This is a genomic window from Parabacteroides goldsteinii DSM 19448 = WAL 12034 (assembly GCF_000969835.1).
Lineage (GTDB): Bacteria > Bacteroidota > Bacteroidia > Bacteroidales > Tannerellaceae > Parabacteroides > Parabacteroides goldsteinii.
Map to the genome: position 1 here is coordinate 1 of NZ_KQ033914.1, position 112,984 is coordinate 112,984.

Consider the following 112,984-nt stretch of genomic DNA (forward strand, 5'->3'; position numbering starts at 1 on the left):
GCCGTATACATGGAGACGTGTACGTACGGTTCGGTGGCGAGCGTTTAGAAACCTACCGTCCGAAAGGACGGCAAGGCGCTTTGCGCTTAGCCTGTGGAACCGGTAAAACGCTGATAATGTGCATTGCAGCGCATGAGATGAAGCGTCTGAACTTGGCACACAAGCCGATGATTATCGGATTGAAAGCCAATGTCGCGGAGATTGCCGCCACCTATCAGGCGGCATACCCGAACGCACGGATTCTCTACGCCTCGGAGAAGGACTTCTCGACCGCCAACCGCGTGCGTTTCTTCAACAACATCAAGAACAACGACTACGATTGCGTCATCATGTCGCACGACCAGTTCGGCAAGATTCCGCAGTCGCCGGAGTTGCAGCAGCGCATCCTGCAAGCGGAGCTTGACACGGTGGAGGAAAACCTCGAAGTCCTGCGGCAGCAGGGCAAGAACGTGTCGAGGGCGATGCTGAAAGGGCTGGAAAAGCGCAAGCACAACCTTGAAGCGAAGTTGGAGAAGGTGGAACACGCCATCCAATCGCGCACGGATGATGTGGTGGACTTCAAGCAGATGGGCATCGACCATATCTTCATTGACGAGAGCCATCAATTCAAGAACTTGACTTTCAACACGCGGCACGACCGTGTGGCGGGTTTGGGCAACTCGGAAGGAAGCCAGAAAGCCCTGAACATGCTCTTTGCCATACGTACCATACAGGAGCGCACGGGCAAGGACTTGGGGGCTACGTTCCTATCCGGCACGACCATCAGCAACTCGCTGACGGAGTTGTACCTGCTTTTCAAGTACCTGCGTCCGAAAGAGCTGGAACGGCAGGACATCCGCTGCTTTGACGCTTGGGCGGCTATTTTCGCCAAGAAGACGACCGACTTCGAGTTCAACGTGACGAACAACGTGGTGCAGAAAGAGCGTTTCCGCTACTTCATCAAAGTGCCGGAGCTTGCTGCCTTCTACAACGAGATTACCGACTACCGCACGGCGGAGGATGTGGGTGTGGATCGTCCGCACAAGAACGAGATACTGCACCACATACCGCCCACGCCGGAGCAGGAGGACTTCATCCAAAAGCTGATGCAGTTCGCCAAGACGGGCGACGCCACGCTGCTGGGCAGACCGCCCCTGTCGGAAACGGAGGAAAAGGCTAAGATGCTTATCGCCACCGACTACGCACGGAAGATGGCTCTCGATATGCGCATGATAGACCCGCATTATGAAGACCACCCCGACAACAAGGCTTCGCACTGCGCCAAGACGATTGCGGAGTATTACCACAAATACGACGCGCAGAAAGGCACGCAGTTCGTGTTCTCGGATCTGGGAACGTACCAGTCGGGCGACGGATGGAACGTGTACAGCGAGATAAAGCGGAAGCTGACGGAGGACTACGGCATACCGGCAAGCGAGGTGCGCTTCATTCAGGAGTGTAAGACCGACAAGGCTCGCAAGGCGGTGATAGACGCCATGAACGCCGGAACGGTGCGTGTGTTGTTCGGTTCCACCTCCATGCTCGGAACGGGTGTGAATGCGCAAAAAAGGTGTGTCGCCATCCATCATTTGGATACGCCTTGGCGACCGTCCGACCTGCAACAGCGTGACGGACGGGGAGTTAGAGCAGGCAACGAGATTGCCAAGCATTTTGCCGGGAACAACGTGGATGTCATCATCTATGCGGTGGAAAAGTCGCTGGACAGCTACAAGTTCAACCTGCTGCACTGCAAGCAGACGTTCATCTCGCAGCTCAAGAGCGGGGCGATGGGCGCGCGTACCATCGACGAGGGGGCTATGGACGAGAAATCGGGCATGAACTTCTCGGAGTACATGGCGTTGCTCTCCGGCAACACCGACCTTTTGGACAAGGCGAAATTAGAGAAGCGTATCGCCTCGCTCGAAGGGGAACGCAAGTCGTTCAACAAGGGTAGGCGCGATTCGGAGTTCAAGTTGGAATCCAAGACGGGAGAACTGCGTAACAACACGGCTTTCATCGAAGCCATGACGGAAGACTGGAACCGTTTTCTTTCCGTTGTGCAGACTGATAAGGAAGGCAGCCGCCTTAATCTTGTCAAAGTGGACGGTGTGGATTCAACCGACGAAAAAGTTATTGGAAGGCGTTTGCAAGAAATCGCCAAGAACGCTGCGACGGGCGGGCAGTACAAGCCTATTGGGGAACTATATGGTTTTCCGATAAAGGTGGTCAGCGAGAGGATGCTCAAAGATGGACTGGAGTTTACCGACAACCGCTTCGTGGTGGAAGGTAACTACAAGTACACCTACAACAACGGGCATCTGGCGATGGCTGACCCGTTAGCCGCCGCACGCAACTTCCTGAACGCATTGGAGAGGATTCCGTCCATAATCGACCAGTATAAGGGAAAGAACGAGGTGCTGGAAAAGGAGGTTCCGCAGTTGCAGGAGATAGCGGGTAAGGTGTGGAAGAAAGAGGACGAACTGAAACAGTTGAAGTCAGAACTTGCCGCACTTGACCGCAAGATACAGTTGGAGCTTGCGCCGCCCACGCCCGAAGTCGCCGAAAAAGAAAAAGATGGACAGGAAATCAAGTCGGATGTGGGAGGTGTACGGAACGTGCCACCACAACCCACCGAAGATGCACCGCAGATACGCAACTCGGTGGATGAACGAAGTCCGTCTGGCAATTTCATTGCCGACCATATTATTATCGGGCGGCCGGGGTTTCAATTCAAGGATGAAAACCGTCCGAAAGGGATAAAAATGTAAATAATAATGAAGCAAGAGGGGGAATTATCTAATATCATCCTCTTGCTTCATTTTTCATTCATTAATCTACAAATTTCATTGTCGTAATAATCACGTTTGCTTATAAATCATAAAAATAGCCGTATTTGCTTGCTTGACTAATTTATTTAGACTAACTTTGCATATACTAAATTTCATTTAATGATGGAACAACTTACCAAGCGTGAAGAAGAAGTGATGAACAAGTTTTGGGAGAAGGGTGAAGCTACCGTCAAGGAGATTATCGCCACTTATCCCGAACCTCGTCCAAGCAGAACCGCCATATCTACATTCGTGAAATTTCTTATTGAGAAGGGCTTTTTAGGTCATAAACCGGCAGGAAACAACGGATTCATCTATTATCCCCTTATAGAAAGAGATGAGTATTGTGGCAACAATCTGATGAATGTGGTACAGCGATATTTTAATAATTCCATTCGGGGAGTGATAAGCACTCTTGTAAGGGACAGAAAAATGTCGGATGATGAAGTCCGGGATTTGATAAATCAGGTAATCGAAGGCAATCATCAAGAATAGAACGGCTTAAAGAGTTTTAGATATGAACCTAACAAAGATATATCCTCGTTCCGGAGATAATCAGACTGTCTATCTTAAATCAGTCATAACGCGCCAGAATATTGAAGTCGGAGATTTTACCATTTACAATGATTTTGTGAATGACCCTCGTGACTTTGAGAAGAATAACGTGTTGTATCATTATCCTATAAATCAGGATCGTCTGATTATCGGAAAGTTCTGCTCAATAGCTTGCGGAGCAAAGTTTATATTCAATTGCGCCAACCATACACTGAAATCGTTTTCTACATACACGTTCCCGCTTTTCTTTGAGGAATGGGGCTTACCGAAATCTGATGTCGCTTCTGCATGGGACAATAAAGGAGACATCGTGATTGGTAATGATGTGTGGATAGGTTATGACGCAGTAATCATGGCTGGGGTGACTATCGGCGACGGCGCAATAATCGGTACACGGGCAGTTGTAACAAAGGATGTCGAGCCATATTCAATAGTAGGCGGCATTCCGGCGAAAGAGATACGCAAACGTTTCTCCCCCGATATCATCACCCGTTTGCAGAAACTCCAATGGTGGAACTGGGATACCGATAAAATCAATAAATCCATCAGTGCTATTCAAGCCGGGGATATAGATTCATTAGACAGTCATTCTATATAAATGCCATGAGAGAAGTAAATCCCAAAAACACAACTCGTGCTTACGCATTTGACATGTGGATGAAAGCCCCCATGCCGATGGTTACATTCTTCAAGACGTTTGATGTATCACGGCTCATGAAAGTCAGCAAGAAGAAAGGCATGAAATTCAATATGCTGATGTGCTGGTGCATCGGTAAAGCAGCAAGTCAGGTCAAAGAGTTCTTCATGCTTCCTATCGGAGACAAACTTATTGAGTATGACACTATTGCTGTCAATACCATTGTTGCCAACAGTAAAGGTGAGGTAAGTTCCTGCGACATCCCTTTCTCCGACGATTTATCAATCTTCAATGCCGATTATATTCGGCTTACACGACAAGTTGCCAAAACCTGCGAGAATCACGACCTCACGGACAGCATGGTAATCGGCACATCGGCATTGGCTCAGTACGACATCGACGGTGCAGTCGGAATGTATAGCGGAATATTCAATAATCCCTTTATGATTTGGGGACGATACAGCAAAGGCTGGTTCAAAACAACCCTCACGGTATCATTCCAATTTCACCACACTCAGATGGATGGCGCACACGCTGCCCGCTTCCTTGATTTGCTCCAAAAAGAAATCGACAAGTTGTAGAAAAATCCACCGTAAGAAGTGTACCTTATATACAATCCGGCAACATTGAACAATTATTGAAATTATAAACAGTACAGCATTGTTTTGAGAAGCGTCTTTGTCTAACGTGAAAAACAAAGATTTGATTGAACAAAAAAGAAATATGAATATGGAACAGAAATTTTGTCAAAGCTGCGGTATGCCGCTGACTGATGACTACAAAGGAATAAATGCCGATGGTAGCCGTAATGATGATTACTGCAACTATTGTTACATGGATGGTCAGTTCACGCAGGACATGACGATGGAGCAAATGATTGAGCACTGCGCCCAATTCACCGATGAGATAAACAAATGGTCCGGGGAAAATATGACCGTAGAACAGGCGAAAGAGATGATGCGACAATTTTATCCAACCCTCAAACGCTGGAAAAATAGTCTATGAGATTTTGTTGTACAGTTTTATCCGTGTCAGACATAAACAAAGCCCGAAATTTTTACGAAAACATATTCGGGTCGGAAGTCTGTCAGGATTATGTCCGAAATATTTTGTTCTCTTGCGGTTTGGCTATGCAGCAGTATTAAATTACCCCCCATATATTATAATCATGGATATACAACATATAATCAGCTTGGTCAAAGAGACTAAGGGAATCATCACAAACAGGGAAATGGCAGCCCATGTGAAAGAAAAAGGAGTTGCCGATTACGTTACGCAAGTTGACGTGGCTGTACAGGACTTTTTGAAAAAGGCACTATATACACTTGCGCCGGACATCCAGTTTCTCGGAGAGGAAACCGGCTTGCAGCGAATGGATACAGACAGCTATTGGATTCTCGATCCCGTTGACGGCACTACTAACCTCATGCACGACTATCAGCACAGCGTGGTCTCGCTGGCTCTTTGTCGCCAGAAGGAGATTGTCATGGGCATTATATATGACCCGTTTCACGATGAAATTTTCTCAGCCGTCAAAGGCGGAGGCAGTTTCTTGAACGGCAAGCCCATACACGTTTCCTCTGCCCATAAACTCTCGGAAACCATAATCGGTATCGGCACTGCTAAAAGAGAGTTGGCGAAAGAAAATTTTGCCCGATTTCTCAAAGTCTATGAAAACTCACAAGATGTCCGACGGCTTGGTTCCGCAGCCTTGGAACTGGCATATACCGCGTGTGGCAGACAAGGCGGGTATTTCGAGGTATATCTGAACCCTTGGGATTATGCTGCCGGTATGCTTCTGGTACAAGAGGCCGGAGGAATAGTGACCGATTGGAACGGCAACGCACTTGACCCGGCTCAAGGAAGTCAGGTAGCCGGAACAAACGGACAAGTCCACGAAGAATTGCTCAAACTATTATGATGAATATACAGAAAGAATTACAACAGTTCTCTGCAGGCGAAGCGGATATGCGGTTTAACAACGTGGATGTCGCACCGGAAACAATACAGGCAATCATGATAAATGAGGTTGTCCCGTCAAGTCCGGAGGAGGATTTCTATGGGAAGCCAGATTCCGCGTATATGTCAACAACAATTCCGTTGTTCAGAAAAGCAGGGATAGATGTAGGTTCGGTACAGGATATTTTGAATCGAGGAATTTACATTACCAATGCGGTCAAAACACCTAAAACCGAATATGCTGTTTCAAAGGAGAGCATAGAGGACAGTCTGTCCTATCTGGAAAAAGAACTTGCTTTATTTCCCAACGTCAAAGTTATCATGCTTATGGGGGATGTGGCAAAGAAAGCCTTTAATATGATCAGCAAGAAGGCGACAAAGAAAAACGCCGTTCCAAGTATTTCTACTTACAAGCTACGGAATACTGAGATTTTCTATAAAGGAATACGCATTATACCTTCATACATCATGACCGGTCAGAACATTCTGATTGAAAAGTCAAAATTCGAGATGGCATCGGAGGACATAGAAACGATGTATAGGTTAATTAAAGATTCTGATTAAATATGACCATTACACCTGACGATATTTTGAAGTATTGCCTTGACAACCTTGACGGGACAGTCGAAATAAACAGTTGGGGCGAGCGTGGGATTTTCTACAATCTGGGTGGGGTGTTGAAACGTGGTGTTTATGTCTTGACGGTAAAAGAAAAGGATGGCGACAATGACCGAGCTTCCCACCTTGACCGTGAGGATGCGTGGCGAATAAATATAGGAGTCAGAAAACAGACTTTCCGCATGTTATTCGGAGAATTGCCCAAACGCCCATGTAAAGGCGGCATTGTTGATATGCCGTATGAATTTACCACAAAGGATGTTATTATACCGCATCCGGTTTATGCGTGGATGGGCTGGATTTGCGCTTTAACCCCATCTGAAGCGACATTTGAATTATTAAAGCCTTACATCCTTGAATCCTACGAATACGCAAAAGAGAAATTTAAAAAAAGATGACATTGATTATTTGAAAATAATGATAGAACATATGGAACAAAAATTTTGTCAAAGCTGCGGTATGCCTCTCGTTGAGGGTAATATCGGCACAAATTCAGACGGAAGCAAAAGCGAGGACTATTGTGGCTACTGCTACAAAGAAGGTGCTTTCCTCCAAGATTTCAACATGAGCCAGATGATAGAGTTCTGCACTCAGTTTACTGACCAGATTAACAAGGAAACGGGTTGGAATCTTACGCCCCAACAGGCAAAGGCTCAAATGCAACAAATCTTCCCAACACTCAAACGCTGGAAAGAGAAAGATGAAAGAAGTTTGATTGAAAAAGCCACACACCTGCTTTCGCAGTGCAAAGAGGTTACGTTGGCATCGGTCAATGCGGACGGTTTCCCTCGCCCGGTGCCATTGGATAAAATTCATTCAATCGGATATAATGAAGTTTGGATAGTGACAGCAGCAAACTCCGAAAAGGTTGCCGATTTCAGGCTCAATCCTAAAGCCGGACTTTCTTACTCGTTTTATGGCGATAGTGTTGCATTGCGCGGCACGGTCGAAATCATTACGGATGAAGAAACCCGCAAACGGATGTGGCAGGAATATTTTATAAATTACTTCCCCGATGGCCCGGCAGATCCGAACTACGTGCTTATCCGTTTTATCGGAAATGAGGCTACCCTCTGGATAAACCGTGAGTTTGCTCATATTACAATATAAACACATCAATGATGCGAAAGTGACTCAAACAGTCGGCAGATAGAGTGAAATGTAATGCGCAAATGTCCGTTTTTTACTATCGTCGGAAATCTTGATGGTGTAATTTTGCGGGATGCAGACATTCAGAATCATACAGCCTACGCCTGCCTTAAAACCGTTCATACGGTATTATTGGATATTGCAGGATAAGACATCCGGCATAGTGTCGCAACGCACTTTGCCGACTGGCTGTATGTCGCTTGTGTTCCATCGTGGCGAAAGGCTGAAAGTCACGAACCGTGATGAATTACAGCCGCAGAGTTTTATTTGCGGTCAGGAAAGCCGTTATTCAGATGTGACTTCAACCGGTGACATTGAAATGATAGTGGTGGTATTCCAACCTCATGCGGCAAAAATATTCTTCCGTATGCCGGTCTCTTTACTGCATGACAGGAATGTGGCGGTTGCAGACATTGAAAATCCCGCCTTGCGCGATCTGGCGCGTAGAGTTGAAGACAGCGAAAATCACGATACCAGCATTGCACTTATAGAAGATTATTTCTACAAGTGTCTATTGTATGGGACAAATTATCATCTGCCACGATTGGCAGAAGTGATACACCATATCAACAAGTCCTCTCAAACAAATATCAAGACACTTTCGGATATTGCGTGTTTGAGTGAGAAACAATTCTCCCGGATTTTCTCGGAAAACATAGGAACGACACCCAAAGATTTTATGCGCATAGTCAGGTTGCAACGTACCTTATCAGTCTTGCAGCATAATTCGGGAATAGGTTTTGCCCAACTGTCATACGAGTGTGGGTACACCGACCAATCCCACATGATTAAAGAATTCAAGCTATTCTCTGGCTTCACACCGAAAGAGTATCTCGCTCAATACTATCCTGTTTCCGACTATTTTACATTCGGAAAATAGCGGTTATACAGCCCTGCATTTGGTTGTCACCGATTATTTTTATAATTTTGTCACCGGTTAGTGACATTATATAAAATGGAATTGAAAGAAACAGAAAAGAGGCTTCTTGAAGCCGTGAGCCATATCATAGAGAACGACGGTTTTACCAAAATCGGAGTTAATCGCATCGCCAATCAAGCCGGCTGCGATAAGGTTTTGATTTATCGCTATTTCGGTGGACTGGATGGGCTGCTCGTGGAATGGGCAAAACGTCATGACTATTATTCGTTTGCCTATTCGGAGTTTATTGATACCATCAAACGAGCTAAAGACGGGAACATAAAGCAGATTGTTAAGGATGTGCTTATGTGTCAGCTTAGCTATCTAAAAGATAATGTTCTCATGCAAGAACTTCTTGTGTGGGAACTTTCAGGTCATTCTTCTTTCAAGGGTATCATCGAAGAACGTGAGCGTATCGGTCATAAATTGCAGGAGGAACTGAATAAGTTTTTGGATAAAGGCGGCGATAACAATATGTCTATTGCCATAATCATATCCGCAATCAACTACATAGTTCTTTTCACAAGGCAATATCACAAAATCAATGGCATAGATTTCAGCAAACCGGAAGCATGGGAAAGAATGGAAGCTATGATTTCCAAATATGTGGATTTTATCTTTGACAACAACTGTCTATGAAACATATCATTACAATAGCACTTACGCTGTTCCTTACAGCTTTTGCAATGGCGCAGGAAAGAAACTATATTTCCACCTGCGGCAAGACGAAAACCGCTATCAAATGGACAGAGGAACACAAGGATGGAAAGATATACCTACATACGGTACAAGGTGGTGAGAAGCATGAGTATATCTTAGGAAACGGTTATAAAACCGAGAGTTGGAAGATAGTGAATACTTCTTCAAAAACCAATCTATCAATCAGGTTGAATAATGGTATATACTCTATATCCGGCAAGTTCAATGGGAAACATATTTCAAAGACAGTGAAGAGTAAAGGCAAGCCGTGGTATCAGAACATTGCCTATAATGCGGGGCTGACCCTAAAAAATGGCGAGTCTGTTGAATATGAGTGTTTTCGCCCTGACAACATGAAACTATATACCATGTCGGCAACCAATAAAGGATCTGAGAAGTTCGACGGGAAGAACTCCGTAAGGATAGAAGTCAGTCTTACCGGATTTATGTCGGCTTTCTGGAGCTGTGACTATTACTTTGACACGAACACCCTGATGTTTGCGGGGTATAAAGGCGTAAACGGTGGTCCCGGAACCTCGGAAACGAAAATATCAGTCGCAAAATGAAAGCAATAATATTCTATCGTTCCTCATACAGAGGCAACACGCTAAAAATTGCACAAAGCATGGCGGATGCCCTTGCTGCCGAATTGGTATGTATCGACAGCAATCCGTCAATCGATCTGTCGGATTATGACCTTATCGGCTTTGGCTCCGCTATAAACTTTGCCGCTCACGATATACGACTTCAACGATTTGTTTCAAGTCAAAATCTTAAAGGTAAAAATGTATTCATATTCTCCACCCGTTGCAGACCTTTCTTGGGAGCATATCATCAGCCACTCAGAAAAATCGTCGAGGCAAAAGGTGGAATTATAGCCGGAGAGTTTTCTTGCCGTGGATTTGATCGCACCGGGCCGTGGGTTCTTATGGACGGCTACAATAAAGCCAGACCGGATGAGCGGGATATGTTCAAGGCACGGCTGTTTGTGGAAAGGCTTCGATGGAAATTACATCCGTTGGCTCATGCCCATAAGAATCCGGTTGAAGGTTATTCGGATGGCGTACCGATACGCCGTAAAGATTCAGATATAGTAGCCGGTAATAAGGTGGTATTTCTCAATACTTCTACCTGTATTAATTGCGGAAAATGTATCAAGATTTGTCCCATGCACATATTCGCATTAAAAGATACGGTTTTGCCGATTGATGAGATAAATTGTATCCAGTGCAGATTATGTGCTGACAACTGTCCGACTTTTTCAATATATATCCATGAATCGTTCTTGAATGGATTGAGAATAGCTATCAGAGAATCGTTCAGTGACAAATTACAGAATAGTTATAATGCTGAAGATAATCAGCATTAGTACATATCTGCCATAAGAGAATGTCCGCTTTTTACTATCATAGGCTATCATGTCGCTGTAACTTTGCAGCGTACTAATCAAATAATAAAAAGTATGATTGCATTTTTTGAAATCCCCACCAATGACTTCGACAAGTCGGTGGCGTTCTATCAGGCACTCTTCGGCGAAAAGCTGGAAGTGTCGCAGTTCGGCGACGAGAAAATGGCCTGTCTTATGAAAGACGGCAAGAGTGTTTGCTCAATCTCCTCGGCCCCCTCGTTTCCCGGTTTCGCACCCTCTAACGGAGGCGTGTTGGTGTATCTCCAGACAAAAGATTTGGATGCCAGCGTGAAAACTGCGTTGGATAACGGCGCGACGATCGTAACTCCCAAAACCAAAATTCAGGTTGACGGTTGGGGTTACTTCGCCATCATCGCCGATCCTGTCGGCAACCGCATAGGACTTTATGGCGACAAGTAAAGAGCCGAAAACGTAGGTTACAGTGGAGAGAACCACCCGGTTTTCTCCACTATCCGTATCTATAATCAATTTTTTCTGCCCGATTATTTTGTTGTCTAAATAATTTAGACTACTTTTGTGTTACCAAATCGTCTAATCTGATTAGACCAGATGCAAATGAAAGATATGAAGCCATTAACAGAAAGAGAAGAAGAAGTGATGAACTTCTTTTGGGAAAGCGGAGCGCTCTCGGTTCGAGATGTAGTTGCGCTTCACGATGAGCCGAAGCCGAGCCGGACTACGGTAGCCACATTCGTGAAATTTCTTGAACAGAAAGGCTATCTCGACCACAAGGTTGAAAGCACAGGCTTCATATATTTTCCAATAATAGAGCGTGGAGATTATTGCGGACAAAATCTGAAGAGCGTCATAAGGCGGTATTTCGACAATTCTATTCAGAATGTTGTGAACTTCCTGATTAAAAGCGAGGAATATAGCGATGAAGAGGCTAAGGAAATAATATTACAAATATCTAACAGAGGAAAGGAATAACAATGGCTGGTATATTCTTGGCATATTCATTATTAGCAAGCACCCTCCTGATTGTAGTCTGGGCGGTGTACAAATGCGTTCTTGCCAATACCGGCTGTTTCCGGTTCAACAGGATATTGTTGTTGTCCTGTATAACGCTTGCTTTCGTTGCTCCCATCTTCATACTTAATCCCTTTTGGGTAGCGGATATTATGGAGAATAATATTGAAATCGCTTTTAATCCGGTAGAGGTTACCTATATAGCCAATACGGTATCAGAGCAAATCACTCCGATATGGGATTATATAGTCACACTTTACCTTATAGGGGTTATTGTCATGATTCTCTATTTCCTCGTTTCACTGGTACGGCTGGCACTATTCATTCTCAAAGGTGAGCATGTAAAACAGGATGACTGTCGCATTATACTTCATCGCCATAACAGCGTCGCCCCGTTTGCATGGTGCGGATATATCATGATGCCAAGACGTGACTGGTACGAGTTCGGGCAGATGATAGTATGCCATGAAAAAGCGCATATCAAGTGCCGCCATTGGATTGACTTGCTTTTTATGCAGGCTGCGATTATTATCACTTGGTATTGTCCCGCTATATGGCTTCTGCGCAATGAGCTTCATACCCTCCATGAGTATGAAGCCGACAGCCGTGTGCTTGCATCGGGCGTAAAACGAGAGGAGTATCAGATATTTCTAATAAAAAAGACAGTTGGAGCAAGGTTCGCAACTCTTTCCAACTGCCTTAATCACAGTTCACTTAAAAAACGTATAACTATGATGTTATCAAGCAAACCGACAGGCAAAGCCCGTGTGCGTGCCTTTGTCATGGTGCCTGCGATGGCACTCGCGTTAATCGGTCTGGCCACCCCTGCGGTGTCAGCAGTAATCAACGAGGTATCTGCCGCTACGCCGGTGGAGGATCTGCGCTACAAAATTAGCGAAAAATCTGACTCCACCATTCGAGTGACAGAAAGAAATTCCGATGTGGTGGTCACGGAGAAAGCGGATGCGGTCGATGCCGTGCCGTTCATCAGGACAGAAACCGCCCCCAACTTCCCCGGCGGTAAGGACAAACTGAGAGCCTTTATCAATAAAAACATCTCCTTCCCTGAAACTGCATACAAAGACGGTGTTCTTAACATGGATGCCGTCGTGCAGCTTACCATCGCCAAAGACGGAGTTGTAAAGGATGCCCGAATCGTTAAAAGCTCAGGCAAGACACTTGATGCCGAGGCTCTGCGCGTGGCGCGTATGCTTCCCAAATTCCACCCCGGACTAAATAGCGGGCTGCCGTCTGAATCAAGCTACACACTGGAGTTTAACTATTATATCTGCAACCAGTATTGGTCATCAAACGGCGAATAAAAACAGGAAGAAATACCAATAGTACAAATATCTTATCTGATACTTGGAGTATGCCGTATCTTACAGTACGGCATACCCTGTATCATTAATAATGAAAGAGTCAATCCGGACAATGCAAGACATATCACAAGAGAAATACCGCCAGTTCCAAGCAGCTCCAATAGGTAAGTTGGTGCTTCAGTATTCCATACCGGCCATAATCAATCTGGCAGCCGTATCACTGTATAATCTTATTGACAGTATATTCATCGGAAATGGTGTCGGTACACTGGCTATTTCCGGGCTTGCAGTCACTTTCCCCATGATGAATTGCCTGATTGCTTTCAATACGCTTGTCGGGATCGGCGGGACCACGCTGACCTCCATCTGTCTGGGACGCAGGCAATATGAACAGGCAGCCGATATTCTGCATACCGTGGTGATTTTGGGTTTCGTAATCAGCATCCTGACGGGATGGATTACATATCTTAATCTGGGTGTTGTACTATACTTTTTCGGTGCAAGTGAAGCCACGCTTCCGTATGCACGGGAATATATTGGAATATTGCTCTGCGCCAATCCAATAACATTTCTGTTTTTAAGCCTTAATAACTTGCTTCGCGGAAACGGTTTCCCAAAAAAATCATTGGAGTCCACTCTGCTGACCGTCGGGCTAAATCTGGTTTTGACACCAATATTCATATTTGTATTTGAGTTTGGCATCAAGGGGGCCTCCATGTCCACAGTCATATCGCAGGTAGTCGGACTTGTATGGGTCGTAAGGCACTTCTCATCGAAATCAAATAAAATACATTTTCAGCGAAGCCGTTTCAGGTGCAACTTCCGTCTATCCGGAGAAATCATGAAACTGGGGACACCGCCGTTTATATTGAATCTTTGCTCGGCATCCATAAGCATTGCCCTTATTAACAGATTCGGATTTTACGGTGGCGACTTTGCGATTGGGGCATACGGCATAGTCAGCCGAATCTATATGCTGTTCTCAATGATAATTATCGGTTTGGCTGTCGGTATGCAGCCCATCATAGGGTACAATTTCGGAGCCGGTCAGACAGAACGGGTTGACAAAGCCATGAACACCGGGTTGACAATAGCTTTTGCTTTCATGTTTTCCGTGTTTTTACTGTGTGAAATGGGGGCTCGCCCGATTATACAGTTGTTCTCAAACGAAACTGCACTTAATGACATTGCAGTAGCAGGTCTTCGTATCTGTGCCTTGATGTTTCCGGTTATGGCCATGCAGACTATGATAACAAACTTTTTCCAGTCTATTGGCAAGCCGAAAACGAGTATTGTCTTGTCGCTCATACGCCAAATAGGATTTTTTATTCCCTTGATATTTCTGCTGCCTGAAATGTTTGATTTGAGGCTTGACGGAGTCTGGCTAAGTATTCCTATGGCTGATTTTATAGCCTGCATCTTGACAGTCTCAGTTTATCTGAGATATAGGCAGCGGACTAAAAGCTTTGTGACGGGTGCAATTTAACAAATTGAATAGAATTGGATTATGGATAAAAATATGATTGCTCCATGCGGGCTGAACTGCGCGGTTTGCAGCGAAGCACTGCGAGAAGACAGCCCTTGTGTCGGTTGCCGGAATGAGGGTCGCAAAGGTGAGTATTGCGCCAATCTGTGCAAGATTGTAAATTGTGAAATACGGAAAACACTGCCGGACGGATTCTGTGACAGATGTCCTCAATATCCGTGCAGGGAGATTGTCGATAAGGAATGTTGGTATGTCAACGCCTATCCGATGATAGAATCGCTTATGGGCAATCTCGCCTTTATCGGAGAAAATGGTATTGAACAATTCCTGCAAAGAGAAAAGGTTCGTTGGACTTGCTCCGATTGCGGAGGGTGCATATCGGTTCATGACGGTGTATGTTATGGCTGTGGCAAAAAACATACAGATAGAAAATATTGAATATGGAAAGTATAACAGTAAGTAAAGATAATATAGCCGCTTGTGGGCTGTATTGTGGAGCGTGTCGCAAATTCTTGTCCGGCAAATGCCCCGGATGCAAGAATTACGAGAAAGCATCGTGGTGTAAAATCCGCCAGTGCTGCATAAGCAAAGGCTATCATACCTGTGCCGAGTGTGAGCGTGACGTAAGGGAGTGTAAAATCTATTCCAACTTTATAAGCAAAGTGTTCGCGTTGCTCTTTAACTCCGACCGCCCGGCTTGTATCAGCTATATACGGGAACATGGAGAAATAGCGTATGCCGAGGAAATGAGTAGGAGAAAATGCCAGACGATAAAACGTAAATGATATGAGAATAAGCACTTTTACAGTAATAATGCTTGCATTAGCCATATTGGTTGGCTCGTGCGACTCCCCGTCAGATAACATTCTGTATGGGAGATGGCGGCTTGAGAAATACAACTGCATTGCCACTTCGTCATACGGTCTTACACAAGTAAACAAGGAGTCAGAGTATATATTGCAGCTTGATAACGCCGGAGTGTTCTCCTGCACCACCGACTGCAATACAATTTCAGGCAATTATGAAAAAAGTAAAAACGCCTTGAGATTCTCCGATATTTCCTTTACCGAATTGGCTTGCGATGACATGGTAGTGGAAAGGAGCGTAGCATCTATTCTGTCCAATATCAAATCATACAAAATCACGGACGATTCCATATTGGTGTTGAAAGATGATAAGGGTCATATACTAATGGAACTAACAAAATAACAGGTTGATATAATGAAAAGAATGATAATCACAGCTATTATAGCCACCTGTTCCGTGCTAAATATCATGGCTTCCGATGATGATATTTCGGGAGCATGGCATGGTACGTTGAAGATAACTCCGCAAGTGGAGTTAAAGATTGTGTTCAATTTTAAGACAGGCGAAGATGGCAAACCGTCAGTTACGCTTGATTCTCCGGATCAAGGAGCATACGGTATAGCCGGAGAAGTGAATTTCATTTCGGCTGATTCTGTAAATGTAACGGTTAGCCGCATAGGATTGACGTTTACCGGACGCAAACAAGATGGGAAACTCATTGGAAAATGCACACAAGGCGCAATGAGTACCGACCTTGAATTATCTCCGGGTATTGTGGAATTAAAGCGACCTCAAACGCCTAAGCCACCATATCCATACACTACAAAGGAGGTTCGTTTCAATAACTTATCAGATGATGTTACTCTCGCAGGAACACTTGCGTTGCCTGAGAGTTTTAATGAGGCAACTCCGGTTATCGTAATGATTACCGGTAGCGGACTGCAAAACCGTGATGAAGAATTATACGGACATAAGCCGTTTGCTGTCATCGCAGATTACCTTGCCCGAAACGGCATTGCAACTTTACGATATGATGACCGGGGATATGGAGAATCAACAGGCGACGGTAAAAATGCCACCACTGAAGATTTTGCACGGGATGCGAAAACGGCAATGGAATACCTGCGCAAAGAAATGAAATTCAAGAATGTGGGAATACTGGGGCATAGTGAGGGTGCGGCAGTGGCGTTCATGTTGGGAGCTGATAACAATCCGGGGTTATTCTCAAATCCGAATTTCATTATTGCCATTGGCGCACAGGCGGTTCGAGGTGACTCGGTTTTGATAGACCAGAGTGTCACAATGCTGGAACAGGGCAACATGCCGGCGAATATTGTATCGGATTATGTTGAAGCATTGCATAAGATGTATGAGCTTAAAATAACAAAGGGTGATAGTGTGGCTGTTGGCAATATTGAGGCTATATGTGCAAATTGGGAGAATACACCAGTTCACACATCATTAAAATCCAATCTGACAAAGATCGCCTCTGACACTAACCGTTGGCTAAATTACTATATCAGTTTTTCACCGACGGAAAGCATTGCAGATACGGATTGCCCGATATTCGTATTATACGGAGAAAAGGATATACAAGTTCGCCCGGAACTGAATATGCCTCAAATGCAACGACTCGCCCCGAAAGCGACCGTGAAACTTTATCCCGGACTTAATCACCTTTTCCAGTACGCTCAAACAGGAACGGTACAGGAATACGGTACAATCGAGGAAACAATCTCCCCTGAAGTCCTTCAGGACATTGTTGATTTTATCTCCTTCAAACCTCGTTAAATTTATGATTTCAATCCGCAAGTTAATATCATGTGGCTATATTCTAATATTCATATTAATAGGAATGATTATATATTGCTATCAGTATGAATGGAAAAAACTTGAAGTATTAGAGAAGGAGAACCGAACCACTGATGAGTTGCGCTGATATGTTAATGAATTAAACTTTCGCTTAACAGGATTTTCTCTGTTAGGAGAAACAATATTGGAATGGGAAGATAAAGATATTGCAAATTATCATTTGCAGCGTATGGCTTTGGATAGTATGCTTTATTATTTCACGTCTATCTACCCGTCTGAACGCATTGACAGTGTACGCTATCTTTTAGAGGATAAAGAAAAACAAATGCGACGAATTGTACAGATGCTTGATGAACAGAAAAGCATCAAAGAAAGGATAGCCCGTCAAGTGCCTGAAATCGTATATAAAAGTACGCAAGAACAACCCAAGAAGCCGAAGCGAAAGGGCTTCTTGGGTATCTTCGGTAAAAAGGAGGAAGCAAAGCCCACCGTGACTACCACGATGCTCCATTCTCTTAACCGGAATATGATAGCCGAACAACAAGCGCAAAGCCGCCGTTTATCGGAACACGCCGACAGTCTTGCTGCACGAAATGCCGAACTTAACCGCCAGTTACAAAGTTTGATTCGCCAAATAGATGGAAAAATACAAGCTGACCTTCAAAAGAGAGAGGACGAGATAGCCACCATGCGTGAAAAATCGTTTATTCAGATAGGTGGCTTGACAGGATTCGTTGTGTTGTTATTGGTAATCTCTTACATAATCATCCACCGAAATATCACCCGTATCAAACGGTACAAACGAGAAACTGCGGATTTAATAGAACAGCAGAAACAGTCTATCAAACAAAACGAGGCACTTATTGCCTCTCGTAAAAAAGCCGTTCATACCATCACCCATGAATTACGTACACCACTGACGGCAATAACGGGTTATGCCGGACTGATGCGGAAAGACTGCAATACGGATAAAACCGGGATGTATATCCAAAATATTCAACAATCCTCTGAGCGTATGCGTGAAATGCTCAATACGCTTTTGAGTTTCTTTCGGTTGGACAATGGCAAGGAACAGCCGAACATTTCTCCGTGCAGAATTTCTGCAATTATTCACACGCTCGAAACGGAGTTTATGCCAATCGCCATGAACAAGGGGCTGGCTCTTATTGTAACGAACCACACGGATGCTGTTGTACTAACCGATAAGGAACGCATCCTGCAAATTGGAAACAATCTGCTGTCAAACGCCATCAAATTCACGGAGGATGGTAGCGTTTCTATGGCAATGGGTTATGATGACGGAATGCTGAAACTTATCGTTGAAGATACGGGTACTGGCATGACCGAAGAGGAACAGCAACGTGTATTCGGGGCGTTTGAACGTCTATCAAACGCTGCCGCAAAGGATGGCTTCGGATTAGGTCTTTCCATTGTTCAGCGTATTGTGACAATGCTCGGCGGCACAATCCGGCTGGAGAGCGATAAAGGCAAAGGTAGCTGTTTCACGGTGGAAATCCCCATGCAGACAGCCGAGGAACTGCCGGAACAGATAAATAAAACACAAGTTCACCATAACAGTACATTCCATGAGGTAATTGCTATCGATAATGACGAAGTGCTGCTTCTGATGCTAAAAGAAATGTATGCCCATGAAGGAGTACACTGCGATACCTGCACCGATGCTGCGGAGCTGGTGGAAATGATAAGGGAAAAGGAATACAGTCTGTTGCTTACGGATCTAAACATGCCGGATATAAACGGCTTTGAGTTATTGGAATTGTTGCGTGCTTCCAACGTGGGAAATTCAAGGACCATTCCGGTGGTCGTGACAACCGCTTCGAGCAGTTGCAGCAAGGAGGAGCTTATAGAACGTGGATTCGCCGGATGCCTGCTCAAACCGTTCTCCATATCGGAACTGATGGAGATTTCTGACAAGTGCGCCATAAAAGGCAAACAGAATGAAAAGCCGGATTTCACCTCTCTGCTGTCATACGGCAATGAAGCCGTCATGCTGGAGAAATTGATAACGGAAACCGAAAAGGAAATGCAGTCGCTCAGGTATGCGGAACAACGGAAAGACCTTCCGGAACTGGACGCCCTAACACACCACCTGCGCAGCTCTTGGGAGATACTCCGTGCCGACAGACCGTTGAGGGAACTTTATAAACTGATTCATCACAATGGCACACCTGACGACAAAGCAATAGGCAATGCCGTAAGAGCCGTGCTGGATAAGGGTTCGGAGATAATCCGGCTGGCAAAAGAAGAAAGGAAGAAATACAACAATGGATAAGACAAGAATCATCGTGATAGAGGACAACATCGTGTATTGCGAGTTTGTCTGCAACCTGCTGGCACGTGAGGGATTCCGTACCGTGCAGGCTTTCCACCTCTCGACAGCGAAGAAACTTCTGCAACAAGCCGCTGGCAATGATATAGTAGTTTCTGACTTACGTCTGCCCGACGGTGACGGCATCGACCTGTTGCGCTGGATGCGCAAGGAGTGCATGACGCAGCCGTTCATCATCATGACCGACTATGCCGAAGTGAATACGGCGGTTGAAAGCATGAAGCTCGGCTCGCTGGACTACATACCCAAGCAACTTGTGGAGGATAAACTCGTGCCTCTACTCCGCAGCATACTGAAAGAACGGAATATCGGGCGGAGTCGTATGCCCGTGTTTGCCCGTGACGGTTCCGCCTTCCAGAAAATCATGCACCGGATAAGGCTGGTAGCCCCCACCGACATGAGTGTGCTGATCTTCGGAGAGAACGGCACGGGCAAGGAGCATATCGCCCACCATCTGCATGATAAAAGCAAACGTTCCGGCAAGCCATTCGTGGCTGTGGACTGCGGTTCACTCACCAGAGAGCTTGCGCCGTCGGCATTCTTCGGACATGTCAAAGGCGCGTTCACCGGTGCGGACAGTGCCAAGAAAGGTTATTTCCATGAGGCGGAAAGTGGTACGCTGTTTTTGGACGAAGTGGGTAATCTCGCACCGGAAACCCAACAGATGCTTCTGCGTGCCATACAAGAACGGCGATACCGCCCGATAGGTGACAGAGCGGATAAGAGTTTTAATGTCCGTATCATTGCCGCTACCAACGAGAATCTGGAAAAGGCGGTCAATGAGAAGCGTTTTCGTCAGGACTTGCTGTACCGTCTGCACGATTTCGAGATAACCGTTCCGCCGTTGCGTGACTGTCAGGAGGACATCATGCCGCTGGCGGAGTTCTTCCGCGAGATTGCGAACAATGAACTGGAATGTAATGTTATCGGCTTTGACGGGGAAGCTCGGAAGACATTGCTGACCCATGCTTGGCCGGGAAATGTCCGTGAGCTTCGGCAGAAAATCATGGGTGCGGTGTTGCAGGCGCAAACGGGACTTGTCACGAAAGAACATCTGGAACTTGCCGTAACAAAACCTAACTCACCTGTCAGCTTCGCACTGCGCAATGACACAGAGGATAAGGAACGGATTTTACGTGCGTTAAAGCAGGCAAACGGGAACCGCAAGGTTGCCGCTGAATTGCTCGGAATAGGACGTACAACACTGTACAGTAAACTGGAAGAATATGGATTGAAATATAAATTTCAGCAACCATAGCCGGCAATTCGCTGAAAATAGCTATCTTTGCATGATTTTAGAGAATAAACGGCGATTGGCAAAGCCTTTCGCCGCTAATATATAACATAAGACCGCAAGGTGTTTCTAATGGAAATCTGGAAAATGGACATTGGCAGAAACTATTGCGTGATTGCTTATGCTATGCCTACGCATAGCGTGCATTCACCTATTTCTGTCAAGGGCATTCCAGAGCCTCCATTAGTGATAGCGTGGATTGCACGCTACTTTTTTACCCTTGCTTAATAAAAGAAAAATAGTATGTATGGGTAAAGTTCAGATTCTTGCCGTCCTATCTATGGACGGGTGTCATATTTCCGAATTATATTGCAAGGCGTATAAAGAACTGCACCTTGACAAATGTGGCATCAACGAAATAAGGAAGCATGCCCTTTATCATATCACACCCGACTATTCCATTTCTATGCTCGACGAATGGCGTAAGGATAATACAAGAATCTGCTATCTGGCAGAAGTCACTCCTGAAAAGGCTGACTATATCAACGGGCTGCTGCGTATGCGTGTGGTGGATGAAATCATCCTCTATACCGTGCCATTCATCGCAGGAACGGGGCGGCACTTTTTCCAGTCCGTCCTGCCCGAAACACAATGGATATTAACCTCGCAGAAAAGCTATCCCAACGGTGTATGCCGCAGCATCTACACGCGGATGGAAGCCACGAGATAACCGGAATGTTCCGCTTTCATACATTTTTAGACTTCCTTAATCAAAACAATGTACTGATAACAAACATTTTAAGAAAGTTATAATTCACATCCGATAAAAAATATCATATTTTATCACGCTGAAATCCAGCACCTTGCAGAGAGCGTGCCGGATTTTTTGTTTTCTGGACACGCTTTTTGCCAATCTTATTCATGTGCGCATACCGAAAAAACAGAGTGTAAAATTTCAAAATTGACAGGACATGAATTATTTCTTATTGGCGGAAACCGAGTTCTTCCGTCGTATAAACGAAGCCGGGGACTGCAATATGGAAACGGCATACACGGCTTTCGCCACGCAAGTGATCGAGCTATGCAGCGGCAACATGGACACCAACCGCACCATCATCGCGCTGGCTTACATTGAAATCGAGTTGCAGCACCATCCCATGCGCAATCTTCCCGAAGAAAAGAGAGAGGTTGCAGCCTACATCAGCAAGGCACTCTCTTTCGTGAGGAAGATGCAGAAGTTCCTTGCCGCTCCCCAAGTGCCACCACTAATCCCCATCCGTACATCCTCCGACAACACAACCGAAAATCCCGCCTCACCCCTGCAATGGACGGGCAACGCCATCGACCTCGTGGAACTTATCTACGGCATCAACGAGATGGGCTGTATCAACAACGGCAACATGCCGCTCAAACAGCTCGCCCCGCTTCTCTACAAGATTTTCGGGGTCGAATCAAAGGACTGCTACCGCTTCTATATCGACATCAAACGCCGGAAGAACGAAAGCCGCACCTATTTCCTTGACAGGATGCAGGAGAAACTGAACGAGAGGATGCTCCGCGACGAGGAAATGGAACGAACCAGAAGATAATTAAAGGACGGGTAAATCATGGATAATCATGTATTTCCCCGTCTTTTATTTCCGTTTATTGACAGCCATAGAAATAATATGCCGATATTTGCAACCGGAAAAGAAATTTGATAATCAAATGGCGAAAAAGAAGAAGAAACAGCAGGGACACTATTGCCGTATCTGCGGTGACTACAAGGCGAACGAGAAGTTCAGCGGCAAAGGTCACGCACAACATATCTGCAAGAGTTGCATGTCCGCCATGCGTAGCGGCAAGAATCCGGAGGATATTCTGCCGGAACCGTTGCCCATGAGCCGTGAAACGACACGCTTCAAGAAACTGGACAAAGAGGGAAAATCCGTGTTGAAGGCGTTTATCACCGAAGCAGTAACCGAATACTGGCATGAATACAGACAGATACCGTTTGCAGAAGGTTTCTCCGAACTTAAAAAATATATCATCGGAACTTACGATGAGGAATGCGGCATACTCCTGAAAGATGACGCGGAACTGAAGACCTACTTTCAGACCCATACGATAACGACCATAAACAAATTGCTGAAAGAGGAAAATCCGGAAAATGAAGGGTAAAGAATAACGGGCGGAACAAGGTATCAAACTTGCCCCGCCCGTTTTTGTTGCCGCCTGCCGGCTATTTCTGCTGCAACAGATGTTTCAGATTTTCGTCACCCGCGATACGTTCCAGCTCGTCGGCGACAATCTGTTTCACCTCCTTCTTGATACGCCTGTAATTCGCCTGCACCGTTTCCTTCATGCAGTCGTTGCCCTCCTCGTCCGTGAAGTCGGTAATGACGGGTATCGGCTTGTAGGCTTTCTCCTCGCGCTTGACCTTCTCGGCATCCACGACAATCTCACAGTGGAAAATCTTCTGTTCTATACGTTCGTTGAAATTGTCGGACACCGAACCGACAAACATTCCCTGCGTAAGCCCGGAAATCTTGCTCGGCGGGATAAGCGCGTCCATCTGCGTGTTGATGGAGGTGGAAACGTCCTGCCGGTTGATGGAAATGGACTGCCGCTTCTGCAACACCTTTCCGAACCGTTCGGATAGCGTCTTGGCGGTTTCGCCCACCACCTGACCGGAGAAGATATTTCCGACAGTATTCATCACGACTTTGGCTTCTTTATCGCCATAGTCACGCACCAACTGGCTGAAATCCTGAAAGCCCAGACACACGGCAACCTTGTTGCTTCGCGCGGTGGCGATAAGGTTGTCCAGCCCCTTGAAATATATCGTCGGAAGCTCGTCGATGATGACCGACGACTTCAACATCCCTTTCTTGTTGATGAGCTTCACGATACGGGAGTTATACAGACCGAGAGCCGCACCATAAATGTTCTGACGGTCGGGATTGTTGCCCACGCAGAGAATTTTCGGCTCTTCGGGATTGTTGATGTCCAGCGTGAACTCGCTGTCCGACATTACCCAATAGAGCTGCGGGGAAATCATGCGTGACAGTGGGATTTTCGCTGAAGCGATCTGCCCCATTAACTGCTCCGCAGCCCCTCCGAGCCAAGCATCCATGAACGGTGAGAGATAGTTCTCCAGTTCGGGATAAGAGGTCAGTATCGGGAAAATATCCTCGTAACGGCGGTTCAGGAACTCGATGGCATGGGGGAACGTGCAATACTTGCCGTTCTGATAGATTTTCAAATACCATATAATACTGGCAAACAGAATGATGGGCGATTCCACGAAGAAGTCGCCCTGCTTTTGCACCCACGACTTGTTCAAATTGAGCATGATGGTGTACGCGCTCTCGTAAGCGTCCGTAATATCCTCCATGAAATCCGGGTGAATGGGATTGCAACGGTGGCTGCGTCGCGGGTCGTCGAAGTTTATCACGTAAAACTTCGGCTTCACCTTGTAGCCCTCCGGGTGGTTGAGCAGATGGTTATAGGCAATCGTGGACAGGTCGCTGAATTTGAAATCATAGACATACATCGAGAAGCCCTTCTCAATCTGCTGCTTGATAAAACTGTTTACCACCGCGTATGACTTTCCGCTGCCCGGTGTACCCAATACGATGGAAGCCCTGAAGGGATTCACTACGTTAATCCAGCCGTTGTTCCAACGCTTCTTGTAGTAAAACCGTGTCGGAAGATTGACCGAATACTCGCTTTCGATGAGCCGTGTTTCCTGCATGAAGCTCTCGTTCTCGTTGTTGAACACGTCATCCATGAGGTTGTGCTTCAACAGGCGGCTCATCCACAGACCGCCCATCAGCAGGCATACATAGCCCGTGCCGACGGTCAGCACGTAAAGCCCCGTCACCGCTTCCACCGGCAACGGCAATGCCAGTATCCACCAGTTCAGGAAGAACAGCACGAACCCTGCGGCAAGAACCGTCCAGATCCTTCCCCAAGTGATTTTCTCTCCCTTGACGCCCTTTGTTCCCAGACAGGACAGGGCAAGCAGGAGGACGGCAAACAGTTTCGTGTAGAGGATGGAACGGAACAACCCCGCCGTGCGGTTGAAATTCATCAGGATTCTGTCCACCACGCCGATGTCCACGCTCCAGAGCCGTATGGCTTCATAGCAGAACCAGTACACGTTCATGACCACTAAAATAATACTCACGGCACGCAGAAAATCCATGATTTTCGCCAATGCCCTCAAATCGTCTTCTTGTTGTGACATAGATTGAAAAATTTTGATATTGATACTTCCGGTTACATTCCCAAACCCTTGCGCCTCTTCTTTTTCCTCTTGCGCTGCATCGCCCGGATAAAGGCTTCCTCCTCGGCATCCACAGCCGGACCTTCGGGAGTGAGCAGACCGACACCGCCCGCTGTGTTCCCGTAGTCGGATGCGGTATGTCCGCGCATATCCTCTCCTGTTTCCACCGGAACGAAAAGCGGAATAGGCGGCAGTCCGGCATAAGGCAGCGTGAAGTGTTCCTGCAAGGCGTTGGCGGAAAGTTCCTTGCCCATGCGCGAGCCGTTCAGCACGCAGCCCGTGCGGTGGTCGATGAACGTGGCTCCGTAGATGCGTCCTTCCTCCGTGTAGCGCAGCACGGTGTCGATGCCTTTCTCCCTGAGCCGCGAAACGAACTTCTCCTTGTCATACGTGCCTTCAAGCACGGAAAGGACGGTGCGTTTCGTCATGTCGGCGAGTTTCCGGTCCTTAATCTCCTGCTTGGAACGTGCAAACTTCTTCTGCACGGCTTCATAGCCTGCAGACTTCCCGAAAAGCGAGGACTTGAACGGGTTGCCCGTCTTGTTCCCGGCATCATCGGTGACGGAATAGACCAGCCCGCGATACTCGCGTCCGCGCACGTTTCCCCGCGCTTCCTCCACCGTCATATTATATAAGGAAAGGAGGGCGCGGTATTCGCCCATCGTCTGGAAACGGTACTGCCCACCCAGAGCCTTGACGGTATTTCCGACCTGCCTCTTCACGTCGCCCGCCGAAGCGTCCACCTTGCGCAGAGGGTTCTCTATCCGTTGATTCTTACGTTCCGCCGGGTGCAGCCCGTACTTCCGTTCCAATTCCCGACGGATGCGGTCGCTGCGGCGGAAAAGGAAATCCTGATTGAGCCGCCTGCCTTTCTCGTCCACATTGATTGTCACGATATGCAGGTGGTGGCGGTCTATGTCCTCGTGCTTGACAATAAGATACGGCTGGTTCCCGTAGCCGAGTTTCTCCAGATACTCGCGTGCGATGTCCTGCAATTCCGTATCGGTCAGCACGTCGTCGGGATGCGGGTTGAGCGAGATATGGAGTACCGGTTTCTCCACCCTCGTATGCTCCGGCATACAGGCGAGAAAGCCCTCCATCGCCTTGCGGATGTCCACCGTCCCCGTGCCGTCATTGTAGATGCGGTTGGTGGTGAGCAGACGCCCTTTCGCCTCGTTGATCTTTTCTCCGTTGTAGGCAAGCGCGCCGTACAGCGACTTTCCTACACTGATTTTTGCGACCATTTCGCCTCCATTTCTCTCGACAATTCCACAATCTGACGGCTCAGTTTCACGAGTTCGACGGTCTGCTGCTCCAGCTTGTAGAGCAACGCCATCGCCTTTTTCTCGGAAAAATGCAGCCTCAGTTCCTTCACGACTTGGTTGTAGTTCGTGCCTACCGCGCGGAACTGCGCATGGAAATCGGACAGTCTGGTGTAGTAATCCACCAGCGTCCTGTCCACTTTCAGCACCCTGAACGGCTGCCCGAAGAAGTGCGCCTTGATGAAAACCGACTTGGCGTAAACGCCCGACTTCTCGAACATGGCGAGGAAACGGTTGTGTTCCTCCTCGTTGAAACGGACGGTGTAACGGAACACCGCCGGATCAAGTTTGGGATTTCTCCCGGTCTTGTTTCTTTTCTCTTTCATATAAAACTTTGGATTTAGCGGATGGACGGCATAAGCCGCCGCTTGGGGTCACAGACACCGCAGGTTTGAAAGGCTTCCCGACTTCGGAGAGGAAGCCCGCCCCCTGCAAGGGCAAGTGCTTTTCGTGGCTGCTCAAAACGTTTTGAGCGGCTGAAAAGACATCTTGCTATGTTCAGGCGAACATAAAAATCCGTCGGGGACGGATTGGGGGAATGCCTTTCAAACTCCGGGCTGCGCCACCTGCGGCGAACCCTGCCGTTCGGGTGCAAAGTTACGCCCTTAAAGCGGTATCGGACAGAGGCTTGAACCGGACAATCAGAGCCAACCGGCGCAATATGCCGCCACTTGCAGGGGAAGTGGTACGGATTCAAAAATATCCTTGTTTATTTGCAGCATGATTCAAAAAACGAACGATTTGAAGATATGAAAAATGAGGCTTTCAAATACCCGGCAAACCGCTTCGGCGGATATTTGCCAGACCGGATACCCGAACCTTCGGATACCCGGTTTCCCAATGACGCGGTGATTCACGGATTCAATGACTTCATGACGCAATGTCGTCATTCATCAGTTATCCGAACCTCTGCTTCACCGTTGAAGCGGATACGTGACGAACCGGACAGACAGAGATTCGCGGATGCGGATATACATGTCACCGATTCCGTATCGGAGCAGGAAAACAATTCATCAACCATTAAAACCAACAGAACCATGAGTAATGAAACATTCGTTGCATTCGCAACACAGAAAGGGGGCATCGGCAAATCCACCGTCACGGCACTTGCCGCCAATTACCTCCACAACGTGAAAGGACACAATGTCGCCGTCATAGACTGCGACGCCCCGCAGCACAGCATACACGGGTTGCGTGAACGTGAAACGGGACTTATCGGCGGGAGCCTCTATTTCAAGGCACTCGCGTGTAACCACTTCCGCAAGATAAGGAAGAACGCCTACCCGGTCATCGCAAGCGACGCCCTCAACGCCCTCGATGATGCCGAAAGGATGCTTGCCGAAGAAGAGGTGAAACCCGACGTCGTGTTCTTCGACATGCCGGGAACCCTGAAAAGCAACGGCGTGGTCAAGACCCTCTCGCAGATGGACTACATCTTCGCGCCCATGAGTGCCGACCGTTTTGTCGTGGAAAGCACCCTGCAATTCGCCGTGATGTTCCGTGACAACCTCATGACGACGGGACAGGCGAAAACAAAAGGGCTGTACCTGTTCTGGACGATGGTGGACGGCAGGGAGAAGAACGGGCTTTACGACCTGTATGAGGATGTGATCGCCGAGATGGGGCTGCCGGTGCTGTCCACCCGCCTGCCCGACAGCAAGAAGTTCCGGCGCGACCTCTCGGAAGAGCGCAAGAGCGTGTTCCGCTCGACCATCTTCCCGATGGATGCGTCCCTGCTGAAAGGGAGCGGCATCCGTGAGTTCTCGGAAGAGATAAGCCGTATCATCAGACCTCAATAATCATGGGCAGCAGGAAAGTGAACACCGAAGGCATTGACGAGGAACTGTTGATAGCCTCCATCGGCAGACGCAGGCAGGACGGGACCCTGTACCACGCGCAGGAGCCGCCCGCGCCTGCCCCCGAAGAAGAAAGCGTCCCTGAAACGGAACCGCCGCCCGTGCAATATACGGCAAAGGAAAAACCGCAGAGGGACACCGTCCGCCGCAAACGGCAGGAGGACGACTATTCCGGGCTGTTCCTCCGCCGCAACGAGATAAAGACGCGCCAGTGCGTCTATATCAGCCGCGACGTCCACAGCAAGATTCTCAAAATCGTGAACGACATCGCCGGGCGTGAAATCTCGGTAGGCGGCTACGTGGACACCGTGCTGCGCCAACATCTGGAACAGCACAAGGAGAAAATAAACGAACTGTACAAGAAACAACGTGAAGACTTGATTTGAATATGGAAAAGAACCAGAAAAACAGAAGTCCGCAGCATGACGGCGGCGGTATGCTTGCCCAAGTGCAGGCGAGTGTGGAAATCCTGTCCCCCGTGCCGTTAGGCGGCAAATGCGGTGAGAAGGACTATGAACGGCTGTTCATCCGTGAAGCCGAAGTGAAGGCACGCGAGGGAAAGATGGCGTATGTGCGCCCGGAGTACCACGACCGCATCATGCGTATCACCCGTGTGATCGGGCATGACCGGCTGTCGCTGTCCGCCTACATCGACCATGTGCTTACGCACCACTTCAACCAGTGCGAGGAGGCGATAAAGAGCCTTTACGCCCAGAATTACGACGCAGTATTTTAATCCTAAAAAAGTAACAGACATGAAAGGAAAGAAGAAAGATTATCGCGCCTTCCTGAAAAAATCAGGAATCAAGGCGAGAGAGGGAAAGCAAGTGTACATCAGTTTGGCAAACCACAGCGTGATAACCGAAATCACCTATTTATTAGGTAAGGGAAACCTGACCATCGCCGACTATCTGGACAATGTGCTTAACGAACATTTCCAGACACACCGTGCCGAAATCAACCGTATGTTGGATTCAGTCCCCAAAGTAGAGCTATGAACATGACTATGATTCTGCTGACCGTATCGGTCGGCTGCAACCTGTGGTTTCTGTTCCTGCTCCTTTATGACAGGATCATGGAAACCAGACTTGTCCGCTTCCTCAGAAGCATAGCCGGAGTGTGGCGGTCGTTGGGCGGCACGGCGGCAAAGCCCGAAACGGTAAGGGACACACCGCCCGCAGACACCCCGGACATCATCGGCAAGAGCCGTTTCAGGATGGCATCGACCCGGACAACCGCTGCCATACCGACGCAAGAAGCCGCCACTTCGGAAAAAGGCATTGAACTGACGGAGGAAGAGGCTACTTTTGACGACGGAAACACGGAAACCGTGTCCCGTCCCGCCCAAGTTCCGGAGGATAAACTCGACGAAACCTTCACGAGCCTCACGCCTTCGGAACTGGAGTTCGGGGAGGACGAGCCGGAGGAAGAAACGCCCGACGCGCCGAGGGCATCCGGAAGCAGCTTCGACGAGATAGACGATGCAGTCAGAACCGCCAAGAACCCAGAAGCGACAACGACGGAACGGGAGCGGGCGGCAAAGGTCTTCACCGACATGGAAGGGACGGAGCTGTACGAGAAGCTGATGAACGGCTCGTCTGAAATGAGCATCCGCATCAAGGGGCTTATTGAAATCCGGCTGAAGAAACCGAAAAAGGATTTTGTCGTCCCGGACAGTATTGAGGACTTCGACATCCGCGACTATGTATAACGAAAAAAGAAATGGTAATGAAAATGTAAAATTACACCCATGCGGTGAGGAAGTGCAAGGCACGTCCGGTTCGCAACGGACACACCCAAGTCCGTAGAAACAAACGGGCAACCCACTAAACCAAAGTAAAGTAACCGAGTATCAACCGCCCGACAAAGGACCATCCACCCTTTTGACGGCACAAAACAAGAACAGTTTATGAACAAGAACAACAGACAGAAACTTATCCTCTCAGCGGCACTTCTGGTTGCCGCAACCGCCTCCGCCTTCGCGCAGGGAAACGGCATCGCGGGCATCAACGAAGCCACCTCTATGGTGAGTTCGTATTTCGACCCCGGCACGAAACTCATCTACGCCATCGGCGCGGTAGTCGGGCTTATCGGGGGCGTGAAAGTGTACGGGAAGTTCTCGTCCGGCGACCCCGACACCTCCAAGACTGCCGCCTCGTGGTTCGGGGCGTGCATCTTCCTGATTGTCGCCGCCACCATCCTGCGCTCATTCTTCCTTTAATAAATAATGTATGGCTGAATACCCGATAAACAAGGGTATCGGCCGTCCGGTAGAGTTCAAGGGCTTGAAGGCTCAGTACCTCTTCATTTTCTGCGGAGGTCTGCTGGCTCTCTTCGTCCTGTTCGTCATCCTCTACATGGTCGGCATCGACCAGTGGGTATGTATCGGCTTCGGCGTGGCATCGTCCTCCATCCTCGTATGGCAGACCTTCGCGCTGAACGCCCGGTACGGCGAACACGGGCTTATGAAATTAGGGGCAACAAGGAGCCATCCCCGATACCTTATCAACCGGCGGCGGATCACCCGATTATTCAAACGGAAACGAAAGGAAGAAACGACATGAGGAATACATCCAAAATGACAACACTGGAAAACAAGTTCCCGCTATTGGCGGTGGAGCAAGGCTGCATCATCTCCAAAGACGCCGACATCACGGTGGCTTTCGAGGTGGAGCTGCCGGAGCTTTACACCGTGACGGGTGCGGAGTACGAGGCGATACACGGCTGCTGGTGCAAGGCGATCAAGGTGCTGCCGGACTTCTCCGTCGTCCACAAGCAGGACTGGTTCATCAAGGAGAAGTACACGCCGGAACTTCACAAGGACGACATGAGTTTTTTGAGCCGCTCTTTCGAGCGTCACTTCAACGAGCGTCCGTACCTGAAGCACACCTGCTACCTCTACCTGACCAAGACGACGAAGGAGCGTAACCGGATGCAGAGCAATTTCAGCACGCTGTGCCGTGGGCATATCATCCCGAAGGAGCTGAATAAGGAAACCGCCGCGAAGTTCATAGAGGCTGCGGAACAGTTCGAGCGCATCATCAACGACAGCGGCTTCGTCAGGCTGCGCCGCCTCTCCACCGACGAGATTGTGGGGACGGACGGCAAAGCCGGACTGATAGAGCGTTACTTCTCGCTCATGCCCGAAGGCGACACGACCTTGCAGGACATTGACCTCTCGGCGAGGGAAATGCGCATCGGCGACAACCGCCTGTGCCTGCACACCCTGTCCGACGCGGAAGACCTGCCCGGCACGGTGGCTACCGACACCCGGTATGAGAAACTCTCCACCGACCGCTCGGACTGCCGCCTCTCCTTCGCCTCCCCGGTGGGGTTGCTGCTTTCCTGCAACCACATCTACAACCAGTACGTGATTATCGACAACAGCGAGGAGAACCTTCAAAAATTCGAGAAATCCGCAAGGAATATGCAGTCGTTATCCCGATACAGCCGGAGCAACAGCATCAACCGCGAGTGGATAGACCGCTACCTGAACGAGGCGCACTCCTACGGGCTGACCTCGGTGCGGGCGCACTTCAACGTCATGGCGTGGAGCGACGACGCGGAGGAACTGAAACACATAAAGAACGACGTGGGCAGCCAGATGGCAAGCATGGAGTGCGTGCCGCGCCACAATACCGTTGACTGCCCGACACTTTATTGGGCGGCGATGCCCGGCAATGCTGCGGATTTTCCGGCGGAAGAGAGTTTCCACACCTTCATCGAACAGGCGGTGTGCCTTTTCACGGAAGAAACCAACTATCGCAGCTCGCTCTCGCCCTTCGGCATCAAGATGGTGGACAGGCTCACGGGAAAACCGCTGCACCTCGACATCAGCGACCTGCCGATGAAGCGGGGCATCACCACGAACCGCAACAAGTTCGTATTGGGTCCTTCGGGCAGCGGCAAGTCGTTCTTCATGAACCACTTGGTGCGCCAATACTACGAGCAGGGCGCGCATGTGGTATTGGCGGACACGGGAAACTCCTATCAGGGGCTATGCGAGATGATACGGCGCAAGACGGGCGGTGCTGACGGCGTGTATTTCACCTACACGGAGGAGAAGCCCATCAGCTTCAACCCGTTCTATACCGACGACTACGTGTTCGACGTGGAGAAGAAGGACAGCATCAAGACGCTGCTGCTGACGCTCTGGAAGTCGGAGGACGACAAGGTGACGAAAACCGAAAGCGGGGAATTGGGCAGTGCCGTGAGTGCCTACATCGAGCGCATCAGGGCTGACCGGAGCATCGTCCCCTCGTTCAACACCTTCTACGAGTACATGCGCGACGACTACCGCAGGGAACTGGCGGAGCGTGACATCAAGGTGGAAAAGGAGGACTTCAACATCGACAACATGCTCACCACCATGCGGCAGTATTATCGGGGCGGACGCTACGACTTCCTGCTCAACTCGGCGGAGAACATCGACCTGCTGGGCAAACGGTTCATCGTCTTCGAGATTGATTCCATCAAGGACAACCGCGAACTGTTCCCGGTAGTGACCATCATCATCATGGAAGCCTTCATCAACAAAATGCGGCGTCTGAAAGGTGTGAGAAAGCAGCTTATCGTGGAAGAGGCTTGGAAGGCTCTCTCATCGGCGAACATGGCTGACTACCTGCGCTATATGTGTGCGCCCGTAAAGGTTGCATCGTAAATATCTCTTTGGCAAGAGATTAGGAAAGTGTTCTTTGAAAAAGACCTATCATCAGCCGACTTATCTGTTTCGGGAAAACTTAACCGAACAGGGAGTGTAGCATGTCGGAAAAGCCATAAGTCAGTTAGTTACCAAACTGCGACTGAATGGCGAGATGAAAAGATAGATATGAGGATAAAGTCCGAATTGATTGAACGATAGTCCGAGTGGTCCGCACGGAGGCTATGGCGTAAGGTAGCTATGGAAACTACTGTTGTATGGATAGTTTCTAATCGCCATATCATAGTATCTCCCTTAGTGTACATGTATGAGGAGGGCAAGAACTATACTATGACGCAACCGCAGTAAGCGAGTAAAGGACGGAAGTCGTATCCGACAATCTATCATGCCAACAGTTACGATGTAATAAACGGGGATTACCTATCCCGAAGTGCCGAAAGGCTATTAGGTTAGACCTACGAAAATTCGGAGTGGTAACGGAGCTTCCATAGTAGTCCGAGCAAGGTAACACCTTGTACATGGCGAAGGGAAGCAGCTAATTATTAATACAATTAACGGAAAATGTGGGAGACATTATGAGAAGTCCAGAAAGAGTATTAAACAGTCTATCAGAACACAGTAAGGATGTAAGCTACAAGTTTGAACGTCTTTACAGAATTTTGTTCAATGAGGAAATGTTTTACGTTGCCTATCAACGCATATATGCTAAAGAGGGTAACATGACTAAAGGAACTGACGGTCAAAATATTGACAACATGAGCCTGAAACGCATTGAAAAGTTGATTGATACGCTAAAAAATGAGACGTACCAACCCCAACCGTCAAAGAGAGTGTATATACCAAAGAAAAACGGCAAGAAACGCCCTCTTGGTGTACCGACTTTTAATGACAAGTTGGTGCAGGAAGTGGTAAGAATGGTATTGGAAGCCATATACGAGGGGAATTTTGAATACACCTCGCATGGATTCCGCCCCAATCGAAGCTGCCATACTGCATTAACTCACATCCAAAATGAGTTTAGTGGTGCTAAGTGGTTTGTAGAGGGAGACATAAAAGGCTTCTTTGACAACATAAACCATGATGTACTGATAAACATTCTCTTGGAGCGCATTGCGGATGAACGCTTCATCCGATTGATACGCAAGTTTTTGAAAGCGGGATATGTCGAAGGCTGGCAATTCAATAATACTTATAGTGGCACACCGCAAGGTGGTATCATCAGCCCGATATTGGCTAATATATACCTTGACAAGCTGGATAAGTATATAAAGGAATACACAGCCAAATTCGACAAAGGGAAGAAACGAAAATTCAGTAGAGAAAGTATGGACTTTGGCAATGCAAGAAAACGTATTGTGCGAAGATTGAAGTCCGTAAAAGACGAAAGGCAAAGGACAAAGCTAATCCTTGAACTAAAAGCAATAGAACAAGGACGGGCTAAATATCCCAACGGCGACGAAATGGATGCTGGTTACAGAAGAATGAAATATGCAAGATATGCAGATGATTTTCTTGTGGGAATTATCGGAAGCAAACAGGATGCACAGCAGATAAAGGAAGATATTAAAAACTTCCTCGCTGACAGACTGGCATTGGAACTCTCCGACGAAAAGACACTTGTCACTCACACGGAAAGACCTGCCAAATTTCTCGGATATGAAATTACTGTAAGAAAATCCAACGACCAAAGACGGGATAAACGGGGTAGATTGAGAAGAACCTATGGTAAAAGGGTTTGCTTGAATGTCAGTACGGAAACTGTCCGTAAAAAACTTTTCGATTGGGGTGTTTTGGAACTGACAAACCGCAACGGGAAGGAAATATGGAAACCGAAATGCAAATCGGGACTGATTTTCAATGATGACCTTGAAATCCTTGACAGCTATAATCGGGAAATCGTAGGCTTCTACAACTATTATTCCATAGCCAACAACTGTGCCCATGCCTTGAATAATTTCAGCTACATCATGGAATACAGCATGTACAAAACGTTTGCAGGCAAATACAAATGCCGTACACGTAAGATAAACAAGAAATATCGTAAAAACGGTAGGTTTATCATAAAATACATGACTAAAACAGGTGTAAAGGAAAGATACTTTTACGATGGAGGCTTCAAACGAAAGAAGCCCATCTATGAATCGGAATGTGACATTATGCCACGAACAATTTATACTGCGGGGCGGACAAGTCTTGTAGAAAGGCTGAAAGCCCGTGAGTGTGAATTATGTGGAGCAACAGACGACCTTGTTATGCACCATGTAAGGAAGCTAAAGAACTTGCAGGGTAAGGAAAGCTGGGAACGACACATGATTGCCCGCAAACGCAAGACGATTGCAGTGTGTAGGAGTTGTCACAAGAAGATACATGACGGAAAGATAGACTGAAATTAGTGGAGAGCCGGATACGCTGAAAGGTGTAAGTCCGGTTCGGGGGCGAGCATTTGAAAACCTACCATAGTAATATGGAAAGGCGTTGGGTGCTTAGCCTACACAAGACGGTGCGCAAGTATTTCGGTGAGGCAATCGTGGTGACGCAGGAGGTGGACGACATCATTTCCTCGCCCGTCGTCAAGGAGAGCATCATCAACAACTCGGACTGTAAAATCCTGCTCGACCAGCGCAAGTACATGAACAAGTTCGACCAGATTCAGGCGTTGCTCGGACTGACGGAGAAGGAGAAGTCGCAGATACTCTCCATCAACATGGCGAACAACCCCTCACGGCTCTACAAGGAGGTGTGGATAGGCTTGGGCGGCACGCAGTCGGCGGTCTATGCCACCGAGGTGAGCGCGGAAGAGTATCTGGCGTACACCACCGAGGAAACGGAAAAGGTGGAGGTGTACCGTCTGGCGGAGCAATTGGGCGGCGACATTGAAGCCGCCATCCGGCAGCTTGCCGAAAGACGGAGAAACAAGGAATAAGTAAAAACGATTCATCAACCAAAAAAGAAAATGCGTATGAGTATATCAAGAACGAAAATGCTGCAAGTCAGCAAGTGTTTAATCGGGCTGGCGGTCATGGTGCTGCAATCCTGCGACGTGGCGGAGAACCGCCGTGACCTGCTGTGCGGGAACTGGGAAAGCGTGGAGGGGAAGCCCGACGTGCTTATCTACAAGGAGGGCGAAGCCTACAAGGTGACGGTATTCAGACGGAGCGGCATCCGCCGCAGACTGAAACCGGAAACCTACCTCTTGCAGGAGGAGAACGGCAACTTGTTCATGAACACCGGCTTCCGCATCGACGTAGCGTATAACGAAGCCACCGACGTGCTGACCTTCTCACCCAACGGGGACTACGTGCGTGTGAAGCCGCAGCCGGAAACTCCGGCAGGAAAATAAGAACCGCTAAAATCCAAAGAAACATGAGAACAAGAATAACATTCGTCATCTGCCTGTGCCTGCTTTTCGCGGGCAGGGCTTCCGCCCAATGGGTCGTGAGCGATCCGGGCAATCTGGCGCAGGGCATCATCAACGCCTCGAAGAACATCATCCATACCTCGAAGACCGCCACGAACATGGTGAACAACTTTCAGGAAACGGTGAAAATCTACGAGCAGGGAAAGAAGTATTACGACGCCCTCAAATCGGTGAACAATCTGGTCAAGGACGCCCGCAAGGTGCAGCAGACCATCCTGATGGTGGGCGACATCACGGACATCTACGTGACCAGCTTCCAGAAGATGCTGCGCGACGACAACTTCACGGTGGAGGAACTCGGAGCCATCGCCTTCGGCTACACGAAGCTGCTGGAGGAATCAAACGACGTGCTGACGGAGCTGAAGAACGTGGTGAACATCACCACGCTCTCCATGACGGACAAGGAGCGCATGGACGTGGTGGAACGCTGCCACTCCAAGATGAAGCGTTACCGCAACCTCGTGAGCTACTACACCAACAAGAACATCAGCGTGAGCTACCTGCGTGCGAAGAAGAAAAACGACCTCGACCGCATCATGGGGCTGTACGGGAGCATGAACGAAAGATACTGGTAGCCTATGGAGTTCGACAACCTTCACCAGATTCTCCGCTCGCTCTACGAGCAGATGATGCCGCTGTGCGCCGACATGGCGGGCGTGGCGAAAGGCATCGCCGGGCTGGGCGCGCTCTTCTATGTCGCCTACCGGGTATGGCAGTCGCTGGCGAGAGCCGAACCCATAGACGTCTTCCCGATGCTCCGCCCCTTTGCCGTCGGTCTGTGCATCATGTTCTTCCCTACGGTGGTGCTCGGCACGATAAACAGCGTCCTCTCGCCCGTCGTGCAGGGTACGGCGAAACTGCTCGAAACGCAGACTTTGGACATGAACAAGTACCGGGAGCAGAAGGACAGGCTGGAATACGAGGCGATGGTGCGCAATCCCGAAACCGCCTACCTCGTGTCCAACGAGGAGTTTGACAAGCAACTGGAGGAATTGGGCTGGTCGCCCTCCGACATGGTGACGATGGCGGGGATGTATATCGACCGGGGGATGTACAAGATGAAGAAGGGCATCCGCGACTTCTTCCGCGAGATACTGGAACTGATGTTCCAAGCCGCCGCCCTCGTGATAGATACCATCCGCACCTTTTTCCTTGTGGTGCTGGCGATACTCGGTCCGATAGCCTTCGCCATATCGGTGTGGGACGGCTTCCAGAGCACGCTCACGCAATGGTTTTGCCGGTACATACAGGTCTATCTGTGGCTCCCCGTGTCGGACATATTCAGCACCATACTCGCCAAGATTCAGGTGTTGATGCTCCAGAGCGACATCGAGCGCATGCAGACCGACCCCAACTTCTCGCTGGATTCAAGCGACGGGGTGTATATCGTGTTCATGATAATCGGCATCATCGGCTACTTCACCATTCCGACGGTGGCGGGCTGGATCATCCAAGCCGGGGGCATGGGCGGCTACGGGCGCAACGTGAACCAGATGGCGGGACGCGCCGGAGGCATGGCGGGCAGCGTGGCGGGTGCAGCCGCAGGCAACGCGGTGGGACGCATCGGCAAGCTGCTGAAATAGAGGCATGAATTACGGGACAGGCATCCGCATAAAAGCAACATACGTATGTCACCTGTCATGACATACGTATGTAATAGGCTGCTACATACGTATGCAGTAGCTCATTACATACGTATGTGGCAAACGACCGCATACCGATCCTATTGTATAACGAATTAAGAACCGAAAAATAAAATCAGACAATGGAATTCAAGTCACTCAAAAACATCGAATCATCGTTCAGGCAGATACGCCTGTTCGGTATCGTCTTCCTCTCGCTGTGCGCCGTGATAACGGTATGGAGCGTGTGGAGTTCCTACCGCTTCGCGGAGCGGCAGCGTGAGAAGATATATGTGCTGGACAACGGCAAGTCGCTGATGCTGGCACTCTCGCAAGACCTCTCGCAGAACCGTCCGGCGGAAGCGAGGGAGCATGTGCGCCGCTTCCACGAGCTGTTTTTCACGCTCTCGCCCGAAAAGAGCGCGATAGAACACAACGTGAAGCGTGCGTTGCTGCTGGCGGACAAGAGCGTGTACAACTACTATTCGGACTTCGCCGAGAAGGGGTACTACAACCGCATCATCGCCGGGAACATCAACCAAGTGCTGAAGGTGGACAGCGTGGTGTGCGACTTCAACGGCTATCCCTACCGTGCCGTGACCTACGCCACGCAGAAAATCATCCGGCAGAGCAACGTCACCGAGCGCAGCCTCGTGACCACGTGCCGCCTTTTGAACTCGTCCCGTTCGGACGACAACCCGAACGGGTTCACCATCGAGGGATTCACTATCATCGAGAACAAGGATTTACAAACCATCAAAAGGTAAACGGATATGAAGAAAATCAAGAAATCATTTTGGGGCGCATATTGGAAACTCCATGACAAAAAGAAAATGCTGGTGGCAAGGCTCAGGGGCTATCTGGACGGTTTGCCGCCGAAGACACGCAGGCGCATCGTGCTGGCAATGCTCGCCGCATTCGCCGCGCTTGCCCTCTACACCTTCGGCAAAGCCGTGTATGACATCGGCAGGAATGACGGCAGCCGGATGGAGATAGACCATGCCGGACGGGTGGAACTGCCTGCACAGCAACAAACGGACAATCACTTAATACCTTATTTATATGGAACAGACGAAGAATGAACCCAAGAACGAAAACAAGGCGGAGAACAAACCGGAAAGCACGGCTGCACCCGACAAGAAGGGAAAACCGAAAAAGGAGCGCAAGCCGCTGACCGAAGCCCAACGGCTGAAACGTCAGAAAATGATAGTGCTGCCCGCTATGGTGCTGGTATTCATCGGGGCGATGTGGCTGATATTCGCTCCGTCCTCCGGCAAGGAGCAGGAGCCGGGAACGGGCGGCTACAACATCGAGATGCCCGACGCGGACAAGGAGAACCGCCGGATTATCGGTGACAAGGCGAAAGCCTACGAGCAGGGGGCGATGGAGGAAAGGCAGGAGAACCGCAGCCGCGCCATGCAGCAGTTGGGCGACCTGTTCGACCGCGAAACTGCGGCAGCGGATGGGAACGGCGACTTCGACCTTGCCAATCCCGGCGAAACGGAAGAGGCGGTGAAGCCCGCACCGAAGACCATCCAGTCCTCGGCAGCCGCCTACCGTGACCTCAATGCCACGCTCGGCAACTTCTACGAGCAGCCGAAGAACGACAATGCGGAGATAGACGAACTGCTGGAACGCATCGCCACCCTCGAATCCGAACTGGAAAGCGGAAAAGAGAGAAGCTCCACGATGGACGAGCAGGTGGCACTCATGGAAAAATCCTACGAGCTGGCGGCGAAGTACATGGGCGGTCAGAACGGCACGCAGGCGGCAGCGGGACAGACCGCAGAGCCGTCCCCCGTGCAGAAAGCCGGAAAGAACACGGCAAAACCCGTCAGGCAGGTGACGCATCAGGTGGTGTCCTCGCTCGGACAGCCCATGAGCAATGCCGAATTTGTCGCTTCCTTCTCGCAGGAACGCAACCGCAGTTTCAACACGGCGGTAGGTATCACGACCGTATCGGACAGGAACACCATACCGGCATGCGTCTATGGGGCGCAGAGCGTGACGGACGGGCAGGCGGTCAGGTTGCGGCTGTTGGAGCCGATGGCGGTGGCAGACCGGATCATCCCCCGTAATGCGGTGGTGGTCGGTGCAGCCAAGATTCAGGGCGAACGGCTCGGCATTGAAATCACCTCGCTGGAACACGACAGTACGATTATCCCGGTGGAGTTGGAGGTCTATGACACGGACGGGCAGCCCGGCATATTCATCCCCAACTCGATGGAGATGAACGCTGTCCGGGAGGTTGCCGCCAACATGGGCGGCTCGCTCGGCAGCAGCATCAACATCTCCGCCAATGCCGGGGCGCAGCTCGCCTCCGACTTGGGCAAAGGGCTGATACAAGGCACGAGCCAGTATATAGCCAAGAAGATGCGCACCGTCAAAGTGCATCTGAAAGCCGGGTACAGGGTTATGCTCTATCAGGAAGTGAATTAAGGAAACAATCAATCAAATTTTTATTTACCACTAAAAATCCAAAGTAATGAGAAAAGTAATCATGATGTTTGCCCTCGCTATGGGCATCGCAACTGCCAACGCGCAGGAAAACGTAACCGTTGAAACGACCAACGGCAATGAAGAACTGACCTTGACAAAGGAGGTCTATCCGCAGAAGGAGGCGGACGGCGACCTGTATCACGGGCTGACGAGAAAGCTGGGCTTTGACCGCATGGTCCCTCCGCACGGCTTGGAAGTGACCTACGACAAGACCGTGCATGTCATCTTCCCGGCGGAGGTGCGCTATGTCGATTTAGGATCGCCCGACCTGATTGCGGGCAAAGCCGACGGAGCGGAAAACGTCATCCGTGTGAAGGCTACCGTGAGGAACTTCCCGAACGAAACCAACATGTCCGTAATCACGGAGGACGGGAGTTTCTACACCTTCAACGTGAAGTACGCCGCCGAACCGCTGCTGCTCAACGTGGAGATGTGCGACTTCATCCATGACGGCGAGGCGGTGAACCGCCCGAACAACGCGCAGGAAATCTACCTGAAAGAGCTGGGCAGTGAAAGCCCGATGCTGGTGCGCCTTATCATGAAATCCATCCACAAGCAGAACAAGCGTGAGGTGAAGCATATCGGCTGCAAGCGTTTCGGCATCCAGTACCTTCTGAAAGGCATCTACACGCACAACGGGCTTCTGTATTTCCACACGGAAATCAGGAACCAAAGCAACGTGCCTTTCGATGTGGACTACATCACGTGGAAAATCGTGGACAAGAAGGTGGCGAAGCGTACCGCCGTACAGGAGCGTATCATCCTGCCGCTCCGCGCGCAGAATTACGTCACGCTCGTGCCGGGCAAAAAAAGCGAGCGCACGGTCTTCACTATGGCGAAGTTTACCATCCCCGACGGCAAATGCCTCGTGGTGGAACTGAACGAGAAGAACGGAGGTCGTCACCAGTCCTTCGTGATCGAGAATGAGGACTTGGTGCGTGCCAATACCATCAACGAACTTCAAGTGCGCTGACCATGAGAAAGTACATCGCAATAATCATAGCGTCGCTTGCCCTGTTCACAGGGCAGGCGCACGCCCAGCGATGCCTGCCGAAGATGCAGGGCATCGAGGTAAGGGCGAATCTGGCGGACGGATTCAAACCCGGCGGCAACGACGGCGGGTATAGCTTCGGGGCGGCTCTCTCCACCTACACGAAGAAGGGGAACAAATGGGTGTTCGGTGGCGAATACCTCTTGAAGAACAACCCGTACAAGGACACAGCCATACCCGTAGCGCAGTTCACGGCGGAGGGCGGCTACTATTTCAAGATACTTTCCGATGCCCGTAAAATCGTGTTCGTCTATGCGGGGGTTTCGGCTCTCGCCGGGTATGAATCGGTGAATTGGGGCGAAAAGGTGTTGCATGACGGCTCGACACTGCATGACCGGGACGCTTTCATCTACGGCGGTGCGCTGACGCTCGATGTGGAGTTTTACGTGGCTGACCGTATCGCCCTGCTCACCAACCTCCGGGAGCGTTGCCTGTGGGGTGGCGATACGAAGAAGTTCCACTGCCAATGGGGGCTGGGAGTCAAGTTCGTCATCAACTGACACATGCCGCATGGAACGGACGGATATAGATGCCATGAGGCAAATATCCCTCGCGGACTTTCTCGCACGGTTAGGGCATGAACCTATCCGAAGGAGCGGAAACGAACTTTGGTATCGTGCGCCGTACCGCAATGAGCGCACGCCCTCTTTCCGTGTGAACGTGGCGAAACGACTCTGGTACGACTTCGGCTTGGGCAAGGGCGGTGACATCTTCACGCTTGCCGGGGAGTTTGTCCGAAGCGAGGACTTCATGGCGCAGGCGAGATTCATAGCGGAAACCGCCCGTATGCCGTTTGCCGCAGCAGAAAAGCCGTTGTACCTGCCGGAGCCGTTCGAACCTGCCTTTGAAGGAGTGGAAGCCGTCCCGCTGCTCCGCTCACCATTAACGGATTATCTGGCGGAACGGGGCATCCCTTATGCCGTTGCATACCGCCACTGTTGCCGCCTGAACTATGGCGTGCGTGGAAAGCGGTATTTCGCAATCGGTTTCCCGAACGTGGCTGGCGGCTACGAAATCCGGAGCCGCTATTTCAAGGGTTGCGTACCGCCGAAAGATGTGTCACTGATAAAACCGGAAGATACCGCCTCCGACGTGTGCAGCGTGTTCGAGGGTTTCATGGACTTTTTGTCCGCCCTTACGCTCGGATTGGAAACGGGCGACTGCCTTGTGCTGAACTCCGTTGCCAACGTGGGTAAGGCTGTGAAGCACTTATACGGGTACGGGCGCATCGACTGCTTCCTTGACCGTGACGAAGCCGGACAGAGGACATTGGTAACGCTGAAAAAACACTATGGGGAACGTGTCTGCGACCGTTCCGCACTCTATGACAGTTGCAAGGACTTGAACGAGTATCTGCAACTGACAGCAAAAAATGAACAATAACTTAAAAATCAAAGGACAATGAACATACTGAACAACAAGAACAAGAGAACATCCATCTTCAAGGCGTTGGCAATCTGCCTGTTCGCCGCCGTGTCGCTTACGCTCGCATCGTGTGACGATGACATGGACATCCAGCAATCCTATCCGTTCACGGTGGAAACCATGCCCGTGCCGAACAAGGTCACAAAGGGGCAGACGGTGGAAATCCGCTGTGAGCTGAAAAAGACGGGCGAATTTGCCAACACGCTCTACACCATCCGGTATTTCCAGTTCGAGGGGGAAGGCACGCTGAAAATGGCGGGCGGCATCACTTTCCTGCCCAACGACCGCTACCTGCTTGAAAACGAGAAGTTCCGGCTGTACTATACGGCAGAGGGCGACGAGGCGCACAACTTCATCGTGGTGGTGGAGGACAATTTCAAAAATTCCTACGAATTGGAATTTGACTTCAACAACCGGAATGTGAAGGATGACGGGGTTATTTCTGTTATCCCCATCGGCAACTTCAAGCCCCTCACACGATGATACGTGTATTCATGGCTATTCTCTGTTCGCTTCTGGCGGTCTGCTCCGTGTCCGCACGGGACAGCCGTCAGAAGGGGACGGACAGGCAGGCGGCAATCTACCGCCTGCCGCCTTTTGAGCGGGCGGTTCGCTGTACGAAGTATTTTGAAGGCTGGCACTCGGAGAAACACCACCCATACGTGGGCTGGGGTCATCAGGTGCAGCCGGGGGAAAGGTATTCGGCACGTACCATGACTAAGCGGCAGGCAGACGCGCTCCTGCGGAAAGATTTGCGGAAGTTTTGCGCCATGTTCCGCAAGTTCGGGCGTGACAGTCTGCTCCTTGCCACGCTCGCCTACAATGTCGGTCCATACCGGCTTTTGGGGAGCGGGAAGATACCCAAAAGCACGCTGATCCGAAAATTGGAGGCGGGCGACAGGAACATTTACCGGGAATATATCGCTTTCTGCAACTACAAGGGGAAACGGCACGCCATGCTGCTCAAACGGAGAAAGGCGGAGTTTGCACTGCTGTATATCCCATGACCATAGATGAAACTCCGATGAAGTTGCCAACTTCATCGGAGTTCTAAATATTGACCATAATCTTCCTAAAAATACTCCTATTTGTTTGTATATCCATTTTTATTTTTTATACTCCTTGTTTGAAATATATTCCTCAACTCGATTTATAAAAAATGAAAGAAAATCTAATGTGTCTTTTTTATACTTTATTATATCAGAAAGCAATATAGTGGATCCAAAATTAGAATAACTTACATCTCCGTGAGCAAGGTGGTTTCGTGCATCCTTAACTGCTTTCAATGTAGTGGCGACTCCATCTTTATTTGGTATGGCTCTCAATTGTAATTTAAAATCTTTGCATATATTAAGAATCGTTCTAAGATCGACATTCCCATTAAAACGTCCTATCGCATCAGCAAAAAGTATATCAGAGCTAATGTTGCCTATTATTTCTTTAGTTCGTGCAATACGAGTTTTAATTGAATCTCCAGTGGTCATCATAGATCTTAACCATTGGTCACGCAAAGAATCTTCAAGTTCATGATATTTAAGATGATCGTCTTTAATAGCATCAAATATTGCTAAAATACATTCTACAACTGTTGCCTCGACTATATTGTATAACATCAAAACAGCATGACTTCTCATGCATTTTTGTTGAGTTGAAGTAACTAATAGTGAAGAAGTCGTTGTTGGATTTGGCAACATGATGTTTTTGTATGTTTCAATAGAATCAATAAATTCTAATAAAGAGAAAAAATCATTAATATCCTCAATGCTTTGATTGAATTTATTTTTCTGCATCTGCCAAATATGAATTTTTCACGTAATCTATTCTATTCAATATTTTTTTTGCCGTATGAGTGCGGTAGCGTCCTTCTATGGTTTCAAAGAAACCATTTCTATTATGTTTATCAACAATAAGACTATCTAATTTATGGGGCTGAATATTGGGATTTTCTTGTAAAGCCATATAGACGCCAATAGCAATTGCTTCAAAATATGGTTTAGAAACACCTACTGCATTTGGTTTCTTGGCAAACCCTTGTCCTTCATAAGTTTTTGATATAAAATCAACCATCTGGTCAAATGCAGCCTTTTTACTTTTTAGTTCGTTTTCTGCAAAATTCTTATTTCCGTTATCAAGATATTCATCAAGGTATTTAGCTACCCCTTTATATTCAACCTGACGATAGTCAGGATACGCATCAATGAATGCAAAAAAGCGCAGGATTAGTTCTTCTTCTTCATGTCGTTTTTCTGAAAACTTAGCAAAAGGACACAAGGATTTAAATTTTTCACTTTTAGCAAGTTCTGTTATAAAAGTCATGAATTCACCCCGATAAACACCCCGACGTGTTTCCATTGGAACCAAAGGGACACTACTGGTGTTGATACGGTCAAACATTTCTTTTCGTACTTCTTCTGTGGCACGAGAAGATAGAACTATCATACGAATAGCAATATTTTTAAACATTCGTTGGGTAGCCGAAGGTAATTGCCCAAATCGAATGTCATTAAACTCCGTCAATTTTTCAAGCCCTTTTAATTGAAGATCATTAGATAAAAATGCAGCCATTGTACGAATACGTTGAGAACCATCAACAATTTCAAGACGCCCTGTTTCCGGAATTTCTGCCGTAAATATAAAAGGCACAGGTAATCCTAATAACAATGATTCTATAAATCGAGACTGTCTGGTAATATCCCAAACAAATTCACGTTGATAATCAGGTACATATATTTCATTGTCATCTTTATCTATATTTGTAAGATACTTTGTGACATAAAACTCTATAGTGAGTTCTCGCATATCAAAAGAAACCAATTTTTGTTCATTGGATAATTGTTCTTGAATGTTATTTTGTCTCTCTGCACTTAATGTATTCATATGCAATATTATATTATGAATGAAATAACCTTGCAAAGGTACAAAAAAGTAGCCACATACAGGTAGATTTTCACGCCTTTATTTATCGCAGATTGAACAAAGGTTTCTTTGCTACTTTCTTTGTCCGCCATCATGCTCACCGAAAGAAAGTAGGGCGGCTTTCGCCGCCGCCACTCAAAAACGGGTGTAGAGTCCCGTTACCATCGTGAACATTTCTTCCAGCATATCGCAATATATGCCCTCGTGCGTTTCGATGTCCTTCGTCTTGCACTCGAATGTCTTTTTGCTGAATGTCTTGCGGTAGAAACGCATATTGTAGAGGTCTAATCCTGCATCATAGATGATGTCAAGACGGTTTGCGCTCGTCTTGTTCCTCGCAAGGCTCATGCGTAAGCCATTGCCCATATCTATGAAGTCCTTGCTTCCCGTCATGGCGGCAAAGCGTCTGCCGCCTATCTGCTGTAAAATAGTCTTTGCTATCATGCTTTTCTTGGTTTTAAGTTGGCGGTGCGGACACCGCCAACTTGTTTAACATTCTGTTATCTCGGCAATGGGTGTGTTTCGTTTCAACCATTCCATCAGACACTCCATATTGTACTCGCTTGTGATGACTGCCGTATGGCTGTTGATGGCGGTGAACCTGCTACTTTCATAGTCATCTATCCACTTTTTTAGGGTATCAACTCCCCACGCTTCGGCATCGTCAAAGATGCCGTCCAATACTTTGATAGGCTCGCTGAACTTCACTATCAGCGTTTGATAGGCTGCGTTCATCGGTTGTCCTCCTTTTTTCGGGCATAGCCCTCAACAACCCGTCCTTCCTTTGCCGTGAGCCACTTGTCCCGTGCGGCTCGGCACTCGTCCAACGTAGGTTTGACACAAGAGAACAACTCTCCGTCTGTGGGGTGGCGGTAGTCGTACTGCACAAGTGTCCGCTTGCGTCTGCCGATACCTAATTGGAAACGCTCGTATTTCTCCGTACCTGCTTCCGTGCAGGTGCTTACTCCGTTGATTGTCATTCGTGTTGCCATAATCGTTGATTTTAGGATGATTAAAAATGTACTGACAAAACTCTGTTACGCATAACCATTTCGGGGTCACTCGTATAGCGTTGGTGCAGGTAGAAATGGTGGGAGCCGAAGCCGTAAAGGAAAAACCTGTCAAGTCCGTGCTTCTCGGCAAAGTCCTTTACACTCCGTCTTAACTGCTCCTCACTCGTTGCAAGAGTGAGGAGGTTCACAAATTCAAGGAACATCGTGGGGATTTTATCGTCCCACAGACAAACCATGCTTTCAATTCTTACTTCCATACTATTGGGTATTATAGGTTTATACTATGCCGCTTCCATCCGCTGGCGGATAAGGTTCACATTGCTGTTCACAAGGTTTACAATGCGGTCGTGGTACTCGGTATTGGAATTGTGCAAACCACGACTTTGCACCACTTCCAATGTCTTCAAGGAAACCTCCACCGTTTCTATGCGCTTGCCGTCAATGGTGGCGGATAAGATAAGGGAGTTCTTTTCAAGGAAATAGGAGTTGGAAAACACGCAATGGTGCAGTTCCGTCCCTTCCGCTGCAAACTCCGCCACGCTCTCCAACACACGCACCTGCAAAGTGCCGTCCGTGAAGGCGATGCCGAAGAATATGCCTTTGAGTTTGCGGTATGCCTTCTCGTGTTTTTTCGCTTGGCGGATGCGTTCCTCCAACTTCTTGCGCTCTATCTTCTTGTTGCGCTTGTGCATAAGTCTGTCGTGTTCGGCTTTGAGGTCGGAGGGGCAGACGTACTTCGGGCTGTTCGTGTCCTTGCCGAAATGCCGCAGGAGGTCTATGGTGTCACGCCACATGGAGCCGTCAGCAATGGTGTAGCCGTTGCGGATACATATCTTTATGGATGCCCAATACCTCTCCATGTCAAAGGAACTGCGGATATAGTGGCGCAACATAGGGTATTGCCCTGCCTTCAACAGCGTTTCGGCTCGGCTGTCGGAAAGAATAGCCGTGAAAAGGTCGTAAGGCAGTATGTTGTGGTATTCGCCGTTGAAGCCGTTGCGTTTCAGTTCGGGAATGAAACGCTGTCGGGGATAGGTGCAGACGGGGTTTATATCGTATGCACGGAGTTTGTTGTTCTTGCGTACCTCCATGTCGCTGTATTCCGCCCATAGGTCGTAGTAAAGTATGGACATACCACGCAGTCGGGCGACGGTGACGGTTGTGCCTTTGGGCGAAATCCACCTTTGCACCACTTCATAAATGGAATACTCGGCTCTCTGCCCTGCCTTGTATCGGGACTTGACGAAGAAGAAGCGTATCACTTGGTACTGCTTGCAGGTAGTGACGATGGAGAAATACTCGTTCTCGCTGAACACGCTCTTTCGAGTGCGCAACGCTTCCAACTCCATGCCGCAATGCGGGCAGGTGCATCCGCAAACGGTGTCCGCAAGGTCGTGTTCACTCCTCCACGAATGTCCGCACTCGGTGCAGATGTTCGTGCCGTCCGCCCTCTTGATGGCGTAATGCTTGAAGCAATGGCGGAAAGCGTATGCCCTCTGTATGGCGGTCAATTTCGGCAGTCGCTCGCTCAATCGTGCGACTTCCTGCTGTATGGGTGTTCTCGGTTTCATAATCAGAAATTGAATAGGTTGGGTTGTTGTACTTCTTGTGCGGTCGCTTTGGTGGCGGTTCTCGGCTTGCTGCGGTTCTGCAACTTGCGGAGTTCCTCCTCTTGGTATCTGCGGACTGCGTTCTGCCGTGCTTCCGCCTTTTCCTCTGCCGTGAGTTCCACAACGTGGTTCACCGCCACTTGGCATTGGATAGGCTTGCCTACCTCTATCTCGTTCTCGTCATAGTAGTGGACGGCTTGCCCGAATATCTCCCCGTCCGTGAAGCCGTTGCAACCGCTCCGCTGCACGTAGTTGAGAATGTAGGTGACGCAATCGTCTATGTTCTTGGCAGGGTTGCGGTAGTTCTTCGCAAATAGCGCATCTTCCGCTGCACGCTGCTCCAAGTGCATCTGTATCGTTCTCTTGAAATGGTCTGTCCCTTTCATATCGCTGTCATTTTATCAGTTATACATTTTTCCGTTTCCCAAAAACTCGTAGTCGTTGGCTGCGCAACTCTCCTCGAAACTCTCCTCGCTGCACTGAAATTCCATATCGTCACGGCACGACTTGAAGAAGCTGTCAAGGCACTTGTCCATGAGGTCGTACAGAGTGGTTCGGGTGTCGGGGGCTTTCAGAAAGTCGTAGATGGGTCGCAGGATGTCCTCGTCTGCGCAATAGCCTGTCAGTACGCAACAGTTGTCCGTGAATACCCTGCTTTTGCGCCTTTTATTGTAATTGCCTTTGAGGTAGTAGGTTCTCGGCTTGAATAGCGTATGCCAATAGTTATTGACAATGTATTTCAGAAGCCGTATGCCGCTGAGTTCCTCTTCCTCTCCGCTGTAACGTGAGGTGAAGCGGTAGGAATAACGGCACGTGTCGTAACTCCAATCGTTCACTTTGACTTTGAACACACTTTCAAATGCTTCCAGCGTGTTGCGGTTGTCGCTGTCCCAACCGTATTCAAAAGTGCGCAGCCATTCATTGTATGCGGTATCTCTCGCTGCTGCGGAGAGTTCGGCTAATCGGAAAAGGTCGTATGTCCTTGTTATCGTTCGCATATTGTTGTCGTTTTAGATGGTCTGTTTCAGTATCTCTCTCCAATAGGTCGGCTCCACCTCGCTCAAAAGGAAGTCTGTAAAGTCCCTCCGTGCGTCCTTGTTCAGTTCTCGGTAGAGTTCACGGAACACGGATATGTTGCCGTTGATGTACGTTTCCACCATGTACACGAAGATGTTGTCCACCTCGTAGTATCTGCACTGCTGCGCTGCCGTTTTGCTGCTTCTCTTTGCCATGTCGGTAAGGATTAAAGGGTGAATAACCAAAGGATGAAACCGAAGAAGGCGGTTGCGGAAAGGATAGCCACGATTACGCCTATCGCCACTCGGAACATTCCGTTTACAATCTCTGCGATGATGCCCCAAAGGATGCCGAACATCCCGAAGGCGGTGCGCACCATCAAGCCGCATATCGCAAGCCCTATGTACTGCGCCATTTGTCTGAAATCTGCCGTTGCCGTCATATCTTCGCTGTTTTTGATTTTTTTGTTTTTTAATGCGGATTCAAGAGCTGAGGGAGTTGAGTTTCAAACTATCTTATCTGCCTCTCGTTTATCCGACATTTTTTTTATGCGTCTTTCTGTCGCATCGGTCGTTTTCGTTTCGGGTGCTTGAAAAGGTAGGGATTAGGGAATGCAAGGTTTTTCGGGAAAAATACTACCCGCAGGGCTGGAGATTTTTACCGAAAACAGGAGGCTTGACCTTGCATTTCCGTCCAATCCCGGAATTACCTTTGCGCCCAGAACGGAAATGACTGCCTGATGCGGCTCACTGAAAGACGCGAAAATGGAGGTAAACGGAAGTGGAGGCAGATTGGGTAGAAAAAACTTCAGGAGAAAATCCGTAAAAAAGGAACCACGAAAAAGGGAAAAGACATCACCGGAAGCGTGAAAAGGGCAAGTCCCGACAAAGGAAGTATGAATGTTTCCGATCCGATGGAACTTGTTCTGCCGGACGGCAACAGTCATTCTTCCCGATTTGCCCGCTGTGTGTGACTGCCTGTTTCATTCATGAGGCAGGCTGACACACTCTGCATTCACTTTCCGCTTACGGCACAAAAGGTCATCAAAAAAGAAAAATCATCTGAAACCTCGTAAAAGCACCTCTTGGCATAGACGCAAAAGAAAGAGGCATTGCAATAGTCGGCACACCATCGCCCAAACAAGTTTAAGAATCGTGTGCCAACGAATATCCCGAAAAACCAACTAGATTAAGAAAAAATCATAGCGATGTTACCTTAATCTCCTGATTTATTAGTAATTTTGTGGAAATTAAACTATATTTTGGTAAGGAATATAATATGTATATTAAGGAGATTAAAATTTCAAACTTTCGTAATTTTAGGGATGCTTCGGTTCCCTTCCACGAAGGAGTGAATGTCATAATAGGTCATAATAATACAGGAAAAAGTAACTTGCTCCGTGCAATAGGTTTAGTGCTTGGCTATAGTGACGGTCGTCGGTTGGGTACATGTGACTTATTTTATGAGACAGATGTGGTTACGCTTCAACAGCAGTCTCCACGGATTAAAATAACTCTTATATTTCACAGGAGTCAAGGAGAAGCCTTGGATTCTGCCGAAATGGGGCTATTCTCCGGTATGATGACAGATCCTGCATTGAGCGAAGAGGCAAAATTGAGATACGAGTTTAAATTGGCTGATGATCAAGAGGACAACTATAAGGCAGATGTTGCAGGTGTAACAACTGCCAAAGAAATATGGAAAATAATTGACCGCGACTATATCAGACTATATAGAAGCAGTCGCTCTGGAGGTAATCAGGCCGCAGGTATCAGTGTTAATGATGCTTTGGGACAGATGGACTTCCAATTCCTTGACGCTATTCGGGATGTTAGTCACGACCTATACGCCGGTTATAATCCACTCCTAAGGGATGTGTTAAATTTTTTTATTGATTATTCAGTTAAGAATGATGCCACAAAGACCGAGGATGAGATTAAGGAACAGTTGAAAGCCCTAAGAAATGATTTTGTCCAACAGTCTAGTCCATTGATGCAGACTTTACAAGATAGATTGCATAATGGCAAAAACGTATTTCTAAAGTACGCACTGGATACAGGAGCAACATTCAACGGAGCCGTGCCGGACTTTGATGGTGAAGTGACGGAAAATGAGATGTTTGCGGTATTGAGAATGATTATCAAGTATACTGTTGGTATCGAAGTACCAGCAACATATAATGGGTTAGGTTATAACAATCTAATCTATATGTCGCTTTTGCTTGCAAAGATGCAGGCAGACAGTAGCATTACTTACATGAAGCGCAATGCTAAGGTAATCTCATTTCTTGCAGTAGAGGAATGTGAAGCACATCTGCATCCAGCCATGCAATATAAGTTTCTACAGTTTTTGCAGGATAACAAAGCAAATGGACATGTGCGTCAGATATTCATGACCTCACATTCTACCCAGATTGCCTCCGCTGTAAAACTGGATGACTTAATTTGTCTAACTTCACCCGTATTAGGGCAGATCAATGTTGGCTATCCACGTGTCATTTATAAAGAAGATAATGATGATGATGTGGTGTCCAAGCAATATGTTCAGAGATTTATAGATGCTACTAAAGCGGATATGTTCTTTGCCAACAAATTGATATTTGTCGAGGGCGTTGCAGAAGAGTTGTTACTTCCAGTCTTTGCCAGATATTTGAATAAGAATCTTACAGATGAGCATGTGTTGGTGGTGAATATGGGTGGTCGCTATTTCAACCACTTCCTAAAATTGTTTGATACGAACAATCCATACACCATCAACAAGAAAATTGTCTGCTTGACTGACATTGATCCCTGTAGGAAAAAGAATGAACCTGACGAGGATTATGAAGCCTGCTACCCATACGAATACAATATAGATACAGCTAACTACAACTATAAGCATCATGCAGATACTGAGGTAGCTCAATATGCAGCCCATCCAAATATTCGGTTCTATAGGCAAGATGTAACATATGGGAAAACGCTGGAGTATGACATAATGCGTGAGAATCCCGATTGTGAACTGTTGCTGACTAACTCCGTTTCCAATTTGAAGGAGATAAAAGCTATGATGGCAGAACAGGATATGAACAAGATGATGAGTAAAATGCGAAATAGTGAAGCAAATACACGTATCAAGACATCCATAGGTGCATCGAAGTGGACGGATGAGGAGAAACGAAAAGCTTTACTTGCATCACGCTATTTGAACTCTGTTTCAAAAGGCAGCAATGCGCTGGAACTAAACGTGGTACTTATGGCTAATCTAGATAAACCTGTAGCAGATAGAAAAGAGTTCCATGTACCCCAATATATTGTTAACGCATTAACATGGCTATTATCATAACATCAGAACAAACCATACCTATAGACGAACCGTTTAAGGTTTGTGCTGGTCCCGGTGCGGGAAAGACGCATTGGCTGATAAATCATATCAAGAATGTGGTGTCAAACAGTCACAAACTTGATATTGTTAAAAAAGTAGCTTGTATCACCTATACCAATGTGGGTACTGATACTATCACCTCACGTTTGAATATTGGGAATGACGTGGTTGAAGTATGTACCATCCACAGTTTCTTGTATGCCAATGTGGTAAAACCCTACGTTCACTTGGTAGCTGAAGATTTCGAATTGAAGTTAGATGAACTTGTAGTGATAGATGATTCTAATTTTAAATCAGAAGGAACAGCTAAAATCGTACTAAACCGTATTGGTAGGTCATGGTTAGATGCCAAAATCTATTTGAAAGGATTGGAGAGTGCAAACTGGCGTTATGAAAACCATGAGTACAAACATTACAAACCCAATTACCCACAGGTTTATTACACTAAGAGTGGCAAGCGGTATGTGGGCAATGACTGGTATATGGGGTTCAAAAGATGGCTCTGGAGTGGAGGTTATATGTCTTTTGATGACATTTTGTATTTCTCTCATATTCTGCTTTCAAGATACCCAAACATATATAAATTAATAAAAGCTAGATATCCGTATATTTTTGTGGACGAATTTCAAGATACAATTCCTTTTGTAGTTGATTTCTTGACACTATTAGGCAATGATGGGGTAATTATTGGTGTTGTTGGCGACAAGGCTCAATCCATATATGACTTTCTTGGTGCTACAGTGCAGCAATTTGACAATTTTGCTTTGCCAGAGATGCAAGAGTTTGAGATAAGAGGAAATAGGCGTAGCACGAAGCAGATTATAGAATTGTTGAATATTGTCCGAACTGATTTTTCACAAGACTGGCTGAATGGAGCAGAAGGAATGGTGCCTGAATTACTTGTGGGCGATATGCTAAATTGTTATCAACAGAGCATAGAAAAAAGTGGGACTGACGAAATTCAATCTCTTGCCTTTCAAAACGTACTTGCTAATTCGATGCGTAATAAGAATGGGATGCGCAAGGCAGAGAAAATATTAGAGATGGATTTTGACAGCAATGTCGAGCGTCAGATGGTGATAAAGGCGTTGATAAAAGCCGTGGAATACACAAGAATGAACGACTTGCGAAATGCTTGGCATCAGTTAGACATTATAGATCGCGAAAGGTCACTAACTATCGTGCTTCTAAGACACTTGCTGAATGGCTATAAGGATTACAAAGACGGAAGCATGATGGATTTCTACAATTTTCTAGTGAATGATTTACATGTCAAGATGCCTAAGATAAAAAAGAAGACAATCAAGGATTTCTACATGGACCATACATATGCCGATGCTGCCCTTGGGGTGAAGTATGGTGATTCAAACGACAAGCATAAGACTATCCATAAGTCAAAAGGAGAGGAGTATGATAACGTGTTTGTCGTTCTGAAAGAAGAAGATGACATAGAGTTCTTGCTGACACCAGACCTGAATGGCAACAATGCGCATCGCGTATATTATGTAGCAGCCAGTCGTGCGATTAAACGATTGTTTATCAATGTACCTACTCTAAGTGCAGAAAACCGAATCAAGTTTGAAGGTAAGCCTATTAATATTTCATAAGGACAAATTAATCTATGTAATGGCTCAAAACGATTAAGGATGATTATGCCTACCGATTTAGTCATGCTGATGTTAGGCAGGAATGGCATGGGCTGGAAATATATTGCCTATCACCTGCACGATCAAAGAAGGTCTTTCGTCAAATCCTTTGTAGTGGAGCACTACGTTTAGCTCTTCGTACAACTAGCACTGTTCACCTTATTCGGATACGTCAAAGGTACGATTATGGGGTGGACTGTACAATAGTAGGATATTTTCAAGAGGTAAAGGGGAGTCGCTGTTCTTGGACGAGGTGAGCCGCCTATTATGGAAACCAAACAGATGTTGCTCTGTGCCATATAGGAAGTATGAATGTTTCCGCTCCGACGATGCTTGTTTCGCAGGGCGGCAACTGTCATTCTTACTGATTTGCCCGACTGTGTATGGCCGTTTGTTTCATTCATGGGGCAAGCTTATACACTCGACCACCTTTCCGCTTCCGGTACAAATGGACAGCAAAAAAGAAAAACCATCTGAAAACCCGTAAAAGTACCTCTTGGCATAGCCACAAAAGAAAGGGACATTGCATCATCAGTCTAAACATCGTCGTTTAGGCGTATGGCAATGCCCTTTTCTCCGGCTATGCGATAGTCGGCACATGTTTGTTCAAAACTTGTTTTGGGCAATGGTGTACCAACGGATAAAACCGCTTTTACGGAAAAACTTATAAATGTGGGAATAAAAAATTCGGGAGTTTATATCAAACTCTCGGATTAAATAGCTACTTTTGCATACGAAGAGTTCTTTGAAGGTTACGCAACGCGCAGAGGAATAATGCAGTAGATAACTAACTAATTCGTAACCTATTACTATCAAGAGCAACTAACTTACGCTCATTTCCAATAAATTACACTCTTTTCGTAACTTCATCACGCAACTTTACCAACACCATGAGAGACTAAAGTGTCACGAAGGCGATCCAGTTCCGGTGTTAAAGTTCCAAACACATCTTCAATTTTCTCACCGTTTGCTGTGAGAATACACATAAAGACACTATCTTTATGCACATCAAGACCACAAACTCTGTCCATAAGATATAGTTTTTTTGTATTACAACTTTAAAATAACGAAAGTCGGTGGAATAACAGCAGGGAGTGGTCTTTATTTTTATTAGACGCGCTTATAAATCTCAATTTTTATGTAAGTTTGCTTATTTTTTTATTGTTCTGAATAAACTATTCCGTTAGTAACCAGTCAAACAAAGCGACAAAAAATTGGAATAGATAGATATTTGGACTATGATGAAGAAGAAGATGAGTATTGTGCTGGCCGGAATGCTTTTGTGTTTTGCTCCGGACATGTTTGCAAATGAAACGGATGGAAAGATTAAAGGTATTGTAATGGACGGCGAACTGGGTGGACCGTTGGAGTTTGTTACAGTGCAGGTTAAGGCAAAAGGTTCGGATAAGATAGTGCTGGGTTCCGTTACCGGGAGTGACGGAAATTACACGATCGGCGGATTGAAGAAAGGGGAATATGTAGTTACTTTTTCTTATATCGGCTATGAAGAAGTATCTAAAAATATTTCTATCAGCAGCGATAACCAGATTTTGAGTCTGGGAGAGTTGACACTGGCAGAAGATGCCAATCAATTGGGAGAAGTGGAAGTGGTGGCGAAACGGCCTCAGATGCGGTTCGAGATTGACAGGAAAGTCTTTGATGCGACGCAGGATATTGCGGCCGAAGGTGGTTCGGCAAGCGACCTGTTATCCAATATCCCGTCTGTAGAAGTAGATAATGAAGGCTCAGTATCGTTGCGGGGAAACTCCAGTGTAACGATTTGGATTAATGGTAAAGCATCGGGTCTAACGGCTGATAACCAGGCGGATATTCTGGATATGATGCCGGCCGGAGATATCAAGCAGGTAGAAGTTATTACCAACCCTTCTGCCAGATATAGCCCTGAGGGTACAGCCGGTATTATCAATATTATATTGAAGGATGACCGGAAACCCGGTTATTACGGAAGCGTGAAAGTCGGAGCCGATACGGACGGTGGGTATCAGGCGAGTGGCAACATCAATTACAGCAGTAGTAAAGTGGATGCTTATGCTAATCTGAATTACCGTAACCGTGAGTTTAAAGGAGGAGGCATCACCAGTCGTCTGAATACAACGGACAACAGTTTTCTCGACCAGACCAACGATTCCAAACGACAGCATAATAACTGGTTCGGACGTTTTGGCGCCACCTGGCATATCACTAAAAGCGATGACCTGGCATTCAATGTAACCGGTATGACCGGCGGCGGAGACAATAGTGAGAATATCCATTATAACTCTATCGACAGTCAGAAGAATACAATCTACACCAGCGACCGTATAACCAGTGGTGATTCGGATATGAAAATGTATAATCTGGAACTGAATTATGTTCATAAGTTCTCGGAAAACAGTAACATCGACCTGATGGTCAGCAATAACCAGTGGAGACGGGACGGAATGAATATTTTCCGGCAATCGACTGTCTATACAGACCCTTCCCAAACCGCTAATCCTCTTTATCAGACTCAGGAGAATGATATAAAGGATAAGACCTGGGAAGTCCAGGCCGACTACACCAATAAAATATCCGATATGGCCCGCATCGAAGCCGGCTATAAGGGTACTTTTCTGCGAAATGCCAGTCCGGTTGATACCTATACCGGAACGACAGCCGAAGATATCCGACAGGACGAGTCGCTCTATAACCGCTTCCTTTATAATCAGGATGTACATGCTCTTTACATGACATACGGCGGAAAATGGAATAAATTAAGTTACCAGGCCGGTCTGCGTGGTGAGTACTGGCGGGTGGATACCCGTTCGCTTGATTTCGACCAGGAGTTTAACGGTAAAGCTTCCGAGACGTTTGAGAAAGACTATTTTAAACTTTTTCCGAGTGCGTTTATTTCTTATGCTTTACCGAAAAACAATGAGTTGCAGGTGAATTATACCCGCCGTCTGCGTCGTCCGTGGGGAGGACAATTGAACTCTTTCCGTAATATCTCCGATGCTTCCAATATCTCTTTCGGTAATCCGGAGTTGACACCGGAGTATTCTCACTCATTTGAATTGAATTATATCAAGAGTTGGGAATCGGGACATACTTTGTCTTTATCCGGTTACTATCGTTCGACAGATGATGTAATCCAGCGTATCCGTTTTCTGAATATGGAAGACAACGTAATGTATACCACCAGTGAGAATGTGGCAAAATCTCAGGCCAGCGGTCTGGAAATCGTAGGGAAGGATAAATTATTCAAGATACTCGACTTGACAACGACAGTCAACCTCTATTATTCTAAATTGGATGGTTTCAGTTATCTGCCGCAAGGTGCGGAAACACCGGTTATCGGAGATACGGATGAGAGTTTTGCCTGGAACGTCCGTATGATTGCCAACTTAAGCCTTCCCTGGGGTGTCTCTTTGCAGGGGACCGGTAATTATAATTCCAAACAGTTGATGGCACAGGGACATCGCGAACCGAACTACTCGGTCGACCTGGGCTTGCGTAAATCTTTCCTGAGTGATAAACTGACCTTGAGCATTAATGCCCGTGACTTGTTGGATTCCCGTAAATTCCGTACCGTTACAGCCGGCGACGGTTTCTGGCAGGACTCTGAGAACTGGCGTGGCGGAAGACGTGTAGGTTTCACGTTGACTTACAACTTCGGCAACATGAACAAGAAAAAAGATAAAAGCAAGAGCAGAAGCGAAGAGCCGGATATGTTTGATATGGAATGAAAGTGTGTCTGAATCAATAACAAAGTCCTTTTTTTACACCGCTTTCCAGTAAAGAAGGATTATTTTTGCTGGCAGAATAAAGCAAAATGGAGAAATTTCAGCTAGTACAACCGTCCAGACTGTTAAGGCCATATGTGAAACAGTATTGGTTTTTGGCGATTGATAACGCGGAACGAAGTTCGCAGCGTTATGTGCCATCTGGTTGTGCTGTGCTTGCGTTCCATCGGGGTGACAAAATCTATTCAACTTTGCATCAGGAGATGCAGCCTCGTTCCAGTTTGTGTGGACAATCTGTTTCGTACACTGATGTTGTTTATTCCGGTAATCTCAATCTGGTTATGGTTGTATTCCAGCCGGTCGCAGCACGGGTTGTATTAGGGATTCCTATGAATAATTTGCGGGATAAGAATGTAGATGTAGAGTTATTGGGAGATGCTTCTTTGATTGAATTGGAGAAATGGATAATGGAAACGGAGGATAATAACCAATGTGTATATCTGATAGAACAATATCTGTTAAAAAAGTTATACGGTTTTACTTCCGAGCGGTTTGCCAGAATGAATGCGGTTGTTCAGTCTATTAATAACGGACAGCAGGACATTACGGAGCTTTCTCAGTCTGCTTGTCTCGGATATAAGCAATTCAAACGGGTATTTGCTGAATATACAGGTTTAAATCCGAAAGAGTTTTTGCAAATAGCACGTTTCCGGAATGCTTTACATTGTTTACATGCTGGTTCGCAAATTCGTTTGAACCAGTTGGCTTATGATTGGGGATATTGTGATAAATCGCATCTGATAAAAGATTTCAAAACCTTTATGGGGTATACTCCAAAGGAATATCTTTCTATTTGTGATTCTTATTCGGAATATCTTTCTTTATTCAATTCTGTTTTTATCAATGGAGAACGGGAAACAAAAAGTAATAGATTATGAAGATATTGATTTATGGTGCCGGAGTAATAGGTTGTACGTATGGCTGGCAATTGGCAGAGGCCGGACACGATGTTACGTTACTTGTCCGGAAGGAACAGAAACAATTGATAGATGAACAAGGCATTCATATTATTTGTCAGGATTTTAGGAGCGGTATAAAGAATACGGTTGATACAGTCTTTCGTCCTCATGTGGTTGACGGACTGGATGCACGGAATGATTTTGAATACATAATTGTGGCAACGAATAAGATACAACTACCGGATGTGTTGCCGGTTTTAGGTGTGTCCGCCGGCAAAGCGCATGTGATGTTCTTTCAGAATAATTGGGATTGCTTTGATGAGATTGCCCGCTTTCTGAAACCTGAACAGTATTTCTTCGGCTTTCCATTCATGGTAGGAGGTGGAAGAGAGGCGAACGAAATACATTGTGTTATTTCGGGAATGAAATATTCCCATACTCCCATCGGGGAGGTGGATGGAGAGATGACTCCCCGTGTGCGGAAAATGGTTCAGGCGCTAGATGAAGCACATCTGAAACCTGTCTTGTCCCGACAGATATTACTTTGGATAATTACTCATTACGCTACTGCTGCCGGATTGACTGCCGGAATATTGAGTGCAGGCGGTGCAGCCAGGTTTGTGAATGACTCCGCTACTATTCGAACTACTATCTGCGCCATTCGTGAGGGTTTTTCTATTTGCTTGAAGCGTGGATATGATGCCAAGGAAGAGAAAGCAAATAAATTGTATCAATTGCCTTTGTTTCTAAGTGTTCCGATTGCCAGGAAGATATATGGCAACGAGGCTTTACAACTTATGTTTGACGGTCATGTGAGTCATTCTCCTGAAGAGGTACGGCAAATGATTGAAGATATAATAGCCTACGGGATAAAATACGATATTGCCACTCCTCATTTAGCCAAATTAAAAGAGATAATATAGGTAATAAGTATTTTGTCTCAGAAAACAAAAAAGCAGCTACTTTAAAAGTAACTGCTTGATTTTCTGTGGTACCACCAGGAATCGAACCGGGGACACAAGGATTTTCAGTCCTTTGCTCTACCAACTGAGCTATGGTACCGTTTGTTTTGTTTTACGGGTGCAAAGGTAGGGAAAATATGATACATTCCAAATGTTTCATGAAAAAAATGTCGAAAAAAATGCATTTGAAGAAATTGAAGGGGTGAATGCAATATTTTTTTGAAAAAAAAACATCGAAAGTGTTTGCGGATTCAAAAATAGTTGTACCTTTGCAGCCGTAATCAAAAACGGGATGTAGCACAGTTGGCTAGCGCGCCACGTTCGGGACGTGGAGGTCGGAAGTTCGAGTCTTCTCATCCCGACTACAAAAAGAGGTAAATCAGAAATGATTTACCTCTTTTTTTGATATCCTTTATACGTACATTATATATAAGGACTTCCGCATCCGGAAATTATCCATTTCAACATTATTTACTTTGACAAGCTGTTCCTGTTCTACGATGAACCCCCGTTTTTCGAAAAAAGGACGGGCGGTAATACTCACTTCTGAAAAGAGGTTGGGTATATGATTGTTGCGTGCAAATTCTTCTGCAAAATCCAATAACAGGGTGGCAATACCTTTACCACAGAATTGGGGTAGTATGAACATACTGTGTAAATATCCTTGGCTATTAAAAGAAGTGAATCCTGTTATCCGGAAAGATTTTGTTTCTTCTGCAACGATAAATTGCAGGCCGCTTGTGAATAATTCCTGCCAACGTTCAGGAGAGGCACGTTGTACCCAGGCTTCGATTTGTTCGGGCGTATAATCTTTTTTACAACTATTTCTTACACTCTGCTCGAAGACGGAGTGAAGTTCCGGAAGATCGCCTGCTTCAGCTTTTCTCAGGCGGACCGGTTTTAACTGCATATGCAGGATTGGATAAGCTTTTCCTTGTCCGTCGATAGCATCCCGCGCTATGACCTCGAATCCTCTGTTCTGGTAAAAATGCAGGGCTTGGGTATTTTGCTCGTTTACATCTACCTTCTGCATCTTCTTTTCCCGTATGGCATATTCAAGCAATGTTTTTCCCAAGCCTTTTCCTTGCTGTGCAGGATGAACAAAAAGCATTTCGATCAGTTCGTCGCTTAATCCCATAAAGGCGGTGATTTGCTCTGTTTTTCTGTCTCTTATAATGTAGAGTTCTACTGCACGGAAATACTCGTTTCTTATCAGAGGTTTGTAATATTGGATATCATCTTCCGTCAGGAAATGATGAGTGCTGCGTACAGATGCTTCCCATAGCTGGATTAGTTCGTCGTAATCTCTTATGGAAGCAGCTTCATACATTGTTTGTTGTTGCTTTTCTTTCATGATTGTCCTGTTTTAGAATTTAAAATCCAGCCTTTTTCTCTATCCGGATGATTTGGCCTGATACCGGATGCCGGAATTCAAGGAACTCCGCATGCAGGTAAAGGCGGTCGGCTCCTTTGCCATATAATTCGTCACCGATAATAGGAGCATTGAGGCCTAGTGGGTGGGAAGCATGTACACGCAACTGGTGCGTCCGTCCTGTAAGCGGATAGAAAGCAATGCGTGTCCGATTCCCGTTGTGGGCAAGAACCTTATATTGGGTGATGGCTGGTTTGCCATGTTCCGTACTCACAATCTGCCGGGGACGATCCATAGGGTCGAGGCAGAGGGGAAGGTCGATGATGCCTTCTTGGGGTATGACTGTTCCGTCAAGCAACGCGGCATAACGCTTTTTTACCATTCGGCTTTTGAACTGTGCCTGTAAGTTCTGATGTACTTCTTTTGTTTTGGCAACCAGTAATATACCGGAGGTTGCCATATCCAAGCGGTGTACTATCATAGGTCCTGTTGCTTCGGGATAACGTGCTTTTAGTCGATGGTAGACAGAGTCTATATCTGCTTTGCCTGGAACAGATAACATTCCGGCAGGTTTGTTAATTGCTACCAGCCAGTTATCTTCGAACAGGATTTCAAGTTCCGTGTCACGATGCAAGTCGTTTAATAGCGGATTTTCTTCTACATTCAATCCTTGCAGCATGTGCTTTAAAATCGGTTCGCATTTCCCTTTGCAAGCCGGATAGAAATATCCATGATGGCGTATTTCTCTTTTAGGCGAATTGCCCCACCAGAACTCTGCCATAGCAACAGGTTTCAGGCCATGGAGGTAGGCATATTGTAATAATTTGGGTGCTGCACATTCTCCGGCTCCGGCAGGAGGAACCTGTTGTGTAGTCTCTTTGAAAATTTCACATAAGTTTTTCGTCTCCCCCTTTCCGTTTAGTATCCGAAACTGCTCGAAAAGTTGTTGCTGGAGAGCGGCTGAGCGGGTTTTGCGTTCTGTTTTCAGCCGCTCTATCGCTTGGTCTAATGTCTCTGCTTCTGATCGTATGGCGGAAATACGTTCATCCCATTGTTTTTTTAGCCGTTTTAATTCAGCCTTTTGAAACTGGCTTTCACGTATCATGTTTGCCAGTTCGTTTTCGTCGGAGGTATGCTTGCGCCTTTCTTCTCGTTTTTGTTGGGCCTCTTTCAGCTCTTCTTTGGCTGTATTGATTGCTTTTTCTGCCTGGTCGATTGTTTCTGCCAGTAGTGTCTTGGTAGCCTGATAGTTTTTATCCGTCTGAGCCTTTTTGATGCGGGCGTTGATAGCAGAAATCTGATCTTCTTCGATCCGGAAGAAACCGTTCGGTTGTTGAAGGTCGTAAATGGGAGGGACGAAATAATCATGTAGATTTTTTCCCGCCAGAATACCGGAAAAAGCGGCCAGATAGCCGGTCTCTCCTGTCTGGGTTTGTACGATCAGGACACCGAACATCTTCCCCTGCTCCAGATCACTTTTCCATTCATCCTTGTTTTGCAGATATTTTTGTACCTCGGCTGCTACCGCTACGCATAAAGGATGAGGTGTGTAATGGAATGGATAAGTAAACTTTTCCGGCAAATGAAAATGCGTAACCGGAAAAGGTAACTGATGGAACTTGTTCATTTCTGGGATCGGCGCAATATTTTATTCGCTTTTTCTTCACTGGAAAGAAAGCTCAGCGACTTAATAATGTCTTCGTAATTCTCGGAATCGACGATATGCGGGGCCACTATTTCCAATACTTCCAGTTTATCATCATCGAAAGTGTAGATGGACATGAGGCGTATGCACTGTTTACAGGTGAAATTTTTATTGGTAACCCCCATTTCAAGAAGTTCCAGCTGGTCGTCTTTAAACGGTTTCTGTTTGACCTTGTTGTATAATTGCTGAAAGTCTTTTTCGTTTATAGCCCTGGATGGTCTTCTGTGGTCATCCGGGCGGGATGGATGGGGATGTTTTCCGTAATCGATATCACCGGGAGGATAAATGGCAACTGGAGGGTTTGCTGGATAATTATCACCGTCGAATGAGTTCATATTGCTCACCCTTTCGTTGATAAAATTGACTATAATGATGGTTGTTTCCGCTGTCAGCGGATTTGTTTTCTTGTATTCCCATTCTTCAACTTGTTCATCGAACCGGCGAAAGTCGGGTTCACCGAGCAGACTGACGACTTCTTTTTTAGCCATCCCTTTTTCAACCTTCATGATAGCACTTTTGCCGGTCATGTAACTTCCGCAACTACAAAAGGATATGGAACTGATGATCAGTGCAAGTGCTATGAATGTTTTTGTTTTCATGATCTTCGAACTTTATATATGTATATTGTTTGTTTGTAGAAAACAAATATATAAAGGAATATCAGATTATGACTACTCTTTAGGGATAAACTTGTTTGGTTTTCGTAATATTCAATATTCCGTCATACATACGATGGAGGCTGATATACCGGCATTTATTCTTCATCTTGAGCAGTACGACACGTTCCGTGTATCCGATTTGATCGAAGAAGGAAGGGAAAGATTTTCCGGCGAGTTCTGCTTCCTTAATTCTTTGCTCGTCCATTTCCATAAATTCCTCATGGCTTTTGGCCTTGCGGGAGAGTTCAAACGCAATGTCGATGTCTGAATAATCTGTTTTTTCAGGATCAATATAACTGCCGAATAAAACGATTTTGGAGACTCTATACAGGTAAAACTCATTACTGTTGATCTCTTCGACCCGTTCCATGAATTCCTTAAACAGTTTATCGGCCTTTTCCTTGTTGAGTGGATTTGTATACCGGGCTACACAAAGGGCTTGACCTTTAATGGTCAGTTGATACTTCCCTTTCTTCTTGGCAGCTTCGATATATCCTTCGGATAATAAGACATCGATAAGCTCTTTCGTTTTCTCTTTGTTGAGGTCGAATTGCTCGCTTATCATCTCCGGGGATATCAGAGCGGGTCTGATGTGGTCAAAATAATCCCTGATTTTCAGGATAGGAATATCGCAGATTGTCTGTTTGCGTGTCAGTCTCATAATGATATAATTTTATGTTGGGGCAAAGGTACAATCTTTTAAAAGAATAATCGTTTAAAGTTGTTGTTTTTCAATGATGGTCATGGGTGTCCTAGTGGTTCCGCCATCAATTGTTATGTTTTCACCGTTAATGAAATCATTTTCTTCCTGACAAAGGAACAGACAGATACGGGTTATATCTTCCGGTTTTCCCATTCGTCCGGAAAAGGGTATGGGGTGGGTTTCCGCGTAGATTGGGTCGTAATCGTCTGCTTGTATCCAACCCGGAATAATGGAGTTAACCGTCGTATGACAAGGTGATAAAGACATGGCAAGTGTCTGTGTTAATGAACATATGCCACTTTTAGATGCGGCGTATGCTTCACTGCTAAGTCTGTTTGTTGGGTAATGAGTGGACGATATGTTGATAATTCGGCCGTACGGATTGGGTGTCGTTTGTGATTGACGGTGAATGGCGAGCAGACGGGAGGTAATAAATGCCGGTCTCAGGTTTGCGGATAAAGTCTGGTCGAAATCTTCCACGCTGGTTTCTGTGAGAGAGGCGAATTTACTGATGCCGGCATTGTTGATGATGATATCCAGGTCGCCCCAATCTTCCAGGATATGGTGCATACAGTTTTCAAGAGCTTCTTTATTGTTGATATCTACGGGATAAAAAGTGGTACCGGTTTTTTCGGCTGTTTCTTTTCCTGATTCTTCATTCCAGTCACAAAAAGCTACACGGTGCCCGGCCATACGGAACGCCTTGACAATTGTTTTTCCGATACCGTCAGCGCCTCCTGTCACGAAAACTCTGCGCATTTTGTGGATTGGAGTTGTTTTTTTCTTGCCGTAGCCGCTCTTTGTAGCGGAAGATTTTTGAGACTGATATTCCTGATATTTTCTTTCCAGATAGTTATCTGCCATGATGTTTAGTTTTTTATGATCTGTCTTTATAATACTTGTTTAGTTGCAATTCCGGATTGGTATTTTTAAGAACTCTATATTGTCAGGCTATTAACCAATTCCTTTATAATTCGTTATATTTTTTGGCACTCCCTTTGGCTTTGTTTACCGGATACTTTTCACCATTTCTTTTCAGTTTGTTCAGTATGATTTCTTTGATGTCCATGTCGTATTTATGGGCGATCAGGAATGCGTAGTTCATGATATCAGCTAATTCTTCTTTTACCTTTTCAATGTTTACTTCTTCCGGCTTTTTCCAAAGGAATGCTTCGTTCAGTTCGGATGCCTCTATCGATAATGCCAAAGCCAGGTCTTTTCCGTTATGGAACTGATCCCAATCCCTATCCTCGGTGAAACGGACTATTTCTTTCATTATTAGCTCTATATCAGAATTGTTTGTAGTCATATGCTGTCTGTTCTAAATTACGAATAACGAAGATATGAAATTGCTGGTAATGTAAATAGAAAGATTGTGATTATTTTATTAAATATGTTTTTACATTTGTAGGTAATAAGAAATAGAAAATATGACAACGAGAGTATACAAGGTTTCTGACTTTTGCGACAGGGTGACTAATAACATTCATGCATTGATTGACGATTTATCTCAGATATCCAGGCATGTGAGTCAGGAAGAAAAAATAGCTTGGAAGCAGTCTTTCCCTGAGGTGGCTTCTGTTTTGTCAATGGCAATGGCGCAAAATAAAGGGCTGGCGGATGCTCATGTTGCATTGGAATACAAACTACCGTCTGTTTCTTTCTGGTGTGATCTGGTGCTGATAGGAAGAAATAAGGAGAATGAAAAGCAGGCAATTATTTTAGAACTGAAGAACTGGCAGGAAAACAGCAAGGATACTCCCGGATGTTTTGAAGGGTTGATGATCCGTCATGGCGCCAGCCAGCAGCATCCTGCGGACCAGGTGAAAGGTTACATTGAATTTTGCAGACATTTTCACTCTGTAGTGTTGGAACAAAATGTGAATGTGGACGGTTGCGTATTTTTCACCCAGAGAATCAATCTTGAACCTTATAAATCTGCTCCGAACGATAAATTGACAGGAGAATATCTGTTATTTGATACAATGTTGAAAGGTGATCTTTGTCATTTTATTTGTGATCGCTTGTCTGTTGGGGATGAAGAATTTGCTAAAACCTTTGTAAAGGGGTATTATAAGCAAGATAAAAAGATTCTTTTGCAGGTTGCCCGTAATTTTGCGGAAAGTACAGCGAAGCCTTTTGTTTTGTTAGGAAAACAGCGGGAAGGATATGCCGAAGTACAACATAAATTATCGGAGACGGTCACTTCCAGGAGTAAACAAGTCATTATAGTACAAGGTCTTCCAGGTTCCGGAAAATCGGCAATGGCTGTGAATTTATGGTTTGATGCGGTCCGGCAATATCATGCTTGTAACAAACCGGATTCAGAAAATAACGTCCTATATGTCACAACATCTTCATCACAAAACGATAATTGGGCACATATTTTTAAGGAGCACGGAAAAAGATATAATGCAGACAAGCTGATAATAAAGGCAAATGCCTTTAATCCCGGACTTAACGGGGCTAAGGTGAAAGAGCGATATCAGAATGAATTTGAACGTCTGGATTCCAGATATATTGTTCACAGATCCGATAACAGTAAGGAACTCAACAGAATGTACTGGAAAGACTATACGGACTATTTGGAAAAAACGGTTGGTATTACATATAAACCTGATCAACATTTTCTGAGTATTGTCGATGAGGCTCATGCCTTGATAGACCCTTCTTCTCCAAGATTTCAAGGTAACAAAATTGCCGGATGGTGTTACCAAATGGGACCTCAGGCTTATCATATAATGAAGGCAAGCTGTATTTCTGTATTTTTTATTGACGGCGATCAATCGTTTCGTGATAATGAATCTACATCGTTGGAAGATCTGGTGAACATCGCAAAGATGGTTAATGCTACGGTTCATTTTATCAGCTTGGAAGGGATACAATTCCGTTGCGGAGGTTCCAAAGAATATGTGGATTGGGTAGAAAGCGTTTTACAAGGGAAAGAGATTGATAATGTGTCTCAATGGATAGAGGAAATACCGATGACTGTTTTTGATTATCCCAGTGATATGGAGCATGCGTTGCGTAACAAAATTAGTCAGACAACGATGGATGCTCGTATTGTCTCTTCCTATTCACGTAAATGGATAAGTAAGAATATACCGGATATGCATGCTGTATTTCCTGAATCGTGCGATTTTGTTCTTCCGGACCGAGAGAACAGAACTTTTTATAAGTATTGGAATGATCACACATCTTATACTAATTATATTTTGGGAAGGGGAGATGCGATGCAGGGCGATCCGTTATCGGAAGTCGGGTGTCCTTATGTGGTTCGTGGTTTCGATTATGAATATATCGGTGTTCTCTGGTTGGAAGATTTGGTGTGGAGAAACGGGAAGTGGATGTTGGACCTGAACTATATAGAAGAAACAGCCATTGCCTCTACTAAAAAATCAGTGAAATCCAAAATAGGCAAAAAGCGTTCTTTAATTGCGCTGACTCCGGATTCGGAGGCGTTGTTTAGAAGGGTAACAGGGACATACCGAATTTTATTGACCCGGGCAACTAAAGGAAATTTTCTTTATATCAAAGATAAAGAGACACGTGAACATATCAAACAACTGATCGGACAAAAATAAACCACCATGAATAGTTTTTATGCCGCTTCTTCTGAGAATTTTTTTCAGGATGTAAAGCAGGGTCGCTTTCAGCAATTGATGATTGAAAATGCATCCCGTCAAAATATAAATGTAGGTGAGGCAGAGCAACGTTCCTATAAAGCAAGTGGTCAAAAAATAAAGGAATTGTTGAAGGCCGGCAGGATAAAAGACGTATATCTCGTCTTTGAATTGATGGTCCCTTATTCCGGGTGTCGGATAGATTGTATGATATTCGGGTGTGATTCGGAGGATGGTAAAAATGTCATGCACATTGAATTAAAGCAATGGAGCGAAGATGGTATATTTCCTGCATCCAGTGCCGGAAATTTTGTGGAGGCGTATACCGGAGGAAAAATACAAACAGCTGCGCATCCTTCGCAACAGGTGAAAGGTTATCATGGATATCTGAAGGCGTTTGTGGAGGCGGTAAGTACGGATAGTTTGAATTTACAGGGGTGTGCTTATTGCTTTAATTATATAAGGAAAGACGATGACGGAGTTTTGTTTAATCCGAAGTTTGATGTATTGCAGGAAGAGTTCAGGACTTATGCTGCCAACGAAAAGGATGAACTGGCAGGTTTATTGCATACTCTTTTTTCGCATGGAAGCGGAGAAGCCGTGTTTAATGAGTTTTGTTTCAGTCCGCTGTACCCTTCGGTCAATTTATTGGAAAACATAAGTGATATATTGACTTTAAATGATAAATTGTCATTAATAGGGAAGCAGATCGAAGCTCGTAATGATATATTAGCATATTTGCGTAATAGTGACAGGTACGGGAAGAATGTTGTGATAGTCAACGGAGGACCAGGAACAGGGAAAACGGTCATTGCTTTGAAAGTATTGGCAGAACTGTCGGCGAAAGGTAGATATCGTGTAATGTTTGCTACAAAGTCGAAACCTTTGCTGGAAGCTATAAAGTGTATGGTCGGGAGGCAGGAGGCCAATTTATTGTTTCATAATTTGAATGACTTTATACCGGCTCGCTGTATGGAAAATGGAGTCGATGTGTTGCTGGTGGATGAGGCCCACCGGATAGAGTTGAGCCCGAACAATAAGTATACGAAAAAGGATCATTGGACTGAGTTGTCTCAGATTGAGACTCTTATTCGTGCAGCTCGCTCCTGTGTGTTTTTCATTGATGATCGTCAGGCTATTCGTCATTCAGAGATAGGGAAAACGGGTTTGATAACGTCTTGTGCACAAACCAATCACTGTAAAATTGAAAATATAGTTTTGGAATCCCAGTTCCGTTGTAACGGTTCGGATAATTATTTGAATTGGTTGGAGGATGTGTTATATCCCCGGACGGCTTCCTGTTCATTTTCCGCAGAAGAGTATGATTTTAGGATATTTGATGATCCAGCTGAATTATATCGGGCTATTAGGGAGAAGAATAGTGAACCGGGTATGAAGGCTCGTTTGACGGCTGGGTTTTGTTGGGAGTGGTCTGATCCGAAAAAGACAGGTTTGGTCATTAATAATGATATTAAAATAGGTACATTTCACATGCCATGGGAAACCCATATGTCTGTAACGGATCGAAGACATCTTCCCGAAGGTTATTGCTTTTGGTATGAATGGGCTTATTCTCCTTATGGCATTAAGCAGGTGGGATGTATTTATACGGCCCAGGGTTTTGATTTTGATTATATAGGTGTTATTGTTGGTAATGATCTGAAATATAATGCCTCTGCGGATTCTTTGGATACAGAAATAACCGCCACCTATGATCCTGTATTGAAAAAAGACAGGAAGAATTTCGATACATATGTTCGTAATATTTACCGGGTATTAATGTCAAGAGGGATGAAAGGGTGTTATATTTATTGTGTGGATAAGGAAGTAGCTGATTATTTTAGGAGACGATTAATGTTGAAGGATTGATACTGTGAGTAGAAGTAGAAAACGAACTTTGGCTGCTATCCGTTTTCATTAAAAAACGGTTTACTTTGTTTTTATTCGGTTGCTTCCCGATATAATTCATCGTATTTCTGTACAGTGAGATTATCCAAATCACTGAGAGTCAGTCCAAGCTCAGAAAGATAAAAGCGAAAATAAAAGTTGCCAACCATAATAGATTTTCCTATACAATTGTAATAAATGAGTTTTTTATTCACTCCCTGTATTAATGCTGCTTGAGTGATAGACGCTATAACAGCCACGTATTCACCTTTTTTATTGAATACAATTACTGCTCTTTTTGATTTATTATCCGGTTGACTCATGCTATGTTTTTTTAGTGATTAATATAAATTGCCGACACTAAGTTAATAAAATAAATTATATATATAGTATTTGATTTGTAACTTGTTTGTTTATAGCTTGTTATGGCTGTAAACGGTAACCATGAAGATGCTGTTTTTCGGAAAATGAGATTTTGAAATATTATAAGACAGGCATAAAAAACTTTTACCTTTGAAGTGAAATAATTAATGTAAAAGCAAAATGAAAACAGTGAAAATGAAAAGTGAAAGCAGTCGCTCCTGGTTTGAAAGACAACATATTCTTTCAATGGAAAAATATATTTCTAAAGAACAATATCAAGGAAAAGACATGTCGGAAATAATTGAAGAAGTTAATGAAAATCTTTACAGGGGACAATTTCTTGGAATAGAGCATTCATATTCAAAAGCCTTAGAAATATTTTTTAAAGAGAAAGTTCAGGATAGCAGGGATATTATATTTTGGTGGAATGAGACTTTTTTTCATCTGAATCTTTTGCCGGGAACACGTGCGGGCAAAAGAGATGAAAATGATGGATCTATTCTTTTTATGATTGAAAAGATATCTTTTACCCAGGAACCTCTTTTTACATATGTCCTATTACAATTGGAACCTAATCTTCAATTGGATATAATTGATACTTATGAGCGGTATACGGCTAAGGATATCAGGTTTAAAATTTATAGTCGTTCTAAATTTAAGATTGATGGTACTGTAGAACGGGTACCGTGTAGCAATACATGCGAAGCTATTAATGAATGTTTGCAACTAAAACGTATTCCGGAAGTAACTTATCGTTTTCGCTTGTCTGATTCAAAGGAGAAAATGGATTTTAAAGGAGAAGGTGTTGATTATCGGGATTTATCTTTTGTAAAAAAATATCCGCATCTGTTCAATGATGATAAACTACCATATAAAGACTTGTTGCATTATATTGGTTATTTAGCGCCTGCTTGTCGGGATGCTTTTTTATTACAGTGTGCCGGTTTTTTTATGAAGGAGATTATGGATATTCAATATCGTGAAGGATTTCTGAAAAACATGAAAATTAGTACAGTTCATAGCCGGACTATCGTTGCAAGGAGAAAGTTAGAAAATATTTTATTGAGAGAGGGATTATTGGGTGGATGCGATTGAGGAATTAAAAGCAGACAAAGGTTTAGGACAGTAATCTTAGGGGGATTGTGGAGCACGAAACTGCCAGAAAGCTACGGCAGCCGCAGCGGCTACGTTGAGTGAATCGACACCGGGCGACATAGGGATACGGACTACGTAGTCGGCTTCAGCAATTGTTTCCGGTGGAAGTCCGTCTCCCTCGGTACCCATCACGATAGCCAGCTGGGGTTCGGTTACCAGGACCGGATCATCAATGGAAATAGAGTTGTCCGTGAGCGCCATGGCTACAGTACGAAATCCCAATTTGCCCAAGTCACTGAGAGAACCATCCATCCAAGTCCATGGCACAAGAAAGACTGTTCCCATCGATACTCTGACCGCACGGCGGTTCAACGGGTCACAAGAGTTACGCGTCAGTAATACGGCATCGATTCCAAAGGCAGCTGCCGAACGGAAAATGGCACCGATATTGGTTGTATCAACAACTCCGTCGATAACGACGATGCGTCGGGCTTCCCGGCATACCTCTTCCATGCTGCGTATCGCAGGGCGACGCATGGCACAAAGAACACCTCGTGTCAGAACATAGCCGGTCAATGTAGCAAGTAGTTCTCTGCTACCCGTATAGACAGGCAGATTACCACAACGTTCAATGATCTCGGAAGCATCCCCTGTGATATGTTTATGCTCACACAAAATGGCTAAAGGTTCAAAGCCTGCGTCCAAAGCTCTTGTGATAACCTTTGGACTTTCTACGATGAAAATTCCCTTATCAGGCTCGATACGATTGCGCAATTGAGCTTCGGTGAGGGTACAGAACATTTCAACACCGGGATGAGATAAAGAGGATATTTCGATAACAGGCATATTCTTATTTATAACTTTCGGTTAGACATACAATCGTTTTATTCATATAACAGGTCGTTTTAACAGGCATTAAACAAGTCTTTAATAAATAGCGACTTTGATGACGCCGTCCAGTTTGTTTTCGAAAACACGATATGCCTCCTCTATCTCGTTCAACGGAAAGTGGTGGGTGATAAGAGGAGTGGTATCTATCTTACCTTCCTCAATCAGTCTGAGAATCTCTGCACAGTCACAGCCGTCTACTCCACCTGTTTTGAAAATCAAATTCTTACCATACATATCAGGTAAAGGGAAAAGCAGAGGTTTGTCGTAAAGAGCCACAATAGTGACTATCGCATTGGGACGAGCGCACTCCCACGCCATCCGGAAGCTATCTTCAGTTCCCGCCACTTCCAGAACAACATCAGCTCCGCCGTGATCACTGTTTTTGAGTACAAACTCTTTGCAGTTATCAGGTGTCGTTATCCGTACCTCGGGATAATGTTCACGGACAAACTGAATCCTCTCGGGAGACTTTTCACAGACAATGATACGCTTCGGATTCTTCAGCATCGAGCAGAGCAAAGTGCAAATACCGGTAGGACCGGCACCAATGATGAGGACAGTGTCTTTCTCTGTAATCTCTGAGATACGAGTTGCCCAGAAACCAGTGGCAAGTACATCACCGACAAACAGAGCCTGTTCATCACTGACCGTATCGGGGATACGATTCAGCCCTTGATCGGCATAGGGTACTCTGACATATTTCGCCTGTCCGCCGTCGATACGGCAACCTAAGGCCCAACCACCGTTGGGATCGGTACAGTTATTGACATATCCGTGGTGACAAAAGAAACACTCCCCGCAGAAAGTCTCGACATTCACAGTCACTCTGTCGCCGGGTCTGACTGATGTGACATCAGTTCCCACTTCCTCCACGACACCTACCATCTCATGTCCGATTGTTGTTCCGGGTACTGCACGCGGTACACTACCGTGCTTGATATGCAGGTCGCTGGTGCAGATGCTGCCAAGAGTCACACGTACGATTGCATCCCGTGTATCCGTAATTTTTGGTTCCGGTTTGTCTCGTAATTCAAATTTACCTTGTTCAATATATGTGTATGCAAGCATAATAATCTCTTTGTTAATTAATCGATTCTATCTACCGCAAAGATAGTTATTTCATCAACTGCAATCATGTGTTTCGAATGCCTTAATAATTATTGATGATATATGGAAATCGTTGGGAATTATTACCTATTTCCCGATGCAAAACTTCCCGAAAATATTCCCCAATATTTCATCATTACTAATCTGTCCCGTAATTTCTCCAAGATAATGCATACATTCCCTGATATCCTGGCTTAGGAAGTCACCGGAGATATTCATTTCCAGGCCGTTGATTACACGGAGGATGGCTTCGTGGGCTTTTGTTAGGGCTTCGTAGTGGCGGATGTTTGTGACGATGACGTCGTTTTGAGATACTTCGGGTAAAGCGGCGGCCTGGATCAGATGCTGCTTGAGTACTTCGGTATTTTCCTGTTGTTTGGCGGAAATGTATATGCGGTCAGCTGGAATATTGTTAAGCAATTGTTGCTTGAGCTCCAGTTCATCGGACGAAAGCAAGTCGGATTTGTTGAAAACAAGGATTACCTTTTTGTCTTCTGCTTTCGGGATAATCACTTTAGCCAGTTCTTCAATCTGTTCCGCCGGAGTGTTCAGGTCGATTACCCAAAGGACGATGGATGCCTGGCGGAGCTTTTGAAAAGTGCGTTCGATACCAAGGCTTTCAATGGTATCGTTGGTTTCGCGGATTCCGGCCGTGTCGATAAAGCGGAAAGTCACTCCTGAGAGATTGATCGTATCTTCTATCACATCGCGGGTTGTTCCGTGGATGTCGGAAACGATGGCACGTTCCTCACCGACGAGTAAATTGAGCAAGGTTGATTTACCGGCATTTGTCTCTCCGATAATGGCAACCGGAATACCGTTTTTGATGGCGTTTCCGACACTGAATGAATCAGCCAGTTTGCGGATCAGTTGTTCGATGCCAGTTGCCAGTTGCTTCAGATTGGTGCGGTCGGCGAACTCGACGTCTTCTTCACTGAAATCAAGCTCCAGCTCGATCAATGAAGTGAAATCGAGTAGTTGACTGCGCAGTTTGGTCAATTCATTACTGAAACCGCCACGCATCTGGTTAATAGCCAGTTTGTGCATACCGGCTGATGTGGATGCGATCAGGTCGGCTACAGCTTCTGCCTGGCTCAGGTCCATCTTTCCGTTCAGGAAAGCACGTTGTGTATATTCTCCGGGGAGTGCAGAACGGCATCCCTTTTCAATCAGTAACTGAAGGATCTGTTGCTGGATATAAACCGAACCATGACAAGTAATCTCGACAGTGTCTTCTCCTGTAAATGAATGAGGAGCGCGAAAGAGGGCGATAAGTACATCGTCGATCAACTCTTCCCCGCGGCGGATACTACCGTAGCGTAAGGTATAGGCTTTTTGGTTCTGAAGATTCTTTCCCTCGATCTTAGGCGTGAAGATTGTGTCACAAATTGTTATAGCCTCAGTGCCGGATACACGGATAACAGCTACGCCTCCGGCTCCGGGGGCTGTCGATATGGCACAGATTGTTTCTTGATTAATCATATATTAGTTGACAGTTGACAGTTGACAGTTGACAGAGATACCAGTGACAAAACTGTCAACTGTCAGCTAAGTTATACGGTTATTAGTTCATATTCCTGAGTTCCCAGTCCGATTTTTTCGGCATGTTCCAGTCCGGCCTGCCAGTTGGTTTCCGGGTGCATGATGTGGAATTTGTCGCATCCTTCCAAATGGTCGTGATGAGGCGAATCCGAAAGGCGGTTGCCGGTCTCCAGGATCGGAGCATTGATGACTATATCGGCACAGGCTTTATCCAAAGCTACCGGGTCGAATGATGCGGCGATACCCAGGTCGGGAACGATGGCGGCATCATTATGATTCCAGCAATCGCATTCGGGAGAGACATTCATGATAAAACTGATATGGAAATTCGGTTTATCGAGTAGTACCGCTTTTGAATATTCGGCAATTTTATAGTTGAGCCGTTCTGATGTGTCTCCATCACCCATGACCGCTGCGTCATATTGACAAAGAGCAACACACTGGCCGCAACCGACACATTTCTCATAGTCGATTGTTGCTATTTTGCTGCCATCCAGGTGAATGGCGTCATGAGCGCAGTGTTTTACACAGATATTACAACTTTTACAGTTTTCGCGGGCTACGATCGGTTGGGAGGCTGAATGTAATTCCAGCTTACCTCCGACACTGGCGCAACCCATGCCCAGGTTTTTCAAAGCACCGCCGAAACCTGTCTGTTCATGTCCTTTGAAGTGGTTCATGGTCAATACAATATCTGCATCGACGATGGCAGCTCCGATCTTTGGTGCTTTACAATATTCACCGTTTATTTCTATTTCGCGGTAATCTGTCCCTTTTAGTCCGTCTGCGATAATCACTTCACATTTGGCTGAGATAGGGTTGAAACCATTTTCCATGGCGCTCTCCAGATGATCTACGGCATTCGAACGGCGGCCGGAATATAATGTGTTGCAATCTGTAAGAAAGGGTTTTGCCCCTAATGAACGAAGCAAAGTAGCCATGCGAGCGGCATAATTGGGACGGATGTAAGCCAGGTTCCCCGGTTCTCCGAAATGAATCTTAATTGCTACAAACTGATTCTTAAAATCAATGTTTGTAATGCCGGCGCGCTTAACAAGACGCTCCATTTTATCCAGCAAGTTACTGGATGGAGTTGTGCGAAGATTAGTAAAGTAAACTTTTGATTTGTCCATTCTCTTATTGGTTTTTGTCATGCAAATTTACATGTTTATTTATCATAATGTATTACATTTGTATCAAATAGTTTAGTTTATGGACATATACCAAGTAAACCATCAGCAATTACTGAAGGGGATAAGATGCAATTTTCAGCGATATCTTTATAAACAGATACAGTGGGATGATCGTCTGATTGGAATTTTTGGCTCGCAAGGTGTCGGGAAAACAACCTTGTTGCTGCAACGGATAAAACAGGCTTTCGATGATTCGGATAAAGCCTTGTATTTGAATCTGGACAGCATTCTTTTTCAACGGGAAAAAATGGTCAACGTGGCTATGCAGTTCTATAAGGAGGGAGGTACGCATCTGTTTTTGGACAGCGTGCACCGTTATGCCGATTGGATGGCGGAGACCAGGAAGTTGTTGGAACGTTGTCCGAATCTGAATATTGTTTTTGCTTCTTCTTCGTTACTTCCGGTTTCAAAAGTGAAGAAAGGATTTAAGAACCAAGTGTCTTGTTATACATTAGCAGCCATGTCGTTCCGGGAATATCTTTCTTATGAGTGTGTACTGGATTTGCCTCCGGTTTCTCTGGATGATTTGCTGGAAAACCATGTGGAAATATCGAGGAATGTGAACGATCAGATTGTCGTTGCCCCTATCTTCCGTAACTATCTGGAACATGGTTGTTATCCGTTTTATTGGGATGATCCGGATGCATTTCCATTTCGTTTGCAGGACCGGGTGAGAGAGATGGTCGATGTTGATCTGCCGCCTCTTTATCCATTGGAATATCGGGAATTGAAGGATATTAAAAGGCTAATGATGTCTATTTCCGGCCAGATACCCGATGTGGCTGACGTTGCCGACTTGGCTACTCAGTTGAAGTTGGAGCGGACGGATGTCAAGCGGTATTTTGATTATCTGACGGATGCGGTTTGCATAAGATATTACCAGTCCAAAAGGCAGGTCCAGAATCGTCTTCAGAAAACTTATATGGGTAATACCAATTTATTGATGGCTTTTGAAGAGGATGTGAATGACCGTGTGGTACTGGGAGAGACTTTCTTTGTCGATCAGTTATCGAATTTTGCGACCATTGAGTTGTTTGAGAATAATGACTTTCTGATAAACGACAAATATATTTTCATGGTTGGCGATCCGTTGATGGATTATGATCGGATCAAAGAGTTGGATAATGCTTTTGCCGCTATCTACGGTCAACCTAAAAGTCAGAACAACAAACTCCCGATCTGGTTGTTGGGACTTTGTTATTGATGGATTTCTTATTAAGTATAGATATGATAGATATAATGAAAAATCGTAGGACTATCCGCAAATATACAGAGCAGGATATTCCCGAAGAGTTGTTGAATGAATTGCTGGAAGTGGCAGCCCGTGCTTCCAATACCGGTAATATGCAGTTATACAGTGTGGTTGTTACCCGTGACCAGTCCAATAAGGAGAAACTGGCCCCGGCTCATTTTAATCAGCCAATGATTACGACGGCTCCGGTAGTGTTGACTTTCTGTGCCGATGCCAACCGTTTTGTGAAATGGGCGGAACAGCGGAAAGCGGAAGCTGGATTTGATAATTTGCAGACTTTCATTGCTTCTACAATTGATGCGATGTTGTTTGCACAAGCTTTCTGTGATGCGGCTGAAGAGAAAGGTTTGGGTATCTGCTATTTGGGGACGACTGCCTATAATGCCGATAAAATTATCGAAGCGTTGTCTTTACCCCGTCTCGTTGTGCCTATCGTTACTGTAACTGTCGGTTATCCGGCTATGCCGTTGCCGGAACAGGTGGAACGACTCCCTTTGGCTGCCGTGGTTCATCAGGAGGCTTATGTAGATTATACTCCGGATATGATAGACGAATTATATGGTGAAAAGGAAGCACTGGAAGTCAATAAACAGTTTGTGAAAGAGAACAATAAGGAAACACTGGCACAGGTGTTTACCGATGTTCGTTATACGAAAAAGAATAATGAGTATTTCTCCGAAGTGCTGTTGAAGGTTTTAAAAGATCAGGGATTTATGAAATGATGTTTACTTCATAGTGCATAAAAAGTCCGCTTTCTATCACACCTGTGATGGACTTGATTGCATTCTCCAGGTTGTCGGGTATATTGTCGAACCAGACATCGAGTATCAGGTTCCCGTTTTCGGTGATTATCGGACCGTCTTTGCCTTGTGCCATCCGAAGTTTTATGTCAACCGGACTTAATGACCGGAGAGCTTGGTCTGCATGTATCAATGCATCCGGAAAGATTTCTACCGGAACGGGGAAACGGGAACCCAGCTTCGAAACCATTTTGGAAGGATCAGCAATAATGAAGGTTTGCGGGCTGGAACTAATCAATAGTTTTTCTTTGAACATGGCACCGCCACGTCCTTTGATCATATTATGATTGGGATCGATTTCGTCCGCCCCGTCAAAAGTCCAGTTCGGTTTGTGTTCAAGCAGACTTGTCAGGGGGATACCGAGTTTGGCACAAGTCATCTTTATCTCCTGAGAAGTAGGAATGGCATGGATATGTAACTGTTCGGTCCGGATACGGTCGGCTATTTTTAAGAGTGCCAGATAAGCCGTTGAGCCTGAACCTACGCCGATAATGTCGCCGTCTTTTACCATAGAGGCGATCTTGTCGGCTACTTTTTGTTTTTCTTCCCGGTTGGAAATCTCTTTACCCCATTCCAACGAATCGATGATTGTTTTCTCCCAGTCCATAATGTGTTGATCAGATGCGTTCTAATACTGTTTCAATCAATCCGGTTAATGAACCTTTATAATTGGTGTTCATGTTCTTGTCTACCCGGCCGGCAATGATGCAGCAGACTGTCATGGCGCGATGTCCCATCAGGGCGGCAAGACCGGCAAGCGAAGAACTTTCCATCTCGAAGTTCGTGATTTGTCTTCCATTATAATTGAATGCTTCAATCTTTTCATTCAATTTGGGGTCGGCGAGAGGCAGACGAAGTTCACGGCCCTGCGGTCCATAAAATCCGTTTGCAGCTATCGTTACGCCACGGATAATATTGTTTCCGGTGATTTGTTCGATCAGGGAATGATCGGCTGGTACGACATAAGGAGAAAGGCCGGAAAGTTTCCAGTCCAATTGTTCCTTCAAAGCTGCCTCAAAAGCAGTATCCCTGACACGTTCGGTGTTTGCATAGAAGTAAATGACACCGTCGAAACCGATAGATTTTTCAGCGGCAACGTACGTACCGACAGGAACAAACGGTTGCAGACCTCCCGATGTCCCGACACGAACCAAAGTCAATTGTTTGAATGCTGGTTTTACGGTACGGGTAGAGAAGTCGATATTGGCCAGTGCATCCAGCTCGTTCAGTACAATATCTATATTGTCCGTTCCGATGCCGTGGGATACAACTGTGATACGCTTTTCTTTATAGGTACCGGTTATGGAGTGAAACTCCCGGCTGGACACTTCGCATTCTTGTGTGTCGAAGTAAGAAGCAACGGTTGAAACCCTGTCGGGGTCGCCTACCAGGACTACTCTGTCTGCCAGCTGTTCCGGCTTAAGATGCAGATGGAAGGCGCTTCCATCTGCATTTATAATTAATTCGGATTCGGGAATTACTCTCATCTGATTAGTCTTTAAGCGGTTTTGAAGGAGCACTGGTCGGTTTGGCTATTGCTTCACGCATAGATGTATCGGCATCAATGTTCTTCATCTTATAATAATCCATGATACCCAGGTTTCCGGAGCGGAAGGCTTCTGCCATTGCTTTCGGAACTTCTGCCTCTGCTTCGATCACTTTGGCGCGGGCTTCCTGAGCTTTTGCTTTCATTTCCTGTTCCAGGGCAACAGCCATTGCACGGCGTTCTTCGGCTTTAGCCTGGGCGATGTTCTTGTCGGCCTGTGCCTGGTCCATCTGAAGGAATGCACCGATATTCTTACCTATATCGATATCCGCGATATCGATGGACAGGATTTCAAATGCCGTACCGGCATCAAGACCCTTACGGAGTACCAGCTTAGAGATTGAGTCCGGGTTTTCCAATACTGTTTTATGGCTTTCGGACGAACCGATGGACGATACGATACCTTCACCGACACGGGCAAGGATAGTCTCTTCACCGGCGCCACCGACCAACTGTTTGATATTGGCACGAACGGTTACACGGGCTTTGGCAATCAGCTGGATACCATCTTTTGCAACGGCAGTTACAGGAGGAGTATCGATCACTTTCGGGTTAACCGACATCTGAACGGCTTCGAATACGTCACGGCCTGCCAAGTCGATAGCGGTTGCCATCTGGAAAGGCAGGTCTATGTTGGCTTTGGAGGCAGATACCAGTGCATGAACCACTTTCTCAACATGTCCGCCTGCCAGATAGTGTGCTTCCAGTTCATCACGGGTCAGTGACTTCAGACCGGCTTTGTGTGCTTCGATCATGGCACGGGCGATAACATAAGGAGGTACATTACGGATACGCATCAAAAACAGCTGTATCAGCGAGATGTTTACACCCGATACTTTGGCCGAGATCCATAGCAGGAACGGCACATAGTAAAAGAAAATTGCCAGCAGCAATACCGCTGCACCCAGTAGGATAAAAGGCAAATAATTCAATTCTTCCATATAAATTTAATTAAGCGTGAATATCTGTTTGTTCTTTTCTCTTAACCAATACGTTATAACCGTCGACACGCAGTACTTCGACCGGCGTGTTTTCGTCTATCAATTCATCCATCGACTTCGCCTCGACGGTGATGCCCTTGATACGTGCTTTGCCGATAGGAGCAAGGCGTGAAAGGGTGATACCTTCGTCACCCGGTTCGATGCCCAGGTCACGGCTTGAAGTCAGTTTGGAGTCGACATCCGTTTTCAGGGCGACCTTGTTGAATGACCGGGCACGTAATAACCATACAAATGAGGCGGCAAAGGCTGTTAACGACAGGAACAATGTGATATGTCCGGCCGTTTCACCTACCGTATAGGCATAAATGACGCCTGATGCCGCGAAAAGAAATCCTCCGACACCGGCAATTGTTATTCCCGGCAAAAGGAATATTTCCAGCAGGATAAGCACGATGGCTACCAGCATCAAAAAGACAATAATGGTTATTTCCCAGATCATAATAGTCGCGGTTGAATTATCTGTTACTTTTTAAATAGTTTATCTCCGTATTACGAGCTTTCTTTTCCAACTCTTCAGGCTGGTCGAGCAGACTGTTCAATTGCTCTTCCGCTTCAAGAATTGCCGGTTTCAACTGTTCCTTCTTTGCACTGTTCCCGGAAGAATAGGAGGCTCTGAGGTCGGCCAGTTTATCATTCAGTTCTTTTATCTGTTTGTTCAGTGAGACAACTTTTCCATAGTAACTCTTTGCTTCCGGACTTTTGATATCGTCCAGTTTATAGTAAACCAGGCTGTTGTTTATCACGAACTCGAAATCTTTTTCGATTTTTGCTTCCCCGTAAGGTATTTCTTTATGGGCCAGTTCGACCAGATTGCTGTAGTCGCTTCCCGGTTTCCATGAGTCCTGAATGGATGTGATGGCGGCACGGGCACGTTTCATTTCGATATCTTCACTTTCCACACGGCTGTGTTCATTGTTCGGGATGAACAGGTAAACGCATACTTTATCTTCGGGCTGGAAGCGGTCTGATACGAACCATCCCAACTCCTTGGTTTCATCATACACCATCATATAATCATTGAACGGTGAGTTGAAAGGCATGCTTAACTGCTCCGGTGCCAGATAAGTATCGGAGTTGATGTTGTAGCGTGTAACAAACAGGTCGTATCCTCCCAATGAACCGTTTCCTTTGGAGGCATAGTAGATGGTGACTCCATCAGACAGAACAAAAGGATAATTGTCGTCATCGTTGCTGTTGATATTCATCGGCAACTGTTTTTCATCCCCCCATTTGTCCATTAATCTGGATTGGGTGAAAAGGCAGTAGCGGTCGTTGTCTGTTGCATGGGCATAATAAATCTTGTCGCCCTTCTGGTTCATATAAACCGTTGAGGATACAGGTTCATTTGTCTGGAAGAAATCTTTGAAAGAAGTCAATGTGCCGCTTTCTTCGCTCAGTGTATAAGCTGCCAGAAAATCATCTTTGTCGACAACGATACTGTCTATAATCTGTACATCTTCCGTCTTTTCCATCATCCGGTGGGCGTTCTCAGCCAGACTGAGTTTTTCTTCGAATGCTTGTGTGTCCTGTTTCTTTTTAGTTAGCAGGTCGATGTACTCTTCCATCATTTCCGCCGCTTCATCAAAACGGTAGGTCTGATAATAAACATCCGACAGATAGCGATAAGCTTCCTGAACTTTGCGCTTGACTGCCACTTTCAGATGTTTTTCGGCACCGGCCAGATCTCCGGTCTCGTAACAACACACACCATACCAATGATTATAGGACGAGTTGCTGGGAGCTTGTTTCACCAGTTTCTCAAAGGCAGGTTTAGCTTCAGCGTATTGCCCTTCGTTGTATAGTTTTTTGGCCTGGTCCAGGCTCTGTGCCTGCAGGCTGCAGCAAAGAAATGTAATTCCAATTGTGTAAAACAGTTTTTTAGATAACCGGCTCATTGTCTCTTGTTATGATATAATTATACTGATTCAAAGATAATAATATTTTTAGTTAAGCGTACAATTCATTGGATAAATATCTATTTTTGTGCCCGATTTAGAGTAGATATGGCAAAGTTGACAGCAGAAGAACTCCTGTTCCGGAAAATAGAAGAGAAAGTGAAGAGGGCAATTTTCGAATATAGCCTGATCGCCAATGGTGACCGCATCCTGATCGGATTGTCGGGTGGAAAGGATTCGCTTGCCCTTGTCGACCTGCTGGGACGCCGTTCAAAAATCTATAATCCCCGCTTTGAAGTGGTCGTGGCGCATGTGGTGATGACGAATATTCCTTATTGCTCGGATGCGGAGTACCTGAAAAGCTGTGCCGATGAACACGGATTGCCGTTTATCATTCACGAAACGAGTTTCGACGCTTCTACCGATACACGTAAGTCTCCTTGTTTTCTTTGTTCCTGGACACGGCGAAAGGCCTTGTTTGATATAGCCAAGAAGCATAATTGCAATAAGATCGCCCTGGGGCATCATCAGGATGATATTATCGAAACATTACTGATGAATATAACCCATCAGGGGGCTTTCGGGACTATGCCTCCGCGGTTGAAGATGGATAAGTTCGATATGGAGATCATCCGTCCGATGTGCCTGGTTGAAGAAAAAGAACTGGTCCGTATTGCCGAATGGAAAGGGTATCGTAAACAAATAAAGAATTGTCCGTATGAGTCCGGTTCCAGCCGTTCGGATATGAAAGAGGTCCTGGCCCGGCTCGAAGCTATAAATCCGGAAGCACGTTACAGCATCTGGAACAGTATGTCGAATGTACAACAGGATTATCTTCCTCAAAAAAATAAATAAGTTATGCAGGGTTTTTATACTATTCTGTTATTGGTCGTATCAAATATTTTTATGACATGTGCCTGGTACGGCCACCTGAAGATGAAACAGCAGTTCAGTTGGTTCGAACATTTGCCGTTGATCGGTGTGATCTTATTCAGCTGGTTTTTGGCTTTCTTCGAATATTGTTTTCAGGTACCGGCAAACCGTATGGGATTCAGGGAGAATGGCGGACCGTTCAATCTGATCCAATTGAAAGTAATACAGGAGGTTATTACGCTTGTCGTATTCGTGGCTTTCAGTGCGATTGCCTTTAAAGGGGAATCGTTTAAATGGAATCATGCATTGGCTTGCTTGCTTTTGGTAGCGGCGGTATACCTGGTATTTAAGAAGTAAATAAGTAATCGGCGTACAATGAACCCACCTCGGGGATTCATTCATTGGATGAATGTATTTCTGAAGGTGGGTTCATTGTATGGGGAAGGTTCTTTTTTGACTATTACTTTTACTATGTGGGTAGGGAGTTTTCCTGCCTTCTGAAGTTGGCGGAAAAGACTATTTCTGTATTCTTTACCGTTATTTTATTCATATTATAGTTGCTATTCCATTAAATGCAGCAAATATCAGTGAACCAGCTATGGGTTTAATTTTGAATTCAACTATCATACTATCATAATTTGATGTAATATGCGTATAATGAGTGTGTTATCCTATGATGGTTGTTGTTATTAACTATCATTTATCTATCATGCAACGATCATATTTACATTGTTTTAACTAAACTATCGTTCCTGTATCTATTAAAAAGCCTCTATCCCAAGTCTTTTTTGCCGAAATATATAGACTTATTTCATCGAAACAACTATTTATTGTTGTCAGGATGCCCGTTTTGTCCTGTTTGACACCCGGATGTTGACGATGCTCAGACCCGGGTGTTGGCAACCTTGAGACCCGGGTCTCGAACAACATAAGTAATTACTTCCTTGAAAATAAACAATATACTTCAGCAAAAAAAGAAGCTTACACTGGACCTTTGGATAAGACTATGATAGTTGCCTGATAGTTATATGATAGTTAATAACAACAACTGTCATAGGGTAATAATCTTGTAATTAGTGACTTATGATTTTAAATGATAGTATGATAGTTGGTTTGATAAATCGTTTGAAGAAGGCATTCCATCCTCAACATGCTATTGGTTTTTTATTATCCCATCCAGATACCGTAATATTTCTGTTTCTTCGTCCGGATGAAACCATTTGATCTCTTCGTCCCGTTTAAACCAGGTCATTTGTTTGCGGGCATAGACACGGGAGTTGCGCCGTATTTTCTCTACGGCCAGGTCGAGCGGCCATTCTCCGTCGAAATAGTTGAACAGTTCTTTATAGCCGACCGTATTGAGGGAGTTCAGGTGGCGGAAAGGGTAGACTTTGCGTGCTTCTTCCAGCAGGCCGTCAGCCATCATCTGATCGACACGGCGGTTGATGCGGTCGCATAATTCTTCGCGGTCGCGTGTCAGTCCCACTTTGATGATTTTGAACGGGCGTTCTTTCTTTATATTGGTGCGGAAAGAAGAATAAGGCTTTCCCGTCATCCGGCATATCTCGACAGCATGGATTACCCGTTTGTAGTTCATCCGGTCTACTTCTTCATAATGGACAGGGTCGGATTCTTTTAACTCTTGTAGGATATTTTCCAGTCCTTCACGCTCGAACTGGGCGTAAATAGCCTCACGTATATCGGGGGTGACGGTTGGAATATCGTCAATGCCTTTACATACGGCGTCGATGTACATCATGGAACCGCCTGTCATTACAACGGTTGGAGTGGTACGGTGGAGTGTTTCCAGGAGGGAGATTACGTCTTCTTCAAAGTTACTGGCGCTGTAATAATCGGTCAGGTCCAGTGTCCCGACCATATAATGTTTTACTCTTGCCATTTGTTCGGCGGTGGGGGCAGCCGTTCCGATAGGGAGGTCTTTATAGAGCTGACGGGAGTCGGAAGAAATAATAGGCGAACCGAAATGTTCTGCTACGCGCAGGCTCAGTTCGGTCTTTCCGACTCCTGTCGGCCCGAGTAATATGACAAGGGAGTTCATCAATTAAAAACGCTCGTCGTCGTACGGGTTTTCCATCGGTACGTCGCCTAAACCTTCGAAACCGCCTTTGTCCAGTTCGTCGATGTCGTATTCTGAGTCACCGTAAAAGTCTTCGCCGATCTCTGTGCTTCCGTTTTTGGTTTCGAACTCATCGAAGTCGATCGTCTGGGCAGGTGCGACACCTATTGATTTGCTGACGATTGCTTTATCGAGATCTTTACCCGGCTCTATTTCGCGGAGCTCCATGAAGAAAGCACGTTCGGTCATATAGTCGAAAACGAACATAAGTTTCTGGTGTTCGTCTTCAAGCAATTCTTCCAGACGAGTTTCAGCCATTATATAGTTATCCACTTCCGAAGTGGTGTCCATTTCAACTAATGTAATTTCCGTATTTTTGCTCCAATCGTCGTCACAAATAAAGAAAGAGCACATCTGATCTTTCGTGTAGCCAACCGACTCAAGGATGGCGTCGTGCAGATCAAGGAAAGTTGCTTCCGCATCAATCTTGATTTCGCGTTTGAAGTCATCTACTTCATCTGATAGAATGAGGAATCTAAATACCATAGTCTTTTTAGTTTTTTGTTGGTTCAAAAGTAGTAAAATAAAAATAATGTGCCAATAAAATAATATGCCAATATGCCAATATGCCAATAAAAATACTATCTGTTGATATTTTCATTGGCGTATTGGCATATTGCCTGATTAGCACATTATTATTCGTCGATCGAACCTCTTACGATACCGCGTTCGGAAGTCTTGATAAAGTTGAGTATCAAGTCTCTTTCTTCGCTGGCTTCGTATTCGGTCTCGATAGCCTTGATGGCTTCTGTATTATTCAGGCCACGGGTATATAACGTACGGTAGATATCCTGTATCAGGAATACCTGCTGGTTGGTGAACCCACGGCGGCGCAATCCTACGATATTGATGCCACAGTAAACAATCGGGTCGCGGCCGATCAACGTATAAGGCGGAATATCTTTACCGATACGGGAGCCGCCCTGTACCATCACATGTTTCGATATGCGGGTAAACTGGTGAACCAGGCTGCCGCCGCTGACAATAGCAAAATCGTCAATCTCCACTTCTCCGGCTATCTGGGATGCGTTCCCGAGGATAATATGATCTTTCAGCACGCAATCGTGTGCGATATGGGAATATGCCATAATCAGGCAATCGCTTCCGACTATGGTCTTTCCCTTTGATGCTGTTCCCCGGTTGATCGTGACACACTCGCGGATTGTCGTATTTTTTCCGATTTCAGCGGTGGTCTGCTCTCCTTTGAACTTGAGATCCTGTGGAATACCGGCAATTACAGCTCCCGGGAAGATGGAACAGTTGTCTCCGATCCTTGCCCCGTCGAGAATGACTGCATGTGAATAAATATGACAATTGTCGCCTATTACTACATCCTTTTCAATCACTGCAAAAGGATCTATCGTTACATTCTGGCCGATCTTTGCTTCGGGATGAACGACTGCTAAAGGGGATTGATTCATTGCCTTCTTCTGTTATTATTATTTGTTTTTAATGATCTGAGCCATAAATTCAGCTTCGCAAACCAGCTTATCGCCAACGAAGATATAACCTTTCATCGTAGAAATACCGCGGCGGATAGGAGCCAGCAGCTCCAGACGCAGGATCAGTGTATCTCCCGGTACTACTTTCTGACGGAATTTCACGCCATCGATCTTCATGAAATAAGTTGAATAGCGTTCCGGTTCGTCTACTGAATTCAGAACGAGCAAACCTCCGGTCTGTGCCATCGCTTCAACCAGCAATACACCCGGTGTAACAGGTTCCTGCGGGAAGTGTCCGGTAAAGAACGGTTCGTTTGTCGTGATATTTTTTATTCCGACGATATAGTTACCGCCTATTTCGATGATCTTGTCGACCAGCAGGAAGGGGTAACGGTGGGGAAGCAACTCGCGGATACGGTTGATGTCCATGATCGGAGCTACGTTCGGATCGTAAATCGGAGCTTGTACTTCGTTTAATTTGATGTCCTTGCGGATCATGCGGGCCAACTGGTTGTTGATCTTATGTCCGGGGCGGGTTGCGATGATGCGTCCGCGGATAGGCTTACCGATCAGTGCCAGGTCGCCCAGTACGTCAATCAGTTTATGGCGTGCCGGTTCGTTGTCGAATACCAGCGGTTTGTTGTTGATGTAACCCAGGTCGCATACGTCTTTGTGGGGTATGCCGACTTCATCTGCCAGTTTATCAAGTGTTTCCTGCGGCATTTTCTGGTCGTAGATAACGATTGCATTGTCAAGGTCACCGCCTTTGATCAGATTGTTCTGGCGGAGCATTTCTACTTCGCGAACGAATACAAATGTACGGGAAGCGGCAATTTCTTCGGGAAACTCGCTCAGATCGTTCATAGTGGCGAACTGATTGGATAAAACGGGCGAATCGAAGGAGATCAGCACATTCACACTGAACTTCTCGTCTGGGAGGATGATCAGTGAAGAACCTGTTTCTTCGTCTTTTACTTCGATCTTATGTTTTACGATGTAAAAATCTTTCGGAGCGTTCTGTTCAACGATTCCTGCTTTCCGGATCTCTTCAGAGAAGAAACGTGAGCTACCGTCCAGAATCGGAAACTCGGGAGCGTTCACTTCAATCAGGCAGTTGTCGATTTCGTAGGCATATAATGCTGCCATTGCGTGTTCAACTGTGCTGATCTGGATGCCGTTTTTTGATAAAACGGTACCTCTTTGTGTACTGGCTACGTTTTCTGCCAACGCATCAATAACAGGTTGTCCTTCCAGGTCAACACGTTTAATTTTGTATCCGTGGTTTTCCGGTGCCGGATTGAACGTGATCTGTATGTCCAGTCCGGTATGCAAGCCTTTACCTTGCATCGAGAAACTCTTGGCTAGCGTCTTTTGTTTCTGCATACGTATATTAATTATTTATTGATTTCCTTTTTTAATTGTTCGATCTCGCGTTGCAACTGTCCCAGTGTACGGTACATATCGGGCAAGCGGTTGAATACGGCACTTGAACGCATGAAGTTTTTCGCGTCGATAGCCGGAGCACCCAATACAGTCTTAGCTTCCTTAATGTCGCTGATCACACCGGATTGTGCACCGAATACGACGCCGTCGGCAATATGGATATGTCCTGCCAGTCCTACCTGTCCGCCAAACATACAATGGCTGCCGATCTTGACTGAACCGGCGATACCTACCTGGGCTGCCATTACAGTGTTTTCTCCGACTTCTACGTTATGGGCGATCTGCACCAGGTTATCCAGTTTCACACCGCGGCGGATGATGGTTGAACCCATCACGGCACGGTCGATCGTGGTATTGGCCCCGATCTCGACATTGTCTTCCAATACAACATTCCCCAGTTGCGGGATCTTTTTATAATTCTCTCCTTCGGGAGCAAAACCGAAACCGTCCGAACCGATCACTGAACCGGCATGGAGGATACAATTATTTCCGATTTTACATCCGTTATAGATGGTTGTATGCGGATAAAGAATGCAGTTATCTCCGATAGTCACGCCATCACCGATGTATGCGTTGGGATATATCTGGCAGTTCTTACCCAGCTTTACCTGTTCTCCGATATAGGCAAAGTTGCCGACAAAGCAATCTTCTCCCATTGTCGCAGAGGCTGCAATGAAAGCTGCCGAAGAAATACCGGCTTTTTTAGGTTTTGACTGTTCTACCAGGTTGAGTAACATGGCAAGAGCAGAATATGCATTTTCAACTTTCACTAAAGTAGCGGTGATCTGTTCAGCCGGAGAAAAGTCGTTATTCACCAGAACAATGCTTGCTTCTGTATTATAGATATAATGTTCGTACTTGGGATTAGCCAGAAACGTCAGTGTTCCGGGTTGTCCTTCCTCTATTTTTGAGAAGTTGCTAACTTTCACTTCCGGGTTGCCATCAACGGTTCCACCAAGAAAGTCCGCTATTTGTTGGGCTGATAACTCCATTACTTATTTTGTTATATTGTATTTTGAATTGAGACTGCTCCACTAAGAACAAAGCAGTTTGCAAAAATGGTGAAAAATATTGGGATAGCCTATGCTTTGCAGGGAATAATTCCCTTATCATGCAGATATCCTGCCATTTCACGTTGCACAGCTTGTGCTGCTTCGCGGGCAAATGAGGCAAAATTCTCAGATTTATCTACGTAAATGATCGCACGTGAAGAGTTAACAAGCAAACCGCACTGATCGTTCATTCCGTATTGAGCCACTTCCTGCAAGCTGCCACCCTGTGCTCCGACACCCGGAACCAACAGGAAGTGGTTGGGGGCATGTTTACGGATGTCCAGGAACATTTTTCCCTGAGTTGCACCGACAACGTACATCATCTGTTCGTCGGTAGCCCAGTCCTGCGATTTCTTCAATACTTTTTCAAACAGACGTTCGCCGTTGGCATCTTCTGTCATCTGGAAATCCTGTGAGCCTTTGTTTGAAGTCAATGCCAGCAGGATTACCCATGCTTCGGGATAGATCAGGAACGGTTTTACGCTGTCTTCACCCATGTAAGGAGCCACTGTAACGGCATCCACCTTGATATGGTCGAAGAAAGAGCGGGCATACATTTCGGAGGTGTTGCCGATATCGCCACGTTTCGCATCGGCGATAATGAACTGGTCCGGATAGTTTTCACGCAGGTAAGTAACAGTCTTTTCAAAGGCAAGCATACCTTTCACACCCAAACTTTCGTAGAAAGCCAGGTTCGGTTTGTAAGCTACACAGTAATCGGCTGTAGCATCGATGATTGCCTTGTTGAAAGCGAAGATAGGATCTTCTTCAGAGAGTAAATGCTGCGGGATTTTTTTTATATCTGTATCCAATCCTACGCAAAGGAAAGATTGTTTCTTTTTAATGTTTTCGAATAATTGTTGCTTGTTCATCTTGTCTTGTGTCAAATAGTGAAATTGTTATAGTTCGGCTTCTTTCAGGCGTTCTGCATTTTCGGCAACGGTCAGTTGGTCGATGCAGGCTTGTATATCGCCGTCCATGAAAGCAGATAAATTATAGATCGTGTAGTTGATACGATGATCGGTGATACGTCCTTGCGGATAGTTGTATGTCCGGATCTTCGCGGATCGGTCGCCCGACGATACCATTGTCTTGCGTTTGTTGGCAATGTCGTCCAGGTATTTCTGATGTTCTTTGTCATAAATGAAAGAACGCAGGCGGGTAAGTGCGCGTTCCTTGTTCTTCGGCTGGTCGCGCGTCTCCGTACATTCGATCAGGATCTCTTCGCTCACACCGGTGTTCGGGTTCTTCCAGACGTATCTCAAACGTACACCCGATTCGACCTTGTTCACATTCTGGCCGCCGGCACCTCCCGAACGGAAAGTATCCCACTTAATTTCACCTTCATTAATTTCAACATCAAACTCGTCTGCTTCGGGGAGCACAGCCACGGTAGCTGCTGAGGTGTGTACACGTCCCTGAGTTTCAGTACTGGGTACACGCTGAACACGATGTACGCCCGATTCATATTTGAGCGTACCATATGCTTTCTCACCGCTAACGGTGAAAATAATTTCTTTATATCCGCCCGACGAACCTTCGCTGCAACTTGACAGGGCGACTTTCCAGCCTTTGGCTTCGCAGTATTTGATATACATGCGATAGAGGTCGCCGGCAAAAAGGGCGGCCTCGTCGCCTCCCGTTCCGCCACGAATTTCAACGATAGCATTCTTATCGTCTTCCGGATCGCTTGGAACAAGCAACAGCTTGATCTCTTCTTCCAGTTCCGGAATGCGGGCATTGCAGGCATCCAGCTCTTCGCGGGCAATCTCCCTCATTTCAGGATCCTGCTCGGTATCGAGCATCTGCCGTGCTTCATTTATACCATTTAATGTATTGACATATTCGTTTCGGGTAGTCACGATCTTCTCCAGATCGCGATACTCTTTATTGAGTTTTACAAACCGTTTCATATCGGCTATCACTGCCGGGTCGGTAATCAGTGTTCCGACTTCTTCAAAACGGCTTACTAATCCGTCCAGTCTTCCTAATAAATTATTATCAGCCATTTATCAGATTAATATACGAAGCGACCTTTTTCGCTTTCAATAATCAATTCATTCTTATCCGCCTCTTCCACGAAGCCTACGATTTGTGCATCAATGTTGAAGCTCTTGGCAATGCTGATCACTTCTTCAGCATGTTCGGGCGACAGATAGATCTCCATGCGGTGACCCATGTTGAACACTTTGTACATTTCGCTCCAGTCGGTTCCGCTCTGTTCCTGAATAATACGGAAAAGAGGAGGGATAGGGAACAGGTTGTTCTTTGTCACACGCTTGTTTTCGACGAAGTGCATTACTTTTGTTTGTGCTCCGCCTGAACAGTGTACCATACCGTGTATCTGCGAACGTAGTTTATCCAACAATACTTTGATTACCGGAGCATAGGTACGGGTAGGGGAAAGCACCAGTTTACCGGCGTCGATACCCAGTTCTTCGATTTTGTCGGTCAGTTTCAGTCCGCCTGAATAAACCAGTTCATCGGGAACAGCTGCATCGTAGCTTTCGGGATATTGGGTTGCCAGATATTTGGCAAATACGTCGTGACGGGCAGAGGTCAGACCGTTGCTGCCTGTTCCGCCGTTATATTCTTTTTCGTAGGTTGCCTGTCCGTAAGATGCCATTCCGACAATTACGTCGCCTCCTTGTATATGACTGTTATCAACCACGTCTGCACGTTTCATGCGGCAAGTCACGGTGCTGTCGACGATGATCGTGCGAACCAGGTCGCCCACATCGGCCGTTTCGCCTCCGGTGGCATAGCAGCCTACACCCATTTCGCGCAGTTCTGCCAGCAGTTCGTCCGTTCCGTTAATAATGGCGGAGATTACTTCGCCGGGGATAAGCAGTTTGTTACGTCCGATAGTGGAAGAAACAAGTATATTGTCGACCGCACCTACACACAGCAGGTCGTCGATGTTCATGATCAGTGCATCCTGGGCAATACCTTTCCACACTGACAAGTCACCGGTTTCTTTCCAGTACATGTAAGCCAGAGATGATTTTGTTCCGGCTCCGTCAGCGTGCATAATGTTACAGTATTCAGGATCACCGCCTAATATATCAGGGATGATCTTACAAAATGCTTTAGGGAATATTCCCTTGTCGATGTTCTTTATTGCATTGTGAACATCTTCTTTTGAAGCGGATACACCGCGCAGGTTGTAACGTTGGTCACTCATTGTTTTTACATATTTGGCTGCAAAGATACTATTTTTTTATGTTACTTATCTAAGTTTAAGCACATCTCCTTCTTCAGGAACGTAATCTTTGTCTTTTTTATTCATCTTATACAGGCTCTTGATCTGTATTCCGTATTTCTGTGCGATGCTGTGCATGGATTCTCCGACTTGTACAACATGGTCGTAATTAGGCTTATCGGCTTTCTTCTTCTTCTTTTCAATATAGACGATATCGCCTTTTTGCAACGGGAAGTCTTCCGGTACTTCGTTGAACTTTTTCAGATCTTTTACAGGAAAGTCCAGATTCTGTGCGATTTGGTCGAAGCTGTCGTTCTCTTTGGCATAAACATACAGTAGACCGTAAGTTCTGTATATCGTATATTTGACGGTCGGGTATCTAAGTTTTTTCTTTTCCTGGCGTGTCAATTTGTGTACTTTCCCGGTATCATAACGGTAAAGTTTATAATCTTCAATTACTTTAATCAGTTTGTTGGCATATGCGCGGTCGGTTGCGTAACCGCATTTTTGCAGACCTCTGGCCCAACCTTTGTAATCAGTTATTTTTAATTGGAAAAGCCGGTCGTAACGCGAGCGTTTCAAAAATTTGGAGTGATCTTCATATGAATCTTCCACCCGTTTGTATTTACGGAAACATTCTCCACGCAGGTCGTCGTCATGATAAACACGTCCGCCGCGCCAGTCGGAATGACATTTGATGCCGAAGTGGTTGTTTGAGCGGCGTGCCAGGTCGCTTTGTCCGGCTCCCGACTCCAGTAATCCCTGTGCCAGAGTGATACTGGCGGGAATTTTGTACTTCTTTTGTTGTTCTATAGCCAGAGCGCTGTATGTTTTTATATACTTTTCGTATGAAGGTATTTTGCGCTGGGTTGCTGCCTCCGCTAATGTCGCTATAAAAAATAAGAGGCAAAAAATCCGTATTGTCAGTTTCATAAAACGAGTTCCTAAAGTATTTATTTTCGCAAAGATAATGAAGCTGGATATATTATTCTTCTAAATAATCTATAAAATACTGGTTTATATCCTGCTAATTTTAGCCAGATAATCAAAATGTTCTCCTTCCCGTATCTTCTCCGCTTTGAACCCATTGTTTGCCGCATGCAGGCTGAGCGTTTGAAAATCGAGGTATAACCAGTCGAACCGGTCGCCCCTGATATTTTTATATTGCATGCGAAAATCCACTTCTCCGTAATAGTCATCATCAATATCTATATCGAGATTGCCATCTTCATCTTCAAACAGGTAACGGAGGTCGGAAGAGTCCATCCATACACAACCTCCCGGGGCAAGCAGGCGTTTTAAAGTATGGAAGAAAATCGGGAGATTGGCTATCTTTCCGACAATCCCCGAACCGTTCATCAGCATCAGGATCGTATCGAAGCTGCCGCTGAACTGTTCGTTGAAGAAATTTTCCAGGCAGGCATCCTTTACGCCTCTTTTCAGCATGACCTCTACAGACAAAGGTGAGATGTCGATGGCTTTTACCGTCTTTCCCATTTCCTGTAATGCCAGCGAATGGCAGCCGCTTCCGGCACCGACATCGAGTATTCTGCCTTCACTCATGCGGAGTGCCTCTTGTTCCAGTGCCGGCATTTCCGTAAAATTGCGGAATAACTGTTTCACCGGGATTTCATCTTCATCGAACATGGAAGAAAAAACGCGGAGTTTACTAGCTTTACCGTTCGCGAAATAGTCTGCGATAGCGGCGCCCATCGGGTCTTTTTGGGGGGTAAGTAGGGGTATTTGCATATCCTGATTTGGAATTATTCGTATTTTATCGGACAAAGATACAAATTTACTATCTTTGTTTATCTAATCATCAGTCTTATGAAAGAAATCAAACTGGAAACAAAAATAACGGTTTATTCGCTGAACGAAGTTCCGGATGAGGAACTGCCTTTGGTTCATGCGGCTTTGAAGGCAACGGAACAATCATATGCTCCTTATTCAAAATTTCATGTCGGGGCGGCAGCGTTACTGGCTGACGGGACAATTGTGACGGGAAGTAATCAGGAGAATGCGGCTTACCCATCCGGTTTATGTGCGGAGCGGGTTACTTTGTTCCATACCGGACATCAGTATCCCGATATTCCGGTAGTTGCTCTGGCAATTGCGGCGGTAACAGGAGGGAAGCAGGTGGAAAGTATTTCGCCTTGCGGTGCTTGCCGGCAGGTGTTGTTGGAGACAGAACAGCGATATGGTAAGCCTGTGAAAGTGTTACTTTGCGGAATAAAGGATGTGATGGTTGCTCCGAGTGCGGCATCGCTTTTACCTCTTTGTTTTGGGAAAGAAGATTTGAAATCGGAATAATATGATAAGTACTGAATGTACGTAGTAAAAAAGCGGAACAAGAAGTTGAACCTCTTGTCCCGCTTTTTTATTTAACTATCTGGTCAGATACCCAAAGATGCTTTGATCTGGTTGATCTTTTCTTCGGCTGCTTTGTTTGCTTCCGGTAAATCTTCCAGGCTTTTTACTTTTGAATGAACTTCGCAGTAGAATTTAATCTTCGGCTCTGTTCCTGAAGGACGGATAGATATTTTCGTATTGTCTTCAGTGAAGTATTGAAGTACGTTGGAAGTTGTCGGCATATCCAGCGTGATCGTTTCGTTATCGATGTAGCTGTAACCTTTCAGTGATGCATAATCATAGAATAATGAAACTTTAGAACCAGCGATTTCCTGTAACGGGTTTTCGCGGAAGTTCTTCATCATCGCTTCGATTTCTTCTGCACCGCTCTTGCCTTTTTTCACAACAGAAATACCTTTTTCTTTAGAGAAGCCATATTGTACATAGATGTTCTGCAACAACTGGTACATGGTGATACCCTGATCTTTTGCCCATGCTGCGATTTCTGCCAGGATAGCACATGCAGAAACTGCATCTTTATCGCGAACGAAGTCTTCGCAAAGGAATCCGTAGCTTTCTTCACCGCCACCGATGTAGTTTTTCTTTCCTTCGTTTTTCTTCATTACATCGGCGATCCATTTGAAACCGGTGTAAACGTCGTATATTTCAACACCGTTGCGCTCAGCGATCGTACGGATCAGTTCGGTTGTAACGATTGTTTTTACGATATATTCTTTACCGTTTACCTTGCCTAATTCTTTCCAGCGGGTAATCAGGTAATAAACGAACATCAAAGCAGTCTGGTTACCGTTCAGCAATACCCATTCGCCTTCGTTGTTCTTAACTGCTGCACCAACGCGGTCAGCATCCGGGTCGGAAGCCATAACCAGTTCGGCATCTGTTTCTTTCGCTTTCTCAACAGCCATAGCCAGTGCTGCCGGTTCTTCCGGATTCGGCGAAACAACTGTCGGGAAGTCGCCGCTTACAACATCCTGTTCCGGGACATGAATGATATTAGTGAATCCGAATGCTTTCAATGTAGCCGGAACGATCTTTACACCGGTTCCATGGATCGGAGTGTAAACGATTTTCATGTCGTGGTGACGTTTGATCGCTTCCGGAGAAAGGGAAATAGTCGTCAAAGCGTCGATATACAAATTGTCGATTTCAGAACCGATGATTTCAATCAGGTCTTTATTGCCTTTGAACTTGATGTCGCTGGCATTGCGGATCTTGTTTACTTCGGCGATCGTGTTACGGTCGTGCGGAGCGATCATCTGTGCGCCGTCGTCCCAGTAAGCCTTGTAACCATTGTATTCTTTCGGGTTATGCGAAGCTGTCAGGATGATACCGCTCTGGCATCCCAGTTTACGGATAGCAAAAGACATTTCCGGTGTCGGGCGAAGGTCTTCGAACAGGTACACTTTTATACCGTTAGCAGAGAAGATATCTGCCGAGATTTCGGCAAATTTACGGCTATTGTTACGGCAATCATGGCCGATAACAACTTTGATCTGATCCAGATTGGCAAATTCCTTTTTCAGATAATTTGACAAACCTTGTGTAGCAGCACCGACAGTATAAATATTCATACGGTTGGTTCCTACACCCATGATACCTCTTAAACCTCCTGTACCAAATTCAAGGTCTTTGTAGAAAGATTCGATCAGTTCGGTCGGATCTTCGCTGTCTAATAATTCCTGAACTTTTGCTTTTGTTTCGGCATCATAACTTTTGGTAAGCCAGCTTTGCGCTTTACTTCTTACCATTTCTAGCAGTTCGTTGTTTTCCATACCCAAATATCTTGCATTTATATATGTGTTATTTCCTTATTTAGGAGAAAACAAAGATACAAATTAATTGTTGTAAACAATGGCTTGCAGCTTTATTTTCAAGAAAAAAGAAAAAGTTATTTTTTACCACGTAAACGGATAAGTATAAGTGGATTGATTTCCACAGGCATCTGTTACAACCAGTTTCAGCGTGTGTTTCCCTCTTGCCAGCCGCTCTTTATCGAAGTGATAGGTAATGACGGACTTACTATTCATTTCGAATAAAACATATTGACCGTCAATTTCACCCCGGTATGTTTGTACACCGCTCAGGTTGTCCGACAGCCTGAGTGCGATGGCTTGTTTACTGACCCATGTTGCCGGATTGAGAGGTGTAATGGTCGGCGGGACAAGGTCCTGACCGAGCGTGTAGCTTCCCGTTTCTTTTATATCGGCATCGACCCAGCCGTTGCGGTAGACACCTCCGGTCCATGACCGGCGTCCGTTTTGCAGTCGGACAATACCGTATTGCAGTTTGTTATCCAGTGTGTCTGTTTGCAACCGGAGGGATAATTTGGCTGATTTGTGGAAAGCGACCGGTTTGTTGTGTAATATATGTGTGGCACCCAGCGCAGTACTGTCTTCTTTGACGGAATAGCGGAAATATAAGTCGTCGTAAAGATTTCCTTTCGGGATTGTCAGGCGGATTCCTTTGGCTCCGAAACGGTTGTCGCTCCACCAATGGAACAATTCGGTGTTTTCCGTGTCGACTTCCGGGATCGGTTGTTCTTTGCCTTCGATTTGGATAGAAAGCTGGGTCGTGTTGCCGAAAGCGTCTGCCAACTGGTAAGTCAGGTGATAGGTGCGAGGTTCGTCGATAGTCAGGATTCCGCGGTTAAGGCTTTCGATGAAACGAAGCCGGTTTCCCGGGTCGACAAAACTTTTGATATAGAACGAACGGTGTTCTTTCCATTCTTCAAAATCTGTGAAACTGTTCAGGTAACGGCTCTCATCGAAGGCGAAACGATCCAGGTTACTATGAAAAATAACCTGGCTGTCTGCCGTCAGTGTGATGTCTTTGATACCATAAATATTGGAGGTATTATCCATGTAATCGTATCCTTTTACAGCCAGTCCGATTTCTCCCCAGGCTTCAATCTTTCCGTTCAGCGTTTGTTTTCCGTTCTTGGCAGTGACAGGTTTTAGTTCCAGTTTTCGGCGGCTTCCGTTCACAACGCCCTTTCCTGGCATTGAATAGACCATGATTCCCTGTATCTTGGGAGCCTGCGTATCTTTTATTAAATCTTTGTAGTATTCGATCGGGTCCATCGGTTCTTCCGTCTCTGTGTCGCGCACTTCGAAATGGAGGTGCGGACCGCCGGAGCTTCCCGTGTTTCCGCTCAGCGCGACGAGTTCGCCTTCTTTAACAGGTAGTTCATCCGGAGTGAGGCTCAGGTTTACATTGAAGCTTTCCTGTTCGTATTGTTTTTCTTTGAGATAAGCGGTGATCTTTTGGGAGAATTTCTGAAGATGGCCGTAAACAGTAGTCGTACCATCCGGATGTGTGATATACAGGCCGTTGCCATATCCCCAGGGACTTACCGAAATGCGTGAGACATAGCCGTCCTGCACGGAGTGGATCGGTTTTCCTTCGACACCTTGTGTTTTGAAATCTATTCCCGAATGGAAATGATTGCTTCTCAGTTCTCCGAAATTCCCGCTTAGCAAGACCGGAATATCCATCGGTTTGCGAAGTTGCTGGGCTTCGGCTGTGTTGTTTGTAATTCCGGCAAAGAGGAAAATCCCTGCCAGTATATGATGTATCTGCATGTCTGTTTTAATTCAATCTTTGTTAGGCAAAGATAGTAAAAAGTCGGTAATGAGAGGTAGATGATCGCTGTAACCACCCTCATATTTAAAACCATAATAGGTGCGGAAAGGTCGTTTGCCGTGCCAGGTCTTATCATTAGTGAGCAGGAAGGGGGGCATGAATATTCGATTGCTTCCGGGAACAACATGCATGGGAGAGTTTTTATCGATCAGATTGCCGGATACGATGATATGATCCAGCTGATTCCATTCTCCCTGATACTTGTGGGTTCCGGGGTTGTTCAGGACATGGGGATCGGCAAAAAGGTTGTAGAGCTTGCCGGATACCGGATTTCCGGAGGTTTTTCCGGCAGACAGTATTTGTGTGATACTGGCGTTTTCCGGTGTGTCGTTAAAATCTCCCATGATCAGCAGCTGAGGCGTTTTCCGGATTTGCAGCAAGGAATCACACAGATGCCTTAATGTACGGGCAGCATCGAAGCGGTCGGCTTCGCTTTCCTTTTCACCTCCGTAGCGCGAAGGAAGATGACAGACGAATACATCTAATGTATCGGAGGTTATTACTTTTCCCCATACATGGAGAATGTTACGTGTCTGTTTATGTGTTTTATGGGTGAAGAGTACCGGGTGTTCTTTATGGCCGATGTATCCGAATTGAGTTCGTTGATAAAGAAGGGCGGAATTTATTCCCCTTGTATCTGAACCGTGTGTCATGCAGTACCGGTATTGTTGTTGTTTCAAAGGTGTCCGGTTCAGCAAATGGATCAGGACGGAATCGTTTTCCACTTCACAGAGGCCGATTAGGGCGGGAGTATCCCATTCACCTGCGGCGCTGATTACTTTGGCTATTTGCTGAAGTTTATGGTAATATCGTCCGCGTGTCCAGTGATGATTACCCGATGGGAGGAAGTCATTATCGTTCTTGTCCGGATTGTCTTCGGTGTCGAACAGGTTCTCTACATTGTAACTCATAACCCTGAATCCGGGCTGGGCGTTTACCGGATGGGAGAGAAAGGCGAGAACGCAAATTAATATAGTTAAGGTCCTGGTCATATTTAATTGTTTTTATTCTTCTTCTTTAGGAACAAATTCATAAGCGCCTATATCCGGCCCGTTGTTTGTCAGTCGGTTTACGCCGTTACGATCGACCGGATATTTCTGGGAAACAAACAAATCGGCTTTGCCTACGCCGGGAGTTGTTTCTTTATCCGGACGGAAATCATACATATATTTATTCTTTTCTCCGCCGGTCATCCGGTACTCCATTTTACTCTCGTCTTTTCCTTTAATAAAAATGACATCGGTAAAGTTTTCACTACTGGTTTGATCCATCATTACGACGCAGTGATCGAAATGATATTTTAAATCGTTGTTTCTTAGGAGCATGGACTTGGTCCCAATATCGATTTTTATTTCTTTACCGGCACCTAGACTACCATCGATTATACAATTGTCGAAATTGGCTTGTAATAAATCATATGGCATGATCGCTTTATTTGAATTTGAATAATTGTCAAATAGTTGTAAGGTATGACTGGCTTCACCTTCTTTAGATTCCGAATGCCGGCTTTTGGCAGAGATGTAGTTTGCAAGTGTACAATGTGTAAAGCTATATTTGCCTCCATTTAATACAACAACGTCTACCGTAGCATTTGTGAACTCGCTGTTAGCGGCTTCCAGATTGCAGTTGGTTGCAGTCAATACATTCCCATCCATATTGGTGATCTGCGAATTGTTAATCTTCAATTTGGATTTTTCCGGATCAGAAGCCTTGCAGGTTATGCCGTTGTTTCCGTTTCTTACTATTACATTATTAAATATGTTGTCAAAACTTTCATTGTTGAATACAATTCCTTCCCATTGTCCCGGTGTGCGGTCGTAGGGTAGTATGTCGAGTATGAAATCGAGACGGTCACCGCGGAAGACTATCGGTTTATCCATGGTTCCGTTCGCAATGATCGTTCCGTCAACGATGATCTTTGCTTTGTCGTGCATATAGAAAGTGGTGCCTTCTTCGATATTAACTGTTACACCTTTGTCTATCATCAGGCTGTCATATATCAGATAAGGACGTTCGGCTGTCAGCTTGGTGTCTTCACTCAATGTCTGTCCGCCTTTTATCAGCTTGACATCCTGTCCGCATGCCTCCAGTAAAACTGTTTGTTTCACGCTGTTGTAGGTGAACACTATTGAATCCTGGATTAATAACGGTTGGTCTTTTCCATTCGGATTGACAGTGACTTCCACAAATATATACATGCTGTCTTTGGCTGCAATTCTGACATTGTCGAAGTTGTCACCTTTTCGTCCGTCCACGTTGATACGGAATCCGCTGGTAGCAGGCGAGGCTTGTATGATTCTCTCTATATTCAGCGGCTCACTGTTTTTGTTGTAAACCATGAATTGCTTTGTGGCTGAACCTATCGTGGTAAAGACGGTATCGAATGATAAGGTATCTGTCGAGAAACTCAACCGGTGATTCGGATTGGTCGAATAATTTTCGTCCAGCCCGTCGCATCCAGCCAACAGGTTGAGTAAAAGTGTACATATTATAAGCAACGGCGCTGTAATTCTTTTCATTTTCTCTAAATGTTAAAATGTATGCCTTTGTGTTCTTGTTTCTTTATAAACAAACGATTTATAAAGAATGTTTTCAGGCATTAACATAAAAAAAGAGGAAAAACACGATTAAAGTGTTAATCCTCTTCTTATAACGCAGAATATTTAATTTTATTTTGCCGGTACGCTTTTTAATAATTCTAAAAGATGAGCCCACCACAAACCGACGGTCTTAATTTCGATCCGTTCGTTCGGAGAGTGAACATCTCTTAAAGTCGGTCCGAAAGAAATCATATCCAGATTAGGATATTTTTCGAGGAACAGTCCGCATTCCAGTCCGGCATGGATAGCCATGATCTTGGCGTCCTTATTGAATAAACGTTTATATGTATCCTGTGCGACTTTCAAGATTTTGGAATCCGGATTAGGAGCCCATCCCGGATAACCGTCACCGTGGGTAACAATCGCTCCGGCCAGTTTAAATACGGAGGCTACCTGGTTGGCAATCATGTTTTTGCATGATTCGATGGAGCTACGCTGGCTGGTTCCGACAGTGATTATCAATTGTTCTGTTTCGGCTTCATGTCTCATTTTTACGGAAGCCAGGTTGGTAGAAGTTTCAACCAATCCCTCGATGTCATGGCTCATACCGATAACGCCATGAGGACAAGCATGCAAAGCCCAGATAACCTTTTCCATATCGAAATTAGACAGGCATAATTCCGGACGGTCGGTCGATTCCATGGTGATCTGTACGTTAGGATCGATATGTTTCAGTTCGTTTTCGATATCCGCCGTATAGTTATTGAGCAGTACACGAACCTGTTCTTTATCTTCCGAATAAAGTCCGATGACTGCATGCGCTTCACGGGCTATCGCATTGCGCAGATTACCCCCTTCAATCGAACACAAAGTGAAGTCTGCTTCATTGTTCAATAAATACAGGAAACGAACCAGGATTTTATTGGCATTACCCAGTCCCTTGTGTATTTCACCACCGGAATGTCCGCCGTTCAATCCTTTTACATCAATTTTGAAATATAACATATTGGGGTTGGTCGGGCGTTGTTCGCAATGGAACACGGCCTGTGTATCTTTTCCTCCGGCGCAGCCCATAAAGATTTCGCCTTCGTCTTCGCTGTCGAGGTTCAACAGGATATCTCCGGTCATGAAACCTTTTTCAAGAGCTTTAGCTCCGGTCAGGCCAGTTTCTTCGTCAACAGTGAACAGACATTCGATCGGTCCGTGTTCGATATCGTCGGAAGCCAGGATAGCCAGTTCGGCGGCAACACCGATACCATTGTCGGCTCCCAGCGTTGTTCCGTTGGCACGCAGCCAGTCTCCGTCTACAATTGTTTCGATCGGGTCGTTGTCGAAATCATGAACGGTTCCGTTGTTTTTCTCGCAAACCATATCCATGTGCGACTGAAGGATAACAACCGGCAGCTTTTCATATCCGGGTGTTGCAGGCTTCGACATCAGGATGTTTCCGGCTGCATCTTTCTTTATGGCGATTTTATACTCTTTTGCGAACGATTCCAGATACTGGATCATTTTGCCTTCCTTCTTTGAAGGACGGGGCACTTGTGTTACCTGGTGGAAAAACTTCCAGACGATTTCAGGCTTTAAGTCAGTAATCTTCATAATGTTACAATATATTATAGTTGTTACTATATAGTTAATAATGCAATCATTTCAGGAGTTATGTATGAAAAAAAGTAGAATTAAATACCAAAAAGATACTTTATAATCACTTAAACTCTTATATTTGCGTCCACAAATATAGAGAAAATGCTTACAACGATATTATTAACGGTCATAATTCTTGTTATTTGTGTTGTGTTACTTGCTGTAAAAGTGATATTCAAGAAGGGGGGAAGGTTCCCGAATACGCATGTCGGAGGTAACAGAGCACTGAGTAAAAAAGGTATCCATTGTGCCAAGACGCAAGACCGCGAACAGAAGAAGCAAAAGAATCTATATGATAGAGTAAAAGAAATAGAAGAATAAAATAAGGATTTAATTTACACTTTATGAAGAACATTAACTACGTAATTAATGGTGTGCTCGCGGTGGCTGTCGTGATATTGTTCATAATGCAATTTTCCGACAAGAAAGAATCAACAGTAACAAAAACATTTGCATCCGGAGAAGGTGATACAACAAACCTGCTTCCTATAGCCTATGTCAATGTAGATTCGCTTTTGCTTAATTATAATTATTTCAAGGATCTGAATGAACAGCTCCTGAAAAAAGAAGAAAATTCGCGTGCTAATGTAACACAGCAGGCACGTAATTTGCAGAATGAAGTTCAGGAATTCTATCGTAAAGCAGAAAATAATGCATTCCTAACTCGTGAAAGAGCTCAACAAGAGCAGGAACGTCTGATGAAGAAAGAACAAGAACTGAAAGACTTGGATGCTAAATTGTCACAGGATTTGTTAATGGAACGCCAGAAGCTGAACGAACAGCTTCGTGATACAGTAGTTTCAAAATTGAAAGTATATAATAAGGAAAAAGGATATCAGGTAATTTTCAGTAACACCGCAGAAGATAATATTTTGTTAGCCGGCGATGCTTACGATATCACAAACGAATTGATCGACTTGTTGAATAAGAGTTATTCCAGCGGAAAATAAGTAGTATCAAAAACGATATACAAAAAGCTGTTGCATTAAATGTAACAGCTTTTTTTGTATCATACCGTTTTATTTATTGTTATGCAGAGAGTAAACCCCATTACAATGGGAGTATTTCCCCATATAGAAGGGGAAAATTCCCCACATAATAAAATAGGGTGGGGAAATTTGATAGGATTATTTTTGTTGCTTTCCGGAAACGAATGATGAGTAGAGCAATAGTACGGCTGCAATTGTCAGGCAGATAATCCACTCTTTCATATCTTTGAACATCAATCCGGAGGCACAGATCATCAGGACAGAGGCTATTATGTTAAAACGGTGCAACCTGCGTTCGCGAAACTCCATATCTTTAGTAGGGAGCGTCAGGAAGCATACAGCCATACCGGCGGCTCCGACGGCAAACAGGTAAGGTGCCAGGAACCATTTGGTAAGGAAAAGGACTGCCCCGGCCAGTATCAGTAAACCGGCCATATTGAAAATGATTGTTCTTGCTTTTTGATTCATTATTTCTTTTTGATGATATAGACGTCTTCGTTCGGCTTCTTCATGAAATATTCTTCACGGGCGAAGCGTTCCAGACCTTCTTTGTCGGTACGAAGATCGTTCAGTTTCTTACTGTTTATCTCGATCTCTTTCTGATAATGTTTGATCTCTCTTTCCAGGCTGCGGATCTTTTCGTCGTATGTATACCGCTTATACAAATTGCTGTCGCCCACTGTAAAAGTGAGGATCAAAAATCCAATGATAACCAACCAGTAGGCATTTATCCTGGATAGATACTTGTTGTAAAAGTCTTTTATGCGTGACATGGAACTTCGTTTTTGCAAAGGTAAATGAATTATTTTGTATATCTTTGTGTTGTTAATAAAAAAGCAAAGAATGGACAATTATATTGTATCGGCAAGAAAATATCGCCCGTCTACCTTCCGTAGTGTTGTAGGGCAGAAGTCTCTTACCACTACACTAAAAAATGCAATACAAAGTAACAAACTTGCACATGCCTACCTTTTCTGCGGACCGCGTGGTGTCGGGAAGACTTCGTGTGCACGAATCTTTGCGAAGACAATAAACTGCCTGAACCCGGCAGCAGACGGCGAGGCTTGCAACGAATGTGAATCATGCCAGGCTTTCAATGAACAGCGTTCCTATAATATTCATGAACTGGATGCTGCCTCCAACAACTCGGTCGACGATATCCGTTCGTTGATCGACCAGGTGCGTATCCCGCCTGCAATCGGAAAATATAAGGTCTTCATCATCGATGAGGTTCATATGCTGAGTTCGGCTGCATTCAACGCTTTCCTAAAAACGTTGGAGGAGCCACCGCATCATGCTCTGTTTATTTTAGCGACAACCGAGAAGCATAAAGTACTTCCGACTATTCTGTCGCGTTGTCAGATATATGATTTCTCCCGCATCTCGATTGCCGATATGGTGGAACATCTGGAATATGTTGCCTCTCAAGAAAATGTGACTGCTGAGCCGGAAGCTTTGAACGTAATTGCCCAGAAAGCTGATGGCGGTATGCGTGATGCCCTGTCTATTTTCGACCAGGTAGTTAGTTTTACCAATGGCAATATTACTTATCAGGCTGTCATCGACAATCTGAATGTACTCGATTACGAATATTATTTCCGTCTTACGGATGCAATCCTGGCAGGAAATGTACGTTCGTCTATCCTGATCCTGAATGAAATATTGAGCAAAGGATTTGACGGGCAGAATATCATTACCGGGTTGGCCGCCCATTTCCGTGATTTGCTGGTTTGTAAGGATGAGGCAACTCTGATCTTGTTTGAAGTCGGAGCCTCGATCCGCGAAAGATATAAAGAGATGGCAAAACGCTGTCCGGATCAGTTGCTTTTTAAGGCGATCGAACTGGCCAATACCTGTGATCTGAATTATCGTGCCAGCCGTAACAAGCGCCTGCTGTTGGAACTGACGCTTATCCAGCTTTGCCAGTTGAGTAATGCAGGGCAGGCAGCCGACGATAAAAAAAAAGGAGTAATTGAACCTATCGCATCCGGTGCTCCTGGACAGCCTGTTTCTCAGGGTACACAGGCTTCACCACAGGGGCAACCTGTCCGTCAGCCTGTTCAATCATCCGGTTATCCCGGTTCACCGGCTTCACAGCAACCGGCTGATATGGGTAATAACAATGGTCGTGTAGTAACTTCGAATATGCCTTCTTCGGCAACAGTTATTCCGCAGCCTCCTGCTGCAACTCCTCCTAAACGTCCTTCCCGTCCGCAACATTTGGGTACGTCGCTGAAAGAAATCGGTGTGGAAAAACCGAAGAACCAGATGGGGCAACAGGAAAACCGGACAGTTCAGGAGATGGTCAACCAGTTCACGGAAGAAGACCTGGTACGTTGTTGGGATGCTTATGCGGCAAGCGGAATTATCGATAAGAAAGTTTATCTGAAGAATACGATGATCAACTGCAAGCCTGTTTTGCAGGAAAACTATTTCTTTGAAGTAGGTGTACATAATCCCGGTCAGCAGGATGAACTGAGTAATGGTTGTGTGGATTTATTGAATTATTTGCGTGCACAACTCAGAAATACGCGTATCCAGATGCGTGTCCGGATTATCGAAACGAACGAAAAGCATTTAGCCTATACGGCAACCGAGAAGTTCGAACATTTATTGACCGTAAATCCCGTCCTGGGAAAACTGAAAGACGAGTTCAATCTGACACTGGATTAATTCTTTCAACGGATGAAACAAGGGCGGTTTTCTGTTTAGACAAATATTATAACGTTTTTGATCAGCCTTTATCCGCTAAATATTTGTATTTTAGCGGATAAATAAAAAATGTTGATATGAGAATGAAGAATTGGCTCCTGTTTCTGATGATACCTGTGATTGGCACGGGTTGTGCGACAATGGATCCGACATCGCGTACGATAGTGGGTTCGCAGGTCGGCATGTTGGCGGGTACGGTTACCGGTGCAGTGATCGGGCATGCGGCCGGAGGATATCGCGGAGAGGCGATCGGTTCGTTTGTGGGATCGGTCGGAGGGACAGTTCTGGGTGCTGCCGCCGCTTCCTCTCAAAATCAACGTGACAGGAATACAGCGAGTGCCAGAGAGTATCAGGTCCCCTATCTGGTTATTGAGGATATTTATCTGGAAGACCGGAATAACAACCAGATCGTAGATGCAGGAGAAAGTTGCCGCATCTCGTTTATCTTATCGAATGAAGGGAGACAAACGGCTTACAATATTGAGCCTGTTATCAAGGTCGAACAGGGGGGCAAATATGTGAAACTTTCAAAACCTCTTGTTATCCGTCAGTTACCGCCGCATAAAAGAGTCAGTTATACTGTCACCTTGCATGCTTCTCCTAAATTGAAAGCCGGAGAAATAGTGCTGTCTGTCCGTTTGAAGTCTTCAGACGGTTATCTGACGGATAAGGAGACTTTTACATTGCCTGCTGGAAGATATTAGGCATTTATTTTTATAAGAAAACATCAGGCAATGATTATAGAACAAGGCACAACGCATCATCTTGACGAACTGGAGGTTCTTTATGACGGGTTGAATGACTATTTGTCTTCCACGGTAAACTATCCGGGATGGATAAAACATATATATCCTGTCAGGGAGACGGCCATGCAGGGGATTGATGAGAAATGCTTGTTTGTTGCCATTGAAAATGGAACTGTTGCCGGAAGTATTATATTGAATCATGAGCCGGAAAAGGCTTACAGTCAGGTTCGCTGGCTGGTTGAGGCGGAATATGCTGATATTCTGGTGATCCGGACGTTGGTTGTACATCCTTCATTTTTGAAACAGGAGGTGGCGACCCGATTGATGGAGTTTGCTAAACAATATGCGGTTAGTCACCGGATGAAATCGATCCGGTTGGACGTGTCAGTCGATAATACACCAGCTATTAGCCTTTATAAAAAACTCGGTTATCAATATATTGGGACTGTTGATCTGGGACTGCCTTATGAGCATTTGAAATGGTTCCAACTTTATGAATTGGTTTTATGACGCTTGTCCGATGAAAAAGTCAATACCCCGCTATACATTTTATAAGCACAAGTATGGTAGTGAGTTACTGGTGGATGTTGTTGAACTGAAAAACATCAAGAAGTTTCTGGATATCAATCCGGTGCATACGCTGACTTACTATGACATTACTTTTGTCACCGAAGGTTCTGGCTCTTTTTCAATTGATAACCAACAGTATGACGTCTGTCCCGGTGATGTGATTTTTTCAAAGCCGGGGGAGATACGTCATTGGGATAAAGATCATATTATAAATGGGTATGCACTTATTTTCGAGGAAGAGTTTCTTTCCTCTTTTTTCAAAGACGACCAGTTCGTTCAGCATCTCAGTTATTTTGATCCAGACAAAACTGCGGCAAAAATACATCTTTCGGAATCAGTTTCCGATCGTATCTTCCAACAGATATGTAATATTAGGGATGAGATCGGTCTGTCCTCCCGAAATGGTGACCATGTGTTGAGGGCACTGCTTTATGAGGTTCTTATGCTCCTTGACAGGGGATACAAGGAGGAAGAAGGGAAAACGGATATAGTGAAGGGGCGTAACCTTCATCTTACTAACTTTATCCGTTGGGTCGACAAGTCTTTTAAAGAACATCGTGCAGTCAGCTATTATGCTGATAAATTATGTATTACGCCGAATTACCTGAATGAAATGATTACGGCCTCCATGCAGGTCAGTGCCAAACAATATATTCATAACAAAGTGATGGGAGAGGCCAAAAGGATGCTGACCTATACTGATTTACCCGTCTCGGAAATAGCCGCCCGGCTGAACTATGATACTGTATCTTATTTTATCCGTTCATTTCGTCAACATGCCGGACAAACTCCATTGGCATACAGAAAAATGCACAAACCGTAAAAAGTGACATTTTCTCCCTGTTTACTGTTGCATCCGGGATAGCTTCATACTCTATTTTTGCCCTTATTATAAACGAATAACAGTTTAATTATGAGAGATCCGGAAAAGACGATAGGTAATATCGTTGACAAACAGACAGTTTCATTCCTCGGTTCGGTTGATGAGGAAGGTTTCCCTAATATCAAAGCAATGCTTCAACCTCGTAAGCGGGAAGGAATCCGTACATTTTATTTTACTACCAATACATCTTCCAGGCGTGTGGCTCAGTTCAGGGAGAATGACCGTTCCTGTATTTACTTTTGTGACCGGCGCTTTTTCAAAGGCGTGATGCTGAAAGGAACAATCGAAGTCCTGACCGACCCGGCAAGCAAAGAATTAATCTGGTTGCCGGGAGATACAATGTATTATAAAGAAGGTGTTACCGATCCGGATTATTGTGTGTTGAAATTCACCGCTTTTTCGGGAAGATATTATAGTGGGTTCAAATCCGAGGATTTTAGTGTTGAGTAGCCGTACGGATAAATTCACTTTGTTCCCCTGAATATGTCACTGTCAATTGATGCATTGCTCTGGTTACTGCCACATAAAGCATGCTTTTATCGATTTCCGAACAGTAATTTGTCTTATTGGTTTGGGGGATGATTACTTCATCGAACTCCAACCCTTTTGCCATATGGGAAGAAGTGACGATGGTGCCATTTATGAAAGCGGAACTTTGACTGGACAGGAAATATATGTTTTCGATTTGTTTTTGAAGTTTTTCTGCCATATCTTTTGCCTGTAATTCAGTTTTGCATACGATTCCCAATGATTTGTAATCTGATTCTCTGAATACAGAGACCAAATGAGCGATGGCGGATATTTCTTCTTCAGCATTTCCGAACCGGAGAATTTCCGGCTTTTTGCCATGACGTACAACCGGTATCAGTTCGTCATTAGAACGTATCTTTTGGGCAAAGCCGGTTATTTCGACGGTCGAACGATAACTTTTGCATAATTTCATGACCTCTCCTGCAGCAAATGCTTTGCGAATCATTTCGGCTGTTGATGAACCATAGGGATTTACCGATTGGCATGCATCGCCGAGAATAGTTTTCCGGCAGGGATAAAGTTTTTGAATTACCTTAAATTGGATGGGCGAATAGTCCTGCATTTCGTCTATCAGGAGATGTTTGATATGGGAATATGTCGTGTTTCCGTCCAACGACATGTGCAGGTAGGCTAACGGGGCAAGGTCTGCATATTCAAGGATATGGCCTTTACGCAGTTTAAACATTTCGGGTTTCCCGGTCCATTTGAAAAAGTCTTTATATACCTGGAGATCATTGTTTCCGCCGAACATCTTTTTTATCTCTTTTTTCAGCAGGTTCTTTTCTGACGTGGTTACGGATATGTTGTATTGGATTTTCATCATATCCAGTATGTAATCGGTCATTGTCTCAAACCGTTGTCGCATCGGATAACGGTTGAATCGTTTGAACTGTTCCTCGATGAAGCCGGCGGGAATGGTGATATGTCTGGTGAGCCGGACATCTGTAGCCTTGAAATAATTGTTTTCCATGTGGAGGATGAATTTGTCCAACAGGGAAATGAAATCGAACGATGCCTTGTATTGTATTCGTTCGATAAAATCCCGGGATGGTTTTTCCAGCAATTCGGTTACCTGGTCGAAGAAATTCCGGTATTTATATTTATTTTCGAGTAATTCCGAAAGGATTTGTTCCATACTGGTTTCAGGAACTGTCTCTTCTCCGAGTTCGGGTAGTACGTTGGATATGTAATCGGCAAAGACTTTATTGGGGGATATAATCAGAATATCCCTGGAAGAAATATTTCCTTTCAGGGTGTAAAGCAGATAAGCGATACGATGCAAGGCAATGGAGGTTTTACCGGAACCGGCTACTCCCTGTATGATAAGTACGGGAGCTTCTTCGTTACGGATAATTTGATTCTGCTCACGCTGGATAGTCGTTACGATATTCTTCATTTTGTCGTCGGCATTGGCACTGAGTTCTTTCTGTAGAATGTCGTCATGGACGGTGAGGGAACTTTCAATCATATATTCCATCTGGCCTTTACGGATGCGGTACTGGCGTTTGAGCGATATTTTGCCGTTGACTTCGCCGTTCGGGGAGGTGTAGGAGGCTTTGCCCAGTTCATGGTCGTAAAACATGCTTGAGACCGGGGCTCTCCAGTCGTATATCAGATTGGTCCTGCTTATGGAGTCGTAGAATGTGTGTATTCCAATATAAACAGGTATGGTTTGGCTGCCATCTTTCTCTTCTTTGAAATCTATCCGTCCGAAATAGGGAATATCGAGAATCCGGCCTAACCGTTTGCGTTTATCGATGACGTTTTCTCCCAATGCGAAATGGTTCAGGATACTTTCACGCATGGAACGAATCTCGTGTGGGTCTATGTCTTTGTTAGACCATAAATAATCCTTGTATTCTTGCAGGGTGTCTACATGGTCTTTAACTGATTTGTCGGTATTGTTAATCGTAGCGTGTATGATACTGAGTATCTTTTGTAAATATTCTTTTTCCTGTTTTTCTGTTTCGTTGAATACCATAGCTGTCTTGTTGTTATATTAAAATGATTGGAAAGGACGGACAAAGTTACATGAACCGACCTGTCTATTAAATAGTGATTTATAGCTATATTTCCGGCCTTTTTCATACTTTTGCGTGCACATTAAAAATACAAAAATGGATATTCTCGATATAGCACGGCTGAATCAGCAGCGGGCCTGGAAAGTAGTGGAGGACAGCGGCGTTATCCCCGCCTGGGAAAGTATAGGGGCTGAAATCAATCTGGTTGGTTCTTTAAGTACGGGGTTACTGATGACGCACCGGGATATTGATTTTCATATTTATACCTCTCCGTTGGAATTATCAGACAGTTTCCGGGCGATGGCAAAACTGGCGGAGAATCCGTCTGTCAAAAAAATAGAGTGTGCGAACTTGTTACATACGGTTGAAGAGTGCGTGGAGTGGCATGCCTGGTTTCAGGAACCGGAAGGTGAACTTTGGCAGATAGATATGATTCATATCCGGAAAGGTTCCCGATATGACGGTTATTTTGAAAAGGTAGCCAAGCGAATCGCTGCTGTTCTGACGGATGAAACAAGACGGGCTATCCTGCAACTGAAATTTGAAACACCCGCAACGGAAAAGGTCATGGGAGTGGAGTATTATCAGGCTGTTATTCGTGACGGTGTGCGGAGTTATGCCGAATTTGAGGAGTGGAGAAAACAATATCCGGTTACCGGTGTGGTGGAGTGGATGCCGTAAGCCGGTTTAACAGTCCAGATTCCAATCCGGCATTTATAGCTTCGATAGAGTTTTGGACCCCTAATTTGTGTAACAGGTTCTGACGATGGATATTCACCGTGTGGATACTGATGCATAGTTTATGAGCGATTTCCTTACTTAGCAGTCCTTCCTGGATAAGATGTAATATCTCCGTTTCCCGCGGAGTGAGAATCGGTTGCCGACGGGGCGGGAGGGAAGGGGAGAACATCTCTCCGTTCCTGAGGTTGAGGACGGTACAATCTACCCCATCTGTCTCTTCCTGGTTGGGTGAAATGTCCATATTCCCTAATATAAGCCATGCTTTTCCTGCTGCGTCCTGTTCCATTACCTGATGTTTACTGATGACACGTACGTATTGTTGACGGATGTTGCGGACACGGAAACTGTAAATATTGCAATAGTTGTTCCGTTCAGCGGCAGGGAGGCTGTAAATGAATTCTCCCAACCGGATTTGGAAAGCCTCCAGTTGCTGGCGATCGTCCGGATGGATACGTGATTCCAGATAGTCGCCCTGTTTTTCGAGAGTGGCAATTTTATGGCTGTCATATCCCAGCAAGTCGGAAAAGTTTGAGGAAGCGAAAGCATATCTGCATTTGTAGACATCGACAACGAAGGTACAGGTACGATTTATTTTCGCCATTTGCAGGAGCATGGCTTTGTCTCGTTCCCAAACGGCGTAATCGATGCCGGTAGCTGATAGGTTTTGCCTGGCCCATAATTCTTCGCGGGTGATATTGTCTGGCTTCATTGAAGTTCCCTCCATTT

General features: G+C 45.6%; 118 protein-coding genes, 2 tRNA genes and 4 pseudogenes (1 of these 124 cut by a window edge). 70 read left to right on the top strand and 54 right to left on the bottom strand.

The window, feature by feature from the left end; genetic code table 11:
* Positions 1–95: 95 nt before the first annotated feature.
* From HMPREF1535_RS22445 to HMPREF1535_RS22515, 16 genes and pseudogenes are all read left to right on the top strand, one after another.
* A pseudogene (locus tag HMPREF1535_RS22445) lies at positions 96–2,747 on the top strand (helicase-related protein); the annotation flags it as partial.
* A 183-nt stretch (positions 2,748–2,930) separates the two neighbouring features.
* Entirely contained in the window at positions 2,931–3,302 is a 372-nt protein-coding gene (locus HMPREF1535_RS22450; protein WP_046147860.1) for a BlaI/MecI/CopY family transcriptional regulator, read from the top strand.
* Positions 3,303–3,324: 22 nt separating this feature from the next.
* Complete coding sequence (locus HMPREF1535_RS22455; protein ID WP_046147687.1) at positions 3,325–3,960, top strand: CatB-related O-acetyltransferase; 636 nt, start codon at positions 3,325–3,327, stop codon at positions 3,958–3,960.
* A 5-nt stretch (positions 3,961–3,965) separates the two neighbouring features.
* On the top strand, positions 3,966–4,580 hold the full coding sequence (locus tag HMPREF1535_RS22460; protein WP_046147688.1) for a CatA-like O-acetyltransferase, family 2: 615 nt from the start codon (positions 3,966–3,968) through the stop codon (positions 4,578–4,580).
* A gap of 148 nt (positions 4,581–4,728) precedes the next feature.
* Complete coding sequence (locus HMPREF1535_RS22465) at positions 4,729–5,004, top strand: zinc ribbon domain-containing protein (protein WP_046147861.1); 276 nt, start codon at positions 4,729–4,731, stop codon at positions 5,002–5,004.
* Positions 5,001–5,144: a VOC family protein gene (locus tag HMPREF1535_RS25555; protein WP_233524098.1), complete on the top strand. Its 144-nt coding sequence runs from the start codon at positions 5,001–5,003 to the stop codon at positions 5,142–5,144. Before HMPREF1535_RS22465 ends, HMPREF1535_RS25555 begins: the two co-directional genes overlap by 4 nt.
* A gap of 23 nt (positions 5,145–5,167) precedes the next feature.
* On the top strand, positions 5,168–5,920 hold the full coding sequence (locus HMPREF1535_RS22470) for an inositol monophosphatase family protein (RefSeq protein ID WP_046147862.1): 753 nt from the start codon (positions 5,168–5,170) through the stop codon (positions 5,918–5,920).
* On the top strand, positions 5,917–6,522 hold the full coding sequence (locus HMPREF1535_RS22475) for a uracil-DNA glycosylase family protein (protein ID WP_233524096.1): 606 nt from the start codon (positions 5,917–5,919) through the stop codon (positions 6,520–6,522). The genes HMPREF1535_RS22470 and HMPREF1535_RS22475 overlap by 4 nt, the downstream gene beginning before the upstream one ends.
* A 2-nt stretch (positions 6,523–6,524) precedes the next feature.
* Positions 6,525–6,974: a DUF6194 family protein gene (locus HMPREF1535_RS22480; RefSeq protein WP_244275696.1), complete on the top strand. Its 450-nt coding sequence runs from the start codon at positions 6,525–6,527 to the stop codon at positions 6,972–6,974.
* A 31-nt stretch (positions 6,975–7,005) separates the two neighbouring features.
* Positions 7,006–7,686, top strand: a complete 681-nt coding sequence (locus HMPREF1535_RS22485) for a zinc ribbon domain-containing protein (protein WP_046147865.1) — start codon at positions 7,006–7,008, stop codon at positions 7,684–7,686.
* A gap of 112 nt (positions 7,687–7,798) precedes the next feature.
* Positions 7,799–8,605 carry an AraC family transcriptional regulator gene (locus HMPREF1535_RS22490; protein ID WP_046147689.1) on the top strand — a complete coding sequence of 269 codons (807 nt, stop codon included), beginning with the start codon at positions 7,799–7,801 and terminating at the stop codon, positions 8,603–8,605.
* A 75-nt stretch (positions 8,606–8,680) separates the two neighbouring features.
* A complete protein-coding gene (locus HMPREF1535_RS22495; protein WP_046147690.1) occupies positions 8,681–9,283 on the top strand; it encodes a TetR/AcrR family transcriptional regulator in 603 nt (200 codons plus the stop codon).
* Complete coding sequence (locus tag HMPREF1535_RS22500; RefSeq protein ID WP_046147691.1) at positions 9,280–9,909, top strand: hypothetical protein; 630 nt, start codon at positions 9,280–9,282, stop codon at positions 9,907–9,909. Before HMPREF1535_RS22495 ends, HMPREF1535_RS22500 begins: the two co-directional genes overlap by 4 nt.
* Positions 9,906–10,712, top strand: a complete 807-nt coding sequence (locus tag HMPREF1535_RS22505) for a 4Fe-4S dicluster domain-containing protein (protein ID WP_046147692.1) — start codon at positions 9,906–9,908, stop codon at positions 10,710–10,712. Before HMPREF1535_RS22500 ends, HMPREF1535_RS22505 begins: the two co-directional genes overlap by 4 nt.
* A gap of 93 nt (positions 10,713–10,805) precedes the next feature.
* Positions 10,806–11,171 (top strand): VOC family protein, encoded by a 366-nt coding sequence (locus tag HMPREF1535_RS22510; protein WP_039848515.1) that lies wholly within the window; start codon positions 10,806–10,808, stop codon positions 11,169–11,171.
* A gap of 165 nt (positions 11,172–11,336) precedes the next feature.
* Complete coding sequence (locus tag HMPREF1535_RS22515) at positions 11,337–11,702, top strand: BlaI/MecI/CopY family transcriptional regulator (protein ID WP_046147866.1); 366 nt, start codon at positions 11,337–11,339, stop codon at positions 11,700–11,702.
* On the opposite strand, the gene HMPREF1535_RS26350 is transcribed toward HMPREF1535_RS22515, so the two are convergent.
* On the bottom strand, positions 11,683–11,865 hold the full coding sequence (locus HMPREF1535_RS26350; RefSeq protein WP_244275698.1) for a hypothetical protein: 183 nt from the start codon (positions 11,863–11,865) through the stop codon (positions 11,683–11,685). The two genes, HMPREF1535_RS22515 and HMPREF1535_RS26350, sit on opposite strands and share 20 nt — an antisense overlap.
* 28 nt (positions 11,866–11,893) lie before the next feature.
* Here HMPREF1535_RS26350 and HMPREF1535_RS22520 point away from each other — a divergent pair, with 28 nt between their 5' ends.
* The 11 genes and pseudogenes from HMPREF1535_RS22520 to HMPREF1535_RS22570 all read left to right on the top strand — a co-directional run bounded on the left by HMPREF1535_RS22520 (position 11,894) and on the right by HMPREF1535_RS22570 (position 22,912).
* The gene (locus HMPREF1535_RS22520) at positions 11,894–13,063 is read left to right on the top strand and encodes a M56 family metallopeptidase (protein ID WP_244275700.1); all 1,170 of its coding nucleotides are present in this window, start codon (positions 11,894–11,896) and stop codon (positions 13,061–13,063) included.
* A gap of 112 nt (positions 13,064–13,175) precedes the next feature.
* Positions 13,176–14,549, top strand: coding sequence for an MATE family efflux transporter (locus HMPREF1535_RS22525; protein ID WP_046147694.1), 1,374 nt, complete (start codon positions 13,176–13,178; stop codon positions 14,547–14,549).
* 21 nt (positions 14,550–14,570) lie between these two features.
* Positions 14,571–14,987, top strand: a complete 417-nt coding sequence (locus HMPREF1535_RS22530; protein WP_227102906.1) for a DUF3795 domain-containing protein — start codon at positions 14,571–14,573, stop codon at positions 14,985–14,987.
* A 2-nt stretch (positions 14,988–14,989) separates the two neighbouring features.
* Positions 14,990–15,334: a DUF3795 domain-containing protein gene (locus tag HMPREF1535_RS22535; protein ID WP_046147695.1), complete on the top strand. Its 345-nt coding sequence runs from the start codon at positions 14,990–14,992 to the stop codon at positions 15,332–15,334.
* Position 15,335: 1 nt separating this feature from the next.
* Positions 15,336–15,758 (top strand): META domain-containing protein, encoded by a 423-nt coding sequence (locus HMPREF1535_RS22540; protein ID WP_046147696.1) that lies wholly within the window; start codon positions 15,336–15,338, stop codon positions 15,756–15,758.
* A 12-nt stretch (positions 15,759–15,770) separates the two neighbouring features.
* The gene (locus tag HMPREF1535_RS22545) at positions 15,771–17,147 is read left to right on the top strand and encodes an alpha/beta hydrolase (protein ID WP_046147697.1); all 1,377 of its coding nucleotides are present in this window, start codon (positions 15,771–15,773) and stop codon (positions 17,145–17,147) included.
* 4 nt (positions 17,148–17,151) lie between these two features.
* A pseudogene (locus HMPREF1535_RS22550) lies at positions 17,152–19,461 on the top strand (hybrid sensor histidine kinase/response regulator).
* Positions 19,454–20,776 carry a sigma-54-dependent transcriptional regulator gene (locus HMPREF1535_RS22555; RefSeq protein ID WP_046147698.1) on the top strand — a complete coding sequence of 441 codons (1,323 nt, stop codon included), beginning with the start codon at positions 19,454–19,456 and terminating at the stop codon, positions 20,774–20,776. Before HMPREF1535_RS22550 ends, HMPREF1535_RS22555 begins: the two are co-directional and overlap by 8 nt.
* A 283-nt stretch (positions 20,777–21,059) precedes the next feature.
* Positions 21,060–21,482 carry a dihydrofolate reductase family protein gene (locus tag HMPREF1535_RS22560; RefSeq protein WP_008151578.1) on the top strand — a complete coding sequence of 141 codons (423 nt, stop codon included), beginning with the start codon at positions 21,060–21,062 and terminating at the stop codon, positions 21,480–21,482.
* Positions 21,483–21,723: 241 nt separating this feature from the next.
* The gene (locus HMPREF1535_RS22565; RefSeq protein WP_046147699.1) at positions 21,724–22,341 is read left to right on the top strand and encodes an RteC domain-containing protein; all 618 of its coding nucleotides are present in this window, start codon (positions 21,724–21,726) and stop codon (positions 22,339–22,341) included.
* A 118-nt stretch (positions 22,342–22,459) separates the two neighbouring features.
* Complete coding sequence (locus HMPREF1535_RS22570; RefSeq protein ID WP_046147868.1) at positions 22,460–22,912, top strand: hypothetical protein; 453 nt, start codon at positions 22,460–22,462, stop codon at positions 22,910–22,912.
* Between the two features lie 61 nt (positions 22,913–22,973).
* Here HMPREF1535_RS22570 and mobC read toward each other — a convergent pair whose 3' ends face one another.
* The 3 genes from mobC to mobA are packed head-to-tail and all read right to left on the bottom strand — an operon-like array spanning position 22,974 to position 26,670.
* Positions 22,974–24,983, bottom strand: coding sequence for a conjugal transfer protein MobC (gene mobC / locus HMPREF1535_RS22575; protein ID WP_046147700.1), 2,010 nt, complete (start codon positions 24,981–24,983; stop codon positions 22,974–22,976).
* A gap of 32 nt (positions 24,984–25,015) precedes the next feature.
* Positions 25,016–26,266 (bottom strand): conjugal transfer protein MobB, encoded by a 1,251-nt coding sequence (mobB, locus tag HMPREF1535_RS22580; protein ID WP_046147701.1) that lies wholly within the window; start codon positions 26,264–26,266, stop codon positions 25,016–25,018.
* Complete coding sequence (gene mobA / locus HMPREF1535_RS22585; protein WP_005944180.1) at positions 26,245–26,670, bottom strand: conjugal transfer protein MobA; 426 nt, start codon at positions 26,668–26,670, stop codon at positions 26,245–26,247. The genes mobB and mobA overlap by 22 nt, the downstream gene beginning before the upstream one ends.
* 423 nt (positions 26,671–27,093) lie before the next feature.
* Between mobA and HMPREF1535_RS22590 the strand changes: the two genes are divergently transcribed.
* The 21 genes and pseudogenes from HMPREF1535_RS22590 (at position 27,094) to HMPREF1535_RS22690 (ending at position 43,882) form a co-directional block, all read left to right on the top strand.
* Positions 27,094–28,143: a ParA family protein gene (locus HMPREF1535_RS22590; protein WP_082207583.1), complete on the top strand. Its 1,050-nt coding sequence runs from the start codon at positions 27,094–27,096 to the stop codon at positions 28,141–28,143.
* 2 nt (positions 28,144–28,145) lie between these two features.
* A complete protein-coding gene (locus tag HMPREF1535_RS22595) occupies positions 28,146–28,586 on the top strand; it encodes a DUF3408 domain-containing protein (protein ID WP_005944168.1) in 441 nt (146 codons plus the stop codon).
* A gap of 2 nt (positions 28,587–28,588) precedes the next feature.
* Positions 28,589–28,936: a DUF3408 domain-containing protein gene (locus tag HMPREF1535_RS22600; protein WP_046147702.1), complete on the top strand. Its 348-nt coding sequence runs from the start codon at positions 28,589–28,591 to the stop codon at positions 28,934–28,936.
* Positions 28,937–28,955: 19 nt separating this feature from the next.
* A complete protein-coding gene (locus HMPREF1535_RS22605; RefSeq protein ID WP_046147703.1) occupies positions 28,956–29,198 on the top strand; it encodes a DUF3408 domain-containing protein in 243 nt (80 codons plus the stop codon).
* On the top strand, positions 29,195–29,911 hold the full coding sequence (locus tag HMPREF1535_RS22610) for a hypothetical protein (RefSeq protein WP_046147704.1): 717 nt from the start codon (positions 29,195–29,197) through the stop codon (positions 29,909–29,911). Before HMPREF1535_RS22605 ends, HMPREF1535_RS22610 begins: the two co-directional genes overlap by 4 nt.
* A 198-nt stretch (positions 29,912–30,109) precedes the next feature.
* A complete protein-coding gene (locus HMPREF1535_RS22615) occupies positions 30,110–30,421 on the top strand; it encodes a DUF4134 domain-containing protein (RefSeq protein ID WP_009016663.1) in 312 nt (103 codons plus the stop codon).
* 10 nt (positions 30,422–30,431) lie between these two features.
* Positions 30,432–30,764: a DUF4133 domain-containing protein gene (locus HMPREF1535_RS22620; RefSeq protein WP_007366512.1), complete on the top strand. Its 333-nt coding sequence runs from the start codon at positions 30,432–30,434 to the stop codon at positions 30,762–30,764.
* Positions 30,761–32,848: pseudogene (locus HMPREF1535_RS22625) on the top strand (TraG family conjugative transposon ATPase); the annotation flags it as partial. The gene HMPREF1535_RS22620 and the pseudogene HMPREF1535_RS22625, both read left to right, overlap by 4 nt.
* 587 nt (positions 32,849–33,435) lie before the next feature.
* Positions 33,436–35,247, top strand: a complete 1,812-nt coding sequence (locus tag HMPREF1535_RS22630; protein WP_046147705.1) for a reverse transcriptase/maturase family protein — start codon at positions 33,436–33,438, stop codon at positions 35,245–35,247.
* Between the two features lie 56 nt (positions 35,248–35,303).
* Positions 35,304–35,783: a TraG family conjugative transposon ATPase gene (locus tag HMPREF1535_RS22635; protein ID WP_262362569.1), complete on the top strand. Its 480-nt coding sequence runs from the start codon at positions 35,304–35,306 to the stop codon at positions 35,781–35,783.
* A gap of 36 nt (positions 35,784–35,819) precedes the next feature.
* Positions 35,820–36,200 carry a DUF3876 domain-containing protein gene (locus HMPREF1535_RS22640; protein WP_044129772.1) on the top strand — a complete coding sequence of 127 codons (381 nt, stop codon included), beginning with the start codon at positions 35,820–35,822 and terminating at the stop codon, positions 36,198–36,200.
* Between the two features lie 23 nt (positions 36,201–36,223).
* Entirely contained in the window at positions 36,224–36,853 is a 630-nt protein-coding gene (locus tag HMPREF1535_RS22645; RefSeq protein ID WP_005850484.1) for a DUF4141 domain-containing protein, read from the top strand.
* 3 nt (positions 36,854–36,856) lie between these two features.
* Positions 36,857–37,861, top strand: a complete 1,005-nt coding sequence (gene traJ, locus HMPREF1535_RS22650) for a conjugative transposon protein TraJ (RefSeq protein WP_046147706.1) — start codon at positions 36,857–36,859, stop codon at positions 37,859–37,861.
* Positions 37,862–38,043: 182 nt separating this feature from the next.
* Positions 38,044–38,667 carry a conjugative transposon protein TraK gene (traK, locus tag HMPREF1535_RS22655; protein ID WP_004308925.1) on the top strand — a complete coding sequence of 208 codons (624 nt, stop codon included), beginning with the start codon at positions 38,044–38,046 and terminating at the stop codon, positions 38,665–38,667.
* 6 nt (positions 38,668–38,673) lie between these two features.
* A complete protein-coding gene (locus HMPREF1535_RS22660; RefSeq protein WP_046147707.1) occupies positions 38,674–38,982 on the top strand; it encodes a TraL conjugative transposon family protein in 309 nt (102 codons plus the stop codon).
* Positions 38,963–40,339, top strand: coding sequence for a conjugative transposon protein TraM (gene traM, locus HMPREF1535_RS22665; RefSeq protein ID WP_046147708.1), 1,377 nt, complete (start codon positions 38,963–38,965; stop codon positions 40,337–40,339). The genes HMPREF1535_RS22660 and traM overlap by 20 nt, the downstream gene beginning before the upstream one ends.
* Positions 40,340–40,385: 46 nt before the next feature.
* Complete coding sequence (traN, locus tag HMPREF1535_RS22670) at positions 40,386–41,372, top strand: conjugative transposon protein TraN (RefSeq protein ID WP_046147709.1); 987 nt, start codon at positions 40,386–40,388, stop codon at positions 41,370–41,372.
* Between the two features lie 2 nt (positions 41,373–41,374).
* Positions 41,375–41,950 (top strand): conjugal transfer protein TraO, encoded by a 576-nt coding sequence (locus tag HMPREF1535_RS22675; RefSeq protein ID WP_046147710.1) that lies wholly within the window; start codon positions 41,375–41,377, stop codon positions 41,948–41,950.
* Between the two features lie 10 nt (positions 41,951–41,960).
* Complete coding sequence (locus HMPREF1535_RS22680) at positions 41,961–42,833, top strand: toprim domain-containing protein (RefSeq protein WP_046147711.1); 873 nt, start codon at positions 41,961–41,963, stop codon at positions 42,831–42,833.
* An 18-nt stretch (positions 42,834–42,851) separates the two neighbouring features.
* Positions 42,852–43,358: a DUF3872 domain-containing protein gene (locus tag HMPREF1535_RS22685; protein WP_046147712.1), complete on the top strand. Its 507-nt coding sequence runs from the start codon at positions 42,852–42,854 to the stop codon at positions 43,356–43,358.
* Positions 43,355–43,882, top strand: a complete 528-nt coding sequence (locus HMPREF1535_RS22690; RefSeq protein WP_046147713.1) for a glycoside hydrolase family protein — start codon at positions 43,355–43,357, stop codon at positions 43,880–43,882. The genes HMPREF1535_RS22685 and HMPREF1535_RS22690 overlap by 4 nt, the downstream gene beginning before the upstream one ends.
* 99 nt (positions 43,883–43,981) lie before the next feature.
* On the opposite strand, the gene HMPREF1535_RS22695 is transcribed toward HMPREF1535_RS22690, so the two are convergent.
* From HMPREF1535_RS22695 to HMPREF1535_RS22745, 11 genes are all read right to left on the bottom strand, one after another.
* Positions 43,982–44,665 carry an MAE_28990/MAE_18760 family HEPN-like nuclease gene (locus HMPREF1535_RS22695; protein WP_009016675.1) on the bottom strand — a complete coding sequence of 228 codons (684 nt, stop codon included), beginning with the start codon at positions 44,663–44,665 and terminating at the stop codon, positions 43,982–43,984.
* Positions 44,652–45,752: a DUF262 domain-containing protein gene (locus HMPREF1535_RS22700; RefSeq protein WP_046147714.1), complete on the bottom strand. Its 1,101-nt coding sequence runs from the start codon at positions 45,750–45,752 to the stop codon at positions 44,652–44,654. Before HMPREF1535_RS22700 ends, HMPREF1535_RS22695 begins: the two co-directional genes overlap by 14 nt.
* A gap of 174 nt (positions 45,753–45,926) precedes the next feature.
* Positions 45,927–46,235 carry a hypothetical protein gene (locus HMPREF1535_RS22705; RefSeq protein ID WP_009016677.1) on the bottom strand — a complete coding sequence of 103 codons (309 nt, stop codon included), beginning with the start codon at positions 46,233–46,235 and terminating at the stop codon, positions 45,927–45,929.
* Between the two features lie 45 nt (positions 46,236–46,280).
* Positions 46,281–46,526: a DUF6956 domain-containing protein gene (locus HMPREF1535_RS22710; protein ID WP_009016678.1), complete on the bottom strand. Its 246-nt coding sequence runs from the start codon at positions 46,524–46,526 to the stop codon at positions 46,281–46,283.
* Positions 46,523–46,783 (bottom strand): DUF3873 domain-containing protein, encoded by a 261-nt coding sequence (locus HMPREF1535_RS22715; protein ID WP_009016679.1) that lies wholly within the window; start codon positions 46,781–46,783, stop codon positions 46,523–46,525. The genes HMPREF1535_RS22710 and HMPREF1535_RS22715 overlap by 4 nt, the downstream gene beginning before the upstream one ends.
* 20 nt (positions 46,784–46,803) lie before the next feature.
* Positions 46,804–47,061 (bottom strand): hypothetical protein, encoded by a 258-nt coding sequence (locus HMPREF1535_RS22720; RefSeq protein WP_005850441.1) that lies wholly within the window; start codon positions 47,059–47,061, stop codon positions 46,804–46,806.
* 24 nt (positions 47,062–47,085) lie between these two features.
* Positions 47,086–48,375 carry a PcfJ domain-containing protein gene (locus HMPREF1535_RS22725; protein ID WP_046147715.1) on the bottom strand — a complete coding sequence of 430 codons (1,290 nt, stop codon included), beginning with the start codon at positions 48,373–48,375 and terminating at the stop codon, positions 47,086–47,088.
* Positions 48,376–48,377: 2 nt separating this feature from the next.
* Complete coding sequence (locus HMPREF1535_RS22730) at positions 48,378–48,800, bottom strand: PcfK-like family protein (RefSeq protein WP_009016682.1); 423 nt, start codon at positions 48,798–48,800, stop codon at positions 48,378–48,380.
* 15 nt (positions 48,801–48,815) lie between these two features.
* Positions 48,816–49,412 carry a hypothetical protein gene (locus HMPREF1535_RS22735; RefSeq protein WP_009016683.1) on the bottom strand — a complete coding sequence of 199 codons (597 nt, stop codon included), beginning with the start codon at positions 49,410–49,412 and terminating at the stop codon, positions 48,816–48,818.
* Between the two features lie 12 nt (positions 49,413–49,424).
* Complete coding sequence (locus HMPREF1535_RS22740; RefSeq protein WP_007366491.1) at positions 49,425–49,646, bottom strand: hypothetical protein; 222 nt, start codon at positions 49,644–49,646, stop codon at positions 49,425–49,427.
* A gap of 11 nt (positions 49,647–49,657) precedes the next feature.
* Positions 49,658–49,873 (bottom strand): hypothetical protein, encoded by a 216-nt coding sequence (locus HMPREF1535_RS22745; protein WP_039848519.1) that lies wholly within the window; start codon positions 49,871–49,873, stop codon positions 49,658–49,660.
* 836 nt (positions 49,874–50,709) lie between these two features.
* On the opposite strand from HMPREF1535_RS22745, the gene HMPREF1535_RS22755 reads away from it, so the two are divergent.
* Together HMPREF1535_RS22755 and HMPREF1535_RS22760 are read left to right on the top strand one after the other, a co-directional pair.
* A complete protein-coding gene (locus HMPREF1535_RS22755; protein WP_039848520.1) occupies positions 50,710–52,755 on the top strand; it encodes an AAA family ATPase in 2,046 nt (681 codons plus the stop codon).
* Positions 52,740–54,401 carry an ATP-dependent helicase gene (locus HMPREF1535_RS22760; protein ID WP_009016686.1) on the top strand — a complete coding sequence of 554 codons (1,662 nt, stop codon included), beginning with the start codon at positions 52,740–52,742 and terminating at the stop codon, positions 54,399–54,401. The genes HMPREF1535_RS22755 and HMPREF1535_RS22760 overlap by 16 nt, the downstream gene beginning before the upstream one ends.
* A 167-nt stretch (positions 54,402–54,568) precedes the next feature.
* Here HMPREF1535_RS22760 and HMPREF1535_RS25905 read toward each other — a convergent pair whose 3' ends face one another.
* Positions 54,569–54,844: a hypothetical protein gene (locus HMPREF1535_RS25905; protein ID WP_147331055.1), complete on the bottom strand. Its 276-nt coding sequence runs from the start codon at positions 54,842–54,844 to the stop codon at positions 54,569–54,571.
* A 468-nt stretch (positions 54,845–55,312) separates the two neighbouring features.
* Positions 55,313–55,471: pseudogene (locus HMPREF1535_RS25570) on the bottom strand (IS110 family RNA-guided transposase); the annotation flags it as partial.
* A gap of 207 nt (positions 55,472–55,678) precedes the next feature.
* On the opposite strand from HMPREF1535_RS25570, the gene HMPREF1535_RS22765 reads away from it, so the two are divergent.
* The 3 genes from HMPREF1535_RS22765 (at position 55,679) to HMPREF1535_RS22775 (ending at position 60,044) form a co-directional block, all read left to right on the top strand.
* Positions 55,679–58,165: a TonB-dependent receptor gene (locus HMPREF1535_RS22765; RefSeq protein ID WP_046147717.1), complete on the top strand. Its 2,487-nt coding sequence runs from the start codon at positions 55,679–55,681 to the stop codon at positions 58,163–58,165.
* An 86-nt stretch (positions 58,166–58,251) separates the two neighbouring features.
* Entirely contained in the window at positions 58,252–59,100 is an 849-nt protein-coding gene (locus tag HMPREF1535_RS22770) for an AraC family transcriptional regulator (RefSeq protein WP_046147718.1), read from the top strand.
* Positions 59,097–60,044: a ketopantoate reductase family protein gene (locus HMPREF1535_RS22775; RefSeq protein ID WP_046147719.1), complete on the top strand. Its 948-nt coding sequence runs from the start codon at positions 59,097–59,099 to the stop codon at positions 60,042–60,044. Before HMPREF1535_RS22770 ends, HMPREF1535_RS22775 begins: the two co-directional genes overlap by 4 nt.
* Positions 60,045–60,110: 66 nt before the next feature.
* Here HMPREF1535_RS22775 and HMPREF1535_RS22780 read toward each other — a convergent pair.
* Positions 60,111–60,183, bottom strand: a tRNA-Phe gene (locus HMPREF1535_RS22780).
* A gap of 188 nt (positions 60,184–60,371) precedes the next feature.
* Here HMPREF1535_RS22780 and HMPREF1535_RS22785 point away from each other — a divergent pair.
* Positions 60,372–60,445, top strand: a tRNA-Pro gene (locus HMPREF1535_RS22785).
* 50 nt (positions 60,446–60,495) lie between these two features.
* On the opposite strand, the gene HMPREF1535_RS25575 is transcribed toward HMPREF1535_RS22785, so the two are convergent.
* The 6 genes from HMPREF1535_RS25575 to HMPREF1535_RS22815 form a co-directional block, all read right to left on the bottom strand.
* A complete protein-coding gene (locus HMPREF1535_RS25575; protein ID WP_087880744.1) occupies positions 60,496–61,437 on the bottom strand; it encodes a GNAT family N-acetyltransferase in 942 nt (313 codons plus the stop codon).
* A gap of 19 nt (positions 61,438–61,456) precedes the next feature.
* Positions 61,457–63,082, bottom strand: coding sequence for an RluA family pseudouridine synthase (locus HMPREF1535_RS22795; protein ID WP_046147720.1), 1,626 nt, complete (start codon positions 63,080–63,082; stop codon positions 61,457–61,459).
* On the bottom strand, positions 63,079–63,759 hold the full coding sequence (locus HMPREF1535_RS22800) for a DUF4476 domain-containing protein (protein WP_046147721.1): 681 nt from the start codon (positions 63,757–63,759) through the stop codon (positions 63,079–63,081). Before HMPREF1535_RS22800 ends, HMPREF1535_RS22795 begins: the two co-directional genes overlap by 4 nt.
* Before the next feature lie 79 nt (positions 63,760–63,838).
* Positions 63,839–64,480 carry a nucleotidyltransferase domain-containing protein gene (locus HMPREF1535_RS22805; protein WP_046147722.1) on the bottom strand — a complete coding sequence of 214 codons (642 nt, stop codon included), beginning with the start codon at positions 64,478–64,480 and terminating at the stop codon, positions 63,839–63,841.
* A gap of 54 nt (positions 64,481–64,534) precedes the next feature.
* Positions 64,535–65,386, bottom strand: a complete 852-nt coding sequence (locus HMPREF1535_RS22810) for an SDR family NAD(P)-dependent oxidoreductase (protein WP_046147723.1) — start codon at positions 65,384–65,386, stop codon at positions 64,535–64,537.
* A 103-nt stretch (positions 65,387–65,489) separates the two neighbouring features.
* A complete protein-coding gene (locus tag HMPREF1535_RS22815) occupies positions 65,490–65,831 on the bottom strand; it encodes a nucleotide pyrophosphohydrolase (RefSeq protein ID WP_007654043.1) in 342 nt (113 codons plus the stop codon).
* A 121-nt stretch (positions 65,832–65,952) separates the two neighbouring features.
* Between HMPREF1535_RS22815 and HMPREF1535_RS22820 the strand changes: the two genes are divergently transcribed.
* Both HMPREF1535_RS22820 and HMPREF1535_RS22825 read left to right on the top strand, forming a co-directional pair.
* Positions 65,953–68,106 (top strand): DNA/RNA helicase domain-containing protein, encoded by a 2,154-nt coding sequence (locus HMPREF1535_RS22820; protein WP_046147724.1) that lies wholly within the window; start codon positions 65,953–65,955, stop codon positions 68,104–68,106.
* Positions 68,107–68,112: 6 nt separating this feature from the next.
* Positions 68,113–70,014, top strand: a complete 1,902-nt coding sequence (locus HMPREF1535_RS22825) for a DUF2075 domain-containing protein (protein WP_046147725.1) — start codon at positions 68,113–68,115, stop codon at positions 70,012–70,014.
* 71 nt (positions 70,015–70,085) lie between these two features.
* On the opposite strand, the gene HMPREF1535_RS22830 is transcribed toward HMPREF1535_RS22825, so the two are convergent.
* Positions 70,086–70,355, bottom strand: coding sequence for a hypothetical protein (locus tag HMPREF1535_RS22830; protein WP_007654037.1), 270 nt, complete (start codon positions 70,353–70,355; stop codon positions 70,086–70,088).
* A gap of 220 nt (positions 70,356–70,575) precedes the next feature.
* Here HMPREF1535_RS22830 and HMPREF1535_RS22835 point away from each other — a divergent pair, with 220 nt between their 5' ends.
* A complete protein-coding gene (locus tag HMPREF1535_RS22835; protein WP_046147726.1) occupies positions 70,576–71,490 on the top strand; it encodes a hypothetical protein in 915 nt (304 codons plus the stop codon).
* Positions 71,491–71,526: 36 nt separating this feature from the next.
* Here HMPREF1535_RS22835 and HMPREF1535_RS22840 read toward each other — a convergent pair whose 3' ends face one another.
* The 4 genes from HMPREF1535_RS22840 to HMPREF1535_RS22855 form a co-directional block, all read right to left on the bottom strand.
* Positions 71,527–72,336, bottom strand: coding sequence for a TrmH family RNA methyltransferase (locus HMPREF1535_RS22840; protein ID WP_046147727.1), 810 nt, complete (start codon positions 72,334–72,336; stop codon positions 71,527–71,529).
* A gap of 81 nt (positions 72,337–72,417) precedes the next feature.
* On the bottom strand, positions 72,418–73,449 hold the full coding sequence (locus HMPREF1535_RS22845) for an alcohol dehydrogenase (RefSeq protein ID WP_046147728.1): 1,032 nt from the start codon (positions 73,447–73,449) through the stop codon (positions 72,418–72,420).
* Positions 73,450–73,575: 126 nt separating this feature from the next.
* Positions 73,576–74,967, bottom strand: coding sequence for a tRNA uridine-5-carboxymethylaminomethyl(34) synthesis GTPase MnmE (mnmE, locus tag HMPREF1535_RS22850; RefSeq protein WP_173015300.1), 1,392 nt, complete (start codon positions 74,965–74,967; stop codon positions 73,576–73,578).
* A 74-nt stretch (positions 74,968–75,041) separates the two neighbouring features.
* Positions 75,042–76,163, bottom strand: a complete 1,122-nt coding sequence (locus tag HMPREF1535_RS22855; protein ID WP_007654032.1) for a DUF362 domain-containing protein — start codon at positions 76,161–76,163, stop codon at positions 75,042–75,044.
* A 79-nt stretch (positions 76,164–76,242) separates the two neighbouring features.
* Between HMPREF1535_RS22855 and HMPREF1535_RS22860 the strand changes: the two genes are divergently transcribed.
* Both HMPREF1535_RS22860 and HMPREF1535_RS22865 read left to right on the top strand, forming a co-directional pair.
* Positions 76,243–77,427, top strand: a complete 1,185-nt coding sequence (locus HMPREF1535_RS22860; protein ID WP_046147729.1) for an AAA family ATPase — start codon at positions 76,243–76,245, stop codon at positions 77,425–77,427.
* A gap of 23 nt (positions 77,428–77,450) precedes the next feature.
* Entirely contained in the window at positions 77,451–78,197 is a 747-nt protein-coding gene (locus tag HMPREF1535_RS22865) for a nitroreductase family protein (RefSeq protein WP_046147872.1), read from the top strand.
* On the opposite strand, the gene rpiA is transcribed toward HMPREF1535_RS22865, so the two are convergent.
* From rpiA to HMPREF1535_RS22890, 5 genes are read right to left on the bottom strand one after another with little or no spacing between them, the layout of a single operon-like run.
* Positions 78,187–78,882: a ribose 5-phosphate isomerase A gene (gene rpiA / locus HMPREF1535_RS22870; protein WP_046147730.1), complete on the bottom strand. Its 696-nt coding sequence runs from the start codon at positions 78,880–78,882 to the stop codon at positions 78,187–78,189. The two genes, HMPREF1535_RS22865 and rpiA, sit on opposite strands and share 11 nt — an antisense overlap.
* Before the next feature lie 10 nt (positions 78,883–78,892).
* Entirely contained in the window at positions 78,893–79,762 is an 870-nt protein-coding gene (locus tag HMPREF1535_RS22875) for a nucleoside phosphorylase (protein ID WP_046147731.1), read from the bottom strand.
* Between the two features lie 4 nt (positions 79,763–79,766).
* Positions 79,767–80,762 (bottom strand): flotillin-like protein FloA, encoded by a 996-nt coding sequence (gene floA / locus HMPREF1535_RS22880; protein ID WP_007653914.1) that lies wholly within the window; start codon positions 80,760–80,762, stop codon positions 79,767–79,769.
* Between the two features lie 10 nt (positions 80,763–80,772).
* Positions 80,773–81,261: an NfeD family protein gene (locus HMPREF1535_RS22885; protein WP_007653913.1), complete on the bottom strand. Its 489-nt coding sequence runs from the start codon at positions 81,259–81,261 to the stop codon at positions 80,773–80,775.
* A gap of 16 nt (positions 81,262–81,277) precedes the next feature.
* On the bottom strand, positions 81,278–82,717 hold the full coding sequence (locus HMPREF1535_RS22890; protein WP_046147732.1) for a tetratricopeptide repeat protein: 1,440 nt from the start codon (positions 82,715–82,717) through the stop codon (positions 81,278–81,280).
* A gap of 108 nt (positions 82,718–82,825) precedes the next feature.
* Here HMPREF1535_RS22890 and HMPREF1535_RS22895 point away from each other — a divergent pair, with 108 nt between their 5' ends.
* Together HMPREF1535_RS22895 and HMPREF1535_RS22900 are read left to right on the top strand one after the other, a co-directional pair.
* Positions 82,826–83,572 carry a tRNA 2-thiocytidine biosynthesis TtcA family protein gene (locus tag HMPREF1535_RS22895; RefSeq protein ID WP_007653910.1) on the top strand — a complete coding sequence of 249 codons (747 nt, stop codon included), beginning with the start codon at positions 82,826–82,828 and terminating at the stop codon, positions 83,570–83,572.
* Positions 83,573–83,575: 3 nt separating this feature from the next.
* Positions 83,576–83,947, top strand: a complete 372-nt coding sequence (locus tag HMPREF1535_RS22900; protein ID WP_007653908.1) for a DMT family protein — start codon at positions 83,576–83,578, stop codon at positions 83,945–83,947.
* 796 nt (positions 83,948–84,743) lie between these two features.
* Here HMPREF1535_RS22900 and miaA read toward each other — a convergent pair.
* The 10 genes from miaA to HMPREF1535_RS22950 all read right to left on the bottom strand — a co-directional run bounded on the left by miaA (position 84,744) and on the right by HMPREF1535_RS22950 (position 94,615).
* Positions 84,744–85,649 (bottom strand): tRNA (adenosine(37)-N6)-dimethylallyltransferase MiaA, encoded by a 906-nt coding sequence (miaA, locus tag HMPREF1535_RS22905; protein ID WP_046147733.1) that lies wholly within the window; start codon positions 85,647–85,649, stop codon positions 84,744–84,746.
* A 3-nt stretch (positions 85,650–85,652) separates the two neighbouring features.
* Positions 85,653–86,213 carry an IS1096 element passenger TnpR family protein gene (locus tag HMPREF1535_RS22910; RefSeq protein ID WP_007653904.1) on the bottom strand — a complete coding sequence of 187 codons (561 nt, stop codon included), beginning with the start codon at positions 86,211–86,213 and terminating at the stop codon, positions 85,653–85,655.
* A 149-nt stretch (positions 86,214–86,362) separates the two neighbouring features.
* Positions 86,363–87,148, bottom strand: coding sequence for an acyl-ACP--UDP-N-acetylglucosamine O-acyltransferase (gene lpxA / locus HMPREF1535_RS22915; protein WP_007653902.1), 786 nt, complete (start codon positions 87,146–87,148; stop codon positions 86,363–86,365).
* 18 nt (positions 87,149–87,166) lie between these two features.
* Entirely contained in the window at positions 87,167–88,552 is a 1,386-nt protein-coding gene (locus HMPREF1535_RS22920; protein ID WP_046147734.1) for a bifunctional UDP-3-O-[3-hydroxymyristoyl] N-acetylglucosamine deacetylase/3-hydroxyacyl-ACP dehydratase, read from the bottom strand.
* 11 nt (positions 88,553–88,563) lie between these two features.
* Positions 88,564–89,604 (bottom strand): UDP-3-O-(3-hydroxymyristoyl)glucosamine N-acyltransferase, encoded by a 1,041-nt coding sequence (gene lpxD / locus HMPREF1535_RS22925; protein WP_007653898.1) that lies wholly within the window; start codon positions 89,602–89,604, stop codon positions 88,564–88,566.
* An 89-nt stretch (positions 89,605–89,693) separates the two neighbouring features.
* Complete coding sequence (pyrF, locus tag HMPREF1535_RS22930) at positions 89,694–90,536, bottom strand: orotidine-5'-phosphate decarboxylase (RefSeq protein ID WP_046147735.1); 843 nt, start codon at positions 90,534–90,536, stop codon at positions 89,694–89,696.
* 27 nt (positions 90,537–90,563) lie between these two features.
* Positions 90,564–91,673 (bottom strand): peptide chain release factor 1, encoded by a 1,110-nt coding sequence (gene prfA, locus HMPREF1535_RS22935; RefSeq protein WP_007653895.1) that lies wholly within the window; start codon positions 91,671–91,673, stop codon positions 90,564–90,566.
* An 8-nt stretch (positions 91,674–91,681) separates the two neighbouring features.
* Positions 91,682–92,848: an AIR synthase related protein gene (locus tag HMPREF1535_RS22940; RefSeq protein WP_046147736.1), complete on the bottom strand. Its 1,167-nt coding sequence runs from the start codon at positions 92,846–92,848 to the stop codon at positions 91,682–91,684.
* Positions 92,849–92,893: 45 nt separating this feature from the next.
* The gene (locus tag HMPREF1535_RS22945; protein WP_046147737.1) at positions 92,894–93,799 is read right to left on the bottom strand and encodes a glucosaminidase domain-containing protein; all 906 of its coding nucleotides are present in this window, start codon (positions 93,797–93,799) and stop codon (positions 92,894–92,896) included.
* A gap of 84 nt (positions 93,800–93,883) precedes the next feature.
* Positions 93,884–94,615: a class I SAM-dependent methyltransferase gene (locus tag HMPREF1535_RS22950; RefSeq protein WP_046147738.1), complete on the bottom strand. Its 732-nt coding sequence runs from the start codon at positions 94,613–94,615 to the stop codon at positions 93,884–93,886.
* 78 nt (positions 94,616–94,693) lie between these two features.
* On the opposite strand from HMPREF1535_RS22950, the gene HMPREF1535_RS22955 reads away from it, so the two are divergent.
* A complete protein-coding gene (locus tag HMPREF1535_RS22955; protein ID WP_046147739.1) occupies positions 94,694–95,176 on the top strand; it encodes a cytidine deaminase in 483 nt (160 codons plus the stop codon).
* An 83-nt stretch (positions 95,177–95,259) separates the two neighbouring features.
* Here HMPREF1535_RS22955 and HMPREF1535_RS22960 read toward each other — a convergent pair whose 3' ends face one another.
* From HMPREF1535_RS22960 to HMPREF1535_RS22980, 5 genes are all read right to left on the bottom strand, one after another.
* The gene (locus HMPREF1535_RS22960; RefSeq protein WP_046147740.1) at positions 95,260–97,008 is read right to left on the bottom strand and encodes a phospho-sugar mutase; all 1,749 of its coding nucleotides are present in this window, start codon (positions 97,006–97,008) and stop codon (positions 95,260–95,262) included.
* Positions 97,009–97,131: 123 nt separating this feature from the next.
* Positions 97,132–98,817: a M23 family metallopeptidase gene (locus tag HMPREF1535_RS22965; protein WP_046147741.1), complete on the bottom strand. Its 1,686-nt coding sequence runs from the start codon at positions 98,815–98,817 to the stop codon at positions 97,132–97,134.
* Positions 98,818–98,829: 12 nt separating this feature from the next.
* Positions 98,830–99,870, bottom strand: coding sequence for an endonuclease/exonuclease/phosphatase family protein (locus HMPREF1535_RS22970; RefSeq protein WP_046147742.1), 1,041 nt, complete (start codon positions 99,868–99,870; stop codon positions 98,830–98,832).
* Between the two features lie 12 nt (positions 99,871–99,882).
* Positions 99,883–101,397 (bottom strand): hypothetical protein, encoded by a 1,515-nt coding sequence (locus HMPREF1535_RS22975; protein ID WP_010800385.1) that lies wholly within the window; start codon positions 101,395–101,397, stop codon positions 99,883–99,885.
* Positions 101,398–101,547: 150 nt separating this feature from the next.
* Positions 101,548–103,020, bottom strand: a complete 1,473-nt coding sequence (locus HMPREF1535_RS22980; protein WP_007653881.1) for an aminoacyl-histidine dipeptidase — start codon at positions 103,018–103,020, stop codon at positions 101,548–101,550.
* A gap of 147 nt (positions 103,021–103,167) precedes the next feature.
* Between HMPREF1535_RS22980 and HMPREF1535_RS22985 the strand changes: the two genes are divergently transcribed.
* Positions 103,168–103,386 carry a hypothetical protein gene (locus tag HMPREF1535_RS22985; RefSeq protein ID WP_010800383.1) on the top strand — a complete coding sequence of 73 codons (219 nt, stop codon included), beginning with the start codon at positions 103,168–103,170 and terminating at the stop codon, positions 103,384–103,386.
* A gap of 23 nt (positions 103,387–103,409) precedes the next feature.
* Positions 103,410–104,015 carry an OmpH/Skp family outer membrane protein gene (locus HMPREF1535_RS22990; RefSeq protein WP_010800382.1) on the top strand — a complete coding sequence of 202 codons (606 nt, stop codon included), beginning with the start codon at positions 103,410–103,412 and terminating at the stop codon, positions 104,013–104,015.
* A gap of 177 nt (positions 104,016–104,192) precedes the next feature.
* Here the strand turns inward: HMPREF1535_RS22990 and HMPREF1535_RS22995 are convergent, their stop codons facing one another.
* Entirely contained in the window at positions 104,193–104,522 is a 330-nt protein-coding gene (locus HMPREF1535_RS22995; RefSeq protein ID WP_046147743.1) for a hypothetical protein, read from the bottom strand.
* Positions 104,522–104,827, bottom strand: a complete 306-nt coding sequence (locus HMPREF1535_RS23000; RefSeq protein ID WP_007653878.1) for an FtsB family cell division protein — start codon at positions 104,825–104,827, stop codon at positions 104,522–104,524. The genes HMPREF1535_RS22995 and HMPREF1535_RS23000 overlap by 1 nt, the downstream gene beginning before the upstream one ends.
* A 70-nt stretch (positions 104,828–104,897) precedes the next feature.
* Between HMPREF1535_RS23000 and HMPREF1535_RS23005 the strand changes: the two genes are divergently transcribed.
* The 5 genes from HMPREF1535_RS23005 (at position 104,898) to HMPREF1535_RS23025 (ending at position 109,415) form a co-directional block, all read left to right on the top strand.
* The gene (locus HMPREF1535_RS23005) at positions 104,898–106,727 is read left to right on the top strand and encodes a DNA polymerase III subunit gamma/tau (RefSeq protein ID WP_046147744.1); all 1,830 of its coding nucleotides are present in this window, start codon (positions 104,898–104,900) and stop codon (positions 106,725–106,727) included.
* A gap of 116 nt (positions 106,728–106,843) precedes the next feature.
* A complete protein-coding gene (locus HMPREF1535_RS23010) occupies positions 106,844–107,470 on the top strand; it encodes a glycine zipper family protein (RefSeq protein WP_010800380.1) in 627 nt (208 codons plus the stop codon).
* Positions 107,471–107,500: 30 nt separating this feature from the next.
* Positions 107,501–108,022: a GNAT family N-acetyltransferase gene (locus HMPREF1535_RS23015; RefSeq protein WP_007653870.1), complete on the top strand. Its 522-nt coding sequence runs from the start codon at positions 107,501–107,503 to the stop codon at positions 108,020–108,022.
* 10 nt (positions 108,023–108,032) lie between these two features.
* Positions 108,033–108,905 carry an AraC family transcriptional regulator gene (locus HMPREF1535_RS23020; protein ID WP_173012334.1) on the top strand — a complete coding sequence of 291 codons (873 nt, stop codon included), beginning with the start codon at positions 108,033–108,035 and terminating at the stop codon, positions 108,903–108,905.
* 90 nt (positions 108,906–108,995) lie between these two features.
* Entirely contained in the window at positions 108,996–109,415 is a 420-nt protein-coding gene (locus HMPREF1535_RS23025; RefSeq protein ID WP_007653865.1) for a pyridoxamine 5'-phosphate oxidase family protein, read from the top strand.
* On the opposite strand, the gene HMPREF1535_RS23030 is transcribed toward HMPREF1535_RS23025, so the two are convergent.
* The gene (locus tag HMPREF1535_RS23030) at positions 109,402–111,477 is read right to left on the bottom strand and encodes a HelD family protein (RefSeq protein ID WP_046147745.1); all 2,076 of its coding nucleotides are present in this window, start codon (positions 111,475–111,477) and stop codon (positions 109,402–109,404) included. The two genes, HMPREF1535_RS23025 and HMPREF1535_RS23030, sit on opposite strands and share 14 nt — an antisense overlap.
* Before the next feature lie 136 nt (positions 111,478–111,613).
* Here HMPREF1535_RS23030 and HMPREF1535_RS23035 point away from each other — a divergent pair, with 136 nt between their 5' ends.
* Positions 111,614–112,198: a hypothetical protein gene (locus HMPREF1535_RS23035; protein WP_046147746.1), complete on the top strand. Its 585-nt coding sequence runs from the start codon at positions 111,614–111,616 to the stop codon at positions 112,196–112,198.
* Here the strand turns inward: HMPREF1535_RS23035 and HMPREF1535_RS23040 are convergent.
* A complete protein-coding gene (locus tag HMPREF1535_RS23040) occupies positions 112,170–112,967 on the bottom strand; it encodes a LuxR C-terminal-related transcriptional regulator (protein ID WP_173012333.1) in 798 nt (265 codons plus the stop codon). The two genes, HMPREF1535_RS23035 and HMPREF1535_RS23040, sit on opposite strands and share 29 nt — an antisense overlap.
* A protein-coding gene (locus HMPREF1535_RS23045) for a cupin domain-containing protein (RefSeq protein WP_010800377.1) crosses the window boundary here: on the bottom strand, positions 112,964–112,984 show its 3' end. 474 nt of this gene lie beyond the right edge of the window; only the last 21 of its 495 coding nucleotides appear in the window; the start codon falls outside the window, past its right edge; the stop codon is at positions 112,964–112,966. The genes HMPREF1535_RS23040 and HMPREF1535_RS23045 overlap by 4 nt, the downstream gene beginning before the upstream one ends.

Bases quoted from the DNA above. Each gene is read 5' to 3' on its own strand.
- HMPREF1535_RS23030 (WP_046147745.1), bottom strand. From the start codon at position 111,477: ATGGTATTCAACGAAACAGAAAAACAGGAAAAAGAATATTTACAAAAG.
- HMPREF1535_RS22475 (WP_233524096.1), top strand. From the start codon at position 5,917: ATGATGAATATACAGAAAGAATTACAACAGTTCTCTGCAGGCGAAGCG.
- HMPREF1535_RS22855 (WP_007654032.1), bottom strand. From the start codon at position 76,163: ATGGACAAATCAAAAGTTTACTTTACTAATCTTCGCACAACTCCATCC.
- HMPREF1535_RS22675 (WP_046147710.1), top strand. From the start codon at position 41,375: ATGAGAAAGTACATCGCAATAATCATAGCGTCGCTTGCCCTGTTCACA.
- HMPREF1535_RS22520 (WP_244275700.1), top strand. From the start codon at position 11,894: ATGGAGAATAATATTGAAATCGCTTTTAATCCGGTAGAGGTTACCTAT.
- lpxD (WP_007653898.1), bottom strand. From the start codon at position 89,604: ATGGAGTTATCAGCCCAACAAATAGCGGACTTTCTTGGTGGAACCGTT.
- HMPREF1535_RS22725 (WP_046147715.1), bottom strand. From the start codon at position 48,375: ATGAAACCGAGAACACCCATACAGCAGGAAGTCGCACGATTGAGCGAG.
- HMPREF1535_RS22805 (WP_046147722.1), bottom strand. From the start codon at position 64,480: ATGAGACTGACACGCAAACAGACAATCTGCGATATTCCTATCCTGAAA.
- HMPREF1535_RS22630 (WP_046147705.1), top strand. From the start codon at position 33,436: ATGAGAAGTCCAGAAAGAGTATTAAACAGTCTATCAGAACACAGTAAG.
- traN (WP_046147709.1), top strand. From the start codon at position 40,386: ATGAGAAAAGTAATCATGATGTTTGCCCTCGCTATGGGCATCGCAACT.
- HMPREF1535_RS22745 (WP_039848519.1), bottom strand. From the start codon at position 49,873: ATGACGGCAACGGCAGATTTCAGACAAATGGCGCAGTACATAGGGCTT.
- HMPREF1535_RS22455 (WP_046147687.1), top strand. From the start codon at position 3,325: ATGAACCTAACAAAGATATATCCTCGTTCCGGAGATAATCAGACTGTC.
- HMPREF1535_RS22965 (WP_046147741.1), bottom strand. From the start codon at position 98,817: ATGCAGATACATCATATACTGGCAGGGATTTTCCTCTTTGCCGGAATT.
- HMPREF1535_RS22815 (WP_007654043.1), bottom strand. From the start codon at position 65,831: ATGACTACAAACAATTCTGATATAGAGCTAATAATGAAAGAAATAGTC.
- HMPREF1535_RS22540 (WP_046147696.1), top strand. From the start codon at position 15,336: ATGAGAATAAGCACTTTTACAGTAATAATGCTTGCATTAGCCATATTG.
- HMPREF1535_RS22645 (WP_005850484.1), top strand. From the start codon at position 36,224: ATGAGAACAAGAATAACATTCGTCATCTGCCTGTGCCTGCTTTTCGCG.
- HMPREF1535_RS22480 (WP_244275696.1), top strand. From the start codon at position 6,525: ATGACCATTACACCTGACGATATTTTGAAGTATTGCCTTGACAACCTT.
- HMPREF1535_RS22995 (WP_046147743.1), bottom strand. From the start codon at position 104,522: ATGAATCAAAAAGCAAGAACAATCATTTTCAATATGGCCGGTTTACTG.
- HMPREF1535_RS22740 (WP_007366491.1), bottom strand. From the start codon at position 49,646: ATGGCAAAGAGAAGCAGCAAAACGGCAGCGCAGCAGTGCAGATACTAC.
- HMPREF1535_RS22970 (WP_046147742.1), bottom strand. From the start codon at position 99,870: ATGACCAGGACCTTAACTATATTAATTTGCGTTCTCGCCTTTCTCTCC.
- traJ (WP_046147706.1), top strand. From the start codon at position 36,857: ATGGAGTTCGACAACCTTCACCAGATTCTCCGCTCGCTCTACGAGCAG.
- HMPREF1535_RS22720 (WP_005850441.1), bottom strand. From the start codon at position 47,061: ATGGAAGTAAGAATTGAAAGCATGGTTTGTCTGTGGGACGATAAAATC.
- HMPREF1535_RS22830 (WP_007654037.1), bottom strand. From the start codon at position 70,355: ATGAGTCAACCGGATAATAAATCAAAAAGAGCAGTAATTGTATTCAAT.
- HMPREF1535_RS23035 (WP_046147746.1), top strand. From the start codon at position 111,614: ATGGATATTCTCGATATAGCACGGCTGAATCAGCAGCGGGCCTGGAAA.
- HMPREF1535_RS22985 (WP_010800383.1), top strand. From the start codon at position 103,168: ATGCTTACAACGATATTATTAACGGTCATAATTCTTGTTATTTGTGTT.
- HMPREF1535_RS22595 (WP_005944168.1), top strand. From the start codon at position 28,146: ATGGGCAGCAGGAAAGTGAACACCGAAGGCATTGACGAGGAACTGTTG.
- mobB (WP_046147701.1), bottom strand. From the start codon at position 26,266: ATGGTCGCAAAAATCAGTGTAGGAAAGTCGCTGTACGGCGCGCTTGCC.
- HMPREF1535_RS22910 (WP_007653904.1), bottom strand. From the start codon at position 86,213: ATGGTATTTAGATTCCTCATTCTATCAGATGAAGTAGATGACTTCAAA.
- mobA (WP_005944180.1), bottom strand. From the start codon at position 26,670: ATGAAAGAGAAAAGAAACAAGACCGGGAGAAATCCCAAACTTGATCCG.
- traK (WP_004308925.1), top strand. From the start codon at position 38,044: ATGGAATTCAAGTCACTCAAAAACATCGAATCATCGTTCAGGCAGATA.
- HMPREF1535_RS22900 (WP_007653908.1), top strand. From the start codon at position 83,576: ATGCAGGGTTTTTATACTATTCTGTTATTGGTCGTATCAAATATTTTT.
- HMPREF1535_RS22755 (WP_039848520.1), top strand. From the start codon at position 50,710: ATGTATATTAAGGAGATTAAAATTTCAAACTTTCGTAATTTTAGGGAT.
- HMPREF1535_RS22820 (WP_046147724.1), top strand. From the start codon at position 65,953: ATGACAACGAGAGTATACAAGGTTTCTGACTTTTGCGACAGGGTGACT.
- HMPREF1535_RS22600 (WP_046147702.1), top strand. From the start codon at position 28,589: ATGGAAAAGAACCAGAAAAACAGAAGTCCGCAGCATGACGGCGGCGGT.
- HMPREF1535_RS22800 (WP_046147721.1), bottom strand. From the start codon at position 63,759: ATGAAAACAAAAACATTCATAGCACTTGCACTGATCATCAGTTCCATA.
- HMPREF1535_RS22875 (WP_046147731.1), bottom strand. From the start codon at position 79,762: ATGAGAGTAATTCCCGAATCCGAATTAATTATAAATGCAGATGGAAGC.
- HMPREF1535_RS23000 (WP_007653878.1), bottom strand. From the start codon at position 104,827: ATGTCACGCATAAAAGACTTTTACAACAAGTATCTATCCAGGATAAAT.
- HMPREF1535_RS22835 (WP_046147726.1), top strand. From the start codon at position 70,576: ATGAAAACAGTGAAAATGAAAAGTGAAAGCAGTCGCTCCTGGTTTGAA.
- HMPREF1535_RS25575 (WP_087880744.1), bottom strand. From the start codon at position 61,437: ATGAAAGAAAAGCAACAACAAACAATGTATGAAGCTGCTTCCATAAGA.
- HMPREF1535_RS22560 (WP_008151578.1), top strand. From the start codon at position 21,060: ATGGGTAAAGTTCAGATTCTTGCCGTCCTATCTATGGACGGGTGTCAT.
- floA (WP_007653914.1), bottom strand. From the start codon at position 80,762: ATGGAAGAATTGAATTATTTGCCTTTTATCCTACTGGGTGCAGCGGTA.
- rpiA (WP_046147730.1), bottom strand. From the start codon at position 78,882: ATGGACTGGGAGAAAACAATCATCGATTCGTTGGAATGGGGTAAAGAG.
- HMPREF1535_RS22735 (WP_009016683.1), bottom strand. From the start codon at position 49,412: ATGCGAACGATAACAAGGACATACGACCTTTTCCGATTAGCCGAACTC.
- HMPREF1535_RS22895 (WP_007653910.1), top strand. From the start codon at position 82,826: ATGGCAAAGTTGACAGCAGAAGAACTCCTGTTCCGGAAAATAGAAGAG.
- HMPREF1535_RS22765 (WP_046147717.1), top strand. From the start codon at position 55,679: ATGATGAAGAAGAAGATGAGTATTGTGCTGGCCGGAATGCTTTTGTGT.
- HMPREF1535_RS22545 (WP_046147697.1), top strand. From the start codon at position 15,771: ATGAAAAGAATGATAATCACAGCTATTATAGCCACCTGTTCCGTGCTA.
- HMPREF1535_RS22685 (WP_046147712.1), top strand. From the start codon at position 42,852: ATGAACATACTGAACAACAAGAACAAGAGAACATCCATCTTCAAGGCG.
- mobC (WP_046147700.1), bottom strand. From the start codon at position 24,983: ATGTCACAACAAGAAGACGATTTGAGGGCATTGGCGAAAATCATGGAT.
- HMPREF1535_RS23015 (WP_007653870.1), top strand. From the start codon at position 107,501: ATGATTATAGAACAAGGCACAACGCATCATCTTGACGAACTGGAGGTT.
- HMPREF1535_RS22555 (WP_046147698.1), top strand. From the start codon at position 19,454: ATGGATAAGACAAGAATCATCGTGATAGAGGACAACATCGTGTATTGC.
- HMPREF1535_RS22620 (WP_007366512.1), top strand. From the start codon at position 30,432: ATGGCTGAATACCCGATAAACAAGGGTATCGGCCGTCCGGTAGAGTTC.
- HMPREF1535_RS22660 (WP_046147707.1), top strand. From the start codon at position 38,674: ATGAAGAAAATCAAGAAATCATTTTGGGGCGCATATTGGAAACTCCAT.
- HMPREF1535_RS22535 (WP_046147695.1), top strand. From the start codon at position 14,990: ATGGAAAGTATAACAGTAAGTAAAGATAATATAGCCGCTTGTGGGCTG.
- HMPREF1535_RS22465 (WP_046147861.1), top strand. From the start codon at position 4,729: ATGGAACAGAAATTTTGTCAAAGCTGCGGTATGCCGCTGACTGATGAC.
- prfA (WP_007653895.1), bottom strand. From the start codon at position 91,673: ATGGCTGATAATAATTTATTAGGAAGACTGGACGGATTAGTAAGCCGT.
- HMPREF1535_RS22485 (WP_046147865.1), top strand. From the start codon at position 7,006: ATGGAACAAAAATTTTGTCAAAGCTGCGGTATGCCTCTCGTTGAGGGT.
- HMPREF1535_RS22920 (WP_046147734.1), bottom strand. From the start codon at position 88,552: ATGCAGAAACAAAAGACGCTAGCCAAGAGTTTCTCGATGCAAGGTAAA.
- HMPREF1535_RS22515 (WP_046147866.1), top strand. From the start codon at position 11,337: ATGAAGCCATTAACAGAAAGAGAAGAAGAAGTGATGAACTTCTTTTGG.
- HMPREF1535_RS22760 (WP_009016686.1), top strand. From the start codon at position 52,740: ATGGCTATTATCATAACATCAGAACAAACCATACCTATAGACGAACCG.
- HMPREF1535_RS26350 (WP_244275698.1), bottom strand. From the start codon at position 11,865: ATGAAGATGGGAGCAACGAAAGCAAGCGTTATACAGGACAACAACAAT.
- HMPREF1535_RS22460 (WP_046147688.1), top strand. From the start codon at position 3,966: ATGAGAGAAGTAAATCCCAAAAACACAACTCGTGCTTACGCATTTGAC.
- HMPREF1535_RS22795 (WP_046147720.1), bottom strand. From the start codon at position 63,082: ATGAACAAGTTCCATCAGTTACCTTTTCCGGTTACGCATTTTCATTTG.
- lpxA (WP_007653902.1), bottom strand. From the start codon at position 87,148: ATGAATCAATCCCCTTTAGCAGTCGTTCATCCCGAAGCAAAGATCGGC.
- HMPREF1535_RS22610 (WP_046147704.1), top strand. From the start codon at position 29,195: ATGAACATGACTATGATTCTGCTGACCGTATCGGTCGGCTGCAACCTG.
- HMPREF1535_RS22885 (WP_007653913.1), bottom strand. From the start codon at position 81,261: ATGATCTGGGAAATAACCATTATTGTCTTTTTGATGCTGGTAGCCATC.
- HMPREF1535_RS23040 (WP_173012333.1), bottom strand. From the start codon at position 112,967: ATGAAGCCAGACAATATCACCCGCGAAGAATTATGGGCCAGGCAAAAC.
- HMPREF1535_RS22775 (WP_046147719.1), top strand. From the start codon at position 59,097: ATGAAGATATTGATTTATGGTGCCGGAGTAATAGGTTGTACGTATGGC.
- HMPREF1535_RS22510 (WP_039848515.1), top strand. From the start codon at position 10,806: ATGATTGCATTTTTTGAAATCCCCACCAATGACTTCGACAAGTCGGTG.
- HMPREF1535_RS22950 (WP_046147738.1), bottom strand. From the start codon at position 94,615: ATGCAAATACCCCTACTTACCCCCCAAAAAGACCCGATGGGCGCCGCT.
- HMPREF1535_RS22505 (WP_046147692.1), top strand. From the start codon at position 9,906: ATGAAAGCAATAATATTCTATCGTTCCTCATACAGAGGCAACACGCTA.
- HMPREF1535_RS22570 (WP_046147868.1), top strand. From the start codon at position 22,460: ATGGCGAAAAAGAAGAAGAAACAGCAGGGACACTATTGCCGTATCTGC.
- HMPREF1535_RS22640 (WP_044129772.1), top strand. From the start codon at position 35,820: ATGAGTATATCAAGAACGAAAATGCTGCAAGTCAGCAAGTGTTTAATC.
- HMPREF1535_RS22810 (WP_046147723.1), bottom strand. From the start codon at position 65,386: ATGGCAGATAACTATCTGGAAAGAAAATATCAGGAATATCAGTCTCAA.
- HMPREF1535_RS22700 (WP_046147714.1), bottom strand. From the start codon at position 45,752: ATGAATACATTAAGTGCAGAGAGACAAAATAACATTCAAGAACAATTA.
- HMPREF1535_RS22695 (WP_009016675.1), bottom strand. From the start codon at position 44,665: ATGCAGAAAAATAAATTCAATCAAAGCATTGAGGATATTAATGATTTT.
- HMPREF1535_RS22565 (WP_046147699.1), top strand. From the start codon at position 21,724: ATGAATTATTTCTTATTGGCGGAAACCGAGTTCTTCCGTCGTATAAAC.
- HMPREF1535_RS22530 (WP_227102906.1), top strand. From the start codon at position 14,571: ATGGATAAAAATATGATTGCTCCATGCGGGCTGAACTGCGCGGTTTGC.
- HMPREF1535_RS22450 (WP_046147860.1), top strand. From the start codon at position 2,931: ATGGAACAACTTACCAAGCGTGAAGAAGAAGTGATGAACAAGTTTTGG.
- HMPREF1535_RS23010 (WP_010800380.1), top strand. From the start codon at position 106,844: ATGAGAATGAAGAATTGGCTCCTGTTTCTGATGATACCTGTGATTGGC.
- HMPREF1535_RS22605 (WP_046147703.1), top strand. From the start codon at position 28,956: ATGAAAGGAAAGAAGAAAGATTATCGCGCCTTCCTGAAAAAATCAGGA.
- HMPREF1535_RS25555 (WP_233524098.1), top strand. From the start codon at position 5,001: ATGAGATTTTGTTGTACAGTTTTATCCGTGTCAGACATAAACAAAGCC.
- HMPREF1535_RS22470 (WP_046147862.1), top strand. From the start codon at position 5,168: ATGGATATACAACATATAATCAGCTTGGTCAAAGAGACTAAGGGAATC.
- HMPREF1535_RS22945 (WP_046147737.1), bottom strand. From the start codon at position 93,799: ATGAAACTGACAATACGGATTTTTTGCCTCTTATTTTTTATAGCGACA.
- HMPREF1535_RS22730 (WP_009016682.1), bottom strand. From the start codon at position 48,800: ATGAAAGGGACAGACCATTTCAAGAGAACGATACAGATGCACTTGGAG.
- HMPREF1535_RS22715 (WP_009016679.1), bottom strand. From the start codon at position 46,783: ATGGCAACACGAATGACAATCAACGGAGTAAGCACCTGCACGGAAGCA.
- HMPREF1535_RS23025 (WP_007653865.1), top strand. From the start codon at position 108,996: ATGAGAGATCCGGAAAAGACGATAGGTAATATCGTTGACAAACAGACA.
- pyrF (WP_046147735.1), bottom strand. From the start codon at position 90,536: ATGAACAAGCAACAATTATTCGAAAACATTAAAAAGAAACAATCTTTC.
- HMPREF1535_RS22615 (WP_009016663.1), top strand. From the start codon at position 30,110: ATGAACAAGAACAACAGACAGAAACTTATCCTCTCAGCGGCACTTCTG.
- HMPREF1535_RS22690 (WP_046147713.1), top strand. From the start codon at position 43,355: ATGATACGTGTATTCATGGCTATTCTCTGTTCGCTTCTGGCGGTCTGC.
- HMPREF1535_RS23005 (WP_046147744.1), top strand. From the start codon at position 104,898: ATGGACAATTATATTGTATCGGCAAGAAAATATCGCCCGTCTACCTTC.
- HMPREF1535_RS22590 (WP_082207583.1), top strand. From the start codon at position 27,094: ATGAAAAATGAGGCTTTCAAATACCCGGCAAACCGCTTCGGCGGATAT.
- HMPREF1535_RS22525 (WP_046147694.1), top strand. From the start codon at position 13,176: ATGCAAGACATATCACAAGAGAAATACCGCCAGTTCCAAGCAGCTCCA.
- HMPREF1535_RS22770 (WP_046147718.1), top strand. From the start codon at position 58,252: ATGGAGAAATTTCAGCTAGTACAACCGTCCAGACTGTTAAGGCCATAT.
- HMPREF1535_RS22500 (WP_046147691.1), top strand. From the start codon at position 9,280: ATGAAACATATCATTACAATAGCACTTACGCTGTTCCTTACAGCTTTT.
- HMPREF1535_RS22705 (WP_009016677.1), bottom strand. From the start codon at position 46,235: ATGATAGCAAAGACTATTTTACAGCAGATAGGCGGCAGACGCTTTGCC.
- HMPREF1535_RS22955 (WP_046147739.1), top strand. From the start codon at position 94,694: ATGAAAGAAATCAAACTGGAAACAAAAATAACGGTTTATTCGCTGAAC.
- HMPREF1535_RS22990 (WP_010800382.1), top strand. From the start codon at position 103,410: ATGAAGAACATTAACTACGTAATTAATGGTGTGCTCGCGGTGGCTGTC.
- HMPREF1535_RS25905 (WP_147331055.1), bottom strand. From the start codon at position 54,844: ATGAATGAAACAAACGGCCATACACAGTCGGGCAAATCAGTAAGAATG.
- HMPREF1535_RS22940 (WP_046147736.1), bottom strand. From the start codon at position 92,848: ATGAGTGACCAACGTTACAACCTGCGCGGTGTATCCGCTTCAAAAGAA.
- HMPREF1535_RS22490 (WP_046147689.1), top strand. From the start codon at position 7,799: ATGCAGACATTCAGAATCATACAGCCTACGCCTGCCTTAAAACCGTTC.
- HMPREF1535_RS22680 (WP_046147711.1), top strand. From the start codon at position 41,961: ATGGAACGGACGGATATAGATGCCATGAGGCAAATATCCCTCGCGGAC.
- HMPREF1535_RS22980 (WP_007653881.1), bottom strand. From the start codon at position 103,020: ATGAAGATTACTGACTTAAAGCCTGAAATCGTCTGGAAGTTTTTCCAC.
- HMPREF1535_RS22975 (WP_010800385.1), bottom strand. From the start codon at position 101,397: ATGAAAAGAATTACAGCGCCGTTGCTTATAATATGTACACTTTTACTC.
- HMPREF1535_RS22840 (WP_046147727.1), bottom strand. From the start codon at position 72,336: ATGCCTGTTATCGAAATATCCTCTTTATCTCATCCCGGTGTTGAAATG.
- traM (WP_046147708.1), top strand. From the start codon at position 38,963: ATGGAACAGACGAAGAATGAACCCAAGAACGAAAACAAGGCGGAGAAC.
- HMPREF1535_RS22710 (WP_009016678.1), bottom strand. From the start codon at position 46,526: ATGAACGCAGCCTATCAAACGCTGATAGTGAAGTTCAGCGAGCCTATC.
- HMPREF1535_RS22495 (WP_046147690.1), top strand. From the start codon at position 8,681: ATGGAATTGAAAGAAACAGAAAAGAGGCTTCTTGAAGCCGTGAGCCAT.
- HMPREF1535_RS22865 (WP_046147872.1), top strand. From the start codon at position 77,451: ATGATAGATATAATGAAAAATCGTAGGACTATCCGCAAATATACAGAG.
- HMPREF1535_RS22860 (WP_046147729.1), top strand. From the start codon at position 76,243: ATGGACATATACCAAGTAAACCATCAGCAATTACTGAAGGGGATAAGA.
- HMPREF1535_RS22845 (WP_046147728.1), bottom strand. From the start codon at position 73,449: ATGCTTGCATACACATATATTGAACAAGGTAAATTTGAATTACGAGAC.
- HMPREF1535_RS22825 (WP_046147725.1), top strand. From the start codon at position 68,113: ATGAATAGTTTTTATGCCGCTTCTTCTGAGAATTTTTTTCAGGATGTA.
- HMPREF1535_RS22960 (WP_046147740.1), bottom strand. From the start codon at position 97,008: ATGGAAAACAACGAACTGCTAGAAATGGTAAGAAGTAAAGCGCAAAGC.
- HMPREF1535_RS23020 (WP_173012334.1), top strand. From the start codon at position 108,033: ATGAAAAAGTCAATACCCCGCTATACATTTTATAAGCACAAGTATGGT.
- HMPREF1535_RS22890 (WP_046147732.1), bottom strand. From the start codon at position 82,717: ATGAGCCGGTTATCTAAAAAACTGTTTTACACAATTGGAATTACATTT.
- miaA (WP_046147733.1), bottom strand. From the start codon at position 85,649: ATGAACTCCCTTGTCATATTACTCGGGCCGACAGGAGTCGGAAAGACC.